The sequence below is a fragment of the Streptomyces sp. TAA204 genome, from assembly GCF_000424965.1.
The window spans coordinates 1-86,381 of record NZ_AUKW01000024.1; the positions used below are offsets into that span (position 1 = coordinate 1).

59 protein-coding genes, 1 rRNA gene, 1 other RNA gene and 1 pseudogene are annotated in these 86,381 nt (G+C 71.2%); 18 read left to right on the forward strand and 44 right to left on the reverse strand.

Features of this window, described 5'->3' with window-relative positions:
* From H343_RS36125 to H343_RS0123425, 11 genes are all read right to left on the reverse strand, one after another.
* Positions 1-1,579 (reverse strand): WXG100 family type VII secretion target (locus H343_RS36125; RefSeq protein WP_486587029.1); only part of this gene is annotated, 1,579 nt, incomplete at its 3' end.
* 51 nt (positions 1,580-1,630) lie between these two features.
* Positions 1,631-2,149: a hypothetical protein gene (locus H343_RS32465; protein ID WP_051265892.1), complete on the reverse strand. Its 519-nt coding sequence runs from the start codon at positions 2,147-2,149 to the stop codon at positions 1,631-1,633.
* Positions 2,150-2,452: 303 nt separating this feature from the next.
* On the reverse strand, positions 2,453-4,786 hold the full coding sequence (locus H343_RS0123385; protein WP_028433107.1) for a molybdopterin cofactor-binding domain-containing protein: 2,334 nt from the start codon (positions 4,784-4,786) through the stop codon (positions 2,453-2,455).
* A 292-nt stretch (positions 4,787-5,078) separates the two neighbouring features.
* On the reverse strand, positions 5,079-7,178 hold the full coding sequence (locus H343_RS36130) for a 2Fe-2S iron-sulfur cluster-binding protein (protein WP_051265895.1): 2,100 nt from the start codon (positions 7,176-7,178) through the stop codon (positions 5,079-5,081).
* The gene (locus H343_RS0123395) at positions 7,175-8,035 is read right to left on the reverse strand and encodes an FAD binding domain-containing protein (protein WP_486587030.1); all 861 of its coding nucleotides are present in this window, start codon (positions 8,033-8,035) and stop codon (positions 7,175-7,177) included. The genes H343_RS36130 and H343_RS0123395 overlap by 4 nt, the downstream gene beginning before the upstream one ends.
* Before the next feature lie 466 nt (positions 8,036-8,501).
* Positions 8,502-10,277: a beta-N-acetylhexosaminidase gene (locus H343_RS0123400; RefSeq protein ID WP_028433109.1), complete on the reverse strand. Its 1,776-nt coding sequence runs from the start codon at positions 10,275-10,277 to the stop codon at positions 8,502-8,504.
* Positions 10,278-10,325: 48 nt separating this feature from the next.
* Positions 10,326-11,153 (reverse strand): carbohydrate ABC transporter permease, encoded by an 828-nt coding sequence (locus H343_RS0123405; RefSeq protein ID WP_028433110.1) that lies wholly within the window; start codon positions 11,151-11,153, stop codon positions 10,326-10,328.
* 101 nt (positions 11,154-11,254) lie between these two features.
* Positions 11,255-12,223, reverse strand: coding sequence for a carbohydrate ABC transporter permease (locus tag H343_RS0123410; protein ID WP_028433111.1), 969 nt, complete (start codon positions 12,221-12,223; stop codon positions 11,255-11,257).
* Positions 12,220-13,521 carry an extracellular solute-binding protein gene (locus H343_RS0123415; RefSeq protein ID WP_028433112.1) on the reverse strand — a complete coding sequence of 434 codons (1,302 nt, stop codon included), beginning with the start codon at positions 13,519-13,521 and terminating at the stop codon, positions 12,220-12,222. The genes H343_RS0123410 and H343_RS0123415 overlap by 4 nt, the downstream gene beginning before the upstream one ends.
* A gap of 454 nt (positions 13,522-13,975) precedes the next feature.
* Positions 13,976-14,278 carry a DUF3039 domain-containing protein gene (locus H343_RS0123420; protein ID WP_028433113.1) on the reverse strand — a complete coding sequence of 101 codons (303 nt, stop codon included), beginning with the start codon at positions 14,276-14,278 and terminating at the stop codon, positions 13,976-13,978.
* Positions 14,279-14,289: 11 nt separating this feature from the next.
* Entirely contained in the window at positions 14,290-14,937 is a 648-nt protein-coding gene (locus tag H343_RS0123425; RefSeq protein WP_028433114.1) for a YqgE/AlgH family protein, read from the reverse strand.
* Between the two features lie 315 nt (positions 14,938-15,252).
* On the opposite strand from H343_RS0123425, the gene murA reads away from it, so the two are divergent.
* Entirely contained in the window at positions 15,253-16,572 is a 1,320-nt protein-coding gene (murA, locus tag H343_RS0123430; protein WP_028433115.1) for a UDP-N-acetylglucosamine 1-carboxyvinyltransferase, read from the forward strand.
* Positions 16,573-16,731: 159 nt separating this feature from the next.
* Here the strand turns inward: murA and H343_RS0123435 are convergent, their stop codons facing one another.
* Complete coding sequence (locus H343_RS0123435; protein ID WP_028433116.1) at positions 16,732-17,013, reverse strand: HU family DNA-binding protein; 282 nt, start codon at positions 17,011-17,013, stop codon at positions 16,732-16,734.
* Between the two features lie 544 nt (positions 17,014-17,557).
* Positions 17,558-19,015 carry an NAD-dependent malic enzyme gene (locus H343_RS0123440; RefSeq protein WP_028433117.1) on the reverse strand — a complete coding sequence of 486 codons (1,458 nt, stop codon included), beginning with the start codon at positions 19,013-19,015 and terminating at the stop codon, positions 17,558-17,560.
* Positions 19,016-19,316: 301 nt separating this feature from the next.
* On the opposite strand from H343_RS0123440, the gene H343_RS0123445 reads away from it, so the two are divergent.
* Positions 19,317-19,523: a cold-shock protein gene (locus tag H343_RS0123445; protein ID WP_028433118.1), complete on the forward strand. Its 207-nt coding sequence runs from the start codon at positions 19,317-19,319 to the stop codon at positions 19,521-19,523.
* A 203-nt stretch (positions 19,524-19,726) separates the two neighbouring features.
* Here the strand turns inward: H343_RS0123445 and H343_RS0123450 are convergent, their stop codons facing one another.
* Positions 19,727-22,153, reverse strand: a complete 2,427-nt coding sequence (locus tag H343_RS0123450; protein ID WP_028433119.1) for a UvrD-helicase domain-containing protein — start codon at positions 22,151-22,153, stop codon at positions 19,727-19,729.
* A gap of 346 nt (positions 22,154-22,499) precedes the next feature.
* On the opposite strand from H343_RS0123450, the gene H343_RS0123455 reads away from it, so the two are divergent.
* The gene (locus H343_RS0123455; protein WP_028433120.1) at positions 22,500-22,937 is read left to right on the forward strand and encodes a hypothetical protein; all 438 of its coding nucleotides are present in this window, start codon (positions 22,500-22,502) and stop codon (positions 22,935-22,937) included.
* Between the two features lie 37 nt (positions 22,938-22,974).
* On the opposite strand, the gene H343_RS0123460 is transcribed toward H343_RS0123455, so the two are convergent.
* The 5 genes from H343_RS0123460 to H343_RS0123485 all read right to left on the reverse strand — a co-directional run bounded on the left by H343_RS0123460 (position 22,975) and on the right by H343_RS0123485 (position 30,284).
* Positions 22,975-24,168, reverse strand: coding sequence for a uroporphyrinogen-III synthase (locus H343_RS0123460; RefSeq protein WP_051265898.1), 1,194 nt, complete (start codon positions 24,166-24,168; stop codon positions 22,975-22,977).
* Positions 24,169-24,308: 140 nt separating this feature from the next.
* Positions 24,309-25,715, reverse strand: a complete 1,407-nt coding sequence (locus tag H343_RS32475; RefSeq protein WP_051265900.1) for an MFS transporter — start codon at positions 25,713-25,715, stop codon at positions 24,309-24,311.
* A gap of 509 nt (positions 25,716-26,224) precedes the next feature.
* On the reverse strand, positions 26,225-28,423 hold the full coding sequence (locus tag H343_RS32480; protein WP_051265902.1) for a bifunctional polysaccharide deacetylase/glycosyltransferase family 2 protein: 2,199 nt from the start codon (positions 28,421-28,423) through the stop codon (positions 26,225-26,227).
* On the reverse strand, positions 28,420-29,070 hold the full coding sequence (locus H343_RS35015) for a hypothetical protein (RefSeq protein WP_028433123.1): 651 nt from the start codon (positions 29,068-29,070) through the stop codon (positions 28,420-28,422). Before H343_RS35015 ends, H343_RS32480 begins: the two co-directional genes overlap by 4 nt.
* Before the next feature lie 248 nt (positions 29,071-29,318).
* Positions 29,319-30,284, reverse strand: a complete 966-nt coding sequence (locus H343_RS0123485) for a LysR family transcriptional regulator (protein WP_028433124.1) — start codon at positions 30,282-30,284, stop codon at positions 29,319-29,321.
* Between the two features lie 84 nt (positions 30,285-30,368).
* Here H343_RS0123485 and H343_RS32490 point away from each other — a divergent pair, with 84 nt between their 5' ends.
* The gene (locus tag H343_RS32490; RefSeq protein ID WP_078506058.1) at positions 30,369-31,820 is read left to right on the forward strand and encodes an MFS transporter; all 1,452 of its coding nucleotides are present in this window, start codon (positions 30,369-30,371) and stop codon (positions 31,818-31,820) included.
* On the opposite strand, the gene H343_RS32495 is transcribed toward H343_RS32490, so the two are convergent.
* The 7 genes from H343_RS32495 to ftsE all read right to left on the reverse strand — a co-directional run bounded on the left by H343_RS32495 (position 31,742) and on the right by ftsE (position 37,837).
* Positions 31,742-32,752 carry an oxygenase MpaB family protein gene (locus H343_RS32495; protein WP_078506059.1) on the reverse strand — a complete coding sequence of 337 codons (1,011 nt, stop codon included), beginning with the start codon at positions 32,750-32,752 and terminating at the stop codon, positions 31,742-31,744. The genes H343_RS32490 and H343_RS32495 overlap by 79 nt on opposite strands.
* Before the next feature lie 24 nt (positions 32,753-32,776).
* Positions 32,777-33,445, reverse strand: a complete 669-nt coding sequence (locus H343_RS0123500; protein WP_028433125.1) for a GOLPH3/VPS74 family protein — start codon at positions 33,443-33,445, stop codon at positions 32,777-32,779.
* Between the two features lie 286 nt (positions 33,446-33,731).
* Positions 33,732-34,102, reverse strand: a transfer-messenger RNA (tmRNA) gene (ssrA, locus tag H343_RS34490).
* Between the two features lie 152 nt (positions 34,103-34,254).
* Complete coding sequence (gene smpB, locus H343_RS0123510) at positions 34,255-34,785, reverse strand: SsrA-binding protein SmpB (protein ID WP_028433126.1); 531 nt, start codon at positions 34,783-34,785, stop codon at positions 34,255-34,257.
* Between the two features lie 18 nt (positions 34,786-34,803).
* A complete protein-coding gene (locus tag H343_RS0123515; protein WP_037904882.1) occupies positions 34,804-36,066 on the reverse strand; it encodes a S41 family peptidase in 1,263 nt (420 codons plus the stop codon).
* A gap of 68 nt (positions 36,067-36,134) precedes the next feature.
* Positions 36,135-37,046 (reverse strand): permease-like cell division protein FtsX, encoded by a 912-nt coding sequence (gene ftsX / locus H343_RS0123520; protein WP_028433128.1) that lies wholly within the window; start codon positions 37,044-37,046, stop codon positions 36,135-36,137.
* A 101-nt stretch (positions 37,047-37,147) separates the two neighbouring features.
* The gene (gene ftsE / locus H343_RS0123525; protein ID WP_028433129.1) at positions 37,148-37,837 is read right to left on the reverse strand and encodes a cell division ATP-binding protein FtsE; all 690 of its coding nucleotides are present in this window, start codon (positions 37,835-37,837) and stop codon (positions 37,148-37,150) included.
* A 367-nt stretch (positions 37,838-38,204) separates the two neighbouring features.
* On the opposite strand from ftsE, the gene H343_RS0123535 reads away from it, so the two are divergent.
* Positions 38,205-38,399, forward strand: a complete 195-nt coding sequence (locus tag H343_RS0123535) for a hypothetical protein (protein WP_028433130.1) — start codon at positions 38,205-38,207, stop codon at positions 38,397-38,399.
* A 218-nt stretch (positions 38,400-38,617) separates the two neighbouring features.
* Here the strand turns inward: H343_RS0123535 and H343_RS0123540 are convergent, their stop codons facing one another.
* The 4 genes from H343_RS0123540 to H343_RS0123555 form a co-directional block, all read right to left on the reverse strand.
* Entirely contained in the window at positions 38,618-39,409 is a 792-nt protein-coding gene (locus H343_RS0123540) for a hypothetical protein (protein WP_051265905.1), read from the reverse strand.
* Between the two features lie 242 nt (positions 39,410-39,651).
* Entirely contained in the window at positions 39,652-40,764 is a 1,113-nt protein-coding gene (gene prfB, locus H343_RS0123545) for a peptide chain release factor 2 (protein WP_028433132.1), read from the reverse strand.
* 86 nt (positions 40,765-40,850) lie between these two features.
* Positions 40,851-42,185, reverse strand: a complete 1,335-nt coding sequence (locus H343_RS0123550) for a serine/threonine-protein kinase (RefSeq protein WP_028433133.1) — start codon at positions 42,183-42,185, stop codon at positions 40,851-40,853.
* A gap of 119 nt (positions 42,186-42,304) precedes the next feature.
* Positions 42,305-43,960, reverse strand: coding sequence for a serine/threonine-protein kinase (locus H343_RS0123555; RefSeq protein ID WP_028433134.1), 1,656 nt, complete (start codon positions 43,958-43,960; stop codon positions 42,305-42,307).
* 433 nt (positions 43,961-44,393) lie between these two features.
* On the opposite strand from H343_RS0123555, the gene H343_RS32500 reads away from it, so the two are divergent.
* From H343_RS32500 to H343_RS0123575, 4 genes are all read left to right on the forward strand, one after another.
* Positions 44,394-48,125, forward strand: coding sequence for an FtsK/SpoIIIE domain-containing protein (locus tag H343_RS32500; protein ID WP_078506060.1), 3,732 nt, complete (start codon positions 44,394-44,396; stop codon positions 48,123-48,125).
* Between the two features lie 145 nt (positions 48,126-48,270).
* Positions 48,271-49,680 carry an extracellular solute-binding protein gene (locus tag H343_RS0123565; protein WP_051265908.1) on the forward strand — a complete coding sequence of 470 codons (1,410 nt, stop codon included), beginning with the start codon at positions 48,271-48,273 and terminating at the stop codon, positions 49,678-49,680.
* Between the two features lie 122 nt (positions 49,681-49,802).
* The gene (locus tag H343_RS0123570; protein ID WP_078506061.1) at positions 49,803-51,215 is read left to right on the forward strand and encodes a carbohydrate ABC transporter permease; all 1,413 of its coding nucleotides are present in this window, start codon (positions 49,803-49,805) and stop codon (positions 51,213-51,215) included.
* A complete protein-coding gene (locus tag H343_RS0123575; protein WP_028433137.1) occupies positions 51,212-52,171 on the forward strand; it encodes a carbohydrate ABC transporter permease in 960 nt (319 codons plus the stop codon). Before H343_RS0123570 ends, H343_RS0123575 begins: the two co-directional genes overlap by 4 nt.
* 84 nt (positions 52,172-52,255) lie before the next feature.
* On the opposite strand, the gene H343_RS0123580 is transcribed toward H343_RS0123575, so the two are convergent.
* Positions 52,256-53,233 (reverse strand): class I SAM-dependent methyltransferase, encoded by a 978-nt coding sequence (locus H343_RS0123580; protein ID WP_078506062.1) that lies wholly within the window; start codon positions 53,231-53,233, stop codon positions 52,256-52,258.
* Positions 53,234-53,594: 361 nt separating this feature from the next.
* On the opposite strand from H343_RS0123580, the gene H343_RS0123585 reads away from it, so the two are divergent.
* Positions 53,595-56,159, forward strand: a complete 2,565-nt coding sequence (locus H343_RS0123585) for a glycosyltransferase (RefSeq protein WP_028433139.1) — start codon at positions 53,595-53,597, stop codon at positions 56,157-56,159.
* Here the strand turns inward: H343_RS0123585 and H343_RS32505 are convergent.
* The 4 genes from H343_RS32505 to H343_RS0123605 all read right to left on the reverse strand — a co-directional run bounded on the left by H343_RS32505 (position 56,117) and on the right by H343_RS0123605 (position 65,317).
* Positions 56,117-58,384, reverse strand: coding sequence for a hypothetical protein (locus H343_RS32505; RefSeq protein WP_078506063.1), 2,268 nt, complete (start codon positions 58,382-58,384; stop codon positions 56,117-56,119). The two genes, H343_RS0123585 and H343_RS32505, sit on opposite strands and share 43 nt — an antisense overlap.
* A 347-nt stretch (positions 58,385-58,731) precedes the next feature.
* Positions 58,732-63,750: an NAD-glutamate dehydrogenase gene (locus tag H343_RS0123595; protein ID WP_028433140.1), complete on the reverse strand. Its 5,019-nt coding sequence runs from the start codon at positions 63,748-63,750 to the stop codon at positions 58,732-58,734.
* Positions 63,751-64,039: 289 nt separating this feature from the next.
* Complete coding sequence (locus tag H343_RS0123600; RefSeq protein ID WP_037904901.1) at positions 64,040-64,726, reverse strand: HAD family hydrolase; 687 nt, start codon at positions 64,724-64,726, stop codon at positions 64,040-64,042.
* 78 nt (positions 64,727-64,804) lie between these two features.
* Positions 64,805-65,317, reverse strand: coding sequence for a DUF6912 family protein (locus H343_RS0123605; protein ID WP_028433142.1), 513 nt, complete (start codon positions 65,315-65,317; stop codon positions 64,805-64,807).
* Positions 65,318-65,598: 281 nt separating this feature from the next.
* Between H343_RS0123605 and H343_RS36135 the strand changes: the two genes are divergently transcribed.
* On the forward strand, positions 65,599-66,504 hold the full coding sequence (locus H343_RS36135; RefSeq protein WP_486587031.1) for an Rv3235 family protein: 906 nt from the start codon (positions 65,599-65,601) through the stop codon (positions 66,502-66,504).
* A gap of 90 nt (positions 66,505-66,594) precedes the next feature.
* Here H343_RS36135 and secA read toward each other — a convergent pair whose 3' ends face one another.
* Positions 66,595-69,432 (reverse strand): preprotein translocase subunit SecA, encoded by a 2,838-nt coding sequence (gene secA / locus H343_RS0123615; RefSeq protein ID WP_028433143.1) that lies wholly within the window; start codon positions 69,430-69,432, stop codon positions 66,595-66,597.
* A gap of 173 nt (positions 69,433-69,605) precedes the next feature.
* Between secA and H343_RS32515 the strand changes: the two genes are divergently transcribed.
* A complete protein-coding gene (locus H343_RS32515; RefSeq protein ID WP_037904884.1) occupies positions 69,606-70,244 on the forward strand; it encodes a GNAT family N-acetyltransferase in 639 nt (212 codons plus the stop codon).
* 135 nt (positions 70,245-70,379) lie between these two features.
* The gene (locus H343_RS32520; protein ID WP_078506065.1) at positions 70,380-71,645 is read left to right on the forward strand and encodes a DNA glycosylase AlkZ-like family protein; all 1,266 of its coding nucleotides are present in this window, start codon (positions 70,380-70,382) and stop codon (positions 71,643-71,645) included.
* 21 nt (positions 71,646-71,666) lie between these two features.
* On the opposite strand, the pseudogene H343_RS0123630 reads toward H343_RS32520, so the two are convergent.
* From H343_RS0123630 to mtnA, 7 genes and pseudogenes are all read right to left on the reverse strand, one after another.
* Positions 71,667-72,329, reverse strand: a pseudogene (locus H343_RS0123630) (response regulator); the annotation flags it as partial.
* Between the two features lie 279 nt (positions 72,330-72,608).
* Positions 72,609-73,310: a ribosome hibernation-promoting factor, HPF/YfiA family gene (hpf, locus tag H343_RS0123635; protein WP_028433145.1), complete on the reverse strand. Its 702-nt coding sequence runs from the start codon at positions 73,308-73,310 to the stop codon at positions 72,609-72,611.
* 259 nt (positions 73,311-73,569) lie between these two features.
* Complete coding sequence (locus H343_RS0123640; protein ID WP_028433146.1) at positions 73,570-74,313, reverse strand: ComF family protein; 744 nt, start codon at positions 74,311-74,313, stop codon at positions 73,570-73,572.
* Between the two features lie 304 nt (positions 74,314-74,617).
* Complete coding sequence (locus H343_RS0123645) at positions 74,618-76,453, reverse strand: LpqB family beta-propeller domain-containing protein (protein WP_028433147.1); 1,836 nt, start codon at positions 76,451-76,453, stop codon at positions 74,618-74,620.
* Entirely contained in the window at positions 76,443-78,383 is a 1,941-nt protein-coding gene (gene mtrB, locus H343_RS32525) for an MtrAB system histidine kinase MtrB (protein WP_106958929.1), read from the reverse strand. The genes H343_RS0123645 and mtrB overlap by 11 nt, the downstream gene beginning before the upstream one ends.
* Before the next feature lie 67 nt (positions 78,384-78,450).
* Entirely contained in the window at positions 78,451-79,128 is a 678-nt protein-coding gene (gene mtrA, locus H343_RS0123655; RefSeq protein ID WP_028433148.1) for a two-component system response regulator MtrA, read from the reverse strand.
* Positions 79,125-80,267, reverse strand: a complete 1,143-nt coding sequence (gene mtnA, locus H343_RS0123660; protein ID WP_078506067.1) for an S-methyl-5-thioribose-1-phosphate isomerase — start codon at positions 80,265-80,267, stop codon at positions 79,125-79,127. The genes mtrA and mtnA overlap by 4 nt, the downstream gene beginning before the upstream one ends.
* Before the next feature lie 137 nt (positions 80,268-80,404).
* Between mtnA and H343_RS0123665 the strand changes: the two genes are divergently transcribed.
* Genes H343_RS0123665 through H343_RS0123685 form a run of 5 tightly spaced genes read left to right on the forward strand, consistent with a single transcriptional unit; the run spans position 80,405 to position 85,966 of the window.
* On the forward strand, positions 80,405-81,607 hold the full coding sequence (locus H343_RS0123665) for a DUF7847 domain-containing protein (protein ID WP_028433150.1): 1,203 nt from the start codon (positions 80,405-80,407) through the stop codon (positions 81,605-81,607).
* A 16-nt stretch (positions 81,608-81,623) separates the two neighbouring features.
* Positions 81,624-82,388 (forward strand): DUF4129 domain-containing protein, encoded by a 765-nt coding sequence (locus H343_RS32530; RefSeq protein WP_051265911.1) that lies wholly within the window; start codon positions 81,624-81,626, stop codon positions 82,386-82,388.
* On the forward strand, positions 82,385-83,662 hold the full coding sequence (locus tag H343_RS0123675; protein ID WP_028433151.1) for a DUF4350 domain-containing protein: 1,278 nt from the start codon (positions 82,385-82,387) through the stop codon (positions 83,660-83,662). The genes H343_RS32530 and H343_RS0123675 overlap by 4 nt, the downstream gene beginning before the upstream one ends.
* Positions 83,659-84,624, forward strand: a complete 966-nt coding sequence (locus H343_RS0123680) for an AAA family ATPase (RefSeq protein ID WP_028433152.1) — start codon at positions 83,659-83,661, stop codon at positions 84,622-84,624. Before H343_RS0123675 ends, H343_RS0123680 begins: the two co-directional genes overlap by 4 nt.
* Before the next feature lie 31 nt (positions 84,625-84,655).
* Positions 84,656-85,966, forward strand: a complete 1,311-nt coding sequence (locus tag H343_RS0123685; protein WP_028433153.1) for a DUF58 domain-containing protein — start codon at positions 84,656-84,658, stop codon at positions 85,964-85,966.
* Positions 85,967-86,066: 100 nt separating this feature from the next.
* Here H343_RS0123685 and rrf read toward each other — a convergent pair.
* A 5S ribosomal RNA gene (gene rrf / locus H343_RS0123690) occupies positions 86,067-86,183 on the reverse strand.
* Positions 86,184-86,381: the final 198 nt, after the last annotated feature.

An 86,381-nucleotide genomic window follows, 5' to 3' on the forward strand; every position in this document is an offset into this window, starting at 1 on the left:
GCGCCGTTCTCTGCTTCCCCGGCGACCAAGTTTCCTCGTCTTCCACGAGGTAGTGAGGCCGTTGGCCATTCTCATCACGCCGCTCACCAGGGCGCCCCGAGAGTGCTCCACCGACCAACCCGCGGCCGGCCTGAGTGCTCTGCCCGGACAGGGAGTTTGCTGCTGTCGACGATGCTCCCCGGGCAAGGCCGGAGCCACCCTGTGTGAACGGCTGCCCGACAGGAGTACCCGGACGCATCTGAGCATTGCCCACCATGCCGCCAGGACGCGGGGCCAAGGACCGACCCCCGACGATTCCCGACTGATTGGCGCCAGCACCACCCATGCCAGACCCCATGCCCATTCCCGACCGGCCCATGAGCCCTCGGTTCTGCTGGCCCTGAGCCCCCCCTTCTGCACCGATGACTGTGCCACGAGCAAGGCCACGGGGCGGTTGCGCATTCGCTGACGTACCGGGACGGCCCCCATAGATGCCATTCCCGTGGTCACCGGGAAGGCGACCAATGGCACGCGGGTTGCCGAGTCCTGCCTGTCCCGGCATCCCAGGAGCGCGTCCGATCGGGCTTCCGGGTACGGCCTTGCCGCTGATCGGCCCAGGTCGTCCCATACCGGCGACTCGGCCCATACCTGCGTTGGTCACAGGGGCTACTGGCGGTACACCGACGGTTTGCCCAGAGTTCGACGTTGCCGAGGGGCCCGTAGTCGCAGGACTCGCTGTGGGGGCATCCGGCATGGCAACGCCACCCGCGACCTCAGTGCCTACGGCACGGTCGATCTGCGGCGTCGGGTCAGGAGTTGCCGATCCTGTTGGGGCAGGTCCCGACCCAACAGCCGAAGCAGACTGGGTTCCCGGTGCTGCGTCAACTGTCGAGGCGCCCATGTGGCCGCCCTGCATGACGCCTTCCGGAGGTTTCGGCGGCATCCACCCGTCCGGCATAGGCGGGAACGTCGGTGCCTCCGTTGCGCCCATCGCCATTGAGGACATGGAGTACGACTGCGCCAGCTTCCTCATCTGGCGGACCGCTTCGCCGTGGTCGTTGGCCAGTTTCTGGCTGGCGTCGTACGCCTCGCCCTGGGAGGGGCCCGTCAGCACGCTGTTCGCGCCCGGCGGGTCCGCCTGACGTGAACCGAGCGTCAGGAGGCCGGCCGGGTTGCGGGACATGTACTCGTCGAGGGTCGCCTTGGAGGACGCCGAGTACTTCGGCATATCCCTCTTGACCTCGGTCAGTGTCTCCGCAGCGGTCTGCATCCATTCGCCGGCGTTCTTGCTCATCTCGGAGAGACGCAAGGTCGCGCTGGACATCTGCGTGACCCAGCTGCGGAAGGAGTCGGCTCCCTCACCTTCCCAGTCGACCTTGTCCTTACGGCCCTTGAGTTCCATGCCGATGTCGTCGATCACCGAGGCCGCCTGGACGAGCTTCTCCCCCAGTCGCTTCGCCCTGGCAGGCTGAGCGGCATCGATCATCTGCTCCATGTCCGGGTGACCTCGGGATTCGAAGTCCGTCTCCACGAACATGTCCTGGATGATCCGTGCCGGGTTGAAGAAGGAACCGCCCCCGCTGTCGCTGGAGTTACCCATGGCTCTCAGCGCTCCTCTCTCGTCTGTTCCCTCGTCGGCATCGCAACACGATCAGGCACTCCCGCCGTCGCCGGGCTGCTGCTGCTCGTCGTTGCCTCGGTTGGGCCGGTCGTCGCTGCCGCCGCCGTCGCCCTTGCCGTCTTCCGCGTACGGGTCGCGCTTCGGGTCGTAGTGCTTCTGGAGCTCCGTCTGGATCGCCCACATGCGGCGGGCGACCTCGTGGTCGTTCTCGCTGTAGCCCTTTTCGGCACCGTTGACCGCCATGCTCAGCCCGTCGATCTGGCCCGAGAGCAGTCGCGAGAGCGTCGTCAGCTGGTCGTGGACCTGCCCGTAGACGCGGTAGAGGCCGGTGGCCTCGGCGAAGTTGGCGCCGAGGGTGCCCGCGTCCATGCGTTCCTCGCCGATGCGTTTCGGGTCGGCCTCGGATTCACGGAGCTCCATGAGCAGCCCGTCCACGCGCTTCTTGAATCCCTGCAGCGACTCCAGCTCGGTCTTCAGCGCCCCCGCTGTGCCCGGCGTCATGCCCTGCTGTACCGCGGCCCTCCCGGCCGCGTCGTCCGGCACCGCCATGTCATCCACCGTCCCCGTATGCGAATTCCGCCGACCTGCCACACGTGTTGCAGCTATACAGAGTAGTAACTCGACCCGACACGATGCCACGCGCCCCCGACAGTCGCTATCGGACTGAAACAACAGGCCACGCGGTCGGTTTCCCCGCGATGTCGGGATGTGTGCTGTCCGTAAAGCCTGTCAGGGTACGACAGTTGGCGCATGGGGTGCCGTACTCAGGTTCCGGTCTTTCACAGCACTTCCACGCGCGTGCAAGGCAGCGGTCACCGTCAACCCCGGCGGTGGCAACTCCGGTTGTACGGGCTACGCCCCGACCGCCGCCTGCGGCCTGATCGGCAGCCGGTTCACGGGCCGCCCCGTCGCCGCCCGTACGGCCGAGGCGACCGCCGCCGGTGAGACGACCACCGGGACGGCGGAGGCGGCCTTGGCCCCGAAGGGCGCCACCACGTCCTGCTCCTCGACGAGTTTGACGATGCGGATGTCGGGAGCGTCCAGCGCGGTCGGCAGCGCGTAGCCGGTGAAGTCGGGGCGGCGCACCACGCCGCGTGCGATGCGCAGGTGTTCCGTCAGCGCGGCGCCGACGCCCTGGGTGACTCCCGCCTCGATACGGGCGTGGAGCTGGCGGGGGTTCAGCACCCGTCCGACGTCCTGTGCGATGGCCATCTCGACCACACGCACGGAGCCCAGTTCGATGTCGACGTCCACGACGGCCCGTACGGCGGCGAAGGCCAGCCCGACGAAGGCGTCGCCCTGTCCGGTCTCGTCCAGCGGCTCCGTGGGGTGGGGACGGCACTGGGCCGTGGCCCACAGCTCCTTGCCCTCGAGGGCTTCCATGACGGTCGTTGAGAGCACTCCGTCGTAGGAGGTGATCTTGCCGTCGGCGATCGACAGCAGCTCCGTCGTCATCCCGAACTTGGCGGCCAGCGGCTGAAGAAGCTGCGCACGGACCATCTTCGCGGCCCGCTCGACCGCGCCGCCCGAGACCCAGGTGTGTCTGCTGTGCGCACCGGCGCCCGCAGGCGGCTGGTCGGTGTCGACGGAGGCGACGTGCACCTCCTCGATGCCCAGCGTCTCCTGCACGATCTGACGGGCGAGCGTGGAGAACCCCTGGCCGGTCTCGACGGCCGCGCACATGACCGTCGCCACCGGCCCGGTGACCTTGACCGTGGCGGTGGAGACCTCGTCCGCGCCCTCGGCTCCGAGCATGTGCACCATGCCGAGCGCGTAGCCCACGCCGCGCCGTACGGCGCCGGGTTCGCCCGCGCCCTCGGGGCCGCCGGGCAGCAGCCAGTCCCGTTCGGGGCTGTCCTTGGGCAGCGCGGGGAGGGGCGACTCCCGTACGGCACGCAGCAGTTCGGAGACGGGTGCCGGGCAGGTGACGGTCTGCCCGGTGGGCAGCATGTCGCCGGTCGCCAGTACGTTGCGCAGCCGCAGCTCGGCGGGGTCCATGCGCAACTGGGCCGCCAGCTTGTCCATCTGGCCCTCGTACGCCGCGCACACCTGCATCGCGCCCTCGCCCCGCACATGGCCGGAGGGCGGGTTGTTCGTACGTACGGCCCAGCCGTCGATCGACGCGTGCGGTACGACGTACGGGCCGGCGGCGAAGGAGACGGCGGCGGCGAGTGCGTCGCCGGTGGTGTCGGCGTACGCGCCCGCGTCCAGCAGGATCTGCGCCTCGACCTTGAGCAACTTGCCCTCCGCGTCCGCGTGATGGCGGTAGCGCAGGAGGGTGGGGTGTCGGTGCGCGTGTCCGAGGAAGGACTCCTCGCGGGTCGCCGCGAGCTTCACCGGGCTGCCGGTGCGCATGGCCAGCAGGCCCAGCGGCACCTGGAGGCCGGTGTCCTCACGGTCGCCCATCGCGCCGGGGACGCCCGTGACGACGACCTTGACCTGCTCGGGCGGCAGGCCGAAGCAGGCGGCGGCGAGGTCGCGGTCGGTGTGCGGGTCGGTGGAGGCGGTGTAGATCTCCACACCGCCGTCGGGACGCGGCACGGCGAGCCCGGCCTCCGCTCCGATGGGGGCGGGGTCCTGGCGGCCGATGCGGTAGAGGCCCTCGACGACGACCTCGCCGGCCACGTCCGGGTCGCCGAAGCGCAGCGGGATGTGGCGGATCAGGTTGCCGTCGGGGTGCAGCGGTTCGGACTCGAAGGACTTCTCGGGGTCGGTGACCGCCTCCAGCGGCTCGTACTCGACCGCGATGGCGGCGGCCGCGAGCCTCGCCGTGTCCGGGTGGTCGGCGGCGACGGCGGCGACGGGTTCGCCGTAGTAGCGCACGAGGTCACGTGCGAAGGCGGGCTGGTCGGCGACCTTGCGTCCGTGTCCGGCGTCGCCCGGTACGTCCTCGTGCGTGACGACGGCGTGCACGCCGGACAGAGCCGCGGCCTGCGAGGTGTCGATCGAGAGGATGCGGGCGTGCGGGTGCGGCGAGCGCAGGACGGCGGCCCACAGCAGGCCCTCCGCCCACAGGTCGGCCGCGTAGGGGAAGGTCCCCTCGGCCTTGGCGGGTGCGTCGGTGGAGGGGAGGGACACGCCGATTCCGTGCGTGTGCGTGGCGCGGTCGGCCGGGTCGGAGGAGAGCGGGGTGCCTTGGGCGGGGGTCGCTGTGACGGCGCCGGGGCCGTCGGCCGTGCTGGTCATGCCGCTGCCTTTCCGCATCGTCCGGCGCGTGGTCCGCGTCGTCCGCGTCGTCTTCCTCCGTGCCCGCCGCGGCGTGCACCTGCGTGTCCGCCGCCGCGTGCGCCGCTGCCTGCGCTGTCGCTCACGCCGCTGCCCGCGCTGCTGCCGCTTCTGCTTGCGGCTGCGCCGCTTACCCCGCCGTCGCCGTCGGGTTCCGTACCGGCGGGCGCCGCCGGGCGGGGGTGCCCCAGGGCCCGGCTACCGGCCCGGCGGCCGGGGTGCGGGGCCGCGGCACCGGAGAAACCCTGGCGCCTCATAGGCCGCCTCCCTCGGGGAAGTACGCGCCGCCCGCGCCCGGCCCCGCCTGGTGCGGGATGCGCGGCGGGGCAGCCATCCGCTCGTCCATCCCGGCGGCCTGCGCTTCGGCTTCCGCCTCCGCGTCTTCGCGTGCGGCCTGCTCCGCCCGCTCCGTGACGACCTTGTGAACGGCGTCGAGCACGCCCCGGTAGCCGGAGCAGCGGCACAGGTTGCCGCAGATGGCCTTGCGGGTCTCCAGCTCGCTGGGCGCGTGGTTGCCCTCCAGCAGATCGTGCACCGTCATCGCCAGCCCGGGCACACAGAAGCCGCACTGCACGGCGCCCGACTCGGTCAGGGCGCGCTGCACGTCGGAGGGTGCGCCGTCGGCGGCCAGCCCTTCGACCGTACGGATCTCGCTGCCGGCGGAGGTTGCGGCGGGGACGAGACAGGAGGCGACGAGCCTGCCGTCGACCTGGACGGAGCACGCGCCGCACTCGCCCTGCGAGCAGCCGTCCTTGGCACCCGCCAGACCGAGCCGCTCACGCAGGACGTAGAGCAGCGACTCGCCGATCCAGGCGTCGGTGACGGGTCGGTCGAAGCCGTTGACGTGCAGGACGTACGACACGTGGGGGTGTTCGCCGCCCAGTTCGGGGGCGAGTTCGACGGGCGCCTCCTCGGAGACGCCGTCGTCGGTGACGGTCTCTCCGGGGCCTGTGGCGTCGGGGCCCGTCGCGTCGGGGGGTGTTCCCTCGGTCGTCCGTCCGGACGGCGCTTCGTCGGCCGGCCTCTCGGGAGAGAGGTGCGGGGCCGCGCCCGCGGCGGGTACGTCCGGCGCCGCGGAGGGCTCCGGAGCCGGGGGGCTGTCGGCGCGTCCGTTGCCGGGAGCGGGTCCGTCCTGGCCGGCCGCGGCCCAGTGGCCGGTGGCGGTGTGCTCGCTGCCCGGGGTGTCCGCGGACGGCGACGGCTGCGGCGCGGGGCCCGACGACGGTGTCCACGGCAGCCCGGAGCGCACGGTGCCCATGCCCGCGCGCCCGTTGCCCTCGGTGCCGCTGTCGGTGGCGGCGGCGTTGTCGGTGGCGGCGCCGCTGTCTTCGGAGCCTGCCCCGTTCAGGCCACTGCCGTCGGTACCGCTCAGGTCCGGGCCGGCCCCGCGGGCGTCCTGTGCGTCCTGTGCGTTCTTTACTTCGTCCTGCGTACTGTGCGCGGCGGCAACGGCGTTGCCGTCCTGTGCGGGGGCGTACTCGCCTCCGTCTGCCGCGCTCTGCGGGGCGCCGGGGACCGGCCCCTGAGGCTGCTGCCCCTCCCCCTGACCGTCGAAGGGAACCTGCCGGCGCGCGTGCGCATCCGCGAACTGTGCCGCTGTCATGTGCTGCTGCCCGGTCTGCCCCGGGCCGGAGGAAGTGCCGGGTCCTATGCGTTCCGCTTCGCCCTCCGGAACGCCGCCGCCCGAGCCGAGCGGGCGGCGCTGCGTACGCGCCTCGTGCGAGCCCGCGAGCGCGGCGGCCGCGCCCTGTCCCATTGCGGCGGAGCCGGGGTCCGCCGAGGGTTCGGAGGACGCCGAGGGCGCCGAGGGCGCCGAGGGGAAGCGCTGTTCCTGCTGCTGTACGTGCGGCGGCGGGTACTGCTGCTGTTGCTGCGCGTACGAAGCGGCGCCGTGACCCTCGTCCTGCCCGTAGAACTGGCCGGCGCCCGGCCCCTCCTGCCCGAAGGGACGCGCCCACTGCCCCGTGCCCGACGGGTCGCTCGTCGCGGCCGACGTGAGAGGCGCCGACCCCGGCTGCCCGGCGACCTGCGCGGGGTCCAGCGGCGGCGGCGTGTAGCCGCCCTGGCCGGTACCGGGCGCGGCGAGCGGTCCCCACGCGTCGGCTCCGGCTCCGGCGGGGGGCAGCGGTCCGCTGGGGAGCTGGACGAACGCGGTGGCGTCCGCGTCGGATTCGCCGCCCCAGCCCTCCTGCGGGTAGGCGCGCCGCTCTTCGTCGCCGTGACCGGTGCCGTACTCGGGGTGGTGGCCCTCTCCGTAGCCGTCGCCGTACCCCTGGCCGTATCCGTACCCGTACCCGTATTCGTTGCCGTGCGGGCCGGCGTTGGGGTCGCCGTACCCGTTGCCGTTGCTCATGCGAGCGCCCTCCCGAGTCCTCGGCGGGCCAGTGTGGCCACCGTACGCCGCAAGTGGAAAGCCGCGGGCGGAAGTACGGGAGCCTCGCCGCCCTCCTCGGAGGGCGCGGGGTCGGGAATGCATGCCATCGCGACATAGTCCCCGAAGGCGATCAGCGCCTCGGGGGCGAGGCCGCGCTGCCCGTCCCAGTCGATGAGCGACGCGATCCACCGCTCGGCCTCCAGCGGACGCAGCGGCATCGGCGCGACCGCACCCACGGCGCAGCGCACTCCGCGCCGCACCGGGTCCAGGACGACGGCCACGGACGCGAGCGCGCGGCCGGGCCCGGTGCGTCCGGTCGCCTTGAGGAAGGTCTGCGGCGCGTGCAGCAGCGGTACCCGTACGTGGCCCACGACTTCGCCGGGGCGCAGCATCTCGACGTTCGCCAGCAGGTGACTCACCGGGATCTCACGCTGCGAGCCCTCCGGGCCCGCGACGAGGAGGGTGGCCTCGAGGGCGGCGAGCACCGGAAGCGTGTCGCCGGTGGGTGCGGCGCTGACGATGTTGCCGCCGAGGGTTCCGGCGTTGCGGATCTGGGGCGGGCCGGCGGCACGCGCACCGGCCGCGAGCGCGGGGATGAGGGCGGCGAAGTCCGGCCGTCCCATGCGCGCGTGGGTGAGGCCGGCGCCGAGGAGCGCGTGTCCGTCGAGGTACTGCCAGCCGCGGAGCTCGCTGATCCGGCCGAGGCCGACGAGCGCGGCGGGGCGCAGCTGTCCCGAGTTGACGCCTGCCATCAGGTCCGTACCGCCTGCGACGGGCACGGCCGCGGGCACCGCGGCCAGTGCCGACACGGCCTCGTCGAGTGTGGTCGGCAGCATGACTGACGGCACAGCCTGTGGCGCATGTTGTTCATGCTGTGCGTGCGTGCTCAAACCAGCCGCCCCTTCCCCGGTCCGTCCGGGCCACCGTGCCCGTACGGTACGTGCTCACAGCCCGGACGAGGCAACTCTGGCACATCTCGGCGGGCAGTCGGACCGGGGGCCCGTTAAGGGTTGTTCCGTCAGTGGACATCACCCTCGTCCCTGTCCTCCCCGAAGGACCGTAATCCCCCACTCGCACCGGAGGAGGGGAATCGTCACTCCTGGTGTTTCTCGCACGGATGACGGCTTCTGTACGGAATTTCGTGCTACGGGCCGTCTGCCGCCCCGCGGTGCGCATGCCGTCCTGAGGGCCGCTCCACTCCCGCCCGTCCGGCCCTTGCCTGCGGTCGCGCCGTCCCGCCGGCCGGACCGTCCTGCCGCTCACGGCGGGCGGGGAGGCGCTCGCTGTCGCACGCGTCCGCCGTCACACCGCCTCAGGTGTTCCTCCGGCCGGCCGGCCCGGAATGCCCGGCCGGCGCTGCCAGGGGTACGGGCCCTGCGGGGGACGGTAGTTGACACCCATCGCGTCGAGACGCGCGTAGTGCGCCCGGCTCATCCGCCGCTCGAAGTCCCCGAAGTCCCGCCCGTGCGGAGGGGGGAGGGCCGACCAGACGACCTCCGCGAAGGCGGCGAGACGCGGGAAGGTCTGGTAGTCGACGCGCTGCTGGTTCTCGGTGCACTCGGTCCACATGTTGGCCTGGGCGCCCAGTACGTGCCGCTCGTGTCCCGTGCCCGCCAACTCCGGTGGCACGGGCTCGAAGTGGTACACGTCGCGCAGGGTGCGCAGGTAGCCGAGAGGCACCGGTTCCTCCTCACCGGCCTCCTGCCGGTGGTCCAGATACACCTCCTGCTCGGGGCACATCACGACGTCGTGCCCGGCGCGTGCGGCCGTGATGCCGCCCGCGCGGCCGCGCCAGGAGGAGACGGCGGCACCTTCCGCGAGACCGCCCGTGCGGCTGACTGGACGGCCCTCCGGACCGTCCGCCGGACCCTCCTCCAGGCCGCCCGCCGGGTCGCCCGCCGGGTCGCCTGCCGAGCCCTCCAGGATCTCGTCCCAGCCGATGAGGCGGCGTCCGCGCGCCGCGAGCCAGCGGGCGAAGTGCCCTACGAACCGCGCCTGCAGGGCGTCCTCGTCCGGCAGGCCCAACTCCCGCATCCTCGCCTGCGCCGCGGGGGACGCGCGCCACTGGTCCTTGGGGCACTCGTCGCCGCCGAGGTGCACGAAGCGGGAGGGGAAGATCTCCAGCACCTCCTCCAGCACGCCCTCGTAGAAGCGCAGGACGCCGTCGCCGGTCGCCAGGACGTTGGGGCTCACTCCCCACTCGGTCCACACGCCCAGCGAAGCGGTGTCCACCACGTCGGTGTTGCCGAGTTCGGGGTACGCGGCGATGGCGGCCTGCGAGTGGCCGGGGATGTCGATCTCGGGGACGACGGTGATGTGCCGGTCCGCGGCGTAGGCGACGATCTCCCGCAGGTCGTCCTGCGTGTACCAGCCGCCGTGCGCCCGCTCGTCCCACAGAGCTTCCGCGCCCGGCGCCCCTCCCCGGTGGCCCACACGCGTACGGGCGCGGGTGCCGCCCACCCCGGTCAGGCGGGGGCGGGACCGGATCTCCACGCGCCAGCCCTGGTCGTCGGTCAGGTGCAGATGCAGCACGTTGAGCTTGTGGGCGGCCAGCAGGTCGAGGGTGCGCAGCACGCCGTCCTTGGGGATGAAGTGCCGTGCGACGTCGAGCATGTAGCCGCGCCACGGGAAGCGGGGCGAATCCTCGACGCGCAGCGCGGGGACGCTCCATGTGCCGCCGTCCGGGGCGGTGTTCGCGCGCCGGTACGCGGCGGGGCCCAGGAGCTGGCGCAGGGTCTGGGCACCGTGGAAGACGCCCGGCCCGGCGCCGCCGGTGATCCGCACCCCGCCGGGGCCGGCGTCGAGTACGTACCCTTCCGGGCCGAGCCGGGCGGCGACGCTCTCGTCGGTGCGCAGGACGAGGGCACCCGGTCCCCCGTCCCGTCCGCCGGGTGGCGGTGCGCCGGTCACGGGCGGCAGGGCGAGCCCCGCCGACTGTCCGAGCGTGCCGCGCAGCCAGCGTGCGGTGTCCTCGGTGCCGGGTCCGGCGTCCAGCGCGGTGGCCGGGGTGAGGACGGGGCCGGGGCCGTCGGACAGAGCGACGGAGCGGGGCGCGGGCAGGAGATCGTGGAGCGGCACAGGACTCCCTTCTTCGAGGCGGGTCTCGTCGTTCGCCGTCGTCGGTCCTCAGTCCTTGACGGCCCCTCCCAGCCCGGAGACCAGACGCCGGTGCACCAGGACGAAGAAGACCAGCACCGGCAGCGTCATCACCGTGGAGGCGGCCATCACCCCGCCCCAGTCCGGCGTTTCGGTGTCGAAGAAGACCAGCAGCGCCATCGGCAGTGTGGAGTTCTCCGTGGCGGAGATGATGAACGACTTGGCGAACAGGAAGTCGTTCCAGGTGGAGATGAAGGAGAAGACGCTCGTCGCGACCAGGCCGGGAAAGACCAGCGGGAAGAGGATCTGCCACAGAAAGCGCGTGCGGCTCGCCCCGTCCACTCTCGCCTGCTCCTCCAGGCTCTCCGGCACAGCCTTGACGAATCCGCGCAGCATCCAGATGGCGAACGGCAGCGAGAAGGCGAGGTGCGGAAGGACGAGCGAGAAGAGCGAGTTGAGTGCGCCGAAGTCCCGCATGAGGAAGAACATCGGAATCGTCAGCGCCTCGACGGGCACCATCTGCGCCGTCAGGAAGAGAATGAGCAGCGTCGTACGGAACCGGAAGCGGAAACGCGTCACCGCCGTCGCCGCCAGGAACGCGATCAGCGCGGAGGCCACCACGACGACCGCCGCCACGGTGAGGCTGTTGAGGAAGTACCGCCCGAAGTCCTGCTGTTCGAAGACGCGCCGGAACGCGTCCCACGAAGGGGCCGTCGTCCAGGGCACCGGATCCGCCGACCGCACCTCGCCCGCCGGCTTGAAGGCGGAGAGCACCATCCAGTAAAGCGGGAAGGCGACGACGAGAGCGAGGACGACGGCGCAGACCTCCGCGGCCGTCCGCCCTGGTCTGCGCGGCAGGAGACGCGAGCGGCCCGCCCGCGCGGAGGACTGCCCGGGCGTCCGGGACGGTGTCCCGGGGGAAGTCCGCGGCAGGGCCCGCGTCCGCAGCCGTGGAGCGGTCACAGCTCCTCACCCCTCCGCCGCAGCAGCCGCAGATACACCAGCGTGACACCGAGCAGAATGATCAGCATCACCACTCCGATCGCCGAGCCGAGGCTGTACTGCGAGGAGGCGAACGCCATTTGATACGCGTACACGTTGAGCACGAGATTCTGTCCCGCGATGCCGCCGCCTCCCGTCATCACGTAGATCTGCGTGAAGACCTTGAAGTCCCAGATGACCGACTGGATCGTGACGACGAGCAGAATCGGCCGGAGCATCGGCGTCATCACACTCCGCCAGACGCGCCACTGGCTCGCGCCGTCGAGCGAGGCGGCCTCCAGCACTTCCCCGGGAATGGCCTTGATGCCCGCGTAGACGGTCACCATCACGAGCGGGAACGAGCACCACACCACTTCGAGCAGCACGAGAGTGAAAGCGCTCATACGTCCGTACGTCCAGGAGAAGTCCCCCAGCCCCAGCACCCTGTTGACGGGGCCGAAGTCGGCGTCGAAGAGGAAGACCCAGACGGTGGAGCCGGTGATGGCGGGAGTGGCCCAGGCCCCGAGAGCGGCCAGCATCAGCAGCAGCCGGGGCAGTGCCCGTACGCGGGTGAGCAGCACGGCGCAGGCGCAGCCGGTGGTGAGGGTGCCCAGGACGCAGGCGGCGGCGAAGAGCACCGTCGCCAGCAGCACCGACCGGAACTGGCCGTCCCGGAAGAGTTCGGCGTAGTTGTCCAGGCCCCGGAACGAGGTGGGTTCGCCGCCGCTGACCTGCGCCTGGGTGTACTCCAGGACCGAGATCAGCCCCAGCTGGTAGACGGGGTAGACCAGCAGCCCGCCCAGGACGGCCAGCGCCGGGGCCAGATAGAGCCAGGGAGTCCAGCGGGCCGACTGTGCGGGCGTCTTCGCCGGCCCCCGGCCGGCCGCGTCGGTACGGGCGCGCGCCGGAGGGGGAACCGGCGCCGTGGCGGGCGCCGGGGTGCTCACTCGGCGAACGCCTCGTCCATCTTCTCCGCCGCCTCGCCCGCCGCCTCGCCGACGGAGCGCTTCCCGCCGGCGACCTGCTGGAACATGGTCGGCAGGACGAGCCCGGCGTCGATCTCTGTCCACGCGGGCGTCGCCGGTACGAACTCCGTCCCCGCCTCCAGCGTCTTCACGAACGGCTCGACGAAGGGCTCCTCCTTCGCCGCCCGCGCGCGGGTGTCGGTGAAGGTGGGCAGGAACCCCATGGCGTCGAAGAGTTCGCGCTGCGTCTCCTTCCCCGCCAGCTCCCGCATCAGGTCCACGGCGAGGGTGCGGTGCGAAGTGCTCTTCAGTACGCCGATGTTGTTGCCCCCGGCGAACGCGGGCGCGATGCTGCCGCGCCCGGTTCCCGGCAGCGGTACGACGCCGTAGTCGCCCCGGACCTCTCCGTCCTCCATGGCCTGCCGGTTGAAGTCGCCGCCGACGACCATGCCGGCCTTGCCCGCGGCGAAGGCCTCGACGGTCTCGTTCCCGCCCATCCGGGCGCACTTCTCGGCCGGGCAGTTGTCGTCGCCGAACAGGCCGGTGTAGGCGGCGATCCCCTTCTTCGCGCGCGCCCCGTCGATCGCCGCGGTGTACTCGCCGGAGCCGTTCTCCTTCGCCAGTTCGCCGCCGTGCGCCCAGATGAAGGGCATCGCACCGTAGGTGTAGGCACCGCCGACGGCCAGTCCGTACATGCCGGGGCGCTCGGCGCGTATCTTCCGTGCGGCGGAGGCGACTTCACCGAGTGTGCGCGGGACGTCGACACCGAGGTCGCCGAAGACGTCCGTGCGGTAGTACAGCGCCCGCACACCGACGAAGAGCGGCGCGCCGTAGACCTTGCCTGCGACGGTCACCGCTTCCTTCGCGGTGGCGTCCAGGTCCCGCGCCTGCGGCCACTCGGAGAACTCGCGGCTCACGTCGGCCAGTCCGCCGCTCCGGACGTAGCCGGCCGTGTCGGTGTTGCCGTACTCGATCAGGTCGGGTGCGGAGCCGGGGTCGTTGAAGGCGCCTTTGATCTTCTCGGCCCGGCTGTCGACGGGGATGTACTGCACATCGACGTCCACGCCCTCGTGCCGCTTCTCGAAATCCCGCACGACGTCGCCGACGACGCGCTCCTTGGGCTTGTTGCCGACTTCGCGGAAGAGCCACACGCGCAGGGTGCCGCTCTTGTCGTCCTTCTCCGGCCCGCCGCCGGATGTGGACGGGGCGCACCCCGCCAGCAGCGTCCCTGCCATGGCGAGTGCCGCCACCGATGCGGCTGTTCGTACGGCCGACTTCACGGCGAGTCCCCCAACCCTCTTCAGGCGTTGCAGAATTCGCAACGCAAGTTTCGCGTCGCACAACTTCCGCAGGAGACTACGAGCCGCCACCCGCCGGGGCAATAGGTCTCGACCAATCCGTGACGAGCACTCAGCCCGCCGGGTCCGCGTCCACCGGACACCGCCCGGCACCACCAGGCCCCGACTGACACCGCCTCCCCCGCGCGTGCCCTGCGCCCGCACCCCCGCGCACACAGCAGCGCGCCCTGCCGCGCCCCTCTGCGGGGGCGGGCAGGACGCGCTGTGAGCCTTACGCGGAACGCACGGGCCGAGCGGGTGTCACCGAGCCGGTACCGCTACCGACGGCGCCGGTGCTGCCGGCGCCGGTGCTGCCGGCGCCGTCTCACCGTGGGCACGAGCCGCACGAGCGCTACGGGACCGGCGGCACGGAAGAGGCGCGGCTGTCACCCGGGGGCTACTTGCCGTCCCCCTTGCCGTCCTTGCCGCCTTTGCCGTCCTTGTCACCACCGGCGGTCATGGTCTCGTAGATCTCCTTGCACATGGGACACACCGGGTACTTCTTGGGGTCGCGACCGGGCACCCAGACCTTGCCGCACAGCGCGACGACGGGAGTGCCGTCCATCGCGCTCGCCATGATCTTGTCCTTCTGGACGTAATGGGCGAACCGTTCGTGATCACCGTCTCCGTGCGACGTCTGCGGGGTCGGCTCGACGAGCGTGCCGGTGCCCGTACCGCGCTCAGGCTCAAGAGTGCTCATGCGGACCAAGCCTAATTCAGCGAAGCGTCGTCCGGGTATGTGGCCACCATCGCCAGTTCGCTGCGCTGTCGCCGCAGTACGGACCGCCACAGCTGCTCCGGCGCCGGGGAGGAGACGTCGCCCGGTTCCGACTCGACCACGTACCACGCGCCCTCGGCCAGCTCCTTCTCCAGCTGTCCCGGGCCCCAGCCCGCGTACCCGGCGAAGATGCGCAGCGAGCCCAGCTCTGCGGCGAGCAGCTCCGGCGGGGCCTCCAGGTCGACCAGCCCGATCGCGCCGTGCACTCGCCGCCAGCCCAGCGGGCCGTCCGGCTCGGCCTCCTCCCGCCCGTCGCCGCCCGCGCTGGAGCGACGCCCTCCCTGCGCGGCCGTCGCTCCGGCCGGACCCCCGCCCGGCGGCGCGGGCACCACCGCCACACCGAGAGCCGCGTCCAGCGAGACGGGACCGCCCTGGAAGACGACGCCGGGCTCTCCGGCGAGCGCGGCCCAGGGTTCGAGGATGTCGACGACGTCGACGGGGGTCGGGCGGTTGAGCACCACACCGAGCGACCCCTCCCGGTCGTGGTCGAGCAGCAGCACCACGGCGCGGTCGAAGTTCGGGTCAGCCAGTACCGGGGTGGCGACGAGCAGCCGCCCGGTGAGCGAGGACACCTCGGTCATACGGCAATGATCCCCCACCTGTGCCTTCCGTGTGGGCCAACGCCGGGATCGGGCACCCCACATCGGACGTACACCCTGGTCACAGGCCATGCAGCACACCCCGGGCGACCTTCGGCGAATCCGCAACTTCGGCTACAACTCGGCACAATTCCCTCACACAGCGTGATACGCCGCGTGCGGGGGCCTCTCTGCCCGCTGTCGTCCCTGAGCGCCGGGGCCACGGGGCCATTACGATTGCTTTCTGCCCCAGGGCTGCACCGCGGGGAGTCATAGCAACACCCCCCAGCCCCAATCGTCTTCAGGAACGCGAGATCCATGACCGACGACGTCCTGCTTGTCCACGGCGGTACCCCGCTCGATGGCGAGATCCGAGTCCGCGGAGCGAAGAACCTCGTACCGAAGGCGATGGTCGCCGCGCTTCTCGGCAGCGAGCCCAGCCGGCTGCGCAACGTGCCCGACATCCGCGACGTGCGTGTCGTCCGCGGGCTTCTGCAACTGCACGGCACGACGGTCACCGCCGGCGAGGAGCCCGGGGAACTGGTGCTCGACCCGTCGTACGTCGAGAGCGCCAACGTCGCCGACATCGACGCGCACGCCGGCTCGTCCCGCATCCCGATCCTCTTCTGCGGTCCGCTGCTGCACCGCCTGGGGCACGCGTTCATCCCCGGCCTGGGCGGCTGCGACATCGGCGGCCGTCCCGTCGACTTCCACTTCGACGTCCTGCGCCAGTTCGGCGCGACGATCGAGAAGCGCGCCGACGGCCAGTACCTGGAGGCACCGCAGCGGCTGCGCGGCACCAAGATCCGCCTGCCCTACCCCTCCGTGGGCTCCACCGAGCAGGTACTGCTCACCGCGGTGCTCGCCGAGGGCTCCACGGAGCTGAGCAACGCCGCCGTCGAGCCCGAGATCGAGGACCTCATCTGCCTCCTGCAGAAGATGGGCGCGATCATCTCGGTGGACACGGACCGTACGATCCGCATCACCGGCGTCGACAAGCTGGGCGGCTACACGCACCGCGCCCTCCCCGACCGCCTGGAGGCGGCCTCCTGGGCGAGCGCGGCGCTGGCCACCGAGGGCCGTGTCTTCGTGCGGGGGGCGCGGCAGCTGGAGATGCTGACCTTCCTCAACACCTTCCGCAAGGTCGGCGGCGCCTTCGAGGTCCTCGACGAGGGCATCAGCTTCTGGCACCCCGGCGGGCCGCTGAAGTCGATCGCGCTGGAGACGGACGTGCACCCCGGCTTCCAGACCGACTGGCAGCAGCCCCTGGTGGTCGCGCTCACCCAGGCCACGGGCCTGTCCATCGTGCACGAGACGGTCTACGAGTCGCGGCTGGGCTTCACCTCCGCGCTGAACCAGATGGGCGCCCACATCCAGCTCTACCGCGAATGCCTGGGCGGCTCGGCCTGCCGCTTCGGGCAGCGCAACTTCCTGCACTCCGCGGTGGTCTCCGGGCCGACGAAGCTGCAGGGCGCCGATCTGATCATTCCGGACCTGCGCGGCGGCTTCTCGTACCTCATCGCGGCCCTGGCCGCCCAGGGCACCTCACGCGTCCACGGCATCGACCTGATCAACCGGGGCTACGAGAACTTCATGCACAAGCTGGGCGAACTCGGGGCCAAGGTGGAGCTCCCGTAGGCGGGTGCCGCCGCGGACGCGCGAAGTCCCGGCGAGCACGCGGGAGAAGCGCAGGAGACGCACAGGAGAACGCACACGAAGGGGCGGTCACCCGGGAGTCCGGGTGACCGCCCCTTCGGCGGGCGCGGCTTGGAGCGGCCGACAGCCGCTCCGGGCCCCTTACTTGCCCTTGGCGGATTCCTTGAGCTTGGACCCGGCCGACACCTTCACGCTGTATCCGGCCGGGATCTCGATCGGGTCGCCGGTCTGCGGGTTCCGCGCGGTGCGAGCCGCACGGTGCGTGCGCTCGAAGGTGAGGAAGCCGGGAATCGTGACCTTCTCGTCGCCCTTGGAGACGACCTCGCCGACGGTCTCGGCGAGGGCGGCCAGAACGGCGTCGGCGTCCTTACGGGTCACCTCGGCGCGCTCGGACAGAGCGGCCACCAGCTCACTGCGGTTCATAACTCGTTACTCCCGTGTTCTTCTTGCCGATGAGGCGTGAGATCGAAGCCGATGCTGCCAGGGCCATATGACACTCCCCTGACCAGGGTCTGTTTTTCCAGACCCTCCCGCCCCGTGGGGCATCCCCAGGACGAAGTCCCCGGGGAAGCATCCTGCCCCTACGTGCGGGGGGAAAGCCAATCCGGCACTTTCCGGCAGCTGCGGAGTCACACGAGCGGCGGCGATGGCCTCGCTGTGCTGACGCCCCACAGGCTTGTGTCTGCCGCAACCCTAGAGGGGCCGTGGTGAGGCTGCACCTCGCGACGCGCCGTGCCGGTGCGCGGCAGGCGGGCTCCACGGACCCCGCGCGCCCTCCCGGACTCCTGCTGACGGCGCGGTGAGTACCCGGCACCGCGCATACGAACCGCCCCGCCCCCGGCCGCTTACGGGCGGCGGGGCGGGGCGGGACGAGCCGGGACGGCCGGGAGACGGACGCCGCGGAAGGGCAGCAGCGGCCCTCAGGCGCCGGGGACGGGCCCAGCACGGCGCCTCCCGCGCGGCCGTGTCAGTCCGAGGCGGTGGCGGCCCCCGCCGTGGTCGGCGCCGACGCGCCGGCGGCCTCTCCGGCGGCACGGGCGGCGTCCCGTACGGCACCCGCGACGGCGCCGGAGACCTTCTCGTTGAAGACGCTGGGGATGATGTAGTTCGGGTTCAGCTCGTCCTCCAGCACCACGTCGGCGAGCGCCCGCGCGGCGGCCAGCATCATCTCGTCGTTGACCGACCGCGACTGCGCGTCGAGCAGGCCGCGGAAGACGCCGGGGAAGACCAGCACGTTGTTGATCTGGTTCGGGAAGTCGGAGCGCCCGGTGGCGACCACGGCGGCCGTCTCCCGCGCCACGGCCGGGTCGACCTCCGGGTCGGGATTGGCGAGCGCGAACACGACCGCGCCGGTGGCCATACGGGCGACGTCGGCGCCGTCGAGCACGTTGGGCGCGGAGACGCCGATGAAGACGTCCGTGCCGACGACCGCGTCCTTCAGCGTCCCCGTCATGCCCTCGGGGTTGGTGTTGTCGGCGATCCAGCGCAGCGGCGAGCCCTCCGCCTCCTCGACCAGGTCCTCACGCCCCGCGTGCACCACACCGTGGATGTCGGCGACGACGGCGTGCTTGACGCCGGCCTCCAGCAGCAGCTTCAGGATCGCCGTCCCGGCGGCGCCGGCGCCGGACATGACGACGCGGATGTCCTCGATCCGCTTGTTCACCACGCGCAGCGCGTTGAAGAGCGAGGCGAGCACCACGATCGCCGTGCCGTGCTGGTCGTCGTGGAAGACGGGGATGTCCACGGCCTCCCGCAGCCGCGCCTCGATCTCGAAGCACCGGGGGGCGGAGATGTCCTCCAGGTTGATCCCCGCGAAGCCGGGTGCCAGCGCCCTGACGATCTCCACGATTGTGTCGGTGTCCTGGGTGTCCAGGCAGATGGGCCAGGCGTCGATACCGGCGAAGCGCTTGAAGAGCGCCGCCTTGCCCTCCATCACCGGCAGCGCGGCCTGCGGGCCGATGTTGCCCAGGCCCAGCACGGCGGAGCCGTCGGTGACGACGGCGACGCTGTTCCGCTTGATCGTCAACCGCCGCGCGTCCTCGGGGTGTTCCGCGATCTGTGTGCACACACGGGCCACGCCCGGCGTGTAGATCATGGAGAGGTCGTCGCGATTGCGAATGGGGTGCTTGGACGACATCTCGATCTTGCCGCCGAGGTGCATCAGGAACGTACGGTCCGAGACCTTGCCCAGCACCACACCCTCGATCTCGCGCAGCTGCGCGACGATCTCGTCGGCGTGTGAGGTCGAGGAAGCCGCGATCGTGACGTCGATGCGCAGCGCTTCGTGTCCGGAGGCGGTGACATCGAGGCCGGTGACCGAACCGCCCGACGACTCCACGACCGTGGTGATCTGACTGACCGCCGACCCCCCTGCGGGGACCTCCAACCGGACAGTCATCGAGTAGGAGACGCTTGGCCCGCTCATTGCCGACTTCCCTCTGCTTTCCTCGTGATGCGGTGCCGCAGCGACACGCGGCGCCGAAGTATTGACGGCCGGGGGTGGGGCACGTCAACAGATCGTCCCACCTACCCTCCGGTACGCGGTAACGCGATCCCGGATCCGGAAAGGGGCTTCCACGTTACGAGATGCGCCGAATCGGCACGCGTCCGGCCCCATCTTCGGCACCGGCGCGAAAATCTGTGTCTACGCCCCAAATCACTCCGAAGCGCCCCATCTCGGCCTAGGATCGCCCCGCAAACCCCATATGCATACAGGGAGACCAGGAATGGCTCAGGGCACCGTCAAGTGGTTCAACGCCGAGAAGGGCTACGGCTTCATCGCGCAGGAGGACGGCGGACCGGACGTCTTCGTCCACTACAGCTCCATCCACGGGGAGGGCTACCGCAGCCTTCAGGACACCCAGCGCGTCGAGTTCGAGATCGCGGAGGGCCGCAAGGGCCCACAGGCGGAAGGGGTCCGCATCATCGGCTGAACGCCGTCGGACGCGAACCCCTGAAGAGAGCTTGCAAGAAGCTCGAAGAAGTCTTTGGTGACACCGACCCGCCAGCTCGCCTCGCGGCAAGTGGTCGCTCGTAGCGACAATGGTTGGGCCCGGGGGCATGGATCGGGCCGGTGCCACATCCAGGCTAACAAAGAGCCCCGGGAAGCGATTCCCTTCCCGCCGGGCGATTTCCCTCAGTCCCTCAGCAGCTCCGGAACCCCGCGCTCATCAGGCGTCTCACCCGGCCCGGACAGCACCGTCAACCGCTGGGTGGCCCGCGTCAGGGCCACGTACAGCACCCGCAGTCCCTCCGGGGACACCCCGCCGAACGCCTCGTCCAGGGTGGGCGGCTCCTCCGCGCCCATGCCGGACGGGGCGCCCGCGGCGATCTCCGACGGAGCGACGACGACCGTGGCGTCGTACTCGAGTCCCTTCGCCTCCAGGCTGCCCAGGGGCACGACACGCGCCCCGAGACCCGAGACCCACTCCGTCGCCTCATCCCGCCGGCTCATGGGGACGACGACACCGACCGTGCCGTCCACCTCGTCCAGGGCCCTGCGTGCCTCCTCACGCACGGCAGCGCCCATCTCGCCGCGTGCGACGGCGAATCGCGGCACGATGCCCGTGGAGCGGACCGCCTTCGGGGGTGCCACACCCGGCATCGCCAGGGCCAGCACCCGGTCCGCGAGTTCCGCGATCTCGGCGGGGTTGCGGTAGTTGACGGTCAGTTCGAAGCGGCTGCGGGGGCGTGAGCCCAGCGCCTCGGTCCGTGCCTGCGCGGACTCCTGCGTGTCGGGCCACGAGCTCTGGGCCGGGTCGCCGACGACCGTCCAGGTGGCGTGCCGGCCACGGCGGCCGACCATGCGCCACTGCATGGGCGTCAGATCCTGCGCCTCGTCCACGATGACGTGCGCATAGTCCGTACGCTCCTCCTCCAGCCTCTCCGCACGGTCCCTTCGGGCGGTGTCGCGGTCGGCCGCCGTGGTCAACTCCTCCACCCCGGTGAGCTGTTCCAGAGGGTCGTCCGTCTCCCGCCTGCGCGGCGCGGCGGGTACGCCGAGGAGCACGCGCAGTTCGTCGAGGAGCGCCACGTCGTGCACGGACAGCGGCCCCTGGCCGCCGTCGTCGAGCCGCCGCAGGGACCGGGCCACCCCGCTCACCTCGCCCGGCGTGAGCAGCCGCCCGCGCCGGCCGCGAGAGGAAGCGCCCTGCTTGCGCGAACGGCTGCCGGATCTGCCGCCGGACCCGGCCGGTCCGCCCGAGCAGCGTGCCAGCCTGTCCTCGTCCGCCAGCGACGCCAGCACCCGACGCGGTGTCAGCTCCGGCCACCACGCCTCCAGGAAGTCGGCGAAGCCGTCCTCGGCGGAGACGTCCTCGTCGAAGCCCTCACGCGCCTCGGCCGCCAGTTCAGGGTCCGTGTACCGGCTTCCCGCGCCCGACTTCTCCCACAGCGCGTCCAGCAGGAACTTGCGCGCGCGGGGGCGCATGAGGTTGACCGGTGCGGTGCCACTGAGCACCTGCTGCCGCAGTCGGCTCAGTTCACCGGCGTCGAGTTCCACCCTGTTGCGGAAGGCCACCACCCGCAGCCTCTGCGGCACCCCGCCCGCCTCCAGGGCTTCGCGCGCCGCCCTGTGGAGCACCTTCACCATCCGCCCCGAACCCTTGACGCGGGCCACGCCCTGCTCGTCGTACGCCGTCGCCTCGGCGCCCTCGACGAGCGAGCCCAGCGCGCGGACGGCGACCTGGCCCTCCTCTCCCAGCGCGGGCAGCACGCCCTCGGTGTAGGAGACCAGCAGCGGTGTCGGGCTGACGATGAGGATGCCGCCGGCGTAGCGGCGTCTGTCCTGGTAGAGGAGGTACGCGGCACGGTGCAGCGCGACGGCGGTCTTCCCCGTGCCCGGCCCGCCCTCGACCTCGGTGACCGAGGCGGCGGGCGCGCGGATGACAAGGTCCTGCTCCGCCTGGATGGAGGAGACGATGTCCCGCATGGCGTGGCTGCGTGCCTGCCCGAGTGCCGCCATCAGCGCGCCGTCGCCGATGACGGGCAGTTCGTCGCCGTCGAGTCGGGCGGTGATCTGCGGGCGCAGCAGGTCGTCCTCGACGCCGAGCACCTGTCTGGACTTGCTGCGGATGACGCGGCGTCTCACGACGCGGCCGGGCGCGACGGGCGTCGCGCGGTAGAAGGGCGCGGCGGCGGGGGCACGCCAGTCGATGACGAGCGGCGTGTAGTCGGCGTCGAGCACTCCGAGCCGTCCGATGTGCAGGGTCTCGGCGATCTCGGCAGTGCCGTCGGCGCGTACCGCGCCCTCGGCGGGCTCCACGGAGGTGTAGGCGCCGTCGATGCCCTTCTTGCCGTCCTCGCCGGGCAGCAGGTCGATGCGGCCGAAGAGGAAGTCCTCGAACTCGCTGTTGAGCCGGTTCAGATGCACCCCGGCGCGGAAGACCTGCGCGTCCCGCTCCGCCAGTGCGCCCGGGGTGCCGACCTGGGCGCGCTTCGAGGCGTCGTCCATCAGGAACTCGGCCTCGTGGATCTTCTCCTCGAGGCGGCGGTAGACCTCGTCGAGGTGGGTCTGCTCCCTGCGGATCTCCCGCTCACGGACACTGTCGTGCTGCGCTGCCAACGCCGCGGCCCCTTTCGGATTGTTCACGCCCCTGCGGGGAGGGGGCAGCCGTCAACCGTACGCGACCAGGGGTGCGTGGCGCACATGCCGCGACGTGGGCGGGGGCCGGGGCACGAAGCGGCGCGACGGCGCGCGGCAGCGCGCGCGGCACGGGGAGACGGAGTGCACGGGCGGGTGCACGGGCGGGTGCACGGGCGAGTGAAGAGGCGAGTGAAGAGGCGAGTGAACAGGCGGGGGTGCACGGGCGGGGCGGTGAGTAAGCCGTGGCAGGAGTAACAGCGCGGAGGCCGGGCAGGCACTTGACTCCCAACACCACGAACAAGCCGAACACGGCGGAGGAAGGGCAATGACAACGCCTCAGAGCTGGGACCAGGCACACCAGGGACCGGGCGGTCCGGGCTGGAGCAGCGCGCCGGGAGGAGGAGGGCCCCAGGGGCCCCCGCGCAACGGTTTCGGCGTCGCGGCGCTCACGCTCGCGCTCATAGGCGCGGTGCTGTTCTGGACGGTGCTCGGCGGCTTGCTGCTCGGTCTGCTCGCCGTCATCTTCGGCATCCTCGGCTACCGCCGCGGCAAGCGCGGCGAGGCCACGAACGGCACGCTCGCGATGGTCGGCGCGATCATCGGCGGCCTCGCGCTGGCCGCCTCCGGGGTCATCCTCGCGCTCGCCGTCTCGGTGCTCAGCTCCGGTGACTACGACAGGCTCAACGACTGCATCCAGAACGCGGGCACTCAGGCGGAGGAGCAGAAGTGCCAGGAGGACTTCGTGGACAGAATCACGGAGTGACGCGACGGGTCGCCGGCCGCTCCGCGCGGCCGGCCCCTCACTCCTCCGGTTCGCCCTCCGGGCTGTCGTACTTGCCGCTCTCCGAGGCGGGGTCGAGCGCCAGCCGGTAGCCCCTCTTGACGACCGTCTGCACCAGTTTCGGTGCGCCCAGTGCGACGCGCAGACGTGCCATCGCCGTCTCCACCGCGTGCTCGTCGGTCCCCGTGCCCGGCAGCGCCCGCAGCAGATCGGAGCGGGAGACCACCCAGCCCGGCCGCCGTGCCAGTGCCCGCAGCAGCGCCATCCCGGCGGGCTGCACGGGCCGCAGCTCACCGTCGACGACGACCGCGCGGCCGCGTATCTCCACCTTGTGCCCCGCCACGGGCAGTGCCCGTACACGGCCCGGCAGTTCGACGCACAGGCGCTGCACGAGGGGGCCCAGCCGGAACCGTTCGGGCTGCACCGTGGGGATGTCGTGTCCCTCCAGCGGCATCGCCGTCACCGGTCCCACGCAGGCCACGAGGACCTCCGCGCGCAGGGCTTCCAGCAGCGCGTCCCGCACGCCGCGCCGCTCGGCACGCGCGAGCAGCGACGCCGCCGCCGGAGCACTGGTGAACGTCAGCGCGTCGACGCCCCGGGCGAGCGTCACATCGATCAGGCGGTCCAGCGGTGAGACGTCCTCGGGCGGCATCCACCGGTAGACCGGTACGCCGACGACCTCCGCTCCGGCGGCGCGCAGGGACTCCACGAACCCGGGCAGCGGCTCACCGTGCAGCTGCAGTGCGATGCGCCGGCCGTTCACGCCCTGGTCCAGCAGCCGGTCGAGCACCTCGGCCATCGACTCCGACGCCGGCGACCAGTTCTCCGTCAGCCCGGCAGCGCGGATGGCGCCCCTGACCTTCGGACCGCGGGCGAGCACCTCGACCTCGCCGAGGCACTTGAGCAGGTCGGTGCCCAGGCCCCAGCCGTCGGCCGCCTCGACCCAGCCGCGGAAACCGATGGCCGTCGTGGCGATCACGGTGTCCGGAGGGTGCTCGGTCAGCTCTTTCGTCGCGTCGAGGAGTTCGGTGTCGTCGGCGAGCGGGACGATGCGCAGCGCCGGCGCGTGCAGCACTTCGGCGCCGCGCCGCTCCAGCAGCGTGCCCAGTTCCTCGGCGCGCCGCGCGGCCGTCACCCCGACGGTGAATCCGGCGAGGGGCTCGATCCGGCTGCCGTCCGTGCGTCCGGCCGCCCCTCTTCGCGCTTGCTGCATGTCCGTCTCGCTTTGCTCGTACGAGGAGGCACCGGGCCTGTCAACAGAGCCTGTCAACAGCAGATGACAGGCTCGGTACCCCGCGGTTTCCCTGCCGTAACGCCGCCGGTCCGCGCCGTGCCGTTCCGCACAGCGTGCTGTCACACCCCCGCGTACACCTTGCGCCTCTCCCCCTCCCGGGCGGGAGACGGGGTGTGCACACCGGTCTCGCCGGCCGGCGGCGCGGAGGCGCCCCGCAGGTACACCGCCCAGGTCACCCCGCAGCACACCCCGTAGAAGGCGAGGAAGCTGACGTACGCCGCCGTCCCCGTCCCCATCGTCTCGAACGACTGGCGGAAGGCGAGGTTGATGCCGAGCCCGCCGAGCGCGCCGACGGCCCCGATGATGCCCATCGCCGCGCCGGACAGCCGGCGGGCGCCGGCGGCGGCCTCCGCCGGCGCTCCGCGGGCGGCGGCGGCCTTGGCGTGGAAGATCGCCGGAATCATCTTGTACGTGGACCCGTTGCCGATGCCGCTCAGTACGAACAGTGCGGTGAAGCCCAGTACGAACACCGGCAGCGACTGGTTCAGCGACGCCGCCACGACCACGCCCGTCGCCGCCCCCATCGCCGCGAACGTCCACAGCGTGATCCGCGCACCGCCGAAGCGGTCGGCGAGCTGCCCGCCCACCGGCCGGATGAGGGAGCCCAGCAGCGGACCGAGGAAGGTGAGGGAGGCCGCCTGCAGGGGCGTACGGCCGAACTGGGTCTGCAGCACCAGCCCGAAGGCGAAGCTGTAGCCGATGAAGGAGCCGAAGGTTCCGATGTAGAGGAAGGACATGATCCAGGTGTGCGGGTCGCGTACCGCGTCCTTGGCGGCGCCGGTGTCGTTGCGTACGGGCGCCAGGTTGTCCATCCGCAGCGCGGAGCACACGGCCGCGATCACGATCAGCGGGATGTAGACGCCCAGCAGGACGCGCGGCTGCCCGGCGCCCGCCGTACCGATCACGGCGAGCCCGGCGAGCTGCACCACGGGGACTCCGACGTTGCCGCCGCCGGCGTTGATGCCCAGGGCCCAGCCCTTGCGGCGCAGCGGGAAGAAGGAGTTGATGTTGGTCATGGAGGAGGCGAAGTTGCCGCCCCCGATCCCGGTGAGCAGGGCCACCACCATGAACGTCGTGTACGACGTGCCCGGTTCCGTCACCACCCACGCCGCGATCGTCGGTACGAGCAGCATCGTGGCGCTGATGACGGTCCAGTTGCGGCCGCCGAAGCGGGCGACGGCGAAGGTGTAGGGCACCCGGACCACCGCGCCGACCAGCGTCGCCATCGAGATGAGCAGGAACTTTCCGGCGGGGTCGACGCCGTATTCGGGGCCCATGAACAGCACCAGCACGGACCACAGCGTCCACACGGAGAAGCCGATGTGCTCGGAGAACACGGACAGTAGGAGGTTGCGGTGCGCGATGCGCTCTCCGCGCTGCCGCCAGAACGTCTCGTCCTCCGGGTCCCAGTGCTCGATCCAGCGCCCCCCTTTGCGGGCGCCGGGGGCTGCGGTCGCGGCGTTCATAGCGTCTCCACATGTCTCGGGTGTCACGGCCGGGTGTCCTACCCGAAGCTAGGGACGGCGCGTTTCGGGGCTGTGCCGTGAGGTGACGCGTAGGAAACCTTGCTCTCACCGGGTGGGAGGCCCGGAGGTGAGAGCCGTCCCGTCCGTGCTCGTGCGGTCTGTGCTCTTGCGGTCCGTGCTCGCATCGTCGGTGCTCATGCCGTCCGTGCTCATGGTTCCGCCGGCGGACGTGCCGCCCGCGCGGGCCGTGCCGACGCTACCGGCAGCGGCGCCGGGCGGGACCCCCGGGTCCGAAGAGCGGTCACGCCGGTCCCGGGGACGGGGTACGGGGCCACAGCCGGTGTCCGCGCCCCGCCGCGACGTCCTCGGCCCGGCCGCCACCACGATCAGCACGGCGAGAGAGAGGAAGGTCGGCCAGGCCCGTAGGAAGGTGTGGTGAACGGCGACACGCACCGGGGCCGCGACCCGCAGCGGTCCGGACGGCGGTCCGGACGCCGGCGCGGCGGCGCTCACGGGGCCGGATTTCTCTCCTCCAGCGCCCTCTCCCCCGGGTACGCTGCCGCTCCGGGCGGCGGGACCGTCCGTGTCCCGGGCGGGGCCGCCCCCAGCCGTCCGGTACGGCGCAGCTTCTGCCAGCGCAGACGGCCGCCCGTCAGCGCGGTGACCCAGGACTGCATCAGCACCACGTACATCAACTGCCGGTACAGCAGCTGCTGGAGCGGCAGTGTGAGCAGCGGGGCGAGCCGCTCACGGTCCAGCCGGAAGGCGTACGCCGCGCACAGCCCCTGCACCGCCAGTACGGCAAGCCATGCCGCCGCCGTCCGGCCCGTCGGCCCGAAGACCAGCCCGTAGAGGAGGAAGACGTCGATCAACGGGGCGAGCAGCGGAGCGAGCACCATGAACAGCGACACCAGCGGCAGCCCCACCCGCCCGAAGCGCCCCGACGGTCCGCGCTCCACCACTGCGCGCCGGTGCTTCCAGATCGCCTGCATGGTGCCGTAGCTCCACCGGTAGCGCTGTGACCACAGCTGCGGCACGGTCTCGGGCGCCTCGGTCCAGGCCCGCGCGCGTTCGGCGTACACCACGCGCCATCCGTCGCGGTGCAGCGCCATCGTGACGTCGGTGTCCTCGGCGAGTGTGTCGTCGCTCATGCCGCCGACCCTCCACAGCGCGCTGCGGCGGAACGCACCGACCGCGCCGGGGATGGTGGGCATGCAGCGCAGCACGTCGTACATGCGGCGGTCGAGGTTGAAGCCCATCACGTACTCGATGTGCTGCCATGTCCCGATCAGCCTGTGCCGGTTGCCGACTTTCGCGTTGCCGGCCACCGCGCCGACGCGGGGGTCCGCGAAGGGCTGCACCAGTTCGCGCACCGTCGAGGGTTCGAAGACGGTGTCGCCGTCCATCATCACGATCAGTTCGTGCGAGGCGTGGCGCAGACCGGTGTTGAGAGCGACGGGCTTCCCGCAGTTGGGCCTGCGCAGTACGCGTACGCCCGGCAGACGGAGCCCTTCGACGATGCCGGCCGTGCCGTCGGTCGAGCCGTCGTCGATGACGATCACCTCGACGGGGTGGTCGCTGCCGGTGAGCGAGCGCACGGTGCCGGCTATGCACTCCCGTTCGTTGTACGCGGGCACCAGCACGGTCACGGGTTCGGTGACCGTGCCGGCGGGCCGGCGGGCCGCGCGCCGGGTCCGCCTGGTGTGGACCGCCGACAGTACGAGCATCATGCCGAACCGCACGATGACCAGACCGCCGACCACGGCGAGCGCCACCACGAGCACTGCCATGACCTTCTCGGAGATGCCGACGGCCGCCACGAAGGCACGGCCCTTCCACAGGTCGAGGCCGTGCACGGACGTGTGCGGACTGGGTGCCCGCAGCGCGCCGGTCAGATGCGGGAACTCATAGCCGCGCGCCTGCAGTCGCGGCACGAGCCGGTCCAGCGCCTCCACGGTCTGCGAACGGTCGCCACCGGAGTCGTGCAGCAGGACCACGGCACCCTTGCCGGGCTGTCCCGGCGTGGCCCGCTTCACGATCTTCTCGACACCCGGCCGGGCCCAGTCCTTGCTGTCGGTGTCGATGAAGGCGGTGAGATAGCCGCGGCCGCCGGCCTGACGGGCCACCCGCCAGGACTTGTCGTCCAGCGCTCCGGGAGTGGATGAGTAGGGCGGCCGGAAGAGCGAGGTCCGGATGCCCGCCGCGCCCGCGAGAGCCAACTGGCTCTGCGCCAGCTCGCGGTCCGTGCGGGAGGGCGACTGGTAGGACAGGTCGGGGTGGTTGAAGCTGTGCAGCCCCACCTCGTGCCCCTCCTCCACCATCCGCCGCACCAGCCCCGGGTGGCGCGAGGCCATCGTGCCGGTGACGAAGAAGACCGCGTGCGCGTCGTGTTCGGCGAGCTTGTCGAGAATCCTCGGCGTCCACTCGGGGTCGGGGCCGTCGTCGAAGGTGAGCACGATCCTGCGGTCGGGTATGCGGTGGCTGACGGGACTCTCGCCGCGCACGTCGAGAACGGGCCCGCCCGCCAGGACCTCCGGCGGCACCGAACCGTTGCCGCCGGAGAGACGTACCCGGTGGTCCGCCAGGAACTCGCTGTGCACGTAGCCGCGCAGCAGCAGCATCACGGCGGACATCACGAGCAGGACGCACGGCAGCAGGTAACGCAGCGGCACCCGCGGCCACTTGGCCCCCGCCGAGGCGTGCCTCACGGAGCGTCCGGCGCCGTGACGCCCACGGCCGGGTCGAGGATCTGCTCCAGCAGGCCGCCCTCGGCGGGGGGCGCCGTGGGCTCGGGTTCGGGCTCGGGTTCCGGATCGGGACCGGGCCCGGAGTCGGGGTCGATCGCCGGCTGCGGTCCTGCGGAGCTGCCGGCCGTCGCCCCGCCCTGGCCGCCGGCCGCCGGGACGGGGTCCGCGGGGGCGTTCGCCGCCGTGCCCTGGCTGGGCGGGGCGGCCGCGGCGCCCTTCGCCGGCGCGTCACCGGCGGCCGGCAGGGCGTCCGAACCGGCGGGCTTCGCCGCCCCGTCGCCGTTCGACGCAGCGGCGCCACCCGAGGCGGAAGCGGACGGCTGCCCCGCGGTATCAGGCCGCGCCGTCGCACCCGGACGTCCGTACTCGCCGCGCTCGTCGGCCCGTTGCGGCGCGACCCGCACCGAGTCGGACCTGCCGTCGCCGGCTCCCGGTATCAGCATCCACGGGGCGTCGGAGTTTCCGCCGATCATGCTCACGGTCAGCATCAGCGCATAGCCGCCGCCGAAGGCCCCCATCGCCCATCCGAGCCGCCGCCATCTCCGGCGCCGCCCACCGCTGCTGTCCACGAAGACCGGTGCGTCCAGTGCGTCCGTCTGTTGCGCCATATCCCTTCACGCGCCCCCGATCTGGTGAGCACGCCCCCTCCTCATTGAAGGATAAAATGTAACGCACTTGTGAAAATATTAGTTGTGACTGTTCCGTCTTTTTTCGACTCAATGGAACAGCTTTACCCGAATCGAGTACGGGACTGATCTCTGTGATCAGGTGCTGCGTCCCGGTCACGGGGCGCGTCCCCCTCCGACTTCCGCCCCGGGCAAGGCATTTCGGATACGCCGGGGAAAGGCCGGACGGCTCAGCCCGCCGCTCCCGGCCGCCGGTCCGCCTCGGGCAGCCAACTGCCCCGGGGGCGTACGAGCCAGCCCTCCCGCAGACCGAGGTCACGGGCCGCCGAACACAACACGTCCAGTCCCGGATGACGAAGGCCGCGCCGCCAGACCAGGGAGACCGGGGAGAGCGGCACCGGAGAGGTGAGCAGACACAGCCTCATGCCCGGCACACCCGCGAAGACCTCGCTCGCCAGCACCGTCCAGCCGTGCTTGCGCACCAGCCTGGCGAACTCCTCCTCGCCCTCGATCCTCGGGAACGGCGCCGCCGGTGTGATCCCGCGTGCCGCGAAGAGGGAGCGTGCGTAGTCGGTCCACTCGGCGGTGTCCGGGTTGCCCGCCCCCGCGTAGACCGTCTCACCGGCGAGGGCGGACAACGGCACCTCGTCCATGCCGGCCGACGGGTGCGTACAGGGGAGCAGGACGGCGACGCGTTCGTAGCGCACGAGGCGTCGCCCGAGACCCTGCCGTGCGTTCGGCGTCAGTCCCGCGAACCGCCCGAAGGAGACATCGAGCCTGCCGGCGGCGATGTCCTCGGCGGCCCGCGTCAGGCCGCCGAGGTACCGGGCGACGAACTCCACCTCGGGTGCGCGGCGTCTGGCCTCCTCCAGCACCCGTTGCCCCGTAGCGGCTCGCGCCGCGACGTCGACGGCCAGCGGACCCTCGTCCCTGCGCGCGAACGCCCCGGTCAGTTCGTCGTGCGCGGCCAACACCCGCCGCGCGTACGGCAACAGCCGCTCGCCGGCCTCGGTGAGGGTGACGTGACGGGTCGTGCGAAGGAAGACAGCCGCGCCCAACTCCCGCTCCAGACGGCGGATGTCACGGCTGAGTGCCTGCTGCGCGAGATGGAGCCGGGCCGCGGCGCGGGTGAAGTGCAGTTCGCCCGCGACGGCGACGAAGGCACGCAGCAGCCGCGGCTCCAGGTCGTGAGGCACCCGAAGACATTAACAACCAGGGCGCGTGAAAGGCCCCGGAAGCGGTGTTGGACGCCCGCCGAACGGGGCGCCGATGCTGGCCGCATGCCCCTCCTACGCCTCCGCGGCCGCGCCTCCGCCGCGCTGCCGCGGCCCGCCTCCGCCCGGCTCTCGCCCTGCCCGCGACTCTCGCCCTATGCGCGGCTGTTCAGCGAGCCCGGCTCCCGGGCGTTCACCGCCGGAAGTCTGCTCGCCCGCCTGCCGATGGGGATGTTCACCGTCTCCGCCGTCATCATGATTGTGGACGCGCACGGCTCGTACGCCCTCGCCGGTGCCGTGACAGCGACCGGCCTGACCGCGACCGCGGTCGTCGGCCCGCTGACGGCACGCCTGATCGACCGGCACGGACAGGCCCGGATCGCGCTGCCGGCGACTCTGACAGCGGTGTGCGGAGCGCTCGCCCTGACCGCGTGCGTACGCTACGGAGCGCCGCAGTGGACGCTGTTCGCCTCCTACGCGGCCACCGCCGCCACACCCAACGCCGGTGGGATGTCGCGGGCCCGCTGGACCCACCTCTTGCGGACCGACCCGGCCGCCCGGCACACCGCCAACTCCCTGGAGCAGGCGCTGGACGAACTGTGCTTCATGTCCGGCCCGTTGCTCGCCGCCGTCCTGTGCACCTCCGTCCTCCCAGAATCGGGGACGCTCACAGGGGCGGCGCTCCTGCTCGGCGGCATGCTGCTCTTCACCGGGCAGCGGCGGACGGAACCCCCGGCGGCGGGGCGGGCCGCCGGCCACCCCGCTCCGCCGCTCCCGATGCGCGCCCTGCTCCCGCTGCTGGTCACCTTCCTGTGCACGGGCGCCGTGTTCGGCTCGGTCGAGGTGGCGACGATCGCCTTCGCCGACGGACGCGGACAACAGGCCGCCGCCGGCGCGGTGCTCGCCTGCCAGGCGGCGGGCTCGGCGCTGGCGGGCCTGTCGCTGGGAACGCTGAGGCTGCCGGGCGGCCGGCTGCGGCGCCGATTCGCGCTGTGCGTGGGCGTGATGGCCGCTCTCGCGCTGCTGCCTCCTGCCGCCGCAGCCACCGGGAGCCTGGCCGTACTGGCCGTCGCGCTGCTGGCTGCCGGCATGGGTACGGCACCGACGATGGTGACGGGGATGACGCTGGTCCAGGAGACCGTGCCGCCGACGCGGCTGAACGAAGGCATGACGTGGGCGGTGACCGCGCTGCTGGGCGGCATCGCCGCCGGTTCGGCGGCCGGCGGCTGGGCCGCGGAACATCTGCCGGTGCCCGCGGCGTTCGCGGTCGCCGCATGTGCCGCCTCCCTCGCGGCGGCGGTCGCCGCACTCGCGCACGTCCGTGACGCCACAGGCCGCAAGCCGCGGAAACCGCGTGAACGGGGACAGCCGGAAGAACCGCCGGAACGGCCGGGACAACCGGATCGGCCGGATCGGCCGGATCGGCCGTCGAAGGAGCGTCAGCCGCGCGTCCGGCGCCGCAGCCCACGCGGCACGCTCCGGGCCTCCCGCCCGTCCTCGGACAGCGGCGGAACATAGTGCGTGGGGGAATCCCGCTCCTCCGGCGGAGGCGCGTTGCGTGCCGGCGACTCCGCGTGAGGAGCGTCGGCAGGGCGCCTGCCGGCCGCCCTCTCCCAGCCGGCCCGCGCCCTGGGGTGGTAGCGGTACCTGAACGGCACCAGTTTCCACACGAGATGGACGAGCCGCCCGATGCGGCGCAGCCGCCGCTCGTCCCGCACGGTCCACCGGTAGCCCAGCCGCTCCCGCACCGCCCGCGGAAAGAGCCCGACCGTGAACCAGACGGTGAAGCGGGCCTGCGGACCGCGCAGCGCATCCCAGACCGGACGGGGCAGCCAGGACAGGGCCGGCGGACGGGAGATGCGGCGGATGTCGAGCACGTCCCGGGCCGGCTGGTTGTCCTCCAGCACATGTGCGGCCATGTGCTCCCAGTACGCCTCGAATTCGGGCCAGCTCCGCGGCACCGGCCGCATGCTCATCCCGTACAGCCGCCACCAGCGCACGTGTTCGTCGAAGAGCTGCCGCTTGCCGTCCTCACTCAGCCCCGGCCCGAAGCGGTCGGCGACGAGCACGGTGAGCATGAAGAAGGTGGAGTGCGCCCAGTAGAAGGTGTCGGGGTCGAGCGCGTGATACGGGCGCCCGTGCCGGTCGACGCCCTTGATCGTGTCGTGGTAGCCGCGCACTTGCCGTGCCGTCTCCGCCGCCCGTGGACCGTCGTAGACGACGCCGCCGATCGGGTAGAGCGAACGGAAGAGCCGCTGCCACCGCTCCTCGAAGAACTGCGAGTGCCCGGCGACTCCGGCGCCCAGCCCGGGGTGCATGTTCTGCATCGCGCCCGCCCAGGGGGCGAGCAGCACCCCGCGCCAGTCGCCGAAGTACTTCCAGGTGAGCGAGTCGGGCCCCAGCGGCTCCTCGCCGCCGGGGACGTGCCGTGCCTGCGGCTCACGCTTCACACGCCGGCTCCTCTCCCCGAACGCTCAGGTGTTCCCGGCGGACATCGCGGCACCGACCGCCACGGCTGTGGCGATCTGCATGTCGTCCAGCGCCTTCTTCAGCGCGGGACCGGCCTGCCCTGCTCGCTCGGTCAGTGCCTTGATGCGCTTCTTGTGCTCGCGCCGGTCCTTGCCGGAGGTGACGGTGGGCAGCCCTCCCACGGCGGCCAGCGCGGTCAGCGCGGCCTGCCTGGTGCTGAAGTCCTCCACTGGACGGCCGCTGTTGAGCGTCTCGACGGCTTCGGCTCGCAGACGCTTGGCGAGGGCGGTGTCCTTGACCTCGATCCGGTCGTAGCGCCAGGTGCGCCGCTCGATGCTGATGACGCGGTCGCGTTCGAGCTTCTCCTCCACCGCCTGGAAGTTCTGCTTGCGGTGCTGCTGCACCAGCGCCTTCCACTTACGCGGACGCCTGTCCTCCGCTATGGCGCGCAGTGCCGTGTCGAGGACGGGGTCGCCGGTACGCCGGTCGCCGGCGGCACGGGCCTTGCCGTCGTCGTCGACGAGGCAGCCGCGGTCGGTCAACTCGATGAGCACGGCGGCGCGGAGCACGTTGCCGATGACGTCCCGCTTGGTGAGCTTCTCCTTCTCGACGTCGCAGGCGAGGAGGTAGAGCTCTTCGGGGAGAGTGCGCTGGTTCTTGTCCGTACGGTCCATGGCCCCATCACAGCACGAAAGGCCGGACCACCGAAGGGGCAGTCACGGCCTTTGCACGAGGGAGGACGGGGGCCGTCCGGAGATCGACGGACATTCCCGGAAGTCTCGCGCACGGAAGCCGGGCGATCCGCCCGGGCCGGTCCGCGCAGTCCGCGGTGCAGCTTGCGAACCCGCCGCGACCCCGGGGGTGCGGGTGGCGCAGCCCCCGCCCCGCGAGGCGAAGCCGAGCACACACGAAGAGGGCGAGATGGTTCGCGCAGATTGCGAACACACCTCGCCCTCGACCTCGTGGAGATGGCGGGAATCGAACCCGCGTCCAACGGAGCAGAAGGAGGGCTTCTCCGAGCGCAGTCCACTTCGATTTTCTCGGCCCCGGAGATCACGTGGACAAGTCTCCGACGGGCCCAGTCACTGTTTGATGTCCCGGCAGGCCCCGTGACCGGACCTGCGCGGTGAGTTCCCTAGCTGATGCCAGGAACCGGGTCGGGAACGCACCCGGGCTGACACTTCACACTCGCTGCTTAGGCAGCGAGCGCGAAGGAATCGCGCTTCTGATTGGCGATTATTTTTTTGCGGCACATGGTTATCGAGATCATTGCCGCGTTCCTCGGCTCGCTTCCCCTGCTTCGACTTCCGCTGTCGAAACCGATCATCCCCGTGTTGAGTTGACAACCCGCCTCCGCTCTCGCGGCTGCGGCACTGTGACCATGGTACGGGCCCGGCCACACCATGGCCAACTCTTTACGCCGGCGCTCCATTCCCGCCACGGGGTACGGCTGCCACAGGTACGCGGCAGTGACCGTACGTGCTCAGACCTTCACCCGCTGGCGGCGCCGGGCGGCCGAGATCGCCCGCTCCGACTCGCGCCGGTCCTGCTTCTCCCGCAGCGCCTGCCGCTTGTCGTACTCCTTCTTGCCCTTCGCCAGCGCGATCTCGACCTTGGCCCTGCCGTTCAGGAAGTAGAGCGCGAGCGGGACCAGCGTGTGACCCGTCTCCTGGGTCTTGCCGATCAGCTTGTCGATCTCCCAGCGGTGCATGAGCAGCTTCCGCTTCCGCCGCGCGGAGTGGTTGGTCCACGTCCCCTGGGCGTACTCCGGGATGTGCACGTTGTGCAGCCACACCTCCCCGGCGTCGAGCTGGGCGAAGCCGTCGACCAGCGACGCCCGGCCCTGGCGCAGTGACTTCACCTCGGTTCCGGTCAGCACGATCCCGCACTCGAAGGTGTCCAGGATGAGGTAGTCGTGGCGCGCCTTCTTGTTCTGCGCGATGAGCTTACGGCCGCCGCTCGCGTCCTTGGCCTTCTTGCTCTTGCCCTTGTTCTTGTCGTCCTTCTTCGCCATAGCCAGGCCATTCTTCCACTACGAGCGGGTGTGAAGGCCACTCAATACTGTGCGGGCCCGCTCGGCGGCGTCCCGTGGGGCGTCGATGGCCAGGTCGGGAGTGATGCCCTCACCGTCCAGGGAACGTCCCGAGGGGGTGGTGTAGTGCCCGACGGTCAGCTCCGCGACCGATCCGTCCGGCAGCCGGCGCGGCATCTGCACGGACCCCTTGCCGAAGGTGCGCGAGCCGACGACCACGGCCCGCCCACGGTCCTGCAGTGCTCCGGTCAGCAGTTCGGCCGCGCTCATCGTGCCGCCGTCCACCAGCACGACCAGCGGCCGGGACGACCGGCCGTCCGGCGCGGGGGTGCGGGAGTCCGCGTAGAGCGCCCGCTGGTCGCCGTTCTCCTCGTACGTGGCGACCAGGCCGCCGTCGAGGAAGACCGAGGCCGCCGTGACCGCCTCGCTGACCAGCCCGCCCGAGTTGCCCCGCAGATCGAGCAGGACGCCCCGGCTCTCGTCCGCGTGCCCGGCGACGGCCTCGCGCACCTGCCGCGCGGAGCCCTTGGTGAAGGAGGAGACCTTGATACGGGTGACTCCGTTCGCCGTCCGGTCGACGGTCACGGGGTCGGCCGTCAGGCGCTCCCGCTCCAGCGTCTCCTTCCACTGCCGGCCGTCGCGGTCCAGCGTGAGGCCGACGGAACTGCCCAGACGGGAGGGGTCCCCGTCCTCCGAGGAGCCCCGCAGCAGCGCCACGACATCGGTGACGGGCTTGTCCGTGACGTCCTCGCCGTCGACGGCACGCAGCCGGTCACCGCGCCGTATGTCCGCGCGGTCCGCCGGGCTTCCGGGCTGTACGCGGGCGACGGTGACGGTGGATCCGCCCTCCACGCCCCGCTGGCTGCGGACGGAGATGCCGACGCCGGTGTACTCGCCGTCCAGGGTCTGCCGGAAGCCTTCGTACTCGCGTGCCGTGTAGGCGGCGGACCAGCGGTCGCCGCTGCGGCTCACGAGCTCCTCGGCACCCTCGGCGGCGTCGCCGCGTCCGGTGTCCTCACGTGCGCCGGCCGGTGTGCCGTTGGCGTGACCGCCGCCGAAGTCCTCATCCGCGGAGTGCGGTTGCCCCGCCGCCGCGCTGGTCGGTCCCCCCGGGGACCGTACGCTGTCGCCCCACGCACCGGTCGCCGCGCCCGTCGCGAGAACGCTCGCGAAGACCAGCGCCAGACCGGCCCCGCGGCGCAGTTGCCGGGGGCTCCCCCTGTCTTTGTCGGGGGTTGGGGCGGAATACCACGAGTCCGACATGATTCGGAGTCTAGGCCAGAAAGACGGCGCCGCACGGCGTGTTGGCCGTACGGCGCCCGCGTCATGCGTCACACCTTCAGATACTTGCGCAGCGTGAAGAAGGCTGCCAGGGCAGGCATCAGGACACCGACGGCGATGAGCAGCGGCAGCACCTTGAACACCGCGTCCCAGCCGATGAAGTTGATGAGGGCGATCTTGTCCGCGAGCCAGCTGTCGATGAGGAAGTACTTGCCGCCGACCAGCAGTACGCACGCGAAGCCCGCCCCGATCAGACCGGCGATCGCCGCCTCCAGGATGAAGGGCATCTGGATGTAGAAACTGGAGGCGCCGACCAGGCGCATGATCCCCGTCTCGCGCCGCCTGCTGAACGCCGAGACTCTCACGGTGTTGACGATCAGCAGCAGGGCGACGACGAGCATCAGCCCCATCACGAACAGGGCGGCGATGTTCATGCCGTTGAGCAGGTTGAAGAGGTTCTCCAGCAGGTTCCGCTGGTCCTGCACCTCCTGCACCCCCGGTCTGCCGGAGAAGGCGGTCTGCAGCACGCGGTACTTGGTCGGGTCCTTGAGCTTGACGCGGAAGGACTCCTGCATCTGGTCCGGGGTCAGCGAGTCGGCCAGCGGAGAGTCCTTGAACTGCTCCTGGTAGTGCTTGAAGGCCTCGTCGGCGGACTCGTGGTAGACCTTGTCGACGACCCGCAGCTTCTTCAGATCCGTGTTGATCTGCTGCTTCTGCTGCGCGGTGACGGCGCCCTTGGCGCAGTTCGGGTCGGAGTCCGCGTCGTTCTCGTTGCAGAGGTAGACCGACACCTGGACCTTGTCGTACCAGTAGCCCTTCATCGTGCTGACCTGCTCACGGGCGAGCAGGGAACCGCCCGCGAGGGCCAGCGACAGGGCCACCGACACGATCACCGCGAAGGTCATCGTGAGATTGCGGCGGAGACCGACGCTGATCTCCGACAGTACGAACTGGGCGCGCATGGCGTCCTTTCAGTGTGTTGCTGTCTCAACTGCCCAGACTGATCGGACTGATCGCTCAGGGGCGTCCCGGCCGCGCCCGCGGCCACCGCCCGCTGTGCGGCTCAGTGCTGATAGCCGTAGACGCCGCGCGACTGGTCGCGCACGAGGCGGCCGCGCTCCAGCTCGACGACGCGCTTGCGCATCTGGTCGACGATCTGCTGATCGTGGGTGGCCATCACCACTGTCGTGCCGGTCCGGTTGATCCGGTCCAGCAGCTTCATGATGCCGACGGACGTCTGCGGGTCGAGGTTGCCCGTGGGCTCGTCGGCGATCAGCAGCATCGGACGGTTCGCGAAGGCACGGGCGATGGCCACGCGCTGCTGCTCACCACCGGAGAGCTCGCCGGGCATCCGGTCCTCCTTGCCGCCCAGCCCCACCAGGTCCAGCACTTCGGGGACCGTCTTGCGGATCTGGCCGCGGGACTTGCCGATGACCTCGAGCGCGAACGCGACGTTCTCACCGACGGTCTTGTTGGCCAGCAGCCGGAAGTCCTGGAAGACGGTGCCGAGCTGGCGGCGCATCTGCGGCACCTTCCAGTTCGACATCCGCGCGAGATCCTTGCCCAGGACGTGCACCTGGCCTTGGTCCGCCCGCTCCTCGCGGAGGATCAGCCGGAGGAAGGTGGACTTGCCGGAGCCGGACGAGCCCACCAGGAACACGAACTCACCGCGCTCGACGTCCAGCGAGACATCGTGCAGCGCGGGGCGGTTCTGCTTGGGGTAGGACTTGGAGACGCTGTCGAATCGGATCACGGATACACCACGTCGACCTGGGTAGGGGCAGCGGAAGCCGCGGAGCGGCTCCCCGGGGGCACCTCCCAGCGATAGCTGGGGGACGGTGTGGTGACCTTACGCGAACCGGCGCGCGGCGCGCAGTCGGCGTCCGTCGATGGTGTGCTCGGTCACCTCGCGTTCAGCCACAAAGTACACATCGGTGACTTTCCGTTCTTCCCCGGTGCCTCTTCGGTGCCTCCCCTGTGCCTCCCGACGCCTTCCGGCTCCTGCCAGCGGACGGATGTTCCTCTGCGCCCGGGGGCGGGGGCTGGCACAGTGGAGAGAGGCACCACAAGGGGAACGAAAGGATCCCGGGTGTCGTTGGCCAGACTGAGGAGGAGTTCGCATGACATGCGACCGACTGGTGTGTGCCAACTGCGCGGGCCCGGTGACCGAGGGGCGCTGCGCCGTCTGCCGTGCGCACCGTGAGCGCCTCCACCGCGAGTCGCCGCTCGCGAATCTCTCTCCCGTCGCGCTGTTCACGCTGCTGCTGACACTGGTGGCGGTGGCGGTGCTGGCACAGCGGGTCACCGCAGCGTGACAGATGGGCGACACTGAGTGACCCGCTCTCGCCGAGCGGGACTTCACCGGCCCGGCTGAGGCTCCGCCGGCCCCTCTCCGTACACCCGTCCCTGTCCTGCACGTTGCCCGTACACGTACGAGGGGCCCGGAACTCGCGCTGTGCGCTGTGTTCCGGGCCCCTCGCCCGTGCGTACGCGCCGCTCGGACACGCAGCGGCGTCCCGCTCACATACGGATGTCAGGCAGCCGTACGGCGGTTGATCATGCGCGGCATCATCCGGAAGGCGACGCCACCCGCGATCATCGTCGCGGCACCGACCAGCAGGAAGGTCGTCTCGGCGGAGCCGGTGTCGGCCAGCTCCTCCTTCGGGGCCTGCGGCGCCTGCTCGACGGGCTGGCTGCCCGCGCTGTCGGGGTCGGTGTTGCCGCCGCCCTCGCACTCGACGCTGTCGTCGTTCAGGTCGCAGGTGTCGTCCCCGCCGCCGGAACCGCCGATGGTGGCCGGCTCTTCGCCGCCGCCGCTGCCGCCGGTGTCGCCACCGCCGGTCGCGGTGGAACCGCCGTCGCCGCCGGTGTCACCACCGGTGTCACCACCGGTGTCGCCGCCGGTGTCACCGCCCGTCGCGTTTCCGCCGGTGGAACCGCCGGTGTCACCACCGGTGTCACCACCGGTGACCGCACCGGTCACGGAACCGCTGACGGTGCCCTCGGTGTCGCCACCGGTGTCACCACCCGTGGTGTCGCCGGTAGTACCACCGTTGTCCTCGCCACCGCTGACGGTGCCCTCGGTGTCACCACCCGTGCTGTCGCCGCCGGTGGTGCCTTCGCTGTCACCGCCGCCGTCACCACCGCCGATGATGCCGCCGATGATGCCGCCGACCAGACCGCCGTCACGCTCCTGCGTGGCAGTCGAGGAGCTCGTGTCCTCGGCGGCCGAGGCGGCGCCCGCGGCTGTGAGCGAGGCGCCGACGGCGAACACAGCGCCGGCAGCGACGCGCGCCACACGCAGCCGCGTCTTGGATTTCATCATTCGCCAACTACCCCCAGTAGGTTCGCTCTTGGATGGAGCAGCTGTGTGACGGGCTGCGGAGCCTCTGTGGGGACACGGATCGGTCCGCTCCCCCGCACGCGCCCCTGACACAGGCATGCCGAGCGAACAGCTTTCCCATTTTTCACACCCCCGTCAAGCGAGGACTGTGTGAAATGGCCCTGCCCGGCCGCCGGTTCGGCGGATGCTGCTGGAATCGTTACGTGGAAACGGCTGATTCCGCTCTACTGGGGCTGCTCCTGCTGCTTGCGCCAGCGGATGCCCGCGTCGAGAAAACCGTCGATATCCCCGTCGAGAACGCCCTGCGGATTGCCGACTTCATGTTCCGTCCGCAAGTCCTTCACCATTTGGTAAGGGTGCAGCACGTACGAACGCATCTGGCTGCCCCAGGAGTTGCCGCCGTCGCCCTTGAGCGCGTCCATCTTCGCCTGCTCCTCCTGGCGCCGGTGGGCGAGCAGCCGGGACTGCATGACGCGCATGGCGGCGGCGCGGTTCTGGATCTGGGACTTCTCGTTCTGGCAGGAGACGACGATGCCGGTCGGGATGTGCGTCATACGCACCGCGGAGTCGGTGGTGTTGACCGACTGGCCACCCGGCCCGGACGAGCGGAAGACGTCGATCCGCAGCTCGTTCTCCGGAATGTCGATGTGGTCGACCTGCTCCACCACCGGCAGCACCTCGACCCCCGCGAACGAGGTCTGGCGCCGCCCCTGGTTGTCGAACGGGGAGATGCGCACCATGCGGTGGGTGCCCTGCTCGACGGAGAGCGTCCCGTAGGCGTACGGGGCCTTGACGCTGAAGGTCGCGGACTTGATGCCCGCCTCCTCCGCGTAGCTGATGTCGAAGACGTCCGTCGGGTAGCCGCGGCGCTCGCTCCAGCGCAGGTACATCCGCATCAGCTGCTCCGCGAAGTCCGCCGCGTCCACGCCCCCGGCCTCGGCGCGTACGCTGACGACCGCCTCGCGCGGGTCGTACTCGCCGGAGAGCAGGGTGCGGACCTCGAGTTCGTCCACGGCCTTGCGCACCACGGTCAGTTCGGACTCCGCCTCGCCGCGCGCGTCCGCGTCGTTCTCACTGTCGGCGAGCTCGAAGAGCACCTCGAGGTCGTCGATCCGTGAGCGCAGCTCCTCCGCCTTGCGCAGGTGCCCCTGGAGATACGACAGCTTGCTGGTGACCGCCTGCGCGTTCTCGACGTCGTCCCAGAGATCGGGAGCCGCGGCCTGCTCCTCGAGCAGGGCGATATCTGCCCTCATCTTGTCGAGGTCGAGCACGGCCTCGATCGACTCCATCGTGGAGGAGAGGGACTTCAGCTCTTCGGAAACATCGTCGGCAGCCACACCTCCACCCTAACGGCTGGCTCTCGCGTCCGTTCCCCGCCCGGACCGGCACCCGGCGGACGTGCCGGCCGCCGCGTCCTGCCCGGTCACGGCTCCTGCGGGTGCTCGACCGCGGGCGCGGGCTGCGTGGTGTCGCCGTCGTCCGAGGACGTGGCGAGCCATCCGCCGACGGCGACGACGGCCACGAACGCCGTCGTGGCTGCGCCCACCTTGATCCGGCGGCGCCGCACCGCTGCCGCGGCGGCCCGGTTGCGGGCGGAACCGGCCCGGGGCTCGCCGGCCGCACGCGGGGCGCGGGCCGTGCCGTGCGCGCCGCCCGCCAGTTCGTCGGCGCCGGGGACGCGCATGCTCGTGTGGGTGTCGCGGTTGGAGTCGGGACCCGCGCCGCCGTGCACGAGCGGCACCGCGCGGCGGCCCGTGCCCGTCCCCGTCGCGGAACGGCCGCCGTGTGCGCTGCCGGAATGTTCGCCCGCGCCCTGAAGGCCGTGGCCGCCGGTGCCCTGCCCGTGCTGCTGGGGAGCGTCTTGGCCGCCCTCGTACGTGCCGTACGCCTCGTACGCCTCGTCAGCCTGCTCGTCGATGTCCAGCGGTGGGAGGTCCGCGAGCTCCGGCAGCAGTTCGCGCAGGCTCTCCGCCACCTCGACCGCGCGGAGCCGCGAGGCGGGGGCCTTCGCCAGGCACTGGTGGATCAGCTGCCACAGCTCGTCCGGGATGCCGGGCAGGGGCGCGACCGACTCCGTGACGTGGCGGCGCAGCACCGCACCGGGGTGCCCGCCGCCGAACGGGGTGAATCCGGCGAGCAGTTCGTAGAGCACCGTGGCGAGCGCGTATATGTCGACGGACGCGCGGGGCGGCAGACCCTCCACGATCTCGGGCGCCAGATAGTCGGGAGTTCCGATGATCGATGTCGCCCGCGTCGTACGCGGCGAGTCGATCAGCTTGGCGACGCCGAAGTCCGTGAGCAGCGCGGGCGGCGCACCTCCGGGCCCGGCGGGCGCAAGGGCGTCGAGCAGGACGTTCTCGGGTTTGACGTCCCGGTGGACGATGCCCGCCGTGTGCGCGGCGGCGAGCCCGTCGGCGACGTCGGCCGCGATGGCGACCGCGGACTGCGGGGCGAGCCGGCGGTCGTGCTCCAGACGCGTACGCAGGTCCGTGCCGCGGACCAGCTGCATCACCAGGGCGAGGTCGTTGCCGTCCACGACGAGATCGCGGACTCCGACCACGCGCGGATGGTCCAGGCAGAGCAGCGCGCTGCGCTCCTGCACGAACCGCTCCACCAGATCCTGGTCGGAGGCGAGATCCTCACGCAGGAGCTTGATCGCGACGGGGCCCTCGGGCCCCTCACCCAGCCACACCGTGCCGGCGCTGCCGCGTCCCAGGATCTGATGAGCGGTGTAGCGACTGCCGATCTTCCGTGCCATAGCGACAAAACTACGCGGCGGAAGAGCGATTGAGGGCACGGGATGCGTCAACCGTCACTTTCGAGAGGGAATTCCCCTCCATCAAGTCGACATGTCTCCGAACTCGCGTACCCCGAGGGCTAATTCTGACCGCTGTCGATCAGGTCTCCGATCTCGCCGAAGAGATCCTCGACCGACTGCCAGAAACTCTTGCCCTCCTCCCACCACTCGGGAAGCGGCGTCAGATTCCACACCAGCACCGCCGCCACGACCAGAAGAAGGATCATGAACAGACAGCCCTTGAGGCAGCCGAGGCCGGGAATGCGCATCGGGTTCGCGCCGCGCTGGCGCGGCTCACGCCGGGGACGCGGCTCCTGGGGCGGGGGACGCTGCGGCTCGTAGCGCCGGGGAGGCGGCTGCTGGGCCGGGCGGCGCTGCGGCTGCGCGTACTGCTGGGGCGGCGGGCCCTGCTGCTGACGGCGGGGCGGCTGCTGCTGGCCGGGCGGCTGCTGACGCTGCGGGCGGCGGCGCAGCGGGTCCATGCTCGGGTCGAGCGGCTGGACCTGCGTCTGCTCGTTGCGGTCCCGCGCGGCACGCATCTGGCTCTGCCAGGGGTGCGGCCCGTCCGGTGCGCCCGACTCGGGGGACTGCGCCGGCTGCGGCGGTGTGCCGGGGACCGGCGGCATGACCTGCGTGGGGTCGCTGTTCGGACCCTGACCGCCCTGGCCCGGCCCCTGGTTCCCGGTCTGCGGCAGATAGCTGGTGGCCGCGTTCGGGTCGTACCCGCCGCCCTGGCCGGACGAGGAGTGCGGAAGAACCTGCGTGGGGTCGGCGTCCCCGCCGGCCCCGCCCACGGCAGATCCGGTCTCCGGGACCGCGGCCGGAGCCGGGTCGGGCGCCAGCAGCGCGGCGACGCCCATCGCGGCCATGGCCATGTCCGGCGTCGCCTGTGCCCCGATGCCACCGGCGACCGTACGGAGCGCGTTCGCGAGGTTGACGGCGCTGGGCCGCTCCTCCGGGCGCTTGCGCAGACATCTCTCGACCACGGTCCACAGCGGGTCGGGCATGCTCGGCGGGCGCTGCGGGTCCTCCGCGAGGTGACGGCGCAGAACTTCCAGAGCGGTGCTGCCCGCGAAGGGCGGCTGGCCGGTCGCGAGTTCGTACAGCAGGATGCCCGCACCGTAGATGTCGACCGCGGAGGTCTGCGGACGGCCCTCGGCCGACTCCGGCGCGACGTAGGCGGGTGTGCCGACGAACTCCTGGGTCCGTGTCAGGCCCGGCGAGTCCGCGAGCCGCGCGATGCCGAAGTCGGTGAGCATGGGACGCATGCCTTCCGGGCCCTCGGCGAGCAGCACGTTGGCGGGCTTGAGGTCCCGGTGCACGATGCCGTCGGTGTGGCTCGCGGCGAGCGCGTCGGCGACCTGAGCGGTGACCAGCGCGGCCGCCACGGGCGAGAACGGGCCGTTCTCGCGCAGATAGCGGTGCAGGTCCGGCCCTTCGATCAGGTCCATCACCAGGGCGAGCATGTCGCCCTCGACGACGAGGTCGCGGGTGCGGACGATGTTGTGGTGCGCCAGGCGGAGCAGGACGGAGCGCTCCCGCAGGAAGCGCATGACCACGTCGGGGTCGTTCGCCAGCTCCTCCTTCAGAACCTTGATCGCCACCGTCTCGCCGGGCTGCCCGGCCACAGCCGCCTCGGCGCCCGCCGTCTCCCGCTGCCGTGCTCGCCACACGGTGCCCGTGGCGCCGCGGCCCAGCGGCTCCTCGAGCAGGTACTTGCTGCCTACCGGCCGCACGTGCGCTCCCTGGTGTCGTACTGCAATCCCGCCCACAATAGTGCCGTCTCGCGAACGGCCGTGCGGCCGTAGGCGAAGTGCGAGCGACTTCGGGGGAAGACGCGCCGCGCCGCCGGGACGGTTGCGGGACCGCCCGGCCGCGGACGAGGGCCTGTCCTCGCTCCGTGGCCTTCCGGCTTCCGTGCGGCCGGTGGTCCGGTCAGGCCCCCTTGCGCACCCGGACGGGCACTCAAGATCATTGGTCGACGCGAGCGGGACGCGATGTCGGCGGCAGGTGCGAAGATGCATTCGGCACCGGCAGCACTGTGCGTGGACGCGCGAGCGCTGAGTGTTGTGCCGTGTGTGACATGTGTGCCGGTCAGAGGACACGGCGAGGCCGACCGCCCCGCCGTGCGCCGCAGCGGCACACCGGTGACCGGGACCGGGAGGGCCGATGCAGATCCGGCTGACTGTCACCCTCGGGCCGCGCGGAGGCGGCCAGGGTACGGGGGGCACGACGGGTGCGCCGGGCGCGTGGCCGGCGTGCGACGTCCTGGTCACCGCACCGTCCGGCACTCCGCTGTCCGCCGTGACGGGTGCGCTGGTCTCGGCGGCCGCCTCGGCCGCGGGTGCCTCCGGCGCGGGCGGCGCCACGGCACCGGCCGGCGGGGCCGAAGCGTCCGCCGACTCCTCCGCGGCGGTCTACGCCGGGACGGAACGGCTCGACCCGCACAGGCAGATGCTCGGCGAACCGCCGCTGCTGGACGGCGCGATCGTCTCGCTGCACGGCCCGGCCCTCCCCGCGGCGACCCCGGCCCTTGCCGCGTACGGATCGGCGAAGGCCCGGCTGCACGTGATCGCGGGGCCCGACGCGGGCGGCATACACCTCCTGCAGGGCGGAAAGATCCAACTCGGCCGCTCGGCGGAGACGGACGTGCCGCTCAACGACCCCGACGTCTCGCGCCTGCACTGCGCCCTGACCGTCTCCGACGGCGGCGCGGTCACGGTCTGCGACCTCGACTCGACCAACGGCACCTCGCTGGACGGCACGCCCGTCGGCCGTCAGCCGGTGCTCTTCCGCCCCGGCTCGACGCTGCGGGTGGGGGAATCGGCGCTGCGTGTGGAGACCTCCTCCCCGGACGGGGATGCTCCGCACCGGCAGACCCCCGCCACGCGGGGGGCCGCCGGTGCCGCCCACCCCGTCCCCGGCCACGAGGGCGCCGGTCCCGGACGTCCTGCGGCGCCCGCCCCTCTTCCGACGACGCCCACCGTCCCGGACGGCAACGGCCAGTTGCGCCTGCCCGCGGCCCGGGGCGGCCCGTCCACGGACAGGGCTCAAGCTCCGGCTGCGCACGGTGGCGGGCCGGGCCGCGTGACGGTGACCGGTACCGGCACGGTGGCGGGCTCTGCCGCGAGCGGACAGCCGCATCCGGCCTCCGCCCCGCCCGCGCCCCCCTCCACGGGCACCGCGCACGGGTACGCGGGCGGCGGGCACTTCCCCGACGGCTCCGAGGGCCCCGACGGTCCGGACGGCCGTGGGGGTCCGGACGGCCCGGATGCTCCCGACCGCCGGGGCGGGGGCCCTCCCGGAGCGCCCGACGCCGCCAGTACGCACGCCGTGGGCCTCACCCCGCAGGCCCGTCCCACCGAACCGCCCTCCCCGCCGGAGCGTCCGCGGCCCGGCTCGTCCGCCGCGCGGGAGCCGGAGCGGCCACTCGGGCGCGGCCTGAGCGCTCTGGCCCGCCGGTTCACCGGTGTCCGCCCCGATGAGGAGAGCGTGTCCGCCTCCACGGGTGGCAGCGGTCCGGCGTCCGGTGAGGCCGCCGCCGCGGACGCGTGGCACGACGAACGCCGTCCCGACCCCGCCACCGTGCTGCTCACGGCCCTCGGTCCGGGCCCGCGACTGTGGGAGCGGGAACCCGGCCACCCGGAGGCACTGACCGTACGGATCGGCACCGTCCACGGCGGCGGACGCCCGGGCGGGCCGGTCACCGTCGACCTGCGGGAGGCCGGCGCTCTCGGGCTGGCCGGGCCCCGGCCGCGGCTGGCGGGTCTGGCGCGTTCCGTGGTGGCACAGCTCGCCGCCCTGCACGGCCCGAGCACGCTGGAGATCGTGCTGCTCTCCGCCGACCGCTCCCGCGGGCCCGAAGAGCGCACCGCCGAGTGGGCGTGGCTCGGCTGGCTTCCCCACCTGCGGCCCGCGCACGGGCAGGACTGCCGCCTGCTCACGGCCTACGACCGGGATCAGGCCGCGGCCCGTGCGGCGGAGCTGGTCCGGCGGCTCGACGAGGAAGCGCCCGCTCCGCTCACGCCCGGCGGCGCTTACCCCGCCGCCCGGCACGCCCCTGCGCGCGGCCGTACCGGCCCGTTCACGCTGCTCGTCGTCGACGGCGATCCCGGCTCGGCGGCTCTTCGCGAGACGGTGGCCCGGCTGGCGGCCGAGGGCCCACGGGCGGGCATCCACCTGCTCTGTCTCGCCGAGGCGCCGTCCACGACGCCCTCCTCCCCTCTCTCCGAGACGGTCGAAGCGGCCCGCTCCACCTCTTCCGCCTTCCGTGAGTGCGGCACTCTCGCACTGCTCAGCGGTGCCGTGGCGACGGCGGTACGGGTGGTGCGGCCGCAGCCGGCCGTGGCCGGCACTCCGGGGACGGGGGACGCCGGAAGCGCGCCCGGCGCCGTCGGCACGGTCGGCAAGGTGGGCACCGTCGACGCGGTCTCCGCGGCCTGGGCCGAGCGCTTCGCCCGCGCCATGGCACCGTTGCGCGAGTCCGAGGGCACGGCGGCACGTACGGGCACGGCGGCACGCGCGGCCGTGACGCTGCCGCGCACATCCCGCCTGCTCGACGAGCTGGGTCTGGCACGGGCCACGCCGGCCGCGCTGCTGGCGCGCTGGGCCGAGTCGGAGGCGCCCGTCACCGGCCCGGCCGTCCTGGTGTTCGGTGCCGGCCCGCGGGGCCCTCTGCGGGCCGAACTGTCCCCCGCCCACGGGCATGCGCTCGTGGTCGGCGCCTCCGGGTCGGGCAAGACGGAGCTGCTGCGTTCCCTCGCCGCCTCTCTCTCCGCTTCAGGACGGCCCGACCGGCTCCAGCTCGTACTGCTGGACGGTGACGGGGAGGCCGCCCGCGACGGTCTTCGCACTTGCCTCGAACTGCCGCACGCACGGCATCATCTGGCGGCGAACGACCCTGTGCTCATGAGGGAGTTCGCGCAGTCGCTCAGCGGTGAGCTGAAGAGGCGCGCCGAACTGGTGGGCGCCGAGGGTACGTACGAGGACTTGGCGCGGGCCGGCCGTCGGGGACGCCGCTCCGGTGCACCTCGGCAGACCTCCGAGGGTGACGGCGTGCGCACCGGCGCCGAACGTACGGGCGCGGGCCGCGCGGTGGCCGGCGCCGGAACGCCCGCCGCCTCCGGAGCAGGTGCCGCGAGCGGGCCCGGGACGGACGAGGACGCCGCCCACGGCACGCTCCGGCTGCGCGTTCCGCAAGGCCAGGAGCCCGGAGGGGCGCCACCTGCCCCCGGCTCCGGGCGCGGACCGGCCGTGAGCGCCGCGCCCGGTGCCGGCACCGGCACCGGCACCGGCACCGATTCGTCCGTTCAACACTTGGACGCAGAGTACGCGTCACTCCCGCGCCTGATCGTTCTCGTGGACGACTTCGACACCCTCGTGGACCCCGCTCTGGGCAACCCCGGCCGTCCCGCGGCCGGTTCGGTGCTGCGGGCCCTCGAAGCGGTCGCGCGGGAGGGAGCACGGCTGGGCGTCCACGTGGTGGCGGCGAGCGGCCGTCCCGACCGCACGGCGGGTACCGCGGTCGCGCAGGCGGCGGCGCTGCGCGCCGAACTGTCATGGGCGGGCGACGGCTCCGGCGAGGAGGACGCGATCCCCGGCAGAGGCGCCCTCCTCGCCCCTGACGGCACCGTCACGGCGTTCCAGGCGGGCAGGGTCACCGGCCGCATCCCGCGTACGTCGACACAGCGTCCCACGGTCGTTCCGCTGGACTGGACACGCGCCGGCGACCCTCCGGCGAGCCGCCCCGTGAGGGAGCTCGGCAACGGCCCGACAGACCTGGCTCTGTTGGCCAGCGCGGTGGGCAGGGCGGCCCGGTCCCTGGGGCTGGACCCACAGGAATCGGGCACACCTGCTGCGAACAGATCACGGAGTGGTCAAGATGAGGTTCTTGAAAGCTGACAACGTATTGCGGGCGCTCCGCGTTCAGGCGTAGGACTTTGCGCACAGGACTGAGGGAATGGACGAGAAGCCCTCGGACCTTGGGACCAAAACGGCACGGCAGCCGAAATCGGGCGCCGTGCCTCCGATGGGGACGGCGGGAGCTATGCGTAATTCGGTTCGTGCGACTGGTACATCGCGCGCCAGGAGCAACACCAGCACCACCAGAACGACTGCACGTGGCGCTGTGGCGCTGTGCGCCGTCGCGGCCCTGTCGCTGACGGCCGCCTGCGGCGGGGGCAGTGACGAGGGCGAGGACAAGTCAGGGTCCTCCCAGGCGAACGAGAAGACGGTCAAGCTGCCCAAGCTCAAGGGCGAGAAGATCCAGGTCGCGGCAGTCTGGACGGGCGACGAGGGCAAGAACTTCACAAAGGTCGTCGAGGAGTTCGAGAAGCGGACCGGTGCGGAGGTCGAGGTCACCCCGACCGGCGACAACGTGGCCACCTACCTCGGCTCCAAGATCGAGGGCGGTGCGCCGCCGGACGTCGCGATGCTGCCGCAGGTGGGCGTGCTGAACCAGTTCGCCGAGAAGGGCTGGCTCAAGCCCCTCGACAAGGCCACCAAGGCGGAGCTCGGCAAGAACTTCTCCAAGGGCTGGCAGGACCTCGGGGCCAGCGACGGCGAGCAGTACGGCGTGTACTTCAAGGCCGCCAGCAAGTCCCTGATCTGGTACAACACGACCGCGTACGAGAACGCGGGCGTGGGCGAGGCGAAGACCTGGAAGGAATTCCTCACCAACGCGCAGACCATCGCCGACTCCGGCGTGGAGCCGGTCTCCGTCGGTGGCGGCGACGGCTGGGTGCTGACCGACTGGTTCGAGAACATCTACCTCTCGCAGGCGGGCCCGGAGAAGTACGACCAGCTCGCCCAGCACAAGATCAAGTGGACCGACCCGTCGGTCAAGAAGGCCCTGACGACGCTCGGCGAGCTGTTCGGGAAGAAGGAACTCCTCGCGGGCGGCAACAAGGGCGCACTGCAGACGGACTTCCCGACGTCCGTCTCGAAGGCCTTCGACTCCACCGACAGCCCCAGCGCCGCCAGCGTCTTCGAGGGTGACTTCGTCGGTATCAGCATCGCCAACGACACCAAGGCGAAGATCGGCAAGGACGCGAAGGTCTACCCGTTCCCGGCCGTGGACGGTGACGCCCCGGTGGTGACCGGTGGCGACGCAGCCGTCGCGCTGAAGGACAACAAGGGTGCCCACGCGCTGCTGACCTTCCTCGCCTCTCCGGAGGCGGCGGCCGTCTGGGCCGAGGCCGGCGGCTTCGTCTCGCCGAACAAGAACCTCGACGGCGAGGCATACCCGAACGACGTCCAGCGCAAGATCGCCAAGGCCCTGATCGACGCGGGCGACGACTTCCGCTTCGACATGTCCGACCAGGCCCCGGCCGCCTTCGGCGGTACGAAGGGCGAGGGTGAGTGGAAGGCTCTGCAGGACTTCCTCAAGAACCCGAAGGACGTCGCCGGCGCGCAGAGCGCTCTGGAAGCGGCAGCCGCCAAGGCATACAAGGACTGACGACCGAGCGGCACAACGGTCGGTGCCGGACCCGTTCGTGACGGGTCCGGCACCGCCGACGCCTCGGTCCCCAGTTCCATCTCAACCTGGACACCCGGACACGGACAAGGGACACCACCCTCATGCCCACCCCCTCCCCCACTCCTCCGACAGAGGAACCACCCGGCTCGCCCGCCAAGGTTCCACCCGGAGGAGCTGACGACGCCGCCTCCACGGCGGCAGCACCGCGCGCCACGCCGCCTCGTGTCTCCGTGGTGCGCTCGCGGCCCTGGATCGCCGTCTCGTTCCTGCTGCCCGCGATGCTGCTCCTGGGCGCCCTCGTCGTCTATCCGATCATCTACTCGGTCTTCCGCAGCACCCTCGACGCCTCCGGCACGGGCTTCGTCGGACTCGGCAACTACGTCGAGGTCTTCACCGACGACAACATCCTCACGGCGTTCAAGAACAACATCATCTGGGTCATCGTCGTCCCGTCGGTGTGTACCGCGCTGGGTCTCATATTCGCGGTGCTGACCGAACGGGTGCGCTGGGGCACGGCGTTCAAGCTCATCATCTTCATGCCGATGGCGATCTCCATGCTCGCCGCGGGCATCATCTTCCGGCTCGTGTACGAGCAGGACCCGAAGCAGGGCGTCGCGAACGCCGTGTGGGTCGGAGTGCACGACACCTTCGCCGACGCCTCCGCATGGCCCGGCGCCCGCCCCCGGCCGAACGCCGACATGGACAAGTCCGCCGGCGGCGCGTTCACGACCAAGTCGTCCGTCTCCGCGGCCGACCCCGCCAACCTGCCGCTGGTGGGCGTCCCGCCGAAGGATGCGGCGGGCGCGTCCGAGGCCAAGACCGCCCCGTCCGGCAAGGGCGGCGAGGTCACCGGAACCGTGTGGCTCGACTTCTCCCCCGGTGGCTCGGGCAAGCCCGACGTCATCGACGCGAAGGAGAAGGGCCTGGGTGACATCACCGTCGAAGCGGTCAAGGGCGGCAAGGTCGTCGCCACCGCCAAGACCGGGCCCGACGGTACGTTCTCACTGCCGTCGGAGGCCGACGGATCCAAACTCCGAATGCCGGGCTCGAACTTCGCGGCACCGTACAACGGCATCGACTGGCTCGGCTCGACACTGGTGACGCCCTCCATCATCGGTTCCTACGTCTGGATGTGGGCGGGCTTCGCGATGGTGCTGATCGCGGCCGGACTCGCGGGTGTGCCCCGCGAGTTGCTGGAGGCCGCGAGAGTCGACGGCGCGAACGAGTGGCAAGTCTTCCGGAAGATCACAGTGCCGGTACTGGCTCCGATCCTCGGAGTCGTCGTCGTCACACTGATGATCAATGTGCTGAAGATCTTCGACCTCGTCTACATCATCGCTCCGAGTGCGAGCCAGAACGACGCCAACGTGCTCGCCCTCCAGCTGTATCTGTCCTCCTTCGGCGCGGGATCGAACCAGGGCGTGGGCAGTGCCATCGCCGTCATCCTGCTGCTGCTCGTCCTGCCGGTGATGGTCGTCAACATCCGTCGCCTGCGAAGGGAGTCCCGCCGATGACCGCGGTCAGTGCGGCCCAGCCCGAACCAACAGCCGCTCTCAGCTCCCCCGCGGCAGCGCCGCCCGAAGGGCCGAAGAAGTCCTCGGTCGCCTCCCGGCTGGTCTCGGCCACCGGTCACTGGGCGGTGCGGCTCGCCCTCGTCGTGATCGCGCTCGTATGGCTGATGCCTACGGTCGGCCTGCTGAGCTCCTCGCTCCGCAACCCGGAGGACATCTCCGTCTCCGGCTGGTGGGAGGTCTTCGACCTCAACTCCAGCTTCCCGTGGGTGCTCAACGCGGATCAGTTCACGAGTTCGAACTACGACGCGCTACTCTCCAACGAACTGGTGACGGGATCGCTCTTCACCACGTTGCTGATCACCATCCCGTCCACGTTCGCCGTCGTCATCGTCGGCGCGCTCGCGGGCTACGCCTTCGCGTGGATGGACTTCCCCGGACGCGACTGGTGCTTCCTGGTGGTCGTCGGGCTGCTCGTGGTGCCGGTGCAGGTGGCCCTCATTCCGGTCGCCAAGCTCTTCAACACCCTGGGGCTCTTCGAGACGACAGCCGGTGTGGTCATCTTCCACACGGCCTTCGGCCTGCCGTTCGCGGTCTTCCTTCTCCGCAACTTCTTCGCCGAGATCCCCCGGGAACTGCTGGAGGCCGCCCGTCTCGACGGCGCCGGTGAGATCCGTCTGTTCACCCGTGTCGTGATGCCCCTGGGTGGCCCGGCCATCGCCTCGCTGGGCATCTTCCAGTTCCTGTGGGTGTGGAACGACATGCTGGTCGCTCTGATCTTCTCGGACGCCAGCAGCCCGCCGATCACGGTGGCCCTGCAGCAGCAGGTCCGTCAGTTCGGCAACAACATCGACGTGCTGGCTCCGGGAGCCTTCGTGTCGATGATCATCCCGCTGATCGTCTTCTTCGCGTTCCAGCGTCAGTTCGTTTCCGGCATGATGGCCGGCGCGGTGAAGTAACGGCACTCAGCGCAACATCGCAGCACCGGCACGACAGCAGAACAGCACAACCGCACAGAGGACGACGCGGGGGCAGCCCCGGTCTCACCTGGCCCGGGCGCGCAGCGCCCGGGCCAGGTGCCGGGCGATCACAGGGGGCAGCACCTCGCGGGCGACACGTCGGGAGAGCGACGCCCGCCGCCGCCCGGAGGTGCCTCCCGCCCCCGCGCCGTCCCCGCTTCCGTCCCGGGCCCCGGCCCGGGATTTTCCGTGCCGGGAGGCCGGCAGGGGCGGCGGAGCGGCCTTGCCCGCCCCCACCAGCAGCAGCCGGTGCCCTGCCACCTCCTGCCACTGCAGCCAGCAGTCGCCCCGCGCGCGCAGCGCCGTGTACAGCTCGTCCTGCAGGTCGGCGGCCTCGCCCCAAGTGCCGTAGAACTTCTGGCTGCTGACGCATATGGGCCGCAGCCCCTCCTCCAGCACGGCCTGCCAGGTGGCACAGGCGACGCCGGGCGTGTGCGAGGAGCGGTAGTCGTCCAGGACGACGACGCCCTCCCTTCCGAGCGTCCCGCGCGCGGCGGTGATGTCGGGGCGTACGTGCTCGTAGAGATGGGACGCGTCGACGTGCACGAAGCGGCAGCTGCCGCCGGCGACCTCACCGGGGACGACTGACGTCGCCTCGTGCAGTACGCGCGGCAACTCGTCGTGGAAGGAGAGGTAGTTGGCCTCGAACGCACGGCGGGTCAGCGTCGCGTACGAGCCGCGCGTCTCGCGTTGGTTGTGCTCGGTCGGCGCCTCGGATCCGAAGAGGTCGCACACGGTGAACGTCTCGTCCGCGCGCAGGTACGCGCGCATCATGATCGCGCTCTTGCCCAGATAGGCGCCCATCTCCAGCAGGTCACCGCGCTGTTCGAGCCGCTGCTGGCGCTGCAGGAGCCAGTCGAAGAGGACGATGTCGGTGTTGTAGAACCAGCCCGGCACGTCGTGGAAGGACCGAGGCCGCGGCAGCTCCCCGGTCCCGGCTCCCCTCCCTGCTCCGGCCGGCGCTGCGGGGCTGTTGTCGTCGGCGGTCGCGGCTCGGTCCATGGAGCGCTTCTCCTCAGAACGGCGGGGGGAGGTCAACGGGCAGCAGGGGCGCTCGGGGAGGAAACCCGCGCCACCCGTGCCTGTATATGAGCCACCCGCCCCCCGGCGCACGTCCTCACGCCCGCTGTGAACAGGGCTTCCGCAGACCGACGGCGCGTGTCCACCGACGGTTCAGCTGATGTTGGGCGCCAGGCATGCCGGAGAGCGGCGCCCGCCACCGCCCATTTCCACCGCTCACACCTGGCGGTGAACACATCGACTTCAATCGCTACTAGCTATTTTCACACCAGATATGGACAATGCAGGCAATATGGGGCATTACGGATGTCACTTCGAGCAGCGCCTGTGAGGACCTGGCCGGATGAAGATTGCTTTTCTGCTGGACAACGCCTATGGAATCGGCGGAACGATCCGCTCCACGGTGAATCTCTCCCGGGCGCTCGCCGACCGCCACACCGTCGAGGTGGTCAGCCTCCGCCGTACGGTCCGGGACACCGCTCTCTCCTTCGACCCCCGCGTGACCATGACCCACCTCCTCGAGCTGCGCCGCGACGCCCGCGGGTTCGAGGGTGACGACCCCCGCTTCCACCAGCCCAGCCGCCGCTTCACCGAGGGCGCCGACCACCTGGAGCGCGGTGTCGCCACACACCTGGGCGACATCCGCGTCCAGGAGTACCTCCGCGACACCGACGCCGACGTCGTCATCGCCACCCGACCCAAGATCAACGACTATCTCGCCGCCTACGGCAGCGACCGCTACCTGCGCATCGGCCAGGAGCACCTCACCCACGCCATGCACAGCGAGCACGTGCGCACCCACCAGGACGCGGCCATCCCCCGTCTCGACGCCTTCGTGACCGTCTCCTACGCCGACGCGGCCAACTACCGCGCGGCCATCTCCGGCAGCGGCACCGCGACCGCCGACGGGGACGCCCTGATCACCTGCATCCCGAACGCCGTCCCGGCCGTCGACGTCGAGCCCTCGGACGGCGACAGCAAGCTGATCGTCGCCGCCGGCCGCCTGATCAAGGTCAAGCGCTACGACCGCCTCATCAACGCGTTCGCGCTGGTGGCCGAGCGGCACCCCGACTGGAGGCTGCGGCTGTACGGGCGGGGGCGGCAGCACGCGGCGCTGCGGACGAGGATCGACAACCTGGGCCTCTACGACCGCGCCTTCATGATGGGCCCGCACGCCCCCATCGAGGCCGAATGGGCCAAGGGAGCCATCGCCGCCGTCAGCTCCGACGCCGAGTCGTTCGGCATGACGCTCGTCGAAGCCATGCACTGCGGCGTCCCCGTCGTCAGCACGGACTGCCCGTACGGACCGGGCGAGATCATCAGCAACGGCCGGGACGGAGTGCTCTCACCGCTGGGACCGACGGAGAAGCAGAGCGTACGCACCTACGCCGACGCGCTGACGCAACTCATCGAGAACCCTGAGCTGCGCTACCGGATGAGCCAGGCGGCGCTGGAGAAGGCCGCCCGCTACTCCCCGGAGCGGATCGCCGGCGAGTACGAGCAGCTGATCGAGAAGCTGCTCACCCAGCGCCGCGCCTCCGGCCGGCCGCCGGGACGGTCAGAGCCCTCAGAGGCCGGCGCCCTCGGGGAGGCGGCCGGAGCCTCGGACGTACCGGCGAACGAACCGCCGACCGCGCCGTCCGTTCCCCTCCACCCCAAGGGCGCGGCGAGGACGGAGGGTGCGAAGGGCTCCTCGGCAGGGGCCGCGGGAAAGCCGGGCAAGGGACAGTCCGGCCCGTCCGCCCCCTCCCCGCGCGGGTCACGCGCCGCCCGGCGTCTCGCCATGCGCACCCTGGGCCCCGTACTGCGGCCCGCCCTGCGGATGTGGCGGCAGCACCGCAGTCCCGACCGCCCCGCCGCGAAGCTGCGCCGCCCGCTCGCCCGCACGCGCGTGGCCACCGACGGTTCGCTCGTGGTGCGGCTGCTCGCCAAACGGCTGCCGAAGACCGCTTCGGTGCTGCTCGTACGCGCCCGCCGCGAGAGCGGAGCGCCGCTGCGCATCCCGCTCCCGCCGCGCACCGAGGCGGTCGAGGGCTGGGTGGAGGTACGGGTCGAACGCGCCACGCACAGTCTGGCGGAGGACCGCTGGGACACCTACGTGGAGCGCGTCGCCGACGGCAAACGCAAACGGATCCACTCCGAACTCGTCGAGACCGCGCGGCTGCTTTCGATGCCGGCGCCCCTCGACGAGGACCGCGCGCTCTCCGCCTGGGTGCCCTACACCACCCTCGACGGCTATCTCGCCGTACGTGCCTGGCACCGCGCCGGGCACGCCGAGGTCACCTCCGTGGAGCTCGGCGAGCACAGCTGCACCGTGCGCGCCGAACTGTACGGGCAGGCGGCGCGGACGGCGGGCGCCGGGGCGGGCGCCGTCGTCGCGGTCTCGCGCTCGAATGCGGAGCCCGACTTCGAACTGCCCTTCCGGCTGTCCGGCGAGCCGGCCGGAGCGGACAGCGGTGGCGGCACCTCCGAAGTGCGCGGCTCTCCCGTCCCGGCCGCTGCGGGGGCCGGAAGTACTCCGGCGGCCCCTGCTCTCTCCTTCGAGCTTCCCTACGAGCTGCCCGCCGCGCTCGACTCGGGCAGCACGAAGGGAGTCTGGGACCTGTGGTTCCGGCCGGGCGGGACGGGAACGGAGCCACCCGTACGGTTCGGACGGCTGCTGGGAGACCTGGCCGACCGCAAGAAGACCGACCTGCTGCCCCGTGTCCGGCTGGGTGGGACGGAGACGGGCGTGTGGTTCTACTTCTCGCTGGTCAACGACCTGGTGCTGGCACTTCAGCATCTGCCGCTGGAGGAGCCGGCGAAGGCTGCTCCGACGGTTCCGGCGAAGGACGCCGCATCCGGCCGTCCGTCCGCGTCACCGGCTCAGAGCGCTTCCTCCTCGCCGAGTGCGTCGGCGAGCAACTGATCGGACGGATCGTGCGGCGGGGCCGACAGTGAAGCGGCTTCGCCGGCCGGCCGCTGCCGTTCACGGGCGCCACCGGGGGCCGTGGAGACCGGTCCGTCCGTCCGTGCGACCGTGTGCGCGCCGTCGTGCCCCTCCGCCGCACCGCCGTCCTCACGGCGGCCCGTCCCGCCGCGCGCACGGTGGGCCAGTGCCTCGGCCCGCAGGTCGCGGACGGCTTGGTTGAAGCGGACCACGGAGGGCGGCTCGTCCGGCCCCAGCAGATACGCCTTGAGCTGTGCACGGGCGGTGCGCAGTGTGTCCAGGGAGGGGTCACGTACCGATGCGAGCAGCGCCGGTATCCCCTCGGCCGCCGGCGTCAGCACGGTGGCCGCGCGTACGGTCGGGAACCCCTCCCTGAACTCCTCCTCAGTCAGGCCCGTGGTGTTGACGACCGCGTACGGCTTCTCGCTGCTGAGGTAGTCCGAGACCACGCTGGAGACGTCCGAGATGAGCAGGTCGGCCTGGTTGAAGCAGGAGTAGATGCCCGGCCGCTCTCCCGCGAGGACCAGATGGCCGCCCGTCTCCGAGGCGCGCCAGAAGCACTCCTCCCACGCCTCGCCGGCCGCGAGTACGGCCGCCGCGGCCGGACTGGGCGGCGCGGTCTGCCGGAGCATCCGCTCGGCCTCGTCCTCCCCGCCGCGGACGCCTGGCTCGCGGAGCGCGTCCAGCTCCGCGGTGAGCCGCTCCAGCTCCCCGGCGTCCGCCGCGGGGGACGGGCCCGCGCCGTGCGCGCCGTCCGCGTCGCACTCAGACCCGCGCCCGCGCCCGTGACTGTCGGAGCCACGGGAACCGCTTGCCGCGATCAGCGCGCGGATCCGGCGGTCCGCCTCCTTCACGGCCGGATCGACCGACCCCGTCATGGGATGAGGCTTGTAGAGCAGCCGCACCCCGGGCTCGTCGATCAGCGCGCGGACGATGCGCTCCCCCGCGAGAGGCAGCGAAGTGTTGCCCGGGTCGTCCGTCCAGCCCTCCCAGGTGGGCGCGTACAGCACGACGGTCCGTGCGCCGGGGGCCGGCGGCCCGGCGTACGGGCGGACAGGAGAGAGCTGCGGGCGCCCGACCTCCACGACGTCCCGGTCCTCGACACCGGTCCCGGCCAGCCGATAGCGCTCGCGGGCCGCAGGCCCGGCGACCCACACCTCGTCGTACGCCTTGGCGTAGGGGTTGCATGAGGAGAGCTTGTCGCTCTCGCCGTGGTTGATGAAAGCGTGTTTGACCGTCGGGATCCGCAGTACGTGGGAGGTCTTGCCGGAGTTCGCCGGATGCAGCAGCACCGGGAGGCCGGAGTGCTCCAGCCGCATCAGGTTGGCGACCTTGGGGATGCAGATGACCGGCACGTCCGTGGCCTCGATCTTCTGCACCATGAAGCGTTCGCGCAGCACGATGAGAGGCCGCCCCTCCAGCTCGGCGAGCACCGGCAGCCACATGTTCGCCTGGTACGCGGAGGCGGTGCCGCCGGAGAAGTACATGCCGACGGTCGGCCGGTAGGCGGCGAGCCAGCCGTCCAGCCACGCCAGCACCTCCTCGTCCCCGGCGGGACGGCGCCCCGGCAGCAATCGGCACGCCAGACGCGCCACCCCTGCCAGCAGCACGGCCCAGCACGCCAGCGCTGTCAGCGCGCCCCACCGCGCGTCCCCCGTCACGGCGGTGAGGCCCGCCCCGGCGGCCACGAGCGCGGAGAATCCCAGCAGCCGCAGAGCCCCGTCCCGTCCGAAGAGCGCCGCGGGGGCGGGCGTGATGCCCAGCGCCGAGACGTCGATGTTGCGCGTGACGACGGGGAGCCTGCGCGTCCGCCGAACGCGGGCTGCGACGGCGAGACACACGAAGTGCGTCGCCCAGCAACCGAGAACCCCGACCAGCAGCCACGCCGCGTACGGTGCGGGACGCAGCACGTCCAGCCGCGCCAGTCCGCCCAGAAGCAGCCCGTCCCGGAGCAGCTGGCGGACCGGGTGGTTCAGCTGGGCCCGTCCGAGGCCGCGGGCCAGCCCCTTCTGCCGGGCAAGCAGCCACGCCTCGGTCAGCAGGCCGAGGGCGGCGCCGGCGACGACGGGTGCGCCCGCCGCCAGCAGGACGCCCAGGAGTTGCAGCAGGTAGCCGGTGGCAAGGCCGCCGAGGACGGCCAGTGTCATCACGGTGCGGAGCGGGAGACGGCTCTCTTCCGGTTCTGCGTCCGACTCGATACGCATGGGCCTCCCCTTGACGGGTCTCTTCCACTAAAGACCGTCACGGGTGTCCCGGCGCTCTGGGCACGGCCGAATGCGCATGTTCCGGGCTCGTGCAAGCGCGCGGGGGCAGTAGGCGGGCGGGCACCCGTCCGAAGCGCGTACCCGTGCGGGTGAACGCGCCGCGAGTCGGGCCATCGCCTCGCCGGTCCACCGGTCCACCGGTCCACCGGTCCACCGGTCCACCGGTCCGCCGGTCCGCCGGACCACACCGGCCCGCCGGGCCGCCGGGCCGCCGGTGGCCGGCACGGAGAGTCGTCCGCGACTGCGGGACGGTCGTCGGCCCGGCGCCGGCGACCGTCCCGCGACGGTCAGCGGTTGCTGCGCAGCAGCGTGCGCATCGTCCGCATGGCGACCGAGAGGTTCGCCAGGTCGAATGTCTCCGACGACTGGATCTCGTCGAGCGTGGCGCGGGCGCGGGAGAGGATCGTGGAGTTCTTCGCCTCCCACTGCTCGTAGCGCTGCTCGGGTGTGGAGTTCCCGTCGCCCTCCGAGAGCACGTCCGCCGCGATCAGCTGGTGCGCCGCGTAGAGGTCCTCGCGGATGGCCGCCCGCGCCATCGACTGCCAGCGGTCCGCGCGGGGCAGTTCACTGACGCGCTCCTGGAGCTGGGTGATGCCGAGCCGGTCGGCGAGGTCGTAGTAGACCGCTGCGACGTCCATCAGCTGCACACCCGTACGGTCGGCGACCGCGACGACGTCCAGGCCGGGGAAGGCCGCGGAGAAACCGGCAACGCGCTGCGCGAGTCCGGCCGGGACCCCGGCCTCCTCCAGCCGGTCCAGGATCGCCTGGTGCCAGGCACGGTCGTCGCCCTTGAGCAGCTTGGGCAGCTCGTCCCACACCGCGGCGACCCGTTCGCGGAACAGCTCGATGGTCTCGGCGAGCAGCAGCGGCTGCGGACGGTTGTTCAGCAGCCAGCGGGTGCCGCGCTCGACGAGGCGGCGCGACTGGAGCCGGATGCTGGTCAGCACATCGGCCGCCACGACGTTGTCCAGGGCTTCCACATCGTCCCAGATCTCGCCGAGCCGGAAGATCGCACGGGCCGCCGTGTGGGCCCGTACGACCTCCTCCGTCGAGGCGCCCGTCTCCTCCTTCAAGCGGTGCAGGAGCGTCGACCCGCCGGTGTTGACCGTGTCGTTGACCAGCAGGGTCGTGACGATCTCGCGGCGCAGCGCGTGCTTTGCGATCTCCTCGGGGAAACCCTCGCGCAGGGCGCGCGGGAAGTAGGCGGCGGCGAGCTGCTGGAGGTACTGGTCGTCGGGCAGCTCCGTGCCGATCAGGTCGTCCGTCACCGTGATCTTCGTGTAGGCGAGCAGGACGGCCAGTTCGGGCCGGGTCAGACCGTGGCCGCCCGCGAGCCGGTCGCGGATCTGCTTGTCGTTGGGGAGGAACTCCAGACTGCGGTCGAGCCGGCCCTGCTTGCCCAGCCGCCGCATGTAGCGGTGGTGCGCCTGGAGCAGGCTGGAGGCGCCCTCGATGGAGTTGGCGAGGGCGATGTTCTGGGCGTAGTTGTTCCGCAGGACGAGCTCGCCGACCTCGTCGGTCATCTCCGCGAGCAGTGCGTTGCGCTGCTTGACCGTCATGTCGCCGTTCGCCACGACCGCGTTGAGCAGGATCTTGATGTTGACCTCGTGGTCGGAGGTGTCCACGCCCGCGCTGTTGTCGATCGCGTCGGTGTTGACCCTGCCGCCGTCGAGCGCGAACTCGATCCGCCCGAGCTGCGTCAGCCCGAGGTTGCCGCCCTCGCCGACGACCTTCACGCGCAGCTCCTGACCGTCCACGCGGATCGCGTCGTTGGCCTTGTCGCCGACCTCGGCGTCGGTCTCCGACGACGCCTTGACGTACGTGCCGATGCCGCCGTTCCACAGCAGGTCCACCGGCGCGCTCAGGATGGCCCGCATCAGCTCGGCGGGGGTCATCTTCGTCGCCTTGGACTCGATGCCGAGCGCCGCCCGCACCTGCGGCGTGACCGGCACCGACTTCGCGCTGCGCGGGAAGACGCCGCCGCCCGCGGAGAGCAGCGAGGTGTCGTAGTCCTCCCAGGACGAGCGCGGCAGTTCGAACAGGCGGCGCCGCTCGGCGTAGGAGGTCGCCGCGTCCGGCTCCGGGTCGAGGAAGATGTGCCGGTGGTCGAAGGCCGCGACGAGCCGGATGTGTTCGGAGAGCAGCATGCCGTTGCCGAAGACGTCGCCTGACATGTCGCCCACGCCCACGACGGTGAATTCCTGCGTCTGCGTGTCGTGGCCCAGTTCGCGGAAGTGCCGCTTGACCGACTCCCAGGCGCCGCGCGCGGTGATGCCCATGCCCTTGTGGTCGTAGCCCGCGCTGCCGCCCGAGGCGAAGGCGTCACCGAGCCAGAACCCGTACGCCTGCGCCACCTCGTTGGCGATGTCGGAGAAGGTGGCCGTGCCCTTGTCGGCCGCCACGACGAGATAGGTGTCGTCCCCGTCGTGCCGCACGACGTCCTCGGGGTGTACGACCTCGCCGCCGACCAGGTTGTCGGTGATGTCGAGCAGGCCGGAGATGAACGTCTTGTAGCAGGCGATGCCCTCGGCCTGCCACGCCTCCCTCTCGGTGGCCGGGTCGGGCAGCTGCTTGCACACGAAGCCGCCCTTCGCGCCGACCGGCACGATGACCGTGTTCTTGACCTCCTGTGCCTTGACCAGGCCCAGGATCTCCGTACGGAAGTCCTCCCGGCGGTCCGACCAGCGCAGCCCTCCGCGGGCGACCTTGCCGAACCGCAGGTGGACGCCCTCCACGCGGGGCGAGTAGACCCAGATCTCGTACTCGGGCCGGGGCGCGGGCAGATCGGGGATCGCCTGCGGGTCCAGCTTGATGGAGAGGTACTCGTGCGGAGCGGCGGAGAGGTCCTTCGCTCCGCCTTCCCTGGTTCCCGCGCCGGCGCTCTGGAAGTAGTTGGTGCGCAGGGTGGCCCTGATGACGGTGAGGAACAGGCGCAGGATGCGGTCCTCGTCCAGGCTGGCCACCTGGTCCAGTGCGCCGTCCAGCTCCTCCAGCAGACCGTCGGTCAGCTCGTGCCCCGCCAGGGAGCGGCTGGGGTCGAGGCGTGCCTCGAAGAGGTTCACCAGCAGCCGTGTGGTGTGCACGTTGTTGCGGAGGGTGTCCTCCATGTACGTGGGGCTGAAGGTGGAGCCCGCCTGCCGCAGGTACTTCGCGTACGCGCGCAGCACCATCGCCTGCCGCCACGTCAGACCGGCAGACAGGACGAGGGAGTTGAGCCCGTCGTTCTCGGCGCGGCCCGTCCACACGGCGGTGAACGCGTCCTGGAAACGCTCGCGCGCGTCCTCGCCGATGCCGTGCACATGGGTGCCGGGCAGACGCAGGCCGAAGTCGTAGATCCACGCCTTGGTGCGGTCGCTGCAGCGCAGCTCGTACGGCCGCTCGTCGACGACCTCGACCCCCATGGCCTGAAGCGCGGGCAGGACGGCCGAGAGGGAGACCGGATTCCCGATGCGGAAGATCTTGAACCGGCGCTCGCCCGGGCTGGCCCCGACCGGCTCGTACAGGCTCAGCGAGAAGTCGGGCGTTCCGTTCTCACCCCGGGCGAGCCGGTTGAGGTGCTGCAGGTCGGCGACGGCGGCGCGCGGCGGGAAGTCGGCCTTGTAGCCCTCGGGGAAGGCGTTCGCGCTGTACTGGTGCCCCAGCTCGGCGGCCTTCTCCTCGCCGAACTCGGCGGTCAGCGCCTCCATGTAGCCGTCCGCCCAGGAGCGTGCGGCCTCCGCGAGGCGTACCTCGATCCGGTCGGCTTCGGCGTCCGTCAGCTCGGGCAGATGCGCTCCGGGCTTGAGACGGATGACGAAGTGCAGCCGGGTGAGGACCGATTCGGTGTTCCAGACGCTGAAGTCGACATTGTGACCGCCCAGCTCCTCGGTGAGGATGTCGGTCAGCCGCAGCCGGACGGTGGTGGTGTAGCGGTCCCGCGGGAGGTAGACAAGCGCCGAGTAGTAGCGCCCGTACTCGTCCTTGCGCAGGTACAGCCGCAGCTTGCGGCGCTCCTGCAGGTAGAGCACGGAGGTGGCGATCGTGCGCAGCTGCTCGACGGGGATCTGGAAGAGCTCGTCGCGCGGGTACGTCTCCAGGATCTGCAGCAGGTCGCGGCCGGCGTGGCTGTCGGCGGCGAAGCCGGCCGCGGCCAGCACCTCCGCGACCTTCCGGCGGATGACGGGGACGCGCCGCACCGATTCGGTGTACGCGGCGGAGGAGAAGAGCCCGAGGAAGCGGCGCTCCCCCACCACGTTGCCGTCGGCGTCGAACTTCTTCACGCCGACGTAGTCGAGGTAGGAGGAACGGTGCACGGTGGCACGGCTGTTGGCCTTCGTCAGCACCAGCAGCCGGTGTTCGCGGGCCTTGGCCCGCGCGTCCGCCGGGAGCCGGCTGAAGGACGGCGAGACCGGGTGGCCGTCCTCGGTGACGGTGTGCTGCGGGTCGGAGCGCAGGATGCCCAGACCCGACCCGGGCACGGGAGAGAGCGTCAGCCCGCCGTCGGCGTCGCCGGCTTCGTCGGACAGCTCGTACTCGCGGTAGCCGAGGAAGGTGAAGTGGTCGTCGGCGAGCCAGCGCAGCAACTCGCGTGACTCCTCGATCTCCTGGGGAAGCAGGTCGCGGGCGAGCGGCTCGGTCTCCAGCTCGTCGGCGATGTGGAGCGCGGCCCCGCGCATCTTGTGCCAGTCCTCGACGGCTTCCCGCACATCGGACAGGACGCGCAGCAGGTCGTCGGTGATCTGCTTGAGGTCGTCGCGCTCGGTCTCGCGGTCGATCTCGACGTGGATCCAGGACTCCGTGACCGCGTCGTGCGGAAGCTCCCGCTCCTTGGCGGTCCTCCCGCCGGGCCCCGGAACGAGCTTGTCGCGTCCCGCGTCCAGGACCTCCAGCAGCTTCCCCGTCACGTCGCGGCGCACGATCATCTGAGGGTGGACCACGACGTGGATGCCCCGGTGCTGGCGGGACAGCTCGTTGGTGACCGAGTCGACGAGGAAGGGCATGTCGTCGGTGACGACCTCGACGACGGTGTGCGTGCACATCCAGCCGTGCTCGTCGACGGAGGGAGTGTGCACCCGCACGTTGGCGGTGCCCTGGGGCCGGTTCTGGGCCAGACGGTAGTGCGCGAACGCCGCACCGAGGATGTCGACCGGATCGCGGTCGGTGAGGTCCTCCGGAGCGGTGTGCAGGTAGTAGCGCTGGAGGAACGCCCTCAGGGCGCCGTTCTCGAGACCCCGCGCCGGGTGCTGCCCCCCGGCGGGGCCCTCCTCGGCCACCCGGACGGCCTCTGCGAGCCGCTCGGCCTTTGCTTCATCCAGCTTGGTCTGCATGTCCTCTGGCTCCTGTCGCGCGCCGTTGCGTGACGTCGGTTTGGCGGAGGCACGGCATCGGAGGACGGGGGGACCGTTCGGGACTCGACGCGCGCCGTGGGAGACGATCAGCGGCGGCCCCGGCACAGTCGCGCGGGGGGCACGGTACGGAGGCGACGTCGCCCCCGTGAGATATCGCGCTGATCACGCCCGTAGGCTACCGCCCCCGGCCCGTGGCCATCATGGGCCTTATGTTCAAAATCAGCGGCCGGTCTTGGGCGAAGTGCACAGCACACCCCGACAACCCCCCTCACCGGGCCGTCCTCGCCGTCCACTCGGCCGCCTCCACCGCCTCCTCGAGAGTGTCGACCACCGGCACACCCGCTGTCTCAAGACTGGCCCGGCTGTGTGAACCGCCCGTGTAGAGCACCGCTCGCGCACCCACGTGCGCGGCGGCCAGCGCGTCGTCGACCGCGTCGCCGATGACCACTGTGCGCGCCGCCTCCACCCCGTCGAGCGAGAGCAGGTGCCGCGCCATCTGGCTCGCCTTGCCGCTGCCGGACGGGCCCGTGGCTCCGTCGACCCGGACGAAGTGGTCCGCGATGCCGTGTGTCCGTACGAGCGGGACCAGCCGGTCGTGCGGCGCCAGCGAACACAGCGACTGGGTGCGCCCCGCGGCCTTCTGCCCCGCGAGCAGCTCGGCGGCTCCCTCGGCCAGTCCTGCCTCCCGCGCCCGCAGCCAGTAGTGCCGGTGGAAGGACTCGTCCATGACCTCCCACTCCCGCTCGCTGGGCAGCCGCCCCATCAGCCGCTCGTAGAACCGCGGGACGGGCACGCAGTACAGCTCGCGGTAGCGCTCCAGCGTGATCGGCGGGAGGCCGAGCTCCGCGAAGGCGGCGTTCGTGGCGTCGATGACGGCATGGATGTCGTGCAGAAGCGTGCCGTTCCAGTCCCAGACGATGTGCGCGGACCGTCTGTGCGTATCACCCAGAGCCATGAGCACGACCGTACGTCCGGGGTCCGACAACGCGATACCGCATTCTGCGCCGTACCGGCCCCGTCCCCCGCCGACCGCTCAGCCGAAGAGGTGCGGGATCTCCTGTGTGGCGTACCAGAGCAGCTCGTGGTCCTCGGCGCCGTCCACCGTGAAGCGCGCGTCGTCGTCGCCCATGTCGGCCGCGCCCAGCGCATCCGCCGCGGCGGCCACGTCCGCCTCCGCGTCATCGGCGTCCATGTGCACCGCGGCCGCCTTCGACAGCGGCACGGAGCCCTCGACGCGCACCTCGCCGAGCGTTCCGGGGTCCAGCCCGTGGTCCGGGTCGAAGACCACACCTGCGTCGGGCACTTCGGCCGCCAGGACCACCCGGCGCCGCGGCGCGTCCGGCTGCAGGGCCAGCAGCCGCAGTGAGGCCTGGGCTGCCCGGTTGAGTGCGGCGTACTCCAGCTCCTCGCTGTCGTCCGAGACGTACCACTCACGCAGGCCGGGCGTCACCGAGTAGGCGAGCACGGCGCCGGACTCCGGCGTCAGCTCTCCGGCCAGATGCGCGTCCTGGAGAGCGGGGAGGGTCAGAGGCACATAGACACGCATGGCTGCCGCTTTCGTGTATCGCCGGACGGACTGCCAGGCCAGGATACGGTCCGCACCGGCACCCTCCGCCGTGCTGTACCCGCAGCGGAACCGCAGGTGGAAGGCGGCTCGCGTCACCTCCGGGGCGCCCGGTCATCCTGATAGGTGAAGGGGCTGGTGACAGCGACGCACTGACGGTCACAGATTGCGACCACACGATCACTGCGGATACAACGGGAACGTAAGCTACTGCCGGGTATCAATCGGTGCCCGGCCACCGCCACGCCATTCACGGGGACCCCATGACCGCTGTGCCCACTCCACGCGCCCACCCCGGACCGGCTCCCGGGTACGGGCCGACCCTGCCGTACGAGCAGGGCACCCCGTACGGACAGGACCCGCCGCCCGGCCCCGGACCCGGCCGATCCGCGCAGCCCCGCCCGGAGGCTCAGACCGCTCCCTCACGCCCGACGAGCACGCTCCCGTCACTGCCTCCCACATCCGCCCCACCGGGCGCACACCGGCCCGCTTCCGGCCGCACAGAGCCCGGCCACACAGAGTCCGGCAGCGCAGCTCCCGGAGGGCCGCGAGCCGAGCGGCCGGGGTCCGGGCGGACAGAGGACGGGCGGGCAGGGGACGGGCGGACAGGGGCCGAGACCTCGCGCGAAGCCCGTCCACCCGCACCGCACCGCCAGGCCACCGCCGGCACCCACGGACGCCGACGTGGCAGTGCTCCCGCGCGCAAGAGCCCACCGGGACGACGGGATTCACGCCGTCCCGAGACCCGGCGCACCAGTCCGGCCACACCCCGCCCCTCCGCCTCGGCACTCCGGGCGGCGGCAGCGCGGGAGCGGGAACGGCAGCCGCCCTACTGGTTCGCCAGCCGGCTGCTGCTCGTCCTCAGCGGTCAGCAGCCGGTCCACAGCCTGCTGCGGTACACACGCGGCACGGCCTACGAGAAGCTGAGCTGCCTGGCCTCCCACGCGCCGCTGCGTCCCCGCGGAGCGAACCTCACGAGCCCCGCCGTGCTCGAGGCGCGCGGCAGTCAGCCCCGTGACGGAGTGATCGAAGCCTTCGCCCGCATCGTCACCGGCGGCCGGCAGCGCGCCATCGCCTTCCGGCTGGAGCTGTGCCCCGACCGCCGCTGGCGCTGCGCCGCTGTCGAGCTCGACGGTCAGTCGACGGCCGGCCGGCGGCCCGACCGCTGAGCCGGCCATCCACATGCCACCCGTACGCGGTACGGGCCGGGCAGTCCTCTCGGGAGGCCCGCCCGGCCCGTACCGTCCGTCTCACGCGGCCTACTTCTTGCGCCGCTTGCCCTTCTGCGCCTTGCGCCGCTCGGCGCGCGTCAAACCGTCGGCGGAGGAGCGGACCGGCTCGCCGTCCGCGGCACCGGTCTCCAACTCGCCCTCCTCGACGCCGCCTTCCGCTGTCGGCGCGGAGTAGTGCAGCCGGTCGGGGCGCTGCGGGGCGTCCAGTCCCTTGGCCCGGATGGCCGGACCGGCACCCGCCGAGGCGCCCGCCGGAACGGCCTCCTGCGGCTCCTTCTCCAAGGACGCCTTCTCCGAGGGCTTCCGCTCCTCCACGGGAACCTCTTCGACCTGCTGCTCGACCTGGACCTCCAGGTTGAACAGATAGCCGACGGACTCCTCCTTGATGCCGTCCATCATGGCCTGGAACATGTCGAAGCCCTCGCGCTGGTACTCGACCAGCGGGTCCTTCTGGGCCATGGCGCGCAGGCCGATGCCCTCCTGGAGATAGTCCATCTCGTAGAGGTGCTCACGCCACTTGCGGTCGAGCACCGAGAGCACCACACGCCGCTCCAGCTCACGCATGATCTCGCTGCTCAGCTCCGCCTCACGGGCGTCGTACTGCTCGCTGATGTCGTCCTTGACGGACTCGATGATGAACTCGGAGGTGATGCCCTCGCGTTCGCCCGCCGCGTCCTCCAGTTCCTCGATGGTCACCTTGACCGGGTAGAGCTGCTTGAAGGCGCTCCACAGCCGGTCCAGGTCCCACTCCTCGGCGAAGCCCTCGACGGTCTCGGCCTGTACGTATGCCTCGATCGTGTCGTCCATGAAGTGCCGTACCTGCTCGTGCAGGTCCTCGCCCTCCAGGACTCGGCGGCGCTCGCCGTAGATGACCTCGCGCTGCCGGTTGAGCACCTCGTCGTACTTCAGGACGTTCTTACGGATCTCGAAGTTCTGCTGCTCGACCTGGGACTGTGCGGAGGCGATGGCCCGGGTCACCATCTTGTTCTCGATGGGGACGTCGTCCGGCACGTTCGCCATGGACATCACGCGCTCGACCATCTGCGCCTTGAACAGGCGCATCAGGTCATCTCCCAGCGACAGGTAGAAGCGGGACTCGCCCGGGTCGCCCTGACGGCCGGAGCGGCCGCGCAGCTGGTTGTCGATACGGCGCGACTCGTGCCGCTCGGTGCCCAGCACGTACAGCCCGCCGAGCTCCTTGACCTCCTCGACGTCGTCCTTGACCGTCCGCTCGGCCGTCTCCAGCGCCGCGGGCAGGGACGCCGCCCACTCCTCGGCGTTCTCGACCGGGTCCAGGCCGCGGTCGCGCAGCTCCTTCTCCGCCATGCCCTCCGCGTTCCCGCCGAGTTTGATGTCGGTACCGCGTCCGGCCATGTTCGTCGCCACGGTCACGGAGCCCTTGCGGCCGGCCTCGGCGACGATCGCCGCCTCACGCTCATGGTTCTTCGCGTTGAGCACCTGATGGCGGACGCCGCGCTTGTTGAGCTGCTCCGAGAGGTACTCGGACTTCTCGACGGAGGTCGTACCGACCAGCACCGGCTGGCCCTTCTCGTACTTCTCGGCGATGTCGTCGACGACCGCGGAGAACTTGGAGACCTCGGTGCGGTAGATCAGGTCCGCCTGGTCCTCACGGGCGAGCGGACGGTGCGTCGGGATCGGGACGACGCCGAGCTTGTAGATCTGGTGGAACTCGGCGGCCTCCGTCATGGCCGTACCGGTCATACCCGACAGCTTGTCGTACAGGCGGAAGAAGTTCTGCAGGGTGATCGTGGCGAGCGTCTGGTTCTCGTCCTTGATCTCGACGGCTTCCTTGGCCTCGATCGCCTGGTGCATGCCCTCGTTGTAGCGGCGGCCGGCGAGGATGCGGCCGGTGTGCTCGTCCACGATCATGACTTCGCCGTCGATGACGACGTAGTCCTTGTCCTTGTGGTAAAGCTCCTTGGCCTTGATCGCGTTGTTGAGGTAGCCGACGAGCGGTGTGTTGACCGACTCGTAGAGGTTGTCGATGCCCAGCCAGTCCTCGACCTTGACGACGCCGGCCTCGTGGATGCCCACGGTCCGCTTCTTCTCGTCGACCTCGTAGTCCCCGGTCTCCGCCTTCTGCGTACGCGGATCGCCCGGCTCGCCCTTCTCCAGGCGCTTCACCAGCTTGGCGAAGTCGCTGTACCACTTCGTGGCCTGGTCGGCGGGGCCGGAGATGATCAACGGCGTACGGGCCTCGTCGATGAGGATCGAGTCGACCTCGTCGACGATCGCGAAGTTGTGGCCGCGCTGGACGAGTTCGTCCTTCGACCACGCCATGTTGTCGCGCAGGTAGTCGAAGCCGAACTCGTTGTTCGTACCGTAGGTGATGTCGCAGTTGTACTGCTCACGGCGCTGCTGCGGCGTCATGTGCGCCACGATGCAGCCGACCGTCAGGCCCAGGAAGCGGTGGACGCGGCCCATCCACTCCGAGTCGCGCTGCGCGAGGTAGTCGTTGACGGTGATGATGTGGACGCCGTCGCCCGAGATGGCGTTCAGATACGCGGGCAGCGTACCCACGAGGGTCTTGCCCTCACCGGTCTTCATCTCCGCCACGTACCCGAGGTGCAGCGCGGCGCCGCCCATGATCTGCACGTCGTAGTGCCGCTCGCCGAGCACGCGCTTGGCGGCCTCGCGTACGGTCGCGAACGCCTCCGGCGTCAGGTCCTCGAGGCTCTCGCCCGCGGCGTACCGCTCCTTGTACTCGTCCGTGAGGGCGCGGAGCTCGGCATCCGACAGGTCCACGAAGTCCTCTTCGATGGAATTCACCTGCCGCGCGATGCGGTCCAGCTTGCGCAGGATCTTCCCTTCACCTGCGCGCATGAGCTTGCCGAAGACGGACACTTAGGGTGGCTCCTTGCCGGTCGAACCTGGCGCGGTCAGTAGCGGTGAAGGCGATACGGTCTCCACCGCACCGGCCATCGTATGCGAGGGACGTAGGCCCCTGTACCCCTAACGGTTCCGAGCCCTGGAAGGTGCCGGGGAGACGCTCCGTGCCACAAGGGCACAATCAGCTCATGGAGACCACCACCCTCAGCACGGACCGCCTGCTGCTGCGGCCCTTCGAGGAGCAGGACGTGGAGGCCGTGCACGCCGCCTGCCAGGATCCGGAGATCGCTCGCTGGATTCCCGTTCCCGAGCCGTACGGGCGCGAGGACGCCGAGGAGTTCGTGCTCCGCGTCAGTCCCGGCGGCTGGTGCCAGGACACCATGTACAACTTCGGGGTCTTCACGAAATCGGGTGTCCTCACCGGATCGATGGGGCTCGTACGCCTCGCTCAGCTGAGTGGTCCGCAGCGCCAGGCGGAGCTGGGCTACTGGGCGGTCAGGGACCAGCGCGGCAAGGGCTACACGCAGGAGGCGGCCCGCGCAGTGATCACATGGGCGTTCACCTCCCTCGGGGTGGAGCGCCTGGAGTGGGTGGCCGAGGTGGGCAACACGGCGTCGCGGGCGGTGGCGCAGCGGCTCGGCTTCGAGTCGGAGGGCCGGCAGCGTGCACGGATCGTCCGCCGGGGGACCAGGCGCGACGCCTGGATCGCGGCGCTGCTGCCGGTGGACTGGGGCCTGAGCATGGAAAGCCCCTATCTTCCGGCCCCCGGGCAGGGCCCCCGACAGGGCCCGGAGGACCGGGAGGCAGCGGCCGCGGAAGACCGGTGACCGCACGGTCCTCGGCCCGGGGCGGGGGCGGACATGCCGGCGGTCCGGACGGCCGGCCCGCCCGGTCCCCCACCCGGTCCGCTGCCGGGGACGCTGCCGGGGACGCTGTCGGCGGCGGCACTTATGGTGTGCCGCATGACGAGTGCCGAGGTCTCCCTCTCCGCCGACGAGGCCCGCAGGCTGGCCCTGCGCGCGCAGGGCCTGCTGGGCGCGCAGGACCGGCGTGCCGGTGTGCGCGGGGTGCTGCGCAGGCTCGGCGCCGTCCAGTTGGACACCATCTCCGTGCTGGCCCGCTCCCACGAACTCGTGCCCTACGCGCGTCTGGGCCCCGTCGGCCGTGAGGCGGTGGAGTCCGCGTACTGGTCCGGCGCTCATTCCTTCGAGTACTGGTCGCACGCCGCCTGCATCCTCCCCGTCGAGGAATGGCCGCACTTCGCCTTCCGCCGCCGCGAGCGGCGCGCCCGCGGGCACCGCTGGCACATCCTGGAGGACCGCGACCGCGCCTGCGCGCTCGTACGGGACAGGCTCAAGGCGGACGGACCGCTGACGACCACCGAGCTGGGCGGCGGGAAGAACGGCGGCGAGTGGTTCGACTGGTCCGAGACGAAGATCGCGGTGGAGTGGCTGCTCGACACCGGCGAAGTCGTCTGCACCGAGAGGCGTGGCTGGAAGCGCGTCTACGACCTGGCGGAACGTGCCATCCCTGACGCGCTGTTGCACGACGACATGGACGACCACGAGTGCGTGCGCCGCCTGGTGACCCAGGCGGGCGCGGCGATGGGTGTGGCGACGCGCTCGGACCTGGCCGACTACCACCGGCTCAAGGGCGAGCAGGTGGAGGCGGTGCTGCCGGAGTGCGGCCTGGTACCGGTCTCCGTCGAGGGCTGGGGGAATCCGGCGTGGGCCGATCCGGCTGCTCTGGAATCCGCACCCCGGGGCCGCCACCGCACGACGCTGCTCTCGCCCTTCGACTCCCTGATCTGGGACCGGCCGCGTACGCGGAGGATGTTCGGTTTCACGCACCGGCTGGAGGCGTATGTGCCCAGGCCCAAGCGGATACACGGCTACTTCGCGATGCCGCTGCTCGCGGGCGGCCGGCTGCTGGGCCGGGTCGACCCGGGGCGGGAGGGTGCGACGCTGGTCGCCCGGCAGGTGTCGCTCGCGGGCCCCAAGGCGGTGGCACCGATGGCCAAGGCGCTCTGGGAGGCGGCGGGTTGGGTGGGCTGCGAGGAGGTGCGGGTGGAGCGTTGCGACGACGCGGAACTGGCCGCGGCGCTGACCCACGCCCTCGCGGAGACCGTGCCGGAGAAGCCGGGGAGTACCCGCGAAGGGCCTCAAGAGGCACGGGGTCGGGATCAGGTGCCGGGGCGGCTGTCGTCGTCGCGGCCGGCTTCCGGCTGACCGCGCCGCCGGATCAGCGGATCAGCGGATCTCCAGGATCTTCTCGCGCATCGCGTAGACGACCGCCTCCATGCGCGAGTGGAGCTGGAGCTTCTCGAGGATGTTGCGCACGTGGTTCTTCACGGTGTTCTCGCTGATGAAGAGCTCTTTGGCGATGTCCCGGTTGTTCATGCCGGTGGCCACGAGCTTGAGCACCTCCAGTTCCCGGTCCGTCAGCCTGGGCGCCGGCACCAGTTTGCTCTCGTCGGTGCGCTGGATCATCGACTTGAACTCGGTCAGCAGCTTGGCCGCCATGGAGGGGCTGATCTGCGACTGGCCGTCGGCCACGGCACGGATCGCCGCAGACACCTCGTCCGTTGAGATCTCCTTGAGCAGATAGCCGGTGGCGCCCGCCTTGATGGCGTCGTAGAGGTCGGCCTCCTCATCGCTGATCGTCAGCATGATGATCTTCGCACTGGGGGCCACCTCCTTGATCGACGTGCATGCCTCGATCCCGCCCCGTTTGGGCATCCGCACGTCCATCAGCACGATGTCGGGCAGCAGGTCTGCGGCCTTGTCGACCGCTTCGGCGCCGTCCCCCGCCTCGCCGATGACCTGGATGTCCTCTTCCTGGGCGAGAACGATCTCCAGCCCGCGGCGGAAGAGTTCGTGATCGTCGACGACGAGCACCCGGATCGGCTCGGGCAGCCTGCGTTCGCGCGGGTCGCCGTCCTCCACCGCCCCTCGTGCCGGGTGCGCATCGGGCATGGGCATCGCTGGCCCGAAGCTTTCCGCCATCGTTCCTCCCCCTGCAGCCTGGGTACCGCACCAACCGCGCTGCACAGGACCACGGTTGGCGAATGAGGCCATCAACGCGGCCACGAATGCGGCCATGATTCCACGCCCACGCCCCCGGCCGGGTCCTCGACCCGGCCGGGGGCGTGATCACATCGGGTCCGCTCGGCCGTCGAGCGGCTCAGCCTTTCAGCCGCCGAGAGCGCCGCCGGCCTCCGGGGGAGGGTCCACCGCGAACGGATCCGGGTCCAGGTGGATCACGCCGTAGTCGTAGCCGTGCCGACGATAGACGACGCTGGGCTGCTTGTTCTCGGAGTCGACGAAGAGATAGAAGTCGTGGCCCACCAGCTCCATTTCGTAGAGCGCCTGGTCCAGACTCATGGGCGCGGCGGCGTGCGTCTTCTCGCGGACGACGAGCGGGCCGTCCCCCTGCACCTCGATGGGTCCCACCTTGGTGGTCATCGGCTTGTCCTCGGCCTCTTCCTCGGCCGGTGCCGACGCTGCCGCCGCGTCGAGCTGTCCGTTGAGTTCTGCTGCGAGGTGTGCGGTGGCCGCCGCGACGCTGATCGGCGCGCGGCTCCCTCCACGGTGCACGCGCCGCTTGTCGTGCTGCTTGCGCAGCCGCGCCTCGAGTTTGGCCGAGGCCAGGTCGAGCGCGGCATAGGGATCGGAGGCCGCTGCCTCCGCGCGGATGACCGGCCCGCGGGTGTACATCGTGATCTCCACCCTGTCGGATCGGTCGGCCTGCCGGGGATTGTGTTCCTTGCACACCTCGACATCCAGGCTGATCACCTTTCCGTCGAGTTTCTGGATCTTCGCCAGCTTCTCGGCCACGTGCTTGCGGAACCTCTCGGGCACCTCGGTCTTGCGGCCCTTGACGACGATGTCCACGCAGAACTCCGTTCCGGAGCGCTACCACGACGCCGCGCGGAGCGTCTCCTCTGTGCAATGACACCGGAGGCTCAGGGCCTTCTGCCGCCAGCCTCCGGAACCTCGGCTTGCGACTTTCACCTCCTTCTCCCCCAGGGGGAAGATCGTCACCCCACCTCGAACGTACCTCCACCGGAGGTTCGTCGGCACCCCCTACTGACACGTACCTACGTTCAGGTATCAATTCACGACAGCCATCAGCAGCCCTGTGCGATCTCTGCTACTTCTCGCGATTCCCCGAGGACGCGCTCCCATTCCTGGGACGGAAGGCGACGACAGCCGCCACCGTCACGTTCCGCACCTGCTCGTCGACGCAGCGCGCCGCCTCCGCGAGAGAGGCGCCAGTCGTCGTCAGATCGTCGACCAGCACCGTCTCTCCGCAGGTCAACAACCTGCCGCTACCGGGCACCAACTCCAGGGCACCACTGAGATTCGCCAGGCGCCCGGAGGCGGTCAGCCCGGCCTGATCGACGACCGGGCGGCACTGCCGCAGCACGTTCAGTGTGCGCACCGCCAGCCCGCCGCGCCGCAGTTCGCGGGCCGCCGAAACGGCGATCCGCCGCACCGGATCGTGACCACGGACGGCCACCGCACGCCGCGCGGACGGCACCGGCACGAGCGTCAGAGGCCCCCGCGTCCTGCGGCCCGGCGGGCCCCCGCAGGCCGTCCGCACCGCGGCGGCCAGGACCGCGCCCAGCGGAGCAGCCAGGCGCAACGCGCCGCGCTCCTTGTGCGCGAGCAGCACCGCGCGTATCTCGTCGGCGTAGGGCATCGCCGCATACACCGCGGGCAGCCCCGGCGGCACGGGCGAGGGCCGGACCCGTCGGGGGACTGCCCCCCTCAGCAGGGCGCCGCACGCCCCGCACAACTCACCGCGCACACGCGGCAGGCCGCACCCCGCGCATGCCGAGGGCAGCACCAGTCCTGCGATCTCCTGCCGGAACTCCCGCCACAACTCACGCATACCGGCCACTCTCACAGTGGCTCCCGACCCGGGCCACCCCTGTGGAAAACCATCGGCCCGGCACCCGACACGGCCGATTCCTTTCCTAACCGGACGGCCGGTTCCGGTGCGGCCGCGGCACCCGTGCCGTGGCGGTCAAGGTTCGCGCGTCAAGGAGCGGCAGCCGGTGCATGGGAGCGCAAGGCGTGCGGAAGCTCTCACAGCGGAGCTGCCTGAGCGCCATCCGGCGCCGCGAGCGCGCGTGCCGGCCGCCGCGACGGTGCGGACGCCGCCGGGGAGAGGCGTCAGCCAGCCGGGAGAGGCGTCAGCCGGGGTAGACGGGGCTCGAGCCGCTGTCCGAGAGCGTCTTCCAGTTGGCGTCCGGGGGCAGACGTACTATGCCGTCCTCCGAGTCGGCCAGCAGCGGTTTGCTCTCGTCCTCCGAAGCGCCGACGCCTGTCACATCGTTGATGCCCGGCAGGGTCGGCTGGTTCGAGGCGGAGCCGTCCGTCTGCATGTACTGCATCTGCTGCACACTGCCCGACTCACGCCCCACCACCACCAGTCGGCTGCCACCCGCCCAGGAAGCGGCCGCCACGTCCTCGAACTGCGGTGCGATGGGCCTCAGCGCCGCGACCGTCACCTGCGGGTCGTTCGCCGTGCCCGCGCGTTCGACCCGTCCGAGCTGCAGCGTCCGCCGTCCGTCCTTCTGCCGTATTCGCAGCGCCATCCGAACGCCGTCCGACGCGATCCGCAGCGACTCGATCCGCTCGTCCTCGCCGAGACCGGGAACCTCGACCTCCTCGGGCTTCTCCTTGCCTCCGGGCAGCCGCAGCAGCCGCCGCCTGTCCGGATCACGGTCCGCGATCCACAGGTCGCCGAGCCCGTCCCAACTGGGGGACGTCAGCCGGTCCTTCTCACTCTTGGCCTTGCTCGTCAGGACCGGCTCACCCATCTCGCTGTCCTCGCTGAGCCGCGCGACGTATAGCGAACGCCCGGTCCGGGAGACGGCCGCACCCTCCTGCTCGGCACGGTTCACCGCGACCGAACCCATCTCCGTCTCGCCCCGGCCGAGCGCCCCCTGAACCGGCCTGGCCTTCTCGCTGTTCCCCTCGAAAGCGGCCACACGATGGCGCTCGTCGACGAAGTACGGCCGTGTCGCACGGCCGTTGAGCCGGCCCGGCTCGTAGACCTCGGCCTGCTCCCGCGTCCGCTCGCACATCGGTTCCCCGCCGGGGCCCGCGAGTTGCACCCTGCTCACCTTCGCCGACGCCTGGTCCTGCACGGTGTGCAGCACCTGGGACGCCATACGCGCGCACCGTGCACTGTCCGCGCGGGCGCCCTTCGCGTTCAGCCGCATGCTCAGCGCGCCCGAATCGTCGAGCGAGAGCCGCTGCCCGCCTGCGAGCCGCGCCCCCTCGGGGAAGGAGGAGGTGGCCACCGGCGCGAACCACCGGGTCGGCCCGTCCATCAGGGCCTCGACGGTCGCGGTGACCGGGTCGACCCTGCGCCGCAGGTACACCGGGTCGGCCACCAGGACGTTCTTGCCGCCCGCGATCGACTCCGCGTCGGCGCCCAGCCGCGCGTAGTAGTAGTTGTTGATCGGCCGGTAGATGCGCTGGAAGTCCGACTCCCCCAGGGCCAGCCCGTCCGGGAGGTGGTCGATGCGCCACTCGCCGTCCACCTCGGAGAGGTGGAATCCCTCGTTGTAGTCACCGGACTCGGGTGAGTAGGCGTGCTTGTCGTCGACCTCCGCGACACGCGTCCCCTTGACCTGGACGGTGTAGCCCCGCTGCCCGCTGGTGTCCTTACGTGCCTTCCCCGGGGTGGGGCCGCCCGAGAGCACACTCGTACGGGCGAAGGGGTCCCACTCCCCGGCCGTGCGCGCGGTCAGATACTTCTTCGCGGTCGAGAAGGCGGCCTCGTCGCTCGTGATCGCCTCGAGGAACCCGCGCACGATCTGCTGCGGCCGCTCGCCCTTCTGCGGGCTCACACCGAAGACGCGCACCTGCGAGTCGGGGTCGGCCCGGTGCGAGGAGTCGACGTGGTCGACGGTGCCGTCGTCCGGCATGGAGGCACAGCCCGACAGCAGCAGTACGAGAGCTGTCAGGTACACCGTGCCGGTGCGATGACGTTGGCGGCCGAGCCGCTCAGTGCCCATCGGAGTTCTCCTCCCGGGTGGACTCTCGCGTGGCGCTGCCCGACGCGGCGGACACACCCTGCACGGCCACAGCGGAGGCCGCGGAGGCCGGTTCCGACGCGGGCGCCGTCCTCAGCACCGTGGCGGACGCCCCGCCGGCCGGGGTCTTCGCCGCCTCCTCACGTCCCCCCAGGACTGCGCTCTCCAGCCCGCGCTTTCGGCGTGAGTCGGCGGGCTCCAGCGGAATGGGGGACGCGCGCAGAGTGTCTCCCGCCGCGCAGGGCAGCGTGAGGCGGAACTGGGAGCCGCCGCCCGGCTCGCCCCACACCTGGAGCCAGCCGCCGTGCAGCCTGGCGTCCTCCAGGGCGATGGACAGACCCAGCCCGGTCCCTCCGGTCGTACGGGCCCTGGCGGGGTCGGCGCGCCAGAAGCGGTTGAAGACGCGCTCCGCCTCGCTGCGGCTGAGTCCGACACCGTAGTCACGCACGGCCAGCGCGACCGCTCCGCGGGCGGAGGCCAGTTCGACCACGACGTCGTGGCCCTCACCGTGCTCTATGGCGTTGTCGACGAGGTTGCGCACCACACGTTCGATACGGCGCCCGTCGGCCTCGGCGACCACAGGAGCTCCGTCACCCCGAACGACGACGCTGCTGCCCTTGCGGTCGGCGAGCGGCTCGCAGCCGTCGACGACACGGCGGACCACGTCGCGCAGGTCGATCGGATCGGCATCCAGGTTCGCGGCCCCCGCGTCGAAGCGGCTGATCTCCAGCAGGTCGCCGAGCAGCGACTCGAAACGGTCGAGCTGGCCCAGCAGCAGCTCGGCGGAGCGTGCGGTGGCCGGGTCGAAGTCCTCCCGCGCCTCATGGATCACGTCGGCGGCCATCCGGACCGTGGTGAGCGGCGTGCGCAGCTCGTGCGAGACGTCGGAGACGAAGCGGCGCTGCATCCGGGAAAGCTCCTCCAGCTGCTGGATCTTCAACTGGAGGTTCTGTGCCATCTTGTTGAAGGACTCCCCGAGCCGGGCGATGTCGTCCTCGCCGGTGACCTTCATCCGCTCCTGGAGGCGCCCCGCGGCGAGGCGTTCCGAGATTCCCGCGGCCATGCGTACGGGCGTGACCACCTGCCGCACCACCAGCCAGGCGATCGCGCCGAGCAGCACGACCACGAACACACCGGCTGTGGCCAGCGTGCCCTTGACCAGGTTGAGCGACTCCTCCTCCAGCGTGAAGGGGAAGACGTAGTACATCTGGTACGGGGCCCCGCCGGCGTCGTTGAGCCGCTTGCCCACGATCAGCCCGGCTGTGGTGCCACCGCTCTGCAGGTGGACCTTCGCGTACCGCTGGTGGGTGCCGGGCTGCTCGTCCAGGGCCTTGCGCAGGTCGGCGGGGATGCTCTCCTCGGGCCGGATGTCGCCGGAGGCACGAGGGCCCCGGGTCGTGGAGCGTCCGTTTCCGAGGAAGGGGGACTCGTCGTTCTGGGAGCCGAGAGCGACCACGGAGTAGACCCCCTGGCCGCCGCTGGCGAGCTGTTCCACGAGGTTGTTCAGCCAGGTGCCGGTGTTCTGTCCGCTCCTGCCTCCGCTCGCGGGGCCCCCGGGCTGGCCGCTCCGCCCGCTTCCCGCGCTGTCGGCCATCTGCTGGGCGGCCGCGAAGCCGCCGGCCGCCTGGCTCTGCGCCGTCTTCTCCTTCGCGTCGAGCAGGCCGTTGCGCACCTGGCCGATGACGACGATGCCCAGCAGCAGCACGACGCCCAGCGACATCAGCAGCGTGGCCGCCACCACCCGCAGCTGGATGTTGCGCCGCCACAACCGCAGGACAGGCAGCAGCGGGCGGCGCACCCAGCGGATGAAGAAGCGGATCGCGGGGTGCGCCTGTGGTCCGGTCGTGCCCTCCGGAAGCAGCCCCTCGGAGAAGAGCGCCCCACTGCGCCACAAACGCCTGAACTTGGACATTTCAGACTCTTGAGGTGAGACTCCGTCCCCGCCGGGCCGCTGCTGGACGGAGCCGTTCCGGGTCATCTCAGCCGGGCCCCGCCTTGTAACCGACGCCGCGCACCGTCACGACGATCTCCGGCCGCTCGGGGTCACGCTCCACCTTGGAACGCAGCCGCTGCACATGGACGTTGACCAGGCGCGTGTCGGCCGCGTGCCGGTACCCCCACACCTGCTCCAGCAGCACCTCCCGGGTGAAGACCTGCCAGGGCTTGCGGGCCAGCGCCACCAGGAGGTCGAACTCCAGCGGCGTGAGGGCGATGGACTGCCCGTCCCTCTTCACCGAGTGCCCGGCGACATCGATCACCAGATCACCGATGGCCAGCTGCTCGGGCGCCGGGTCGTCGGACCGCCGCAGCCTCGCTCGGATTCGCGCTACCAGCTCCTTCGGCTTGAACGGTTTGACGATGTAGTCGTCGGCCCCCGACTCCAGGCCGACCACGACATCCACCGTGTCGCTCTTGGCGGTCAGCATGACCACCGGCACTCCTGACTCGGCCCGGATCAGGCGGCACACCTCGATGCCGTCCCTTCCGGGCAGCATCAGGTCGAGCAGCACCAGATCCGGCTTGGTCTCGCGGAAGGCGGCGAGCGCCTTGTCGCCGTCCGACACGAACGACGGTTCAAAGCCTTCGCCGCGCAGCACGATGCCGAGCATCTCTGCCAGTGCGGTGTCGTCGTCGACGACAAGGACGCGTCCCTTCATGCGTTCATCATCCCATTACCCCATCGTGACGTTCTCGTTCGTGACGGGGAACACAGCCCCGCGACAGTTTCCCTGGTGACGGGCGAGATCACACCGCGTTCCGTGACGATCGCCGTCACCAGTTCCGGCGGGGTCACATCGAACGCCGGGTTGTAGGCCTCGGCCCCCTTCGGGGCCACCGGGACAGCGGCGCTCCCTTCCACGCCGGGGCCCGCCCGATACGGCGAGGAGATCTCCGTCACCTCCGTCGCCGGACGCTGCTCCACCACGATGTCGGCCCCCGCTTCCGTGGCGAGATCCACCGTCGTCACCGGCGCCACCACGATGAACGGAACCCCGTGGTGCCGCGACAGCACCGCCAGCGGATAGCTGCCCACCTTGTTGGCCACAGAGCCGTCGGCTGCGATCCGGTCCGCGCCGATGAGCACCGCGTCCACCTTGCCCCCGGCGAACAGCGAACCCGCCGCACCGTCCGCCAGCACGCTGTACGCCATCCCTTCACGTGTGGCCTCGTACGCGGTCAGCCGGGCGCCCTGAAGCAGCGGACGGGTCTCGTCCACCCACAGCCGCTCCAGCCTGCCGGCACCGTGCAGTGCCGAGACCACGGCGAACGCCGTACCCTGCCCCCCGGACACCAGGATGCCGGTGTTGCAGTGCGTGAGCAGCCGCAGGCGCCCGGCCGGTACCAGCTCGTCGAGCAGCTCACGTCCGAGCCGCGCCATGCGCCCGCTCGCCTCCGCGTCCTCCTCGTGCAGGCTCCTTGCCTCCGCCAACGCGACGGCCGCCGCCTCCCCCCTGCTCGCCCCCTCACCGGCCGCGGCTGCGCGACAGGCGTGCTCCACGCGCCGTACGCCCGCTGCCAGGTTGACCGCGGTGGGTCTTGCGGAGGCCAGCCGGGCCGCCGCGTCTGCGACGTCGTCACCCCGGGCGGCTGCGAGCGCGACCCCGTAACCACCCGCCACCCCCAGCAGCGGCGCCCCACGCACCGACAGCGCCTGGATCGCCTCCACCAAAGCAGGAACATCCGCACACACCAGCTCGACTTCCTCGGCCGGCAATCTCGTCTGGTCGAGGAGCACCAGCACCGGCCCCGCGGGGGACTCCTGCCAGCGCAGTACCGGGACACCGTCATCTGCCATCCGCACAGTCTGCCTGCCGCCCCGGCGACCGCTGAAGGCAACCCGAAGACGCGGGGCCCGGCCGGAGCCCCACCCACCCGTGGGACCATTGCTCTCAACCAGTCGACGCAGCGACCGACACCCCGAGGTGACCACACGTGACCGACTCTCCGGGCTGGGCCTCGCCCGGATCCGCCTCCGAGCGTTCGACCGACGGTCAGGAGCCCGCCACGGGGACACCTCCCGAGGAGCCACCCACCAACTGGTCGGCACAGCAACCGCCGGCGCACGGAGGCGGCGGCTGGGCTTCCCCGCCCGGGCAGCCGGGCCCGGACAAGTGGAGCGGCGGCTGGAACCAGCCGCCGGCCGCCAAGCCGGGAACCATCCCTCTGCGCCCCCTGGGCGTCGGGGAGATACTGGACGGCGCCGTGTCCACCATGCGGGCGCACTGGCGCACCGTGCTCGGGATCGCCCTCGCCGTCGCCGTCGTCGTGCAACTCGTGAGCACCGTCGTCACCGGGCTCTGGATGGCGGACGCCACCGACCTGAACGCCCTGAGCAAGAACCCCCAGCCGAGCAACGACGAACTCATGGACGCCATGGGCGGTACGTTCGCCACCGCCGGGATCGCGAGCCTCGCCGACGTCCTCGGGACAGTGATCGTCACCGCCATGCTGACAGTCGTCGTCAGCCGCGCCGTGCTCGGCCGCACCGTCGACATCCGTGAAGCCTGGCAGGACTCGCGCCCACAACTCCTCCGCCTGCTCGGGCTCTTGATCATCGTGCCGCTCCTCGTCGGCCTCGTCGTCGCCGCCGGTTCTCTTCCCGGCAGCTTCCTGCTGGCCACGGGCGCGACGCCTCTCGGAATGTTCGTACTTCTCCTGGGCCTCCTTGCGGGCGGGGCGGCCGGAGTCTGGCTCTGGGTCCGCTTCAGCCTCGCCGCCCCCGCCCTGATGCTGGAGAAGCAGGGCGTCATCACCGCCATGCGCCGCTCCGCCAAGCTCGTACGGGGCAGCTGGTGGCGCGTCTTCGGCGTGCAACTGCTGGCCATGCTCCTCGTGGGCGCCATCACCTTGATCATCAAGCTGCCGGCGGCGTTCGTGGGTGCGCTCGCCAGCGGTCAGGGTCTTCCCGTTCTCACCAGCGCGACGCCCGACACCGGCTGGGCCTTCCTGATCGCGACCGGCATCGGCGCGGTCATCGCCTCCACCATCACCTTCCCGATCCGTGCAGGCGTCACGGCGCTCCTCTATCTCGACCAGCGCATCCGCCGGGAGGCGCTCGACCTCGAACTGGCCCGCGCCGCGGGCGTCTCCGGCTACGGCGACCCACAGTCCGACGGCTCCGCCCCCGGGAGCTGAGGCGGTGCCGGGGGACATGGCGATCGCGCCCGAGACCGCCACCGGCCTGCGTTCGTCGGCAACCACAGGCGTCGGCGACGACGGCCCGGTCACCACCCCCCGTACGCCCGCGCGCGAAGCAGCCGAGCGGGAACTCTCCAAACGCGAGTACCACGAGAACGACCCCGGCCTCCTCCAGCGCCTCTTCGACTGGTTGTGGGAGCACGTCACCTCGCTGCTCAGCTCGGCGGCACAAGCCACCCCCGGGGGTGTGGTGGGTCTCGCCGTACTCGCCTGCGTCGTGCTGCTGCTCCTCATCGCGCTGCGTCTTCGCCTCGGCAGACTGCGGCCCGGCCCGGCCTCCGGCAGCGGCACACTCTTCGACAACCGCCCTCGCACAGCGGCCGAACACCGTGCCGCTGCCGATGCGCACGCCGCCGCGGACCGGTGGAGCGAAGCCCTCAAGGAACGGATGCGCGCCGTCGTCCGGTCCCTGGAGGAGCGAGCCCTCCTGGACCACCGCCCCGGCCGCACCGCCGACGAGGCCGCGTCCGAAGCGGGCCAACTGCTGCCCGGCCACGCCGATGCCCTGCGCTCCGCCGCCCGCTCCTTCGACGAGGTCACGTACGGGGAAAGGCCCGCCGACGCCGCCGCGTACGCCCTCGTCCGTGATCTCGACTCCGCACTGCGCCGCGCCGCGCCCCGGCTGCCGGAGACCACTGACCCGCACGGTAGGGACGGAGCGGAAGCACAGGCCGTCCGCGGTGCCACGGCCGCCGCGACAGACAGGGGAGGCCGTTGAGCGCCACCTCCCCCACGTCCCTCTCCCCGACCGCCCGGCAGATGTGGACGCGATTCCGTGGGCTGCTGCTCGCAGCGGCGATCCTCGCGGTGGCCGGAGTGGTCATCGCCGCGCTCCGCTCCGGCGAGGAGTACGGACTCCTCGACCCCCGCTCCACGGACGACCACGGCAGCAAAGCGGTCGCCGAACTCCTCAAGGAGCGAGGGGTGAAGATCAAGATCGCCACGACGTCCCGGGAAGCCGATGCCGCCGCGGACCGCGGCGCGACACTGCTCGTGAGCGACCCCGACGCGCTCACCCGGCGTCAACTCTCGGATCTGCGCCCGGCACTGCAACGAGGCGGGAGAGCGGTCCTCATCGCGCCGGGCCCCTCGGCGACCGCGGCACTCACCGCACGAGTACGGGCCGCGCCTCCCGCCCCGGTCCAGCCGACACCTCCCGACTGCGACTTCCCGACCGCCGCTCGCGCGGGCGACGCCGAACTCGGCGGTGTCCGGTACGCGGTGAGCGCAGAGGACGCGGACGTCTGCTACGTGCACCAGAGTCTGCCGACCCTGCTGAGGCTCCCGGACGACCCCGACGGCCGTATCGCCCCCCATGGGGACATGGTGCTGATCGGCGCACCCGATCCGCTCTACAACGAGCGCCTCGACGAATACGGCAACGCCTCGCTCGTGCTGCAACTCCTCGGCTCCCGCCCCCATCTCGTCTGGTACCTCCCCTCTCCCGCCGAATCCTCCACCGCGGAGAACGGCGAACGCGGCTTCCTCGACCTGCTTCCCGAGGGCTGGTCCTGGGCCACTCTCCAGCTGACGATCGCCGCCGTTCTCGCAGCGCTCTGGCGCGTACGCCGTCTCGGTCCCCTCGTCCCCGAACAACTCCCCGTCTCCGTCCGCGCATCCGAAACCACCGAGGGTCGAGCACGCCTCTACCGCAGCGCCGACGCACGAGACCGCGCCGCCGAAGCCCTTCGCACAGCAACCCGGGCACGGCTGGCGCCCCTTGTCGGTGTCAGCCCCGGGGACGCGGACTCTCCGGACGCCCTGACCCATGCCCTCGCCACGAGTTCACACTCCCCGGCCCCCGTTGAGGCGGACACCACCGATTCCCCCCGGACCGGCAGCGCACGACTCCACTCCCTCCTCTTCGGCCCCGCGCCCACGAGTGACGAGGAACTCGTGCGCCTCTGCGACGAACTCGACCACCTGGAACGTCACTTCTCCGCTCCCGCCCCTGCCTCCCACCTACCGACAGACAAGGAACGCACCTCGTGAGCGCCCCCTCAGCAGACAGCGCCCGCAGCGCCCTCGAAGCATTGCGCCTGGAGATCTCCAAGGCGGTCGTCGGCCAGGACGCCGCCGTCACGGGACTCGTCGTCGCCCTGCTCTGCCGCGGCCATGTGCTGCTCGAAGGTGTCCCCGGAGTCGCCAAGACGCTTCTTGTGCGCACCCTCGCAGCCACTCTCGATCTCGGGACCAAGCGCCTGCAGTTCACCCCCGACCTGATGCCCAGCGATGTCACCGGCTCTCTCATCTATGACGCGCGCACCGCGGAGTTCTCCTTCCAGCCGGGCCCCGTCTTCACCAATCTCCTGCTCGCCGACGAGATCAACCGGACACCGCCCAAGACCCAGGCGTCCCTGCTCGAGGCCATGGAGGAGCGTCAGGTCTCGGTCGACGGCACCCCGCGCAAGCTCCCCGACCCCTTCCTCGTGGCAGCCACCCAGAACCCGGTCGAGTACGAAGGGACTTATCCCCTCCCCGAAGCCCAACTCGACCGTTTCCTGCTGAAGCTGAACCTTCCGCTGCCTTCCCGGGAAGACGAGATCAGCGTCCTGACCCGGCACACGGAAGGATTCGACCCGCGGAACCTCGAAGCCGCCGGTGTACGCCCCGTCGCCGGTCCGGCAGACCTCGAAGCCGCACGCACCGCCGTCGCCGAGACCTCGGTCGCGCCGGAAGTCACCGGCTATGTCGTCGATATCTGCCGTGCCACTCGCGATTCCCCCTCTTTCACGCTCGGCGTCTCCCCCAGGGGCGCCACGGCTCTACTCGCGAGCGCTCGCGCCTGGGCCTGGCTGACCGGCCGGGACTATGTGATCCCCGACGACATCAAGTCCTTCGCCCTGCCGACGCTGCGACACCGCGTGCAACTCCGGCCCGAGGCGGAGATGGAGGGTGTCACCCCCGACAGCGTGATCAATTCGATTCTTGCCCATGTCCCTGTCCCCCGCTGAATCACAGTGAGCTGATTGGCAAGCCCGATTCATGGCACTCACCGGCCGCACAGCCCTTGTCGCCGCCCTCGGCGCCCTCGTCGTCGGCTTTCTGCTTCCCGGTTGGACCGGCGTACTGGCCGTCGAACTCCCGTTGCTGCTTGCAATCCTGTACGACCTGACCAGGGCCGCGCCAGTGGATCAGCTCCGGTTCACGCGTTCCGGTGACACGTCAGTTCGCCTCGGCGAACGTGCGTCCGTGCACATCGTCGTCACCAATGCGTCGCGGCGCCTCTCACGTCTCCGCCTCCGCGACGCCTGGCCACCGAGCAGTTGGCCGCCGGACGCCGCAGCCGTCGCGGGCCGGCACAACGTGCGCATCGGCCCCGGTGAACGTCAGCAAGTCATCACCGGTCTGCACCCCGTCCGCCGCGGCGACCGTCGCGCAGACCGCATCACCGTCCGCTCTTACGGCCCTCTGGGACTCGCCGCCCGCCAGGGAAGCCACTCCGTGCCCTGGACGGTGCGCGTTCTCCCCGCCTTCACCAGCCGCAAGCACCTGCCGGCCAAGATGGCCAGACTCCGCGAACTCGACGGCCGCACAAGCATCCTCACCCGTGGGGAGGGCACCGAATTCGACAGCCTCCGCGAGTACGTTCCGGGAGACGACACACGTTCCATCGACTGGCGCGCCACTGCGCGACAATCGGCCGTCGCGGTGCGCACGTGGCGCCCCGAGCGGGACAGGCGCATCCTCGTCGTCCTCGACACGGGCCGGACGTCCGCGGGCCGGGTGGGCGACGCTCCTCGCCTGGACTCCTCCATGGACGCGGCACTTCTGCTCGCCGCACTGGCCTCACGCGCCGGCGACCGCGTCGACCTGCTTGCCTACGACCGGGTCCCCCGGGCCACGGTCAACGGCCGCACCGCACATGACGTCCTGCCGGCCTTCGTCTCGGCGATGGCACCCCTCGAACCCGCACTCGTCGAATCGGACGCGCGCGGACTGGCGTCGCAGGCACTTCGCATGGCGCGTCACCAGTCCCTGATCGTCCTTCTCACCGGCCTCGAGGCATCGCCCGTGGAAGAGGGGCTGCTGCCGGTACTGCCGCTCCTGACACAGCGCCATACGGTTCTGGTCGCTTCCATCGCCGATCCGCGAATCGCGGAAATGGCAGCCGCACGAGGGGACATCGACGCGGCTTACGAAGCGGCCGCGGCGGCTCGCACACAAACGGAGCGCAACCAGACAGCAGACCGGCTTCGCCGACGCGGGGTTGTCGTCGTCGACGCCCTGCCCTGTGATCTGGCCCCGGCTCTCGCGGATGCATACCTCGCGCTCAAAGCAACCGGCCGGCTCTGAACCGGTTCTGATCCCCGTCGCTTCCTCAGAAGTGTCCGGATATGGGAGAAGCCCTGTCGGGTGTGGCGTGGCCACCCCGACAGGGCTTCTCTCACGTGTTGTTCGGCGGTGTCCTACTCTCCCACACGCTCCCGCATGCAGTACCATCGGCGCTGTCAGGCTTAGCTTCCGGGTTCGGAAAGTAACCGGGCGTTTCCCCGACGCTATGACCACCGAAACTCACACCCCCCACTTCTCCCGGGGCCTGCCACACGTAGTGGCACGCCCCGGCAAGGGGGGGAAGTCTCAGCAAACACACACTGTTCACATGTCACGTGGTGCTGGATTGCGGGTTGCTGTCTCAGAAACCGCACAGTGGACGCGAGCAGAAGTACCTGTGGTCAAGCCCTCGGCTTATTAGTACCAGTCAACTCCA

Bases quoted from the DNA above. Each gene is read 5' to 3' on its own strand.
- H343_RS32465 (WP_051265892.1), bottom strand. From the start codon at position 2,149: ATGGCGGTGCCGGACGACGCGGCCGGGAGGGCCGCGGTACAGCAGGGC.
- H343_RS0123385 (WP_028433107.1), bottom strand. From the start codon at position 4,786: ATGACCAGCACGGCCGACGGCCCCGGCGCCGTCACAGCGACCCCCGCC.
- H343_RS36130 (WP_051265895.1), bottom strand. From the start codon at position 7,178: ATGAGCAACGGCAACGGGTACGGCGACCCCAACGCCGGCCCGCACGGC.
- H343_RS0123395 (WP_486587030.1), bottom strand. From the start codon at position 8,035: ATGCTGCCGACCACACTCGACGAGGCCGTGTCGGCACTGGCCGCGGTG.
- H343_RS0123420 (WP_028433113.1), bottom strand. From the start codon at position 14,278: ATGAGCACTCTTGAGCCTGAGCGCGGTACGGGCACCGGCACGCTCGTC.
- H343_RS0123425 (WP_028433114.1), bottom strand. From the start codon at position 14,937: ATGACCGAGGTGTCCTCGCTCACCGGGCGGCTGCTCGTCGCCACCCCG.
- murA (WP_028433115.1), top strand. From the start codon at position 15,253: ATGACCGACGACGTCCTGCTTGTCCACGGCGGTACCCCGCTCGATGGC.
- H343_RS0123435 (WP_028433116.1), bottom strand. From the start codon at position 17,013: ATGAACCGCAGTGAGCTGGTGGCCGCTCTGTCCGAGCGCGCCGAGGTG.
- H343_RS0123440 (WP_028433117.1), bottom strand. From the start codon at position 19,015: ATGAGCGGGCCAAGCGTCTCCTACTCGATGACTGTCCGGTTGGAGGTC.
- H343_RS0123445 (WP_028433118.1), top strand. From the start codon at position 19,317: ATGGCTCAGGGCACCGTCAAGTGGTTCAACGCCGAGAAGGGCTACGGC.
- H343_RS0123455 (WP_028433120.1), top strand. From the start codon at position 22,500: ATGACAACGCCTCAGAGCTGGGACCAGGCACACCAGGGACCGGGCGGT.
- H343_RS0123460 (WP_051265898.1), bottom strand. From the start codon at position 24,168: ATGCAGCAAGCGCGAAGAGGGGCGGCCGGACGCACGGACGGCAGCCGG.
- H343_RS32475 (WP_051265900.1), bottom strand. From the start codon at position 25,715: ATGAACGCCGCGACCGCAGCCCCCGGCGCCCGCAAAGGGGGGCGCTGG.
- H343_RS35015 (WP_028433123.1), bottom strand. From the start codon at position 29,070: ATGGCGCAACAGACGGACGCACTGGACGCACCGGTCTTCGTGGACAGC.
- H343_RS32490 (WP_078506058.1), top strand. From the start codon at position 30,369: ATGCCCCTCCTACGCCTCCGCGGCCGCGCCTCCGCCGCGCTGCCGCGG.
- H343_RS0123500 (WP_028433125.1), bottom strand. From the start codon at position 33,445: ATGGACCGTACGGACAAGAACCAGCGCACTCTCCCCGAAGAGCTCTAC.
- smpB (WP_028433126.1), bottom strand. From the start codon at position 34,785: ATGGCGAAGAAGGACGACAAGAACAAGGGCAAGAGCAAGAAGGCCAAG.
- H343_RS0123515 (WP_037904882.1), bottom strand. From the start codon at position 36,066: ATGTCGGACTCGTGGTATTCCGCCCCAACCCCCGACAAAGACAGGGGG.
- ftsX (WP_028433128.1), bottom strand. From the start codon at position 37,046: ATGCGCGCCCAGTTCGTACTGTCGGAGATCAGCGTCGGTCTCCGCCGC.
- H343_RS0123535 (WP_028433130.1), top strand. From the start codon at position 38,205: ATGACATGCGACCGACTGGTGTGTGCCAACTGCGCGGGCCCGGTGACC.
- H343_RS0123540 (WP_051265905.1), bottom strand. From the start codon at position 39,409: ATGATGAAATCCAAGACGCGGCTGCGTGTGGCGCGCGTCGCTGCCGGC.
- H343_RS0123550 (WP_028433133.1), bottom strand. From the start codon at position 42,185: ATGGCACGGAAGATCGGCAGTCGCTACACCGCTCATCAGATCCTGGGA.
- H343_RS32500 (WP_078506060.1), top strand. From the start codon at position 44,394: ATGCAGATCCGGCTGACTGTCACCCTCGGGCCGCGCGGAGGCGGCCAG.
- H343_RS0123565 (WP_051265908.1), top strand. From the start codon at position 48,271: ATGCGTAATTCGGTTCGTGCGACTGGTACATCGCGCGCCAGGAGCAAC.
- H343_RS0123570 (WP_078506061.1), top strand. From the start codon at position 49,803: ATGCCCACCCCCTCCCCCACTCCTCCGACAGAGGAACCACCCGGCTCG.
- H343_RS0123575 (WP_028433137.1), top strand. From the start codon at position 51,212: ATGACCGCGGTCAGTGCGGCCCAGCCCGAACCAACAGCCGCTCTCAGC.
- H343_RS0123580 (WP_078506062.1), bottom strand. From the start codon at position 53,233: ATGGACCGAGCCGCGACCGCCGACGACAACAGCCCCGCAGCGCCGGCC.
- H343_RS0123585 (WP_028433139.1), top strand. From the start codon at position 53,595: ATGAAGATTGCTTTTCTGCTGGACAACGCCTATGGAATCGGCGGAACG.
- H343_RS32505 (WP_078506063.1), bottom strand. From the start codon at position 58,384: ATGCGTATCGAGTCGGACGCAGAACCGGAAGAGAGCCGTCTCCCGCTC.
- H343_RS0123595 (WP_028433140.1), bottom strand. From the start codon at position 63,750: ATGCAGACCAAGCTGGATGAAGCAAAGGCCGAGCGGCTCGCAGAGGCC.
- H343_RS0123600 (WP_037904901.1), bottom strand. From the start codon at position 64,726: ATGGCTCTGGGTGATACGCACAGACGGTCCGCGCACATCGTCTGGGAC.
- H343_RS0123605 (WP_028433142.1), bottom strand. From the start codon at position 65,317: ATGCGTGTCTATGTGCCTCTGACCCTCCCCGCTCTCCAGGACGCGCAT.
- H343_RS36135 (WP_486587031.1), top strand. From the start codon at position 65,599: ATGACCGCTGTGCCCACTCCACGCGCCCACCCCGGACCGGCTCCCGGG.
- H343_RS32515 (WP_037904884.1), top strand. From the start codon at position 69,606: ATGGAGACCACCACCCTCAGCACGGACCGCCTGCTGCTGCGGCCCTTC.
- H343_RS32520 (WP_078506065.1), top strand. From the start codon at position 70,380: ATGACGAGTGCCGAGGTCTCCCTCTCCGCCGACGAGGCCCGCAGGCTG.
- H343_RS0123640 (WP_028433146.1), bottom strand. From the start codon at position 74,313: ATGCGTGAGTTGTGGCGGGAGTTCCGGCAGGAGATCGCAGGACTGGTG.
- H343_RS0123645 (WP_028433147.1), bottom strand. From the start codon at position 76,453: ATGGGCACTGAGCGGCTCGGCCGCCAACGTCATCGCACCGGCACGGTG.
- mtrB (WP_106958929.1), bottom strand. From the start codon at position 78,383: ATGTCCAAGTTCAGGCGTTTGTGGCGCAGTGGGGCGCTCTTCTCCGAG.
- mtrA (WP_028433148.1), bottom strand. From the start codon at position 79,128: ATGAAGGGACGCGTCCTTGTCGTCGACGACGACACCGCACTGGCAGAG.
- mtnA (WP_078506067.1), bottom strand. From the start codon at position 80,267: ATGGCAGATGACGGTGTCCCGGTACTGCGCTGGCAGGAGTCCCCCGCG.
- H343_RS32530 (WP_051265911.1), top strand. From the start codon at position 81,624: ATGGCGATCGCGCCCGAGACCGCCACCGGCCTGCGTTCGTCGGCAACC.
- H343_RS0123685 (WP_028433153.1), top strand. From the start codon at position 84,656: ATGGCACTCACCGGCCGCACAGCCCTTGTCGCCGCCCTCGGCGCCCTC.